Annotated in this window: 69 protein-coding genes and 2 pseudogenes (1 of these 71 only partly in view); 37 read left to right on the top strand and 34 right to left on the bottom strand. The window is 59.9% G+C overall.

From position 1 onward, the window contains the following. Nucleotides 1-134 precede the first annotated feature (134 nt). The 4 genes from ABM562_RS12830 to ABM562_RS12815 form a co-directional block, all read right to left on the bottom strand. Entirely contained in the window at nt 135-395 is a 261-nt protein-coding gene (locus ABM562_RS12830) for a DUF3613 domain-containing protein (protein ID WP_115086639.1), read from the bottom strand. 2 nt (nt 396-397) lie between these two features. Further along, nucleotides 398-1135: a tetratricopeptide repeat protein gene (locus ABM562_RS12825; protein ID WP_115086638.1), complete on the bottom strand. Its 738-nt coding sequence runs from the start codon at nt 1133-1135 to the stop codon at nt 398-400. Nucleotides 1136-1161: 26 nt separating this feature from the next. After that, on the bottom strand, nt 1162-2403 hold the full coding sequence (locus ABM562_RS12820; RefSeq protein ID WP_115086637.1) for a type II and III secretion system protein family protein: 1242 nt from the start codon (nt 2401-2403) through the stop codon (nt 1162-1164). 326 nt (nt 2404-2729) lie between these two features. Further along, nucleotides 2730-3641 (bottom strand): LysR substrate-binding domain-containing protein, encoded by a 912-nt coding sequence (locus ABM562_RS12815; RefSeq protein ID WP_233674352.1) that lies wholly within the window; start codon nt 3639-3641, stop codon nt 2730-2732. A 122-nt stretch (nt 3642-3763) separates the two neighbouring features. Between ABM562_RS12815 and ABM562_RS12810 the strand changes: the two genes are divergently transcribed. Both ABM562_RS12810 and ABM562_RS12805 read left to right on the top strand, forming a co-directional pair. Then, nucleotides 3764-5119: a serine hydrolase domain-containing protein gene (locus tag ABM562_RS12810; RefSeq protein ID WP_460422232.1), complete on the top strand. Its 1356-nt coding sequence runs from the start codon at nt 3764-3766 to the stop codon at nt 5117-5119. Between the two features lie 213 nt (nt 5120-5332). Further along, nucleotides 5333-6232, top strand: coding sequence for a site-specific integrase (locus ABM562_RS12805; RefSeq protein ID WP_460422231.1), 900 nt, complete (start codon nt 5333-5335; stop codon nt 6230-6232). A gap of 20 nt (nt 6233-6252) precedes the next feature. Here ABM562_RS12805 and ABM562_RS12800 read toward each other — a convergent pair whose 3' ends face one another. Next, nucleotides 6253-7572: a DUF6602 domain-containing protein gene (locus tag ABM562_RS12800; RefSeq protein WP_460422229.1), complete on the bottom strand. Its 1320-nt coding sequence runs from the start codon at nt 7570-7572 to the stop codon at nt 6253-6255. A gap of 390 nt (nt 7573-7962) precedes the next feature. On the opposite strand from ABM562_RS12800, the gene ABM562_RS12795 reads away from it, so the two are divergent. From ABM562_RS12795 to ABM562_RS12785, 3 genes are all read left to right on the top strand, one after another. Further along, nucleotides 7963-8115, top strand: a complete 153-nt coding sequence (locus tag ABM562_RS12795) for a hypothetical protein (RefSeq protein ID WP_460422227.1) — start codon at nt 7963-7965, stop codon at nt 8113-8115. A gap of 214 nt (nt 8116-8329) precedes the next feature. Next, on the top strand, nt 8330-8497 hold the full coding sequence (locus ABM562_RS12790) for a hypothetical protein (protein WP_460422225.1): 168 nt from the start codon (nt 8330-8332) through the stop codon (nt 8495-8497). 368 nt (nt 8498-8865) lie between these two features. Then, entirely contained in the window at nt 8866-9612 is a 747-nt protein-coding gene (locus tag ABM562_RS12785) for a hypothetical protein (RefSeq protein ID WP_460422223.1), read from the top strand. 926 nt (nt 9613-10538) lie between these two features. Here the strand turns inward: ABM562_RS12785 and qatD are convergent. The 5 genes from qatD to ABM562_RS12760 all read right to left on the bottom strand — a co-directional run bounded on the left by qatD (nt 10539) and on the right by ABM562_RS12760 (nt 15980). After that, entirely contained in the window at nt 10539-11306 is a 768-nt protein-coding gene (qatD, locus tag ABM562_RS12780; protein WP_460422221.1) for a Qat anti-phage system TatD family nuclease QatD, read from the bottom strand. Beyond that, nucleotides 11306-12571, bottom strand: a complete 1266-nt coding sequence (qatC, locus tag ABM562_RS12775; protein WP_460422219.1) for a Qat anti-phage system QueC-like protein QatC — start codon at nt 12569-12571, stop codon at nt 11306-11308. The genes qatD and qatC overlap by 1 nt, the downstream gene beginning before the upstream one ends. Further along, nucleotides 12568-13407 (bottom strand): Qat anti-phage system associated protein QatB, encoded by an 840-nt coding sequence (qatB, locus tag ABM562_RS12770; RefSeq protein ID WP_460422217.1) that lies wholly within the window; start codon nt 13405-13407, stop codon nt 12568-12570. The genes qatC and qatB overlap by 4 nt, the downstream gene beginning before the upstream one ends. Beyond that, nucleotides 13407-15356 (bottom strand): KAP family P-loop NTPase fold protein, encoded by a 1950-nt coding sequence (locus ABM562_RS12765; protein ID WP_460422215.1) that lies wholly within the window; start codon nt 15354-15356, stop codon nt 13407-13409. The genes qatB and ABM562_RS12765 overlap by 1 nt, the downstream gene beginning before the upstream one ends. A gap of 291 nt (nt 15357-15647) precedes the next feature. After that, nucleotides 15648-15980: a hypothetical protein gene (locus ABM562_RS12760; protein ID WP_460422213.1), complete on the bottom strand. Its 333-nt coding sequence runs from the start codon at nt 15978-15980 to the stop codon at nt 15648-15650. 667 nt (nt 15981-16647) lie between these two features. On the opposite strand from ABM562_RS12760, the gene ABM562_RS12755 reads away from it, so the two are divergent. Then, entirely contained in the window at nt 16648-17022 is a 375-nt protein-coding gene (locus tag ABM562_RS12755; RefSeq protein WP_460422212.1) for a tautomerase family protein, read from the top strand. 94 nt (nt 17023-17116) lie between these two features. Here the strand turns inward: ABM562_RS12755 and ABM562_RS12750 are convergent, their stop codons facing one another. Then, nucleotides 17117-17848: a hypothetical protein gene (locus tag ABM562_RS12750; RefSeq protein WP_460422210.1), complete on the bottom strand. Its 732-nt coding sequence runs from the start codon at nt 17846-17848 to the stop codon at nt 17117-17119. A gap of 650 nt (nt 17849-18498) precedes the next feature. On the opposite strand from ABM562_RS12750, the gene ABM562_RS12745 reads away from it, so the two are divergent. The 3 genes and pseudogenes from ABM562_RS12745 to ABM562_RS12735 form a co-directional block, all read left to right on the top strand. After that, complete coding sequence (locus ABM562_RS12745) at nt 18499-20211, top strand: AAA family ATPase (RefSeq protein ID WP_460422208.1); 1713 nt, start codon at nt 18499-18501, stop codon at nt 20209-20211. Next, nucleotides 20201-21061, top strand: a complete 861-nt coding sequence (locus ABM562_RS12740; protein ID WP_460422207.1) for a hypothetical protein — start codon at nt 20201-20203, stop codon at nt 21059-21061. Before ABM562_RS12745 ends, ABM562_RS12740 begins: the two co-directional genes overlap by 11 nt. 240 nt (nt 21062-21301) lie before the next feature. Continuing rightward, nucleotides 21302-22024, top strand: a pseudogene (locus ABM562_RS12735) (MFS transporter); the annotation flags it as partial. Nucleotides 22025-22100: 76 nt separating this feature from the next. Here the strand turns inward: ABM562_RS12735 and ABM562_RS12730 are convergent. Together ABM562_RS12730 and ABM562_RS12725 are read right to left on the bottom strand one after the other, a co-directional pair. Next, a complete protein-coding gene (locus ABM562_RS12730; RefSeq protein ID WP_460422205.1) occupies nt 22101-22274 on the bottom strand; it encodes a hypothetical protein in 174 nt (57 codons plus the stop codon). Nucleotides 22275-22541: 267 nt separating this feature from the next. Continuing rightward, nucleotides 22542-23543, bottom strand: coding sequence for a zinc-dependent alcohol dehydrogenase family protein (locus ABM562_RS12725; protein ID WP_460422203.1), 1002 nt, complete (start codon nt 23541-23543; stop codon nt 22542-22544). 118 nt (nt 23544-23661) lie between these two features. On the opposite strand from ABM562_RS12725, the gene ABM562_RS12720 reads away from it, so the two are divergent. Further along, nucleotides 23662-24057 (top strand): winged helix-turn-helix transcriptional regulator, encoded by a 396-nt coding sequence (locus ABM562_RS12720; RefSeq protein ID WP_134062716.1) that lies wholly within the window; start codon nt 23662-23664, stop codon nt 24055-24057. 87 nt (nt 24058-24144) lie between these two features. On the opposite strand, the gene ABM562_RS12715 is transcribed toward ABM562_RS12720, so the two are convergent. After that, the gene (locus tag ABM562_RS12715; protein ID WP_460422201.1) at nt 24145-25110 is read right to left on the bottom strand and encodes a LysR family transcriptional regulator; all 966 of its coding nucleotides are present in this window, start codon (nt 25108-25110) and stop codon (nt 24145-24147) included. Between the two features lie 79 nt (nt 25111-25189). Here ABM562_RS12715 and ABM562_RS12710 point away from each other — a divergent pair, with 79 nt between their 5' ends. The 4 genes from ABM562_RS12710 (at nt 25190) to ABM562_RS12695 (ending at nt 29448) form a co-directional block, all read left to right on the top strand. Continuing rightward, the gene (locus tag ABM562_RS12710) at nt 25190-25864 is read left to right on the top strand and encodes an SDR family NAD(P)-dependent oxidoreductase (RefSeq protein WP_460422199.1); all 675 of its coding nucleotides are present in this window, start codon (nt 25190-25192) and stop codon (nt 25862-25864) included. 45 nt (nt 25865-25909) lie between these two features. Further along, nucleotides 25910-27082, top strand: coding sequence for a M24 family metallopeptidase (locus tag ABM562_RS12705; RefSeq protein WP_460422197.1), 1173 nt, complete (start codon nt 25910-25912; stop codon nt 27080-27082). Between the two features lie 240 nt (nt 27083-27322). Next, nucleotides 27323-28423, top strand: a complete 1101-nt coding sequence (locus ABM562_RS12700) for an oxidoreductase (protein WP_460422195.1) — start codon at nt 27323-27325, stop codon at nt 28421-28423. 125 nt (nt 28424-28548) lie between these two features. After that, nucleotides 28549-29448: a LysR family transcriptional regulator gene (locus ABM562_RS12695; protein ID WP_460422238.1), complete on the top strand. Its 900-nt coding sequence runs from the start codon at nt 28549-28551 to the stop codon at nt 29446-29448. A gap of 231 nt (nt 29449-29679) precedes the next feature. Here the strand turns inward: ABM562_RS12695 and ABM562_RS12690 are convergent, their stop codons facing one another. The 4 genes from ABM562_RS12690 to ABM562_RS12675 all read right to left on the bottom strand — a co-directional run bounded on the left by ABM562_RS12690 (nt 29680) and on the right by ABM562_RS12675 (nt 34057). After that, nucleotides 29680-31146 carry a glycosyl hydrolase family 18 protein gene (locus tag ABM562_RS12690; RefSeq protein ID WP_134062706.1) on the bottom strand — a complete coding sequence of 489 codons (1467 nt, stop codon included), beginning with the start codon at nt 31144-31146 and terminating at the stop codon, nt 29680-29682. Between the two features lie 130 nt (nt 31147-31276). Next, nucleotides 31277-32137 (bottom strand): CAP domain-containing protein, encoded by an 861-nt coding sequence (locus ABM562_RS12685; RefSeq protein ID WP_460422193.1) that lies wholly within the window; start codon nt 32135-32137, stop codon nt 31277-31279. A 162-nt stretch (nt 32138-32299) separates the two neighbouring features. Continuing rightward, the gene (locus ABM562_RS12680; RefSeq protein WP_115089598.1) at nt 32300-33199 is read right to left on the bottom strand and encodes a proline iminopeptidase-family hydrolase; all 900 of its coding nucleotides are present in this window, start codon (nt 33197-33199) and stop codon (nt 32300-32302) included. A 96-nt stretch (nt 33200-33295) separates the two neighbouring features. Next, complete coding sequence (locus tag ABM562_RS12675; RefSeq protein ID WP_460422190.1) at nt 33296-34057, bottom strand: LuxR family transcriptional regulator; 762 nt, start codon at nt 34055-34057, stop codon at nt 33296-33298. Between the two features lie 174 nt (nt 34058-34231). Between ABM562_RS12675 and ABM562_RS12670 the strand changes: the two genes are divergently transcribed. The 6 genes from ABM562_RS12670 to ABM562_RS12645 are packed head-to-tail and all read left to right on the top strand — an operon-like array spanning nt 34232 to nt 40460. Beyond that, the gene (locus tag ABM562_RS12670) at nt 34232-35122 is read left to right on the top strand and encodes a proline iminopeptidase-family hydrolase (protein WP_460422188.1); all 891 of its coding nucleotides are present in this window, start codon (nt 34232-34234) and stop codon (nt 35120-35122) included. A 3-nt stretch (nt 35123-35125) separates the two neighbouring features. Then, a complete protein-coding gene (locus ABM562_RS12665; protein ID WP_134062702.1) occupies nt 35126-36073 on the top strand; it encodes an ABC transporter permease in 948 nt (315 codons plus the stop codon). Further along, on the top strand, nt 36070-36930 hold the full coding sequence (locus ABM562_RS12660) for an ABC transporter permease (RefSeq protein ID WP_134062700.1): 861 nt from the start codon (nt 36070-36072) through the stop codon (nt 36928-36930). The genes ABM562_RS12665 and ABM562_RS12660 overlap by 4 nt, the downstream gene beginning before the upstream one ends. Beyond that, entirely contained in the window at nt 36927-37913 is a 987-nt protein-coding gene (locus ABM562_RS12655) for an ABC transporter ATP-binding protein (protein ID WP_460422186.1), read from the top strand. Before ABM562_RS12660 ends, ABM562_RS12655 begins: the two co-directional genes overlap by 4 nt. Next, on the top strand, nt 37910-38884 hold the full coding sequence (locus ABM562_RS12650) for an ABC transporter ATP-binding protein (protein ID WP_134062698.1): 975 nt from the start codon (nt 37910-37912) through the stop codon (nt 38882-38884). The genes ABM562_RS12655 and ABM562_RS12650 overlap by 4 nt, the downstream gene beginning before the upstream one ends. Nucleotides 38885-38918: 34 nt before the next feature. Then, nucleotides 38919-40460: an ABC transporter substrate-binding protein gene (locus ABM562_RS12645; protein ID WP_460422184.1), complete on the top strand. Its 1542-nt coding sequence runs from the start codon at nt 38919-38921 to the stop codon at nt 40458-40460. A gap of 221 nt (nt 40461-40681) precedes the next feature. Here ABM562_RS12645 and ABM562_RS12640 read toward each other — a convergent pair whose 3' ends face one another. Then, entirely contained in the window at nt 40682-43519 is a 2838-nt protein-coding gene (locus ABM562_RS12640; protein ID WP_460422182.1) for an AMP-binding protein, read from the bottom strand. A 176-nt stretch (nt 43520-43695) separates the two neighbouring features. On the opposite strand from ABM562_RS12640, the gene ABM562_RS12635 reads away from it, so the two are divergent. Continuing rightward, entirely contained in the window at nt 43696-45000 is a 1305-nt protein-coding gene (locus ABM562_RS12635) for an MFS transporter (RefSeq protein ID WP_460422180.1), read from the top strand. Between the two features lie 21 nt (nt 45001-45021). Here the strand turns inward: ABM562_RS12635 and ABM562_RS12630 are convergent, their stop codons facing one another. Continuing rightward, on the bottom strand, nt 45022-46119 hold the full coding sequence (locus ABM562_RS12630) for a GNAT family N-acetyltransferase/peptidase C39 family protein (RefSeq protein WP_460422178.1): 1098 nt from the start codon (nt 46117-46119) through the stop codon (nt 45022-45024). Between the two features lie 94 nt (nt 46120-46213). Here ABM562_RS12630 and ABM562_RS12625 point away from each other — a divergent pair, with 94 nt between their 5' ends. Both ABM562_RS12625 and ABM562_RS12620 read left to right on the top strand, forming a co-directional pair. Continuing rightward, the gene (locus ABM562_RS12625; protein WP_115089587.1) at nt 46214-47794 is read left to right on the top strand and encodes a RimK family protein; all 1581 of its coding nucleotides are present in this window, start codon (nt 46214-46216) and stop codon (nt 47792-47794) included. Nucleotides 47795-47797: 3 nt separating this feature from the next. Beyond that, nucleotides 47798-48709 (top strand): magnesium transporter CorA family protein, encoded by a 912-nt coding sequence (locus tag ABM562_RS12620; protein WP_115089586.1) that lies wholly within the window; start codon nt 47798-47800, stop codon nt 48707-48709. Between the two features lie 129 nt (nt 48710-48838). Here the strand turns inward: ABM562_RS12620 and ABM562_RS12615 are convergent, their stop codons facing one another. Then, nucleotides 48839-49324 (bottom strand): adenosine-specific kinase, encoded by a 486-nt coding sequence (locus tag ABM562_RS12615; protein WP_115089585.1) that lies wholly within the window; start codon nt 49322-49324, stop codon nt 48839-48841. 82 nt (nt 49325-49406) lie between these two features. Beyond that, entirely contained in the window at nt 49407-49850 is a 444-nt protein-coding gene (locus ABM562_RS12610; RefSeq protein WP_115089584.1) for a nuclear transport factor 2 family protein, read from the bottom strand. A 220-nt stretch (nt 49851-50070) separates the two neighbouring features. Here ABM562_RS12610 and ABM562_RS12605 point away from each other — a divergent pair, with 220 nt between their 5' ends. Continuing rightward, nucleotides 50071-50772: an EthD domain-containing protein gene (locus ABM562_RS12605; protein ID WP_460422175.1), complete on the top strand. Its 702-nt coding sequence runs from the start codon at nt 50071-50073 to the stop codon at nt 50770-50772. Here the strand turns inward: ABM562_RS12605 and ABM562_RS12600 are convergent. Then, entirely contained in the window at nt 50769-51245 is a 477-nt protein-coding gene (locus ABM562_RS12600; protein WP_115089582.1) for a nuclear transport factor 2 family protein, read from the bottom strand. The genes ABM562_RS12605 and ABM562_RS12600 overlap by 4 nt on opposite strands. A 145-nt stretch (nt 51246-51390) precedes the next feature. Here ABM562_RS12600 and ABM562_RS12595 point away from each other — a divergent pair, with 145 nt between their 5' ends. Then, on the top strand, nt 51391-52659 hold the full coding sequence (locus ABM562_RS12595) for a flavohemoglobin expression-modulating QEGLA motif protein (RefSeq protein WP_233674377.1): 1269 nt from the start codon (nt 51391-51393) through the stop codon (nt 52657-52659). Between the two features lie 18 nt (nt 52660-52677). Here ABM562_RS12595 and ABM562_RS12590 read toward each other — a convergent pair whose 3' ends face one another. Continuing rightward, entirely contained in the window at nt 52678-53196 is a 519-nt protein-coding gene (locus ABM562_RS12590; RefSeq protein WP_115089580.1) for a GNAT family N-acetyltransferase, read from the bottom strand. 74 nt (nt 53197-53270) lie between these two features. Further along, the gene (locus tag ABM562_RS12585) at nt 53271-53912 is read right to left on the bottom strand and encodes a dTMP kinase (RefSeq protein WP_134062688.1); all 642 of its coding nucleotides are present in this window, start codon (nt 53910-53912) and stop codon (nt 53271-53273) included. 582 nt (nt 53913-54494) lie between these two features. Here ABM562_RS12585 and ABM562_RS12580 point away from each other — a divergent pair. Next, complete coding sequence (locus tag ABM562_RS12580; protein ID WP_460422172.1) at nt 54495-55526, top strand: hypothetical protein; 1032 nt, start codon at nt 54495-54497, stop codon at nt 55524-55526. A 165-nt stretch (nt 55527-55691) separates the two neighbouring features. Here the strand turns inward: ABM562_RS12580 and ABM562_RS12575 are convergent, their stop codons facing one another. Next, nucleotides 55692-58709 carry an autotransporter outer membrane beta-barrel domain-containing protein gene (locus ABM562_RS12575; protein WP_460422236.1) on the bottom strand — a complete coding sequence of 1006 codons (3018 nt, stop codon included), beginning with the start codon at nt 58707-58709 and terminating at the stop codon, nt 55692-55694. Nucleotides 58710-58881: 172 nt separating this feature from the next. Continuing rightward, complete coding sequence (gene eprS, locus ABM562_RS12570; RefSeq protein ID WP_460422170.1) at nt 58882-61881, bottom strand: autotransporter serine peptidase EprS; 3000 nt, start codon at nt 61879-61881, stop codon at nt 58882-58884. 270 nt (nt 61882-62151) lie between these two features. On the opposite strand from eprS, the gene ABM562_RS12565 reads away from it, so the two are divergent. From ABM562_RS12565 to ABM562_RS12540, 6 genes are all read left to right on the top strand, one after another. Continuing rightward, nucleotides 62152-62877 carry a hypothetical protein gene (locus tag ABM562_RS12565; RefSeq protein ID WP_460422168.1) on the top strand — a complete coding sequence of 242 codons (726 nt, stop codon included), beginning with the start codon at nt 62152-62154 and terminating at the stop codon, nt 62875-62877. Between the two features lie 99 nt (nt 62878-62976). Further along, nucleotides 62977-63636: a YcxB family protein gene (locus ABM562_RS12560; protein WP_460422166.1), complete on the top strand. Its 660-nt coding sequence runs from the start codon at nt 62977-62979 to the stop codon at nt 63634-63636. Nucleotides 63637-63875: 239 nt separating this feature from the next. Then, on the top strand, nt 63876-64106 hold the full coding sequence (locus tag ABM562_RS12555) for a hypothetical protein (RefSeq protein WP_134062680.1): 231 nt from the start codon (nt 63876-63878) through the stop codon (nt 64104-64106). A gap of 101 nt (nt 64107-64207) precedes the next feature. Continuing rightward, a complete protein-coding gene (locus ABM562_RS12550) occupies nt 64208-65671 on the top strand; it encodes a DUF7868 domain-containing protein (protein WP_460422164.1) in 1464 nt (487 codons plus the stop codon). A gap of 12 nt (nt 65672-65683) precedes the next feature. Continuing rightward, the gene (locus ABM562_RS12545; RefSeq protein WP_460422162.1) at nt 65684-66460 is read left to right on the top strand and encodes a copper chaperone; all 777 of its coding nucleotides are present in this window, start codon (nt 65684-65686) and stop codon (nt 66458-66460) included. Then, the gene (locus ABM562_RS12540) at nt 66453-68324 is read left to right on the top strand and encodes a hypothetical protein (protein ID WP_460422161.1); all 1872 of its coding nucleotides are present in this window, start codon (nt 66453-66455) and stop codon (nt 68322-68324) included. Before ABM562_RS12545 ends, ABM562_RS12540 begins: the two co-directional genes overlap by 8 nt. Here the strand turns inward: ABM562_RS12540 and ABM562_RS12535 are convergent. Continuing rightward, nucleotides 68265-69395, bottom strand: coding sequence for an SDR family oxidoreductase (locus ABM562_RS12535; RefSeq protein ID WP_460422160.1), 1131 nt, complete (start codon nt 69393-69395; stop codon nt 68265-68267). The two genes, ABM562_RS12540 and ABM562_RS12535, sit on opposite strands and share 60 nt — an antisense overlap. Before the next feature lie 73 nt (nt 69396-69468). Here ABM562_RS12535 and ABM562_RS12530 point away from each other — a divergent pair, with 73 nt between their 5' ends. Further along, the gene (locus ABM562_RS12530) at nt 69469-69858 is read left to right on the top strand and encodes a MerR family transcriptional regulator (RefSeq protein WP_115089570.1); all 390 of its coding nucleotides are present in this window, start codon (nt 69469-69471) and stop codon (nt 69856-69858) included. Nucleotides 69859-69974: 116 nt separating this feature from the next. Then, a pseudogene (locus ABM562_RS12525) lies at nt 69975-70124 on the top strand (histidine phosphatase family protein); the annotation flags it as partial. A gap of 7 nt (nt 70125-70131) precedes the next feature. Here ABM562_RS12525 and ABM562_RS12520 read toward each other — a convergent pair. The 4 genes from ABM562_RS12520 to ABM562_RS12505 all read right to left on the bottom strand — a co-directional run bounded on the left by ABM562_RS12520 (nt 70132) and on the right by ABM562_RS12505 (nt 76587). After that, the gene (locus ABM562_RS12520; RefSeq protein WP_460422158.1) at nt 70132-70572 is read right to left on the bottom strand and encodes a carboxymuconolactone decarboxylase family protein; all 441 of its coding nucleotides are present in this window, start codon (nt 70570-70572) and stop codon (nt 70132-70134) included. A gap of 121 nt (nt 70573-70693) precedes the next feature. Next, complete coding sequence (locus ABM562_RS12515; RefSeq protein ID WP_460422156.1) at nt 70694-72145, bottom strand: efflux transporter outer membrane subunit; 1452 nt, start codon at nt 72143-72145, stop codon at nt 70694-70696. Between the two features lie 3 nt (nt 72146-72148). Further along, nucleotides 72149-75358 carry an efflux RND transporter permease subunit gene (locus tag ABM562_RS12510; RefSeq protein ID WP_115089567.1) on the bottom strand — a complete coding sequence of 1070 codons (3210 nt, stop codon included), beginning with the start codon at nt 75356-75358 and terminating at the stop codon, nt 72149-72151. Nucleotides 75359-75381: 23 nt separating this feature from the next. Then, nucleotides 75382-76587: an efflux RND transporter periplasmic adaptor subunit gene (locus ABM562_RS12505; protein WP_460422154.1), complete on the bottom strand. Its 1206-nt coding sequence runs from the start codon at nt 76585-76587 to the stop codon at nt 75382-75384. A 252-nt stretch (nt 76588-76839) separates the two neighbouring features. Between ABM562_RS12505 and ABM562_RS12500 the strand changes: the two genes are divergently transcribed. After that, entirely contained in the window at nt 76840-77082 is a 243-nt protein-coding gene (locus ABM562_RS12500) for a hypothetical protein (protein ID WP_115089566.1), read from the top strand. Between the two features lie 398 nt (nt 77083-77480). Beyond that, nucleotides 77481-78914, top strand: coding sequence for a MocR-like pyridoxine biosynthesis transcription factor PdxR (gene pdxR / locus ABM562_RS12495; RefSeq protein WP_233674389.1), 1434 nt, complete (start codon nt 77481-77483; stop codon nt 78912-78914). Between the two features lie 32 nt (nt 78915-78946). On the opposite strand, the gene ABM562_RS12490 is transcribed toward pdxR, so the two are convergent. Together ABM562_RS12490 and ABM562_RS12485 are read right to left on the bottom strand one after the other, a co-directional pair. Then, nucleotides 78947-79531 (bottom strand): SAM-dependent methyltransferase, encoded by a 585-nt coding sequence (locus ABM562_RS12490; RefSeq protein ID WP_115089564.1) that lies wholly within the window; start codon nt 79529-79531, stop codon nt 78947-78949. Between the two features lie 161 nt (nt 79532-79692). After that, nucleotides 79693-80604, bottom strand: a complete 912-nt coding sequence (locus ABM562_RS12485; protein ID WP_460422152.1) for a LysR family transcriptional regulator — start codon at nt 80602-80604, stop codon at nt 79693-79695. 134 nt (nt 80605-80738) lie between these two features. Here ABM562_RS12485 and ABM562_RS12480 point away from each other — a divergent pair, with 134 nt between their 5' ends. Further along, nucleotides 80739-81132 carry the 5' portion of an MFS transporter gene (locus ABM562_RS12480; RefSeq protein ID WP_134062664.1) on the top strand. The gene runs 794 nt beyond the window's last position, so only the first 394 of its 1188 coding nucleotides appear in the window; its start codon is at nt 80739-80741; its stop codon lies off the right edge, out of view.

The raw sequence follows: 81132 nt of genomic DNA, 5'->3' as shown, positions 1-81132 counted from the left end.
TCGGCCCAGCAATCATTGGCGTGTTCAAGGTCTTCGGAAAGCTGTAAGCAGAGGCGGGCAAGCCTCAACGACATGGGGCCTCTGCCTCCAGCGGGTAAACCCGCTGGAGGCAGAGGCCCCATTGCTGTTAAGGGTTACTTCCTCTGTCCGCCGGAGTACTCCTTGTAGAACGGAGGGATGGGATGTTTGTAACTCTCCAGCCAGCGTTGCAGGCTCAGGTCGCGCTCGCTGGCCGCGGCTGTTTGCCGGATAGGCGAAGCGGCCTGACCGCGAGACTGCAGCAGTAACCAGGCTTCGGTTTCCTGCTGTTGTGGCGATGAAGGACCGGGTTCGATGGCCTGGGCGGCGAGCGGAAGAAGCAACAGTCCCAGGCAGCTGAGTATGTTCTGTTTCATCACTACCTCTGCGTTGTTGGCGGATTGACACCGGATGGCGACGGATCGAGCACCGTTGCTACCCGATCACTGGGTACTGCTACGGCCTTGGCCGAACTTTTGAGTTTTTCGGCGCGTACCTGGGCTTCGCTGACTTGCTCGGGGCTCAAGCCCATGCGACTGACCAACTCCGAGGCTTGCTTCCAGTTGCCTTGATAAATCAGCAAGGTCACCAGGTTGACGGCCGCCAACTGATCGGACTGCTTCAATTCCATGGCGGTAATGAACTCGAAACGTGCCTCTTTGAGTTTCAGTTGCTTGAGGTAGACCACGCCCAGGTCGTTGCGAATTTTCTCGTCAGTGGGGGACAGTTGCGCGGCCCGCTGCAAGTGCTTTAGCGCCTGCTCGGTGTCGGTGTGCGCGGCGGCCAACTGGCCCAGGCCGTGTTCCCCTTCGGCGGCGAGGCAAGTCCCCAGCAAACTGCGGTACAACGGCTCGGCCTCGTTTTGCCCAAGCATGCGGTAGATCTTGGCCTTGCGCAGGCGCACGGCCGCGAGGTCAGGCGGCAGGTTTTGCAGATTGGCCAAGCCTGCGTGCAACTTGCCGTCACTGATCATGTCATCGGCCATGCTCAGCGACAGCTCCTGATCCGGGCTCGGCTTGGCGCACGAGGCCGAGCCCATGCCCGACCATCGTGCGCCTCCATCGGTAGCGCAGCCGCTGAGCATCACCAGTCCCAACGCCGCAATCATTGTCTTCATGCTGTGCTCCTGCAATGTCCTGGTGCTCATTTCGACAAGCCGCTGAGCTTGTCGAAGTTACCGTCTTCGAGGAAATACATACGGAACCAGTTCGGGTCGTAATTACGCAGTTTTTCACCCGGCAATGTAGGCAGTCGGGCACCCGCCGCCAGCGGTTGTACCAGGCGCGGGGTCACGATCATCAGCAGCTCCTTTTCCTCGCGGCTGATGGTGGAGTCGCGAAAGAACGCCCCAAGAATCGGAACGTCGCCCAGGCCAGGGAACTTGCTCACCGATGAGGTGTTGGTCGAACTGATCAAGCCGCTGATCACGAAGCTCTCACCGTCAGCCAGGGAAATACTGGTGTCAGTGCGGCGCACCCTCAACCCGGGAACGATAAAGTCCTGGATCCTCACGCCGTTTTCATAGTCGAGTTCACTGACTTCCGGTGCCACCTTCAAGGCGATGCGATCGCGGCCAATGATGGTTGGCGTCAGGGTCAGGCGAATCCCGAACTCTTTGTATTCAATGGTGACCGTGTCGCTGCCACTGCTGGGTACCGGGATAGGTATCTCGCCGCCGGCCAGGAAACTCGCACTCTGACCACTCAACGCCACCAGGCTCGGACGCGCCAGGGTGTAGGCAAAGCCACTGCCTTCGAGCGCGTTGATCAAGCCAAGCACGTTGCCGCCACCGAAGCCGATATTGAAACTGCCATTATCCAGCGGGATACGGGCTGCCGTGTTGCCAAGCTGGCCGGGCGACACGGTCACCAGAGGGACGGTGCCGGGGGAGCCAAACAGGAAACTGCCGCCTTTGCCGAAGATCGACGTGCTGGCCTCTTTCAATTTGGTACGGCTGACCTCGACAAAGCGGATATCGGTCTGTACCTGGCTGGGCAGCGTTGGGTCTTCCGAGGGCGGCATCACCGTGCTCACCAGCGAACCGGCCCCTTTGCCCTGGACAAACACCATGCTCTGGCGAGGTGAGCTGGAACATGCGGTCCAGACCATCAGGCTGGTAGCGCCGGGGGCAATACCGGTCACCAGGAAGTCTTTATTGTCATTGAGGTGCACGTCGGCGATTTTCGGATCGCCGACAGCCAATCGAGTGATGGCCACATCCGAGCTCATCACCGTTTGCATGCCTTCACCGACTTCGAGGACGGCGGGTAGGGGGGCTAGTGTTGCACAGTTGCCGGGGGCTGCCAGGGCCATGCTGGCAGGTAATCCAGTGAAAACCAAAGTCCACGCAGCTCGCTTGAGTACTTGCACGTAATCATTGTTCATTCACTGCTTCCTTGTCTGGTTTAGGTCCGCTTATACGGATCGTTCACACCTATTGGTCGCCTGGCGATCCCGAGAGGGGACTGCTCTTTTGGTTTGAATAACTGTCGTTGTTATTTGACGTTAGCGCAGAAAGGTCAAAATGCTATGAATTGTAAAAAAACGATTTCCAGTAGCGCCCAGGCCACCCTAAACAGGAGGAGCAGGGGGGCTGTGGCTATCCACCAAAGCCCTTTTTATGCTCGTCACTTATAACTCAACTAAATGGTTATTTAGTTGAGTTATATTTTAAGTTTATAAGAGAGCAGGGCAGTAGCGTGCTTTCCGGCTCAGTCGTGTTCAACGGCCGCGTGGGGAAACTCCTCGCGCAAGGCCTGATTCAACCACTCGATAAACCACACGGCATCTTCCGAAAGTGGTTGTTGCGGTGTCAGTACTTGATAGGTTTCAAGTGCGACCGCCGCATCGGTACAGCGCACCAGGGAGCCGTCTGCCAGCTCATGCTTGACCAGCACATCGGTCGCCAGAGCAATCCCATGCCCACGTCGGGCCAGGTTCAAGGCAATGTCGTTGCTCATGTGCGAGGCATTGGACCTGACCTTGAGCGTTAACTTCAGCGCCGCGAACCAGCTGGTCCACCAGGTACCGTCGTCGACGTGGATCAGGTCGCAGGTTGGCAGGTCCTGCACCTGGAGGGTTTCGCGCTGCAATTTCGCCAGGTACGCCGGCGAACAGACCGGGAAAACTGCAGGTTTGATCATGGTCAGAAATACCCCGGCGTGTTCACCTGGCAAGCCATAGCCAATACCCAGGTCGGCTTGACGGGCATCCACCGAAGTGAACGAGGCGTTGGGTTCGATGGCCAGCTTCAGGCCCGGCCGCAGGCTGCGCAAAGCGTCGATATGCGGCGTCAGCCAGCGCGAAGCGAACGCCGGCACGCAGAGGATGCGCAGCCAGCGTTCCTGTTGCCGGCATGCGATTTTCGAGCCGGCATCGGCCAGTATCTTCAGTGCCTGGGTCGCTGCCTGATGCAACTCAAGCCCGGGCGCGGTGAGGGTAACCCCGCGAGGTGTGCGCTCCAGCAGCTTTACGCCAAGCCAGTCTTCAAGGTTTTTCACGTGCCGGCCGATTGCGGGCTGGGTCACGTGCAGGGCCCGGGAAGCGGCGACATAACTGCCCAGGCGAGCAGCCGCCTCGAAGGCACGAATGGCATTGAGCGGAGGAAGCCGGTCGCTTGGCATGGCATTCACTGTTGTTAGTTTTTTTAATATCGACCGGGACTTTATTGTTCTTTTCCAGTTCCGGCAAGTTGATAAGCTCGAAAGCGACTGGCGGAAATTCATTGAAAGTCGAGGAAGCGCTGATGTTACGCAGAACAATAAAAAAACAATCCACCCAGGCTTTTTCGGTGCTGGCACTGGCCATCGCCACACTGGGTTTAACTCATAGCAGCGCTAGCCTGGCAGCTGTCGCCCAAGCAGTAGACTGCGGCGTTCCGGGGCTGAAAGTCTGCCCGCAACCCTACGACGAAACGCTGCCCGATCCCCACAACATGCTGACCTGGGACCAGGCCACGCGGGTAGTGGGTTTTCGTAATACCTACCGCCTGTACGAAGGCGATGTATTCAGTAACCAAGGCGCCACACCATCGCCGTTAGCACCGGCCGGCAGCCCGATGCCAGCCATTCACTATGCAATGAACGGCAATAACTACAACATCGATAACTACATCGCCAACCAGAACGTCACCGGCCTGTTGATCCTCAAGGACGGCAAGATTGCCTACGAGTACTACGGCAAAGGCAATACCGAAAATACCCTGTGGACCTCGCGCTCAGTGGCCAAGTCAGTGGTCAGCGTGCTGGTGGGCGTGGCGATAAAGGAAGGCAAGATCAAGTCGGTGGACGACAAGATCACCCTGTATATCCCTGAACTCAAAGGCACGGCGTGGCAAGACGTAACCTTGCATCAACTGATGCAGCACACCTCAGGCGTGATCTGGGATGAAAACTACGCATTACCTGACTCCGATTTTTCCCATATGACCCAGTGTGAGGCCAAGCCTGCGCCATACGACTGCGTGCTCAACCTGGTCAAATCGGTCAAACGCAAACCCGGGGTCAAGCCGGGCGAAGTCTGGTCCTATAACACCGGCGGCGCCTGGCTGGTGGGCCGCGTGCTGGAAAACGCCACGGGCATGACCATTGCCAAGTACCTGGAAAGCCGCGTGTGGAGCCGTTACGGCATGCAGCAGGATGGCATCTGGCACGCCTTGGTCAAAGACAAGGTCGACATGGGCGGCCACGGTTTCAACGCCGCATTGCGTGACTGGGGCCGCTTTGGCCAGTTTGTGCTCAGCGGTGGTCAGCTGCCATCCGGTGAGAAAATACTGCCGGATGACTGGATTGCACGTTCGACGCACTGGACGACTGCCAAGGGTTCGGTGACACCATCGGCACCTAATGGTCAGTACGGCTATCAATGGTGGTACTCGGCGCCGGCACCGGACGCCAATGCCGAGCCGAAGAAAACCGCCACCAGCGAGCAAACGTTCTGGGCGCTGGGGATTTACGGCCAGACCATCGCAATCAATCCAGCGGAGAAACTGGTGATGGTGCAGTGGTCGACCTGGAAGAACGCAGAGACACCAAGCTCGCTGTATGACGAGCAGGCGTTGTTCGTGAATGCCGTGAGTCAAGCGCTGGGCGCCGAGCACTGAAGTCGTAGAGGCTGGAGTCGGGTGGTGGCAGGATTGAAATCTGTCCTGCCACCACCCGCGTGCTTCTATAGATGACTACGCATAATGTATATTATGTTAAACGAGGTACTATGTTTTATTTGTTCATGAGCCACGTAAGGCACTGATTCGACAAACCCGCTTTTGACGTCCACTCTCTCAACGGGCCATGTCCTTCGTGTTCATGGCGAGTCATTGAATGAGGTGGCTGCCGATGAAGCTGATTCAGTGCCGTTTCTCTTCAGGTCAGCGTGTACCGCTGCTCGTGCAGACTGGAAATGCGGCGCCATTGCCCATGCTTGTCCCGTTCATCCGATTCAGACTTTCTATGCCTATGCCCAAAGCCGCGACCTCAATATTGATGACGCCATCTTGGCCTGCCAATTCGAATCGATTTTGGCTTTACTGGACGGTTACGCCATTTGGCTCCAAAGCGGCCGTCAAGCCGACAACTTGGTCGCCCGAATCGGCAAAGCTGAAACGGCACCTTTTCCGCAGATCGATCCGCGTACTCGTGACCAGTACCTGCGATTGCTGAAGCTATACCTGTCCTGGTGTGTTACCCGATACATCCCGCGCGCTCGCCAAAATTCAACCATCCTGGCTAACATTGAGGTGATATTTGCAGATGTCGCCGACGTCATTGAACGACGCTTTGAGAGCCATATCATCAATGTTCGCCCCGACCATGCTCGTTACCGCAGCCTGACAGATACGCAACTCCAGATCATTCGCACACTGATTCGCCCGGGCGCTGCAGAGAATCCGTTTCCAGAACGATTGCAGTTGCGCAATTGGCTAATGATTGAATTGCTGTTGGAGACTGGTATACGGCGCGGTGAGCTGCTGAAGCTCTACACCACGGATATCAATCAGGGTTCACAACATGCCTATGTCAGCATCAATGACCGCGAACATGACCCAGGCGACCCGCGCGCTGAAGAGCCTGCGCTGAAAACACACGGACGGACAGTAGGTATCTCCGCACAGTTGTATGAGGTCTACGAGCACTATATCCAGGGCGAACGGCGCCCTCTGCGTGACGGCAAACCGATGAAATTGCTGTGGCAGAGGTCAGAAACGATCCTTTCATAACAGCATTACGAAGATTGAGCTCAGAGTATTTCTCCCACTTCCAAGTAGACTGTCTCATCATAAGACTTCCCGAATCCAAGGCCAACCCACTTAGCAAATCTCCCGCCAGAGTTATCAGCACAATAAAACTCATCTTGCACCTTCACAATCACCATGCCAGGATAAATAGTAAGCTCACCATTTGTTCGCAAAACCACCCTTGCCGCCAACATTTTTCCTATAAATAAGCTAGCATCTATAATGTTGTGTCGAGCTCTAAAGGAATTCATAACTTCCCCCGCCACCAACAGGCTTCCACGAGCAGAAGCCAGCTCAAGCAATTCCTTCTCCTCTAGAGTCAATCTGTAAGGCTCCCATTGTTCAGTGCCATCGCTCTCGTACATTTCATCCGCAGGAACTATATTGTGAGTGACGCGTAGGACTCTGTCCTCAAGAAATAAAGGCAAGCTTGAGATCAGAGGATTGTTTAGCTCCAAATTGACATCGTCGCCACGGTCAATTGCCACATCCAATATTCTTTCAATACGGTCAATCAAGAATTCTAGCAGCAGGAGGGCTGGATTCGCCCCGCTTGAACACAGCCACAACCAACCCGCCTCATCATGCCAAGCTCCACTGTAAGGAAAACCAGCTGTCTTAACTATGGATGAATTCTCGCTAATCACCAAGCTCGGCATGTCCAGAACACCATAACCTGCTAAGTTTTCCTTAGATTCATAAAAAGACCCTATGGCCTCTCTAAAACCTGACTGCGTCTTAAACCCGTAATACCCAATGGCGATACGCAGAGGCGCCAAATGCTCGTCGACCAGCCACTGATATACCATCCGCCTATTCAAATCCAGCACCTTCTTATCATCATATTTAGGCGGCCTTTCTCCAAACACCTTCATATACTCCAAGGCAGGGCGAAGAGTGCTGAATTTCAGACTTCCCTCCTCTTCTTGAAGCTTTAAATCCAGCCTGGATACGCGTAGCACATCTGCAAGTTGCCCATACGCATCCTCAAACTGACGAGCGTAGATAGTCTTTTTGATCTCAATCACGGCCAGCACTTGCCGAGCCGGGTAAACGTACTTATCCAGATAATTTATTTTCTGACCTTCACCTATAACAATCATGCAGTCTAGCTGCCCTGACAGCTCTTCGCCGGCTCTCATGAACCCAGAAACAACTTTCAACCCAAGACCGGACAAGTTCAGCCTTTCAAGCAGCGATTTCGTCAGCCCCTCGTACATATCGCCAATCGTAGGGCCATGCTTAACCTCATGCTGATTGAGAATCTCTTTCTCTCGATCCATGATCGCTTTTAAAGCATCCGCTATTATTTTCAGGTTCATCTACCCGCCTATTTCGTAGTTTAGAAAACTGGGAATTTAAGATTGCATACTGCGTCTGACGCCGCTAGGGCAGTGTGCCTTCGGTGTAGCGAAGATCTCAGACAGGACGGAAAGACCGGCGTATGGCCGCTGCTCTTTGATGAGGCAATGGTGGGTACTGGCCGGCCAATTGCCAGATAGCGGCAATCCTACCTCATTGGCTCACTGAGCTAAATCCAGAAGGGTCACCTCCCGAAAGCACCTGAATCAGCAATCAAGACGGTACCGCTCTCGACGCTTAGCATCCTTCAGATCCGAAAACAGCACCAAGCTACAGCCCCAAGTCGGCGGCAAGATGCTCGTCGCGCATACAGCCAGGCGCGTCTCCATCATTGACGAGGTGCGCAAGCAGTGAACCACATGCAAGCGCAGGCAGTGACGCATCTCGATGCCCGGATCGAGCACATGGAACTGTCTTGCTCGATTGAGAAGCAAGGCATGGTGCAATGCATCAATACCTTCTTCACCGATATTTTGGGCATAAAGGCGCGAAGGCGACTCTAGCCCTGGTGGCCTTCGGTAGGTTGTGATCGCTGAGTCGAGTATCCGTCCCAAGTCAGCGCCATAGCGCTCAGACGCTCGTGTCCATACAGCCGTTTCGACACTGGTGTTCAATACGCTTGTCCCGAACCACGTTTTCTAGTCCTCGAGAGAGAGCAAGGCCGCTAGGTCGTCATTTAAACTGGCTTTCGCTCATGCGATAGCCTGGAGGATTTTGATGTTTATTGAGTTTGACCTGAACCGCAACGATTTTGATGCCTTGATGCGGCATTGCCAAACGCACAGGCCGGAAACCGGGGATGCTCGTGAAGATCAACGCTTGCTCGATGCGCTTGAAGCGCTCTTGGAAGCCATGCAGGTGTCAGATCAGTCCCCTGACAGCTGAAGGCCAAGAGCTCTATCGCTGGCCACAGGGCAGCCGACCCTGAGTTTTCTGCTGGGCTTGGAGGGTCTCGAACCAGCCAGTGTGAAGCGCCGATTCGCGAGCACGAAGCGCTTAGCAGCAGTGCCGCAGGCATCCGCCCATGGCGTCCAACGTCCGGAGTTTATGGCTTGCCAGGCCCTGCCCAGATGGCCCTGTGTTCAGGGCGATTGATCGTGGGGCACTGCAGCCGTGCCCTCCGAGATCCATGGCGTGCCCTTCATGCGCAGACGTCTATGTCGGCGCCAGCTCAGGCTGGGATATCGAGGCGCGGATGGATTATGTACGCTGAGCAGATCTCAGATCTGCCCAGAAAATCATGTGTCTTCAAAATGAGCCTGCAGGGAGGCAATTTGGCCAAGCTCGACTTTATTTTCAGTGTTCATATGTGTGCCCTCAGCGAGTCCATCTCTGTCATGCGAATGCTCGCAGAGCAGGCAGAAACAAATGTGGCGCTTGCACTCAAGGAAGCCGAAGATTTGATAAAGAAGCATGAGCACGAAGAAGAAACCTACGATCAGTACGGTGAAAGCTACGTGCGGCAACGGACTTTTTACTCATGCGGCTCTTCTATCGGATATGACTCTGACGAAGTGCTATTGACGTACAAGTTCATGATCACCCAACTCACGCGCCGCTCAGCATTTCTTACGATGTTTGGGTTGTTCGAACACCGTATGAGTCAATGCCTGGTGTTTATGCTTGAACTGACTGGGTTTGAGGGGGAGCTCAAGGGTATGGGGCCAATAGAAAAGGCCCACGCTATGCTCAAAAAGGTCATTGGTGGCCAAGGCATCTCAGACCTGGATCATCTGACTGTTATCAGGAATGTAATGGCTCACAGCAACGGCACCGCTAAGGGCTACAGCGAAATAAGCACGCGCAATGGTAAAAAGAGCCCTTCGGAAAAAAGGGTCTTGTCAGCCATTCGCAAAACCGAGGGGGTGTCGGTCAACTTTTTTGACGATGTCCTGATGGACGAACGTTTTTTGGAGCATGCCGTCGGCGATTTTCAAAGGTACGTGGGAGAAATGCAGGCGGCGGTGCAGAGGTATCATGCAGCAAATGGAAGTCCATAAAGTAAAAGGCGGTGCAAGGGGGGCTGAGAGAGATGGTAGAGCCTTGGTTTTTCAGAATGATCGCCTAGTACTTCTCGAACCTGTCGAATGCCCCAGCCGAATACTTGCTGTCTGACACTGACTACCACTAGTGATGAGCGACAGCAGCGCTCGGCTACAAGCGCCGTTGAGGTGATTTCATGGGTGCCATCGATCGCAGGGCGCGCCTCCACCTCAGGCTGAGGTGTTCGTGGTCACGCCCCGATCCGACTTACGCTACGAGTGATCTGATGCGAAACGCGAGAAGCGCTACTGCTACCACACCTACACATTGAGACCAAAAAGGCTCGAGCCAGGCGTAGGCATCCTCGTCAAGCCAAACGCTGAACGCAGGCATGAGTGCGATCCAAGAGAGCCCAAGGCACACTGGCCAGCTGTAGCTGAGGCCCACGCCTAGTAGCCCTCGGCCCAGGCAGTATCCAAAGAGCCAGGCCAGACCCAGCCTCCCCAGGACAACGCCGGTCGTGGCGATGTCCAGATGTACCTGGGCAGCCAAGGTGACCACGGCACAGAAACACAAAACCACGGCCAAACAGATCAAGATCCCGGCAGACGAACTGCTGCTGTAACTTCCACGCATTGTTGTACCTCACTGATGAACGGTGATGTATCAATGCCCTTAAGCTGTTTTGATTTCAACTCAACTTGGAGCACTTTCTCCCAAGTGTCCTGAAACCGCTTGATGCCGGTGCCCTTGCGGGGCATCCGCCCTACCCTCTGCCTCTAATGCCCCCTGCCTGGCGCTGGCCGTCTGAAGGTGTTTCATGGATTGGGCACCGATTCAGTGATCGCGGCGGTCAGGCCTGCCCGTCGACATGCACTCGGTTGTAACGTTTGGCTCGGTTCAGTTGCTCCATGCATCCATCCTCAATTCACTGCCCACCTGGCTAACCTGTACGGGCTTTATGCTCGGATCGGCCCTGTCCCCGAATCAGGCCAAGAAGCCGACGAGAATTCGACTCCAGAATATGCATGGCGTCTGCAGGGGTGACGTCCCATGCCTTTCCCAGCAACTGCGCGGTCTGACCTGCACTCCACGGCATGACACTGGCGCCATCTACCTGCGCAAATGGCCCATCGCTTTCAGGGACGACCCGATCGCGCGGGAGTTTCTTGGCCAAGGCCTGCCCCGCTGCCGTGTTGAAGGCTGCTGGGCCAATGCTGAACCAGCAGTCCTGTGCTACTGCAGCCTTGAGCTCCGTGGTGGTTCCAGTGAACCAGTGCAGCACCGCAGTACCGTAGCCCGGATGATCGTGCAAAACCGCCAGCACATCCTTAACGGCCTGACGCGAATGGATGCTCAGTACTCGACCGCCGAGGGCTGCGCACTGCGCCACGACCGCAACAAACACGCTGCGCTGCACGTCGTAACTCGCCTGAAAGCGCTTGGAGCCATCCAGGCCGACCTCGCCCACTGCCTTCACCTGTCTGATCTGCTCAAGCAGCATGTCGAGCTCAGCGTGACGGGCGCCTACGATCTCCGGGTGCAGTCCGGGAGTGATCAGCACCTTGTCGCTTCCAACCAGCACTCTGCACGTCGCGGTGAACGCTCGGGGGCTGGTGGTGACAAGCCAAGTGAACTCGTTCCTCTCCTGTGCCTGCGCATAAACGTCACGGGCATTGGGGTAAAGGTCGAGGTGGCAGTGGAAATCCATCAAAGCACGCCATCTCCAGTTAACAAGGCTTCAAGTTCTTGAATACCATTCGTAAGCACTGAACGATAGCGCGCACGCTCATCTACAGGGGCAAACGCGAGCGAAGCGCCCAGGAATCTGTCGATACCCTTCGACCTTGTGGTCAAAATGGCCAATGCAACAGCCATTGGATCATCAGGGCCGCTGGACTTGTCGCTTCCCACCAGGCTTCTATAGACATAATCGGTGTTGTCATTCCCTCCCCTCCAAGCCGTGAATGCAGCGCGACGAATCATGCAGGGCACACAGCGCCCGCAGTGCCTGCGATTGTAGGTTCGGAAGCGCCCACAACTGGTCGTTTGCCAGGCTAGCTGGTGTAGACGCACCGGGTCACGGCAGTCATTCATCATCTCTCCCTTGGTCTTGAATCGGTAGGGTAATTCCAGTTGCACGTGTATGCCGACACCGTCCAGCACCTGTTGCAGCTTGCTGATGAACAAGGGGTGCGTCGTACGGGTGCTCAAGCTCGATACACGCCCGGGAACAAGCGGCGGATTCACGCAGATGAACCCGTTCTCAGGAATGAACAACGTGGGGCGAGGATCTGCCAATTGCGATGCCGCCAGTACGGCAAACGCATAGAACGCCAACGACCGGGCGCGCGTCGAAGGCTCTTTGGGGCCCTTGAAGCTGATGCCGTGGCTCCACTGATAGTGAGCCCCGTCGCCTCCCAGTAGTTGGGCGTAGTCGCGCTGGCGCTGCGAGTCCTCGTGAGCCAGTTGCGAGACAAACAGAGGGCGCCGCCCTTGTGCGACTAGGTCGAGCCCCCCGATCAAGCTGTCCAAGCCTCCCGATAGCAACGACACGCAGTCCTGAGGCTTGGGAACGAAGTTCCCTTCAGGTGGTGGCATGCCGGCCCCAGTGAAGATCAGCGTCCAGTAATCCCCGGTCAGTACTTTGAGCAACTGTTCCAGCTCGGCTTTGTAGGGTTCCCATCGTAGTGGTTCATGAAGGCCGACACTGAGCTCAATCGTGCGCGTCCAGCCATCTGCGCTGGTCTTGCGCATGCCGCACAGATCAGTTGCACACACCGCTAGGCAGAACTGAACGAAATCCCAGGTCGCTGGACTAGGTCGGAAACCCTTGCGCTTGAGGGAACCATGCCAGCCCTTGGCAATGGTGCCAACGCCTTCACGCCGGGCGGACTTGAAGTACGAAAAGGCACGTTCACCCGGTTGGAGGTCTACGGGTATCTGGTCTGCGCGGGCACAAATTACCTTGATCATTCTGCAAAGACCTCCAGGGCGCTCTGGAGAACGGTTTGCGCCAGCGTCTGGCAATCCAATTGCTGTCCCGCTAGTCCTTCCATGATCCGTTCTACCTCACCATGCACCCATTCCTGAACATCGTTCCGAAGCTCTTGCACCTGAACCGGCGAATACTTCAGTTTTTCGTACGTCTGGCCCAACTGCTCATCGAGCCGGTTGCAGACGGCGTTACCGATCGTGAAGCCGATGACCGAGTTGATTTGCTCATCGGTCAGGGTGAAGACGTCGACATCTGGATCTTTCTGGTACAACAGGGCCATCGCGTCCGACCCAGCGTTGCGCAGCGACTCATCATCGATGCTCCCGGAGTCAGGCATGACTTCCTTGATGAGCTCAAGCACCAAGTCTTCAGCCGAGAGATTCTGCCCGCGTACCCGCTGCAGCCAGTCAATGGCTTGCTGGGTACTGCCATCCCGAACCGCGCCGAGGAACTCGCCCAAGCGGCCAGCCCCCTGTGCGACCCCGCGCATTGTCCGCGCCGCTCGAGCCGAACCGCCCATCCCCTTGTTGATCATGCTGCTGGCGGCGCCACGGAGTGCATCCCTACCGCCACCAGAGAGGTACTTGCCAAGCTTGGCCCGAGCCGGCATGAACCGGCGATCGGGAGCTACATCGCATTCCTGGCCAGTCTCGGCATTACCGTCTTGTCCGTCAGGCGTACCGTCGGTGCCATCGGCATCGGTTGCACCGTCACCAGTGCCTGCTCCCGCTGCGCCGCCCTCCCCTTGATCCAGCCATTCTGGATCGAAGGGTGAGCCTGCTTTACCACCACTGCTCGAGGTTGAGGTGCCCATCAGCTAGCTTTCCTTAGCGCCAGTTCAATTGCTTTCTTGGTGTTGCTCGCGATATCCGAGTTGTCCTTCCAGGACTTGAGAACATCTGTTGCCCAAGGTTGGTTGGCAAGCGGCGGAATAATCCCCGGCCCCACCAACATCGCTGGCGCTTGGGCGAGTAAAACAGCGGCGCGCTTACCCAAGGATGGATGCACCTTGCAGGGTTCAATCAGCATCACTGTCTCGGTCTTGCCTTTCCAGGTGCGAGAGGTGGCGGTGCCCTGCCACGCCTTGACCATTGCGAGCTCAGCCTGGTTGGAATCCAAGGCACGGATGGCCTTGGTCAGAGGATCGTTACCGCCCGAGGCTTTTTTCAGCATGTCCCGAAGCTGTCGCGAGGCAGGTGTCATGCTGTCATCGCCGAAGTCTCGGGTTGCTGAGTCGCGACTTAGATGAAGCAATGGGCGCAAGTCCCTGTCTCCCAACGCCGGGGCTAACTGCAGCCACTCCCTGACAAAAAACTCATCCGGGAAGTTTTCGGGCAGTTCTCCGTCGCCGGCAGCAAGTGATTCAGCTTCCAGGAGAATGGCGACCTCGCCGTCATTGTCCGAAGTCACCAGGGAGGACAGCGTTTTGGCAAGATCTTCATTGCAGCGCTCAAGCAGGTGCCACTTGGCCAACGCGGGGACATCCAACGTGATCCCCTGGGGTGCTGCCAGTGACTGACGCAGGAATACCGTGTTCAGAAAGCGTTTCATCAGTCGAGGATTGGCGCTGATGGCGGTGGAATTGAACATCAGCGGCGCCAGCCCTTCGGCAAGCTGCATAAGTTCCTGCAGCTTGAGATCACCATCGACGAGCTCAAACAAGAACTCGGTGGTGATCGTCTCCCCCTGCCAGCTTTGACTCAGCCTTTTGGGGATGAGCTGTTTGGCATCCTCAAACTTGGCGTGTGCAAACGTGCCTGCCCTGGCCTCGCGCTCAAGTAGGAGCAACACCAGGTAGGCTTTGGCTTCGTTCACGCCCAGACGAGGGACGTGCAGGGGTACCTGAATGAGCTTGTCAAAGTAGTTGGTCGCGATATCGTCATTGATATCGGTTCCCTCGAAGTGTTTCTTGACTGCCCCGCGAATGAAGTCGTTGTCGGCAGCGATCACGAATGCCGTACGCTTGAGGAACAGCAAAAGCCGGATCGACTCCAGGGTCGAGATGGCCGTTTCAGGCAGGCATCTGTCCAGGTCGTCGACGAACACCACCAAGGTCACTCCAAGCTCACCGAGCAGTTGCTCCAGCGAATCGCGAAACGCCTGAATCTCGTTCGGAAGAGACATGGGATTGGCCGGATTCAAGATGCCGAGTGATTTGAGACCAAAGTAATCTGCAGCTCCTTCGTCATCGCCACTCTTGGCGTCAGCATCTTTCGCCCCAGCTGCCTCGTCATCTCCAGCATCCCCTGTTGCGGATTTGAACAAGCCCATGGCCTTCACAACCGCCTTACCCACTGAGCCTATGGGCAACCCGGTTTTGATCGTCAGCGCGGCCTCAGAGCTGACCTGTACCAGCTTGAGCAAATTGATCCTGCGCATCAGGTCGACAGCTTTGCTCCAAAGGGTCTGATCACCTTTGGCTAGCTTGAGTACTTCATCGCCGACGATTTGCAGCAAGGCGCTGCGAGCGCTCTCAAAATCTTGGTAAAGCCAAGGGTTGAACGTGATAACAACGTAGCGGGTGTTCTGAGGGGTATCGGCAGCTCCCGCTTGGCCAGCAGTAGTGTGAGTTGGGCCAGCGTCAGGGAGGTCGGCCAAGCGTGAGGCAATCATCTTGACTAGCGAGGATTTGCCAGCCCCCCAACCGCCTGAAACGCCAATCGAGATGGGCTCGCCCGCACTCTGTTTCAAAAGACTCGCGCACGCATCTGCGACCACCCCAAAATTCAGGTAGTCCGTCGTGGTTTCGTTATCGTGCCACATGAGCTAAATCCATTTTTCCGAGGCGATCGAACCGTCGACTACGCGGATCCATCGCGATGAGAGGCAAGTCTGGGATTGTAGGCAAGGCGATAGCCATATGCCAGCTCCCTGAAGCGTCCAGCAAGGTCTTGCAACGGAAAAGCAAAATCAGCACGCCTCGCCACCGGGTGGATGTGGGCAATGGAGAGAGGTTGCTCAACCCGGTAGGGCCGAGCAACCCTGAAACGTACTTCCTGCTTCAACGTAACGCTAGCGCCAGCCCTATCCGCCCATGAACCTAGGCGGAGCCGATCATTCGCCGGTGCATTTGAATTCAATGATCCCATCGAGGTCGTCGACAAACAGAGCTACCTGTACAGTCGGAGCATCGTGTGGCCTGACCCCTTCGAATTTCTCATCGATGACTTTTTTGACCTGGCGGGTAGCGTGGTTCCTACGCTCCTGAGGTGTGCCGCCCTCTACGGAAAGCTCACCAGTGAACGCCGTTTCTACATTTTCGAGCTTTCTCCAATCTCGCACCTTTGCGATGGCGATTCTGTCTCGCACTGTGTTAGCTGCTCGTTCATCCAGCTCGTGACTTGAACGCGCTATGACCGAGTATGTAAATAGGAATTTCTTTTTCATTAGGAATCCAATTTTCGGAAGTGTTTAGCGTCAGTCAGGGGGTAGAAACTGCTCCCACGGCCGACGGTTCAGGCGTGCGATAGCGTGTAGATGGCTTATCGCCACCCAAGCATAAAACCAGAAAACGGGGCCCTCACCAAACGCCGAAATGTAAAAGATTGAGATGCCCACTCAGCCGGATTCCACGAGATGAAAGCGGCATCTTTTCGAGTGCTCGTGCGAGCGATTGCGCCTCAACCTGAAGGGTTTTGGATAGCTTTGCCGAGTGGTAAATATCTACTCAGGCTGGCGTGATGAGCAGGCGACTTCAGTTAAGAGGGCCTTTAGCCCTCTCGCCTCGATAAGCCTGCGACTAATGGGGAGACAACAAGAGCAAGGCAGGCAGGACGACCTTGCGTGAGATCAACACTATGCCAGGCTGACCGAAGAACAAAGACAAGACCATTTGAGAGTCCAGGGCCCCTTCGGTATGGGCCTGATGCATGCAGGACGCGACCACCCTCATCGTATCTTGCAGCGCCTGCCAGGCCTCGGGTGTCAAGCCATTGTCCTGACTCTCATCCTCCGCCGCCATGGTGTTAAGGGCACGCCGTATTTGATTTTTTCGCTAGGGTTCAGTGAACGACTGTGCCCTGTTGGTACACGATATATCTGACCTGGGGCATAGATGCCAAACATCACGATCGAATACACCGCGAACATTGCTGAAGCCGTTGAGGCGAATCAGCTTGCCTCCAAGCTCCATCTGGCGGCCCATGAACTGGGGTGTTTCCCCAGCAACGGGATCCGCACCTTTGCTCGATCGCACGACCAATACCTTGTTGGTCACTGCCGGGGTTCAGAAGCATTCATCCAGATCCAGGTACACATTGCGCCAGGGCGCTCGCGCGAACTGCTCAGTCAGATCATGAATACCCTGTTCAAGGCCGCCGTGAATGCGATGGCTGAACAGACGGTGAAACGAGAGCTGGGCATCCAACTCGAGGTTACTGAGTTCTCGTCGGCGTTGACGCGCAGCCACAATACGATTTCAACAGACTGAGGCGGCAGTTTTTGCTACTGGCGCCCCCCATAGGTTAATGGAGCTGCGGCTAAAGACCTGATTCCAATCAGCTCCGAGCCGCCTGCTCCGCTCTTCACAGGCCGAACGCTTTACCTCCGACCTTGGCGACCCATTCCTCCAGACCATCGGCATTGCTGGTCTGGCGTGCGAACGAATCCATACGGATCCCTGCAGTATCCGTCGGGCCGGACATGGGTATGAGTAAGTTGACGCCTATGTAGGTAAACCGACCCGTTCCATGCAGTAATGCTGATCGTGAGGCACTTATTAGGAAACCGTCACATCGCCCACCGCTGGAATACTTCTCAAGAGTTGGGCGATGCCGCTTCACAAATTCGCTGGCATAGCTCTGTAACATCTCCCGAAGGTAGTCTTGATCTTGTGCGTGCATGATCCTCCCGGGGGGAATCACAAGGTCATCGATGTTGAGCGCAACCATACCGGGCATCTTAGCCGAATCAATCTGACTGATGCCTTTCTTCACGCACTTCTCAACACTGTTTTCGGAGTAGACCTTCTTGCACGCGATACCGTACTCGCCGAAGCCGAAGTCTGTAACAATATCAGGCTCAGCCAGGCAAGACTTCATTGCCCCCATCTTCAGGATGGAAAGACAGTGCAGTTCCCATAGGGCATCTTTTCCTTGAGAGTATTTACCAGAGGACGTTTCCATCTCGCCTCTTGCGATTCGATCTAACAATATTCTGATGCCGTCTTCGTCTGCTAGCCCAATGAGAATGCCCGCCATGGCGATCACGTACTCAAGATCGGCTGCGCGCTGCGGCACGCCGGAGCTTTTTCTCATTTCTCGCTCAGATCTGGATAGCAACTGATCGAGTGAACTGCCTTTTCTCACGTCAATTGAGTGTCGCCGGAATACGTACCGCGCCTTCTCGATGGACGCTAGGACATCCTCTGGAGTCCTGAGGATGCCAGGCGGCGTGTAGTCCAATCTTGTGAACTTTTTCTTGAAAACAGCTGGCAAGTGAATTTTTTGCCCATCCCTCAACTTGAATCCCACCGCATCCCCCCAATCACGGCAATGGCGCCGATCAATCTGCAATAGCTTATTGCCACTTATCGTACAGCTTATCAGATACTTTGCTATTTAAAAATCACGAAAAGCTTAGCTTTCAACGCTAGATATCAAGGCAAGTTAACTGCAATCGAATAGCGCTTGCGAAGCTAATTTTTCTGTAATGCGGGCTCCTCAAGAGCATCCCGGCGCCAACAAACCGACGCAAGTAAATGATTCAACGAAAAAACCTCAATTTCATTCCCAGAAGAGCAGAAAAGGATATAATCGCTCTCGTCATGCAAGGCCAGATGGACGTAGAATCTGCTGTAGCACCATTACCCCCCATCTATTCTATTTGGTGACTTAGAATAAATGGATTTTCTCAGGCGGTTAGGCATTTTTATGCAACCTCATTGCTTTTTCAAGGAAGGTGTTTTTTGAAAGTATTTTTCCATGCAGGAGAGAGTTGGAATATAACTCCACCCGTAGTTAAAACTGAAAAAACCGTACTATCACTTGGCTACAATAACTGGGATGACTATACGGTACGCACTACGCTGAACGCAGCCTTCTATTACGACGGCAAGCTCGTTTACGAGTTCAACCTCAAGCTGCTCATCGAGAACGACACCAACTCGCCAGCGAAGCTCAATAAGCTGCGTAAGACCGGCTGGGATGGCTACTTCCCCGTTCCAGATACAAACTACGTATCTGTCCCCAGTAACATTGAATTCTATGACGCGCTCATCACAAAGCTAGGAGCTCAAGATGCTCAGAAGGTTCTGATTCTTATTCGGGACGCAGGTTATCTTGTAAACATAACTCAGGACGAGGCTGCAAAAAAACTAACCGAACTGGAAAACTTTTCTACCTCACCGCTGCGAGAAGCCGGTGCGAGAAAGTCTTTCCAGGATGGGTGGAAGGCATTCTCTGGAAATTCCCAGTCCATAAAAGATTTCACGTTGAATCTGCCAGGTCGCGGTGAGGATGCTGTAACTGCGGTAAGGTTCAGGTTCAATTCCGACACCCTCCCCTACGACATCAACGTTCTGATCGGGCCAAATGGGGTCGGAAAATCTCACACGCTTAAAAACCTTGTCGCATACTGGTTGGGCATGGATGCCGGCTCTCAAACGCAGCTTAACAGATCCAAACACCAGCCGTTTGATGTCCACCCCAACATTTCTCGATTGATCTTGATGTCTTACAGTCCTTTCGAAGACTTTGTACTAGACCTGGCTGACTCCAAGCTCAAGGATAAAGCTGCGTATAGGTACTTCGGTTTCAGGAGGGGCAGGATGTCCGCCCAAGGAACGCGCCAGAGTTCCATCAGCCGTAACCAACCCGCAAGCGATTCGGTTGAGTCAATGTTCAAGGCTTTAGCGGACGATGAAGCTTTTGGCTTCCTCAGTACTTGGACATCCAAGTTTTCAACCATCCTTGATGTACTACAACCAGCGCTTAACTTTGAGAAGCTGGCAGTAGAGATTAATCCTAAGGCTGAGTTCCCTCTTTTCCTCAAGCCTCTTGTGATCGTGGGTAACGATGGCAAGCAGTACATCCCGCTGACGCCGGTCACGCACCCAAGACTGCTCAAGCTTAAAGATGATCTTTTTAATGTCGTCAACAGCAAGGCTGGGGTTGTCTTCCTCAATGATAAGGAGAAGTTAGACCTAAGTTCCGGCCAACGCCTCTTCGTGTACATGGTCATAAATATTGTTGGCCAAATCAAGGCGGAAAGCTTGATCATCGTAGACGAGCCGGAACTCTTCTTACACCCGACATTCGAGGTTGAGTTCATAGCCCTTCTCAAGAAGGTGCTTGCCGCATTCAATTCAAAAGCGATTCTGGCGACCCACTCACTCGCCATCGCACGTGAGATCCCAGCGAACTGCATGCACGTATATCGCCAAGGTCAGTATGGGCTTGAAATCGATCATCCACCATTCGAGACTTTTGGCGGGAACATGCAAAGGATTTCGTCCTATGTATTCGGGGACAACAAAGTGACCAAGCCATTCGCGCAGTGGATCGAGGGAGCTATTGAAGAAGCCGGTAGCCCGAAGGACTTGTTAGCTAAGCTCAAAGACGAAATCAATGCGGAAATGACCATCAAAATCCTCAATGCGAGCGTATCTGATGGTCGCTAAGATCCCAAAACCAGAAGAAGACAGCATTAACATATTAAATTTAGTACTAAGCGAAAGAGCCAGGCACAAGAAATTTTACGGCCGGATCACACCAGACCTGACTGCTCGTTACCAACAGTATGACGATCAGAAAGGATGTCCATCCGGCATGCCACCGTTGGTGTTAAGGGATTATGTTGATACAGACGGAGAGGCAGTCAAACGCAAGACATCGTTGATAGGGCTATACAATCCTGGCGAAGGTAAATACCCTTACAATGAACTGGAGAAGCTCAGGAAGAAGAACAAGCTTCTGGCATGCCCAGTATGTGGTGAGCTTGGAAGGCCAAGGACACTAGACCATTGCTTACCCAAAACAACTTATCCAGAGTTTGCAGCAAACCTGTTTAACCTCGTACCTGCATGCGACTGGTGCCAGGGGGAGAAACTGGTCGACTACCAAAACGCCGCTGGCACGAGGAGTTTCTTGCATCCGTACTATGACGAGGTCAACCGACCGCTGTACTCGATAAAACTGGAAGCGCCTTACCTGACCCCTGTGATTTCTTTCGAAGTCCTGGACGACTTGCCCCTGGATCTTCAACAGCTGGTGGCATCGCATCTGAATGGAATAGGTTTTTGGGAGCGTTTCAAGGAATACTTCGAAAGCAGCTATCTGAACATTATTCGGATGGCGAGTGAAACCCGATCCGGCGGCAAAACGACGGTCGCCACAGCCATCGAAAACGCTTACTCAATAGAAGTCGGAAAAGGGATTAACAGCTGGGACGCGGTCGTGTACCGCTCTTTGCTGGCGGATCCCGCCGTGATGGATTTCCTTCAAGACGGTGAGCTTACTGAATACCCTTAAGCTTTCGACCGCTACCCTAGACGATCGGGCGGCGTGCGCCATATCAATAATGGCGCATGCTCGCACGACGTCACTCGCAACCCATGTAGTGCCGACCTAGTTTGGCAGCAGCGTCAAGCAGTGCAGTTCTTCGGCAGCTTCGTTCAGATGGGTGCGTCCGTTGGTCTGCTGGTCGCTACCGGCGTCGTCGCTTTGGTAAAACAGTTCACCACGCCCGAGTAATTCCTTTCCTATGGTTGGCGTATTCCGTTCTTGCTGAGCCTATTTGTCGTTTTTGGTGGCTACCTGATCCGCAGAGGTGTTTCTGAGACGCCAGAATTCCTTGAACGCGTGACAGAGGCACCCGCCAAAGCCAAGCAAGCCATACCGCTGGTGCAGGCTCTCAAAAAGCATTCCAGCGCATTCCTGAAAATCATTGGCATGCGCTTCGCTGAACTAGTGGGGTTCTACATCGTGACAGTGTTCGTCCTGAACTATGGAAGCCAGCACGGCATCCCTAGGGCGAGCTTGTTAGGCGCAACCATGGTTGTCGGCGTGGTCGCGATCTTCTTGATTCCGCTCGCAGGTGCAATTTCTGACCGCATAGGTCGACGTCCGGTCTATTTGTTCGGCGCCGCCATAGGCATCATCGGGGCGTTTCCGTTGTTCTGGGCAATTGAGAGCCAGAGTATCGTATTGATCACGTTGGCCTTCGTCTTGATCGCTAACTTCTCTCATGACCCGATCGTAGCTGTGCAGCGGGGCGGGCCTGGCTTACCAGCTGCAAGCGCGATCGCTGGAGGTATCACACCTCTACTCGCGGCGTTCTTGGTCGTACTCAACGACGGTGGATACAACTACGTTGCGCTTTATCTTGCTGGCGCCTGTGCGCTTTCGATGGCAGTGGGTGCCTTCTTCTCAGGAAAACCCGCTGAGAGCATTGTTGCGCACCCCGTGGACAAGCCTATCCAGGCGCACGGTTAGCCTGCCTTGGGCTGCCTGCAGCCCCTTATCGATTGATTGCCGGCCAATTGCTACCTCTCGCCTGGCACCGGCCACCTCAGAGCATATTATTCCTCTGGAAATTGAGCCCTGGCTCCAACTCCTTGGGCTCAAGCTGCAGCCCGACAGCACCAGCGTCAAAGCACGGCTTCACCGCCTCTTCGGCAGCGGTGAATAGAAGGCGAGCGATTTCCTGGCGAACCTCGAACGTTCGCCCAGGAAGAATCTTCACACTGCTCCCGCTAAGTACTGGAGGGACGCGCTACCACGCAAGTTGCCTTTGCTTGCACCAAACAGTCACAGTGGTAACCATATGTTTCCCCTGCTTGAATGCCAGCAAAAAGCCACCAAGTCTATTGGGTCGGTTGCGGCGAACTCCTTTGCTGCGCGACATGGTGCGCGAAACGCGGCTGGGCGCCGGCGACCTGATTTATCCCGTCTTTTGGACTAGATGGCTGGTTGAGTCCCGATGTGTGACTCAACCCCGTGCATCAAAACGTCACTCGATATCGATGACGACCTTACCCACGGCCTTACCAGAACCCTGCAAAACCTGTGCAGCTTGGGCTTGCGCTAGCCCAAAACGGTGAGGGTCCATCAGCGGTTTGAGCTTGCCTTCTTCTGCGAGCCGCGTCGCATGACGCAGGAGTTGACCGTGATGTGCACGCCCTTCCCCGCTGAGCATTGGCAAAAGGACGAATATGCCTGACAGAGTCACGCAGCGCAGTGAGCCAGGGGCCAGATTGTGGGCGGCGAAAGCAAAACAACTGGCGACATGGCCATAGGGTTTGGCAGCAACAAGGGAGTCGTCCAGGCTCTGCCCGCCAACGGTGTCATAAACGATGTCGAACCCTTTGCCTTCAGTGAAATCCGCAACGTATTCGTCGACAGTTTTGGCGTTGTAATCAATAGGCGTAGCTCCAAAAGATGCCACGATTTCTTGCTTGCCGGCGGACGCTGTCGCGTACACGTCAGCGCCGTGTGCTGCCGCAATCTGGATTGCTACATGGCCGACTCCGCCAGCGCCACCTTGCACCAACACACGCTGGCCGGCTTGGACACCGGCTCGATCTACCATGCCTTCCCAGGCGGTCAAAAATACCAGCGGAATTGCCGCGGCTTCGCGCATGGTGAGATTCTTCGGTTTCAATGCCAGAAGTGCTGTGTCGACCGCAGCATATTCGGCCAGCGAGCCCTGCAGCCCCCTAACGCCTCCGGTTAGCCCGTAAACCTCATCCCCCACGTTGAAGGCCGTCACCTCAGGCCCAATCTCTACCACTACGCCTGCAAGGTCGGTACCAAGAATCGCGGGCAGCTCCGGCATGGCATACGGTGCAAGTCCCTGACGAATCATATTGTCGATTGGGTTAACACCGCTGGCTACAATCCGGACGAGTACCTCGCCCGCCCGTGGAGAGGGGCGTTCTACAGTTTTCTCCACCAATGTCCCGGTAGCGTAGTCGTCTAGCACCAAGGCTCGCATCGTGTACTGGCTGCTCATTCTGGTCTCCGTTGAGGTTGTTTACAGTGTGCAATCTAGGGATTAGGGTGAGCTTGAGCCTTTAGGTATCATCTGTCGATTAGGCACTTTTTTGAAACGTAGGCACCCAATGGTAACCATGACTAAAACAACTGTTCGCGATCCAGGAAATCCCCTGGTGGTCTGTGAGCAATGCCCTCCTCGCAGAATTCACCTTCTCTTGGCCCCCAAATGGTCGTCCATGGTGATTTATGTGCTGAGTTTCGGTTCGCTGCGAACAGGCCAGCTTCAGCGTTCGATGCCGGGAATTTCAAAGAAAATGCTTACCCAGACGCTGCGCGAGCTGGAGAGTGATGGTTTGATCGAGCGCAAGGTGCACCAGGTGGTGCCACCCATGGTCGAGTATTCACTAACTGAGGTGGGGCAGAGATTTGTAGAGCCGCTGATGGCGCTCTATGAGTGGGCGGAAGAAAACGCGGAGCTTCTGGATGAGATTGAGACAAATCGGGCGACTGCGGGTATCACCCGCAACTGATTAGTGATACCCCTACTCACTCATGAATTTAGCATTATTTGTCCATAATCTCGCTACCGATACAACCTCGAGCTTAACTCAGAGAAATTATTTGACACACTGCGCACCTACCATTTTACCCCTGAAGTAATCAATAAATACTCGTAGCTTTGCAGGCATGTGCTTTGCCTGAGGATAATAAAGATAAAAGGGGTCTGTTATTGGAGACCACTCCTCCAGAAGCGACACCACACTACCGGAAAACAGCTCTTCCCTCGCAAAATCCTTAAACACATAAGCGATCCCTATACCAGCAACTGCCGCATTAAGCGCTGCCCTCATCTCATCAAAAATCAACTGGCCTGCGACATCTATAGTGAGCGCCCTTCCTTCATCTTGAAACACCCATTCATAGAGTTTCCCATTTATATTCATTCGCTGCCTTATGCAGTTATGACTGAGCAACTCTTGAGGTGTTTTAGGCGCCCCGCACCGGGCAATGTAGTCAGGAGAAGCTACGAGAACGCGCTGCTGGTAGCCACTGATCTGAATTGCAACCATATCGCTCTGCAGTGTATGTCCAAGTCGAACCCCGGCATCAAACCCCTCACCCACCATATCCACAAGGCTATTGTTAATCGAAAACTGAATGGCCAACTGCGGGTACAGTCTGCTGAAATTATATAACTCGTGCTCGATCAGCGTTGCAAATGCAACATGCGAGGCGTTGATCCTAAGCTCCCCCTGCGGGTTGTGGGCTGATGACCGAACCTGTTCTAGCGATGCTCCGACATCCTGAAAAGCAGGAGCAACAACCGACAATAACTCTGCACCCGCATCCGACAGAGCGACACTTCGTGTTGTCCGATTTAATAGCCTTACGCCCAACTCTCTCTCAAGTAGTTTTATCGTTTTGGAAACTGCAGTGGGTGTCACCCCTAGCTCCTCAGCAGCCCGAGCGAAATTGAGCGCGCGTGCAACCACGAGAAAAGTGGCCAAGCCAGACAATACAGTCGCACTCAACCCGGGATTTTCGTTAAACATCGAATCAGCCATTATGAACCAGAGGTTCATAAGGTATATGTAATTATGATCTTTTTGTCAATTTCAGGAGTCGTTAATCTCAGGCAAATCCGTACATCTGGAGGTAAACATGAGCCAAACCTTTCTGAGCATCGGCAGTGGCCCTGGCATCGGCTTTGCTACCGCTCTACGTTTTGGGCGCGAAGGCTACGACGTGGTACTGAGTTCTCGCGATGCTACAAGACTCGCCAAGCAAGCAGAGCAACTGGCGGTGTTGGGGATCAACGTTCGGGCATTTGCAATCGACGCAACCAACTCTGCTGCAGTAGCAGAACTGGTAGCGAGCATTGGAAACGATCTTCACGTCCTCCACTACAACGCCGCCGTCCTTCATTACGACGCCTTGCAAAACCTTAAGGCAAGGACAATCGATGACGAGAGCATCAGTTCTATCGAGCGCGACATGCAGGTGAATGTGACCAGCGCCGTCGTGGCTGTTCAGTCGGCGCTCCCTGCCTTGCGTGCCAAAGGCACCGGCAGCGTCCTGCTGACGGGGGGCGGGTTTGGCGTTTATCCAAATGCTGACTTCTTGAATCTCAGTATCGGCAAAGCTGCTATCCGCGCTACAACGCAGGCCCTTTTCTCCCAACTTAAAGAAGAAGGGATTCATGTCGCCACTGTAACGGTGAGCACTCTTGTGAGCCCGGACTCGCCGCAGGCCGACGGTGTCGCTCAAGCATTTTGGGATCTGCACGCTCAAGAGAAAGAGCAATGGGACTGGGAAGCGATATACCCGGCCTCTTGATAACCGCTCCCAAAGTAGCAGTGCCAAATTTTAGAGATTGAACCAATGCTGACTAATCGCACGCCTAGAAGTGAATACGAACTCCGCTGGAACAAAGCCCAAGCTGCTGCCAAGGCGCACAATGTAGAAGCCCTCGTAGTTTGGGGGAAAGGCGGTGGCACGGTAGACACCGCGAATGACCTCATCTATCTCGCGAACTACTGCCCGGTGTTTCCATACGCACCAGACCTCCCCGGTCGATGGGCAGGCTTGTCTCACGGGGCGGTCATCATCCCCGCGAAGGGAGAGCCAATTCTGATCACCGAATCTCCAGCCGTTCGTCGCGATGTAATCGCCATCGATGACATCAGGTCGGCTGACGGTTTCGTGCCGGATAAGGTTGCTGCGACCCTGAAAGAGCTTGGCCTGGCGAACTCCCGGGTAGGCTTGGTTGCAGGCCCTTGGCTCGTAAGCGCAATCCATCGTCGCCTGCTGGAAAAAGCTCAAGGCGTCTCGTTCGTAGAACTGGATTACGTGATCGAAGGTCTACGATCGATCAAGACACCATTCGAATTCGAACTGCTTCGAGAAGCAGCCGGTGTCGGCAACGCTGCTATGGAAGCGATGATGAAAAGCGCTTCCATCGTAGGGACAACTGAAGCTGACGCTGTTGCGGCAGCTTATGACATCGCTATTCGCCAAGGGTGTGCACTGATTGATGCGGCATGCTCCTCCGGGCCACACAGCGCATTTTACTCTCACGGGATGGCTCCTCAATGGACTACACGCAAGCTTGAGGATGGCGATATTTTCCACTGTGACCTGTACGGCGCAGCTGTAGAAGGCTACACATGGGACTTCTCTCGATCCGTCGTAGCGGGAGGCGAATGGAGCGCTGCGCAGAATGAGATCTATGACGGCGCCATCGCTGCTATTGATGCGGGCGTTGCAGCTTGCAAACCTGGTGTCACAGCTCAAAAGCTGTACGACGTTGTTCTAGATGTATTGAACTCTCGCGGGATTTACTGCGGTTACCCTCTTCACGGCCATTCGTATGGAATCGGCTGGGAGTCCCCATGGCTTGTTCCAGGCAACGACACCCAAATCGAAGCAGGCATGGCAATCGCTATTGAATGTATGGCTGGTCGACCAGATGTCGGCTTTGTGAAATATGAACACAACGTACTCGTACATCTGGACAGAACAGAGTTGATCTCTACATGCCCAGCTCGCATTTGAGCTGACAGTGAGAAAATCCCGCTGACAAGGCGGGATTTTTTTGCTTGGCAAAAATCGAACAAGCAAACCTTTAAATCGTTTAATGCGATTTCAAAGGCCCCTAGAATGGGGCTCTTGGCAAATTATAACCGGACTGGTTATGTCGCCTTATCGGATTAGCTACATTCTCAGGGGATGCATGTACCCCTACCTTAGGCATACCGATTATTCAACCAGGGCATCGCCCTTAGGAAAACGAGTATGTCTAACAAAGGTCTGCTGTATACACCTCGCCAGATCGGCGCCCTCCAGGTCAAGAACCGCTTCGCAGTCGCGCCGATGACCCGCGTTAGCGCAACTGAAGATGGCCGTCCTACCGAGCAAATGACTCACTACTATGACCGCTTCGCTAAGGGTGACTTCGGCTTGCTGATCACTGAGGGCCTCTACACCGACCATCAGTACTCGCAGGGCTATATCTTCCAGCCTGGCATCAGCGATGAAATACAAGCACAGGCCTGGCAAGCATTTGTACAAAGCATCCACGGCGCAGACGCCAAGGTCGTTGCGCAGATCATGCACGCCGGCGCCCTCAACCAAGGTAACCGTTTCGTCGCTGGCACCATCGCACCGTCTGCGATTCAGCCGAAGGGTGATCAGATGACTTTCTATTACGGCAAAGGCAAATACCCAGTGCCGACCGCAGCTTCTGACTCCGATATAGCAGATGCGATCGAAGGCTTCGCCAACGCGGCTCGCCTTGCTACCGAGGTCTCGGGCTTCGATGGTGTCGAGATTCACGGTTCAAACGGTTACTTACTTGATCAGTTCTTCACCGACTACTCCAACTTGCGCACCGACCGTTGGGGTGGCGATGTGAAAAACCGCGCCGGCCTCATCCTCGAAGTCGTGAGCGCCGTGAAGAAAACCATCAAGCCTGGTGCAGCTCTAGGCGTGCGAATCTCCCAGGGCAAGGTTAATGATTTCCAACACAAGTGGGCCGAAGGTGAGCAAGCTGCGGAGGTGATCTTCGGTTCCCTGGCGGATGCCGGTGTCGACTACATCCACGTTACCGAATTTGAAGCCTGGAAACCGGCCTTCGAAGGTGGTACCGACAGCCTGGCCAAGCTGGCGAAGAAATACGCTCCTAACGCAACGATCCTCACCAACGGCTCGCTGCACGAATTGGATCGCTCGGTAGAGCTGTTGGAAAACGGTGCTGATGTGATCGCATACGGTCGTGGCGCACTGGCCAACCCTGATCTGCCAAAACGAGTTGAGGGCGGTGAGGCTCTACGCACATTTGATCCTTCGATCCTTGGACCAGTCGCCAATATCAAAGAGGCAGAACTGGAGTATTGATACTCTAACTGATATCGGTGTGTGGAACTCCGTTGTGGATGAACACAATTACTGAGCCCGCGAATGGACTGACGTGACAAGGCTGTTTCGTTAAACTGATTTTTTGAAATGATGGGCCTTTGAAAATGTTAATTTCAGACGTAAACATCTTTCTCGCGGTGGCCTCGGTGAATAGCCTGTCGGCTGCTGCACGAAAGCTGAACGTGGGGCCCATGCAAATATCACGTCGACTCAATGCTCTGGAAGAGCACATGGGTGTACGCCTCTTCCACCGCACTACTCGATCCGTCTCGCTGACCGCTGAAGGGGAAGCCTTCCTCCCATACGCTCAAGCCATGAGCGAGGCGGAGGAAAGCGCCAGGGGTGAGTTGAGCCCTACTGCAAGCAAAGTGTTTGGCGTGCTCCGTATGACTGCCCCCAGCGTGTTTGGGCAATCTATCGTTCTTTCCCTCCTCCCGGCGCTGCTTGAGCGCCATCCAGATCTGCGGATCGATCTGGACGTTTCCGACCGAGTGGTGGACATTGTTAGCAAAGGTATGGATTTGGCGCTGCGTGTTGCCCCACTGGCGAACTCCGAACTCGTTGCCCGGCGCATCGCCCCGAATCCTCGGGTGGTTTGCGCCTCACCCAAGTACCTCGAAAAGCATGGCCGCCCATTGAAGGTCGCTGATTTGGATAAGCATCAGTGCATCCTCCTGCAGGCTGTTCCAAGATGGCCTTTCAGGATCAAAGGGGAGTTACAGCACAAGACCGTGTCTGGCTTGGTGAATACCAGCAGCGTGGATGCGGTGAGAACTGCCGCCATCCAAGGCTTGGGATTGGCAATGCTGACTTACTGGGACGTATTCCGCCAGCTATGTGATGGGACTCTCGTGGAGATCGAGCTTGAAGACGCAGACATGGAGGAGCTCTCAATCTGGGCTGTAACCCCTACTCGCCGACTGGTGCCGGCGAGGGTGAAAGTCTTCCTGGACATGCTTGAGGAAAACCTCATGAAGATGCAGGCCGAAGCATCCGCAAAGTGACCGAAGAAGCAAATGACGTAATCGCCGATTTGCAGGTCTACCAGGAATTCTTTCAATACGTCATGGCGACCGATATCTAGATACTGCTGGAAAAATGCCTTCAATACCGAATCCACCTATGCGTCGGCCGTACCTTCTTTTGCTGCGTATTGAAGACCGAGAAACGCAGTCCTGGTATAGGGCAGAGGGGAAATGAAAGCCCGGCACTTCAGCCGGGCTTTGCAAAGCGCTCTAAGCGCGCCGCTTGATTGCGACCTTCGACCAAAGGGTAAAGGCGACGGGTGGTGTCCAGCCTGCGTTTGAAGTGTGCTCTTGCAGGCACACGTAATGATTACCTTCGTACGTCACGCCATCTTCCTTGCGATACAGATGGTTCAACTGCCACTCGGGGAACTCTGGATCAGGGATGTCTCCAGCAGTTCGAACGCTCAGGCTCTTGCTCGGAAGCGACTCATTACCCTGAGAGTCTGTTGCCGTGACAAAGTAGCTGTACTGAGTGTTCGGCGTTAGGCCTGAGTCCTTCAGCGTTAAAACTGCCACCTGGCCTATCGCAGCCCCATTTCGGTATAGCGTGTATGTCTCGATTGGACGAGGGCCGCTTGAAGCCCCCCAACTCAAGGTCATGCTGATCTCGGTTACGTCCCTGGCGGACAGGTTCGCGGGCGCCGTTGGCCGATCACCAGGCTCCGACCCGCCGTGAATCAACGGGGAGTAACGATCGTAGAACTCCCAGTTGTAGGGAACATTGTCCTTGGTAATGCCATCGTCCCAGTTGATAGACCAGGTCATCAGCCCTTTGATGGAATGGCCGGCAGCGTCGAGACGCTTGAATGCATTTACAACTGCAGCAGGATCGATCACATAGCCAGTGGCCGCAGCGTCATTATTGGCCGGTAAGCCAATGACGAATTTATCTGCGGGGATGGCGATGTAGTCCCGAGTGCCAGTCACCAGGCTTTCGGTCAGGTAGTAGAGGAAATCCTCTTTCATCTGATCATTGTTCTGTGCAATCCAGGCACCTTGCCCACCGTTGGCCTCCTGCACCCAGATCCCATCGCCACCTTGGTTGTAGTACTGAGGCGCGATGAAGTCGTAGTACCCCTCAAGGGCCTGAATGTAGCCAACGTACTTGCCGCCAACTCTGAGGTAGGGAAACTCAGGCGCCATGCTGATGATGAAATGTTTCCCTTCGCCCTTGTAGTGATCCTTCACCAGTTTCAAGGCCGCCGGCAGCACCGTCTTGTTGTCAGCAAAATCAATGGCGCTTTGCTCCAGGTCGATATCCAACCCATCAAAACCGTAGACTTCAACCAAGCGAATGATTTCATTCGCCAGTGGTTGCTCATCCCCCTTGTGCAACTCAATGTGAGCGTCGGCGCCGCCCAATGAGATCAGTACAGCCCGTCCCTGGCTGTTCAGCACACCTACCTGACGGCGAAACTCATCGTCGGAGAGGTTGTAAGGTTTGAAGGTAGGAATACCTTGGCCTTTCATGAACGCTACAGCAACAACGTTGTAGTCCTTGGGTACATCCACTAAATTCAGATTGGCAAACTGCCCACCTTGATAGCCATCACTATGGCCGGCTGGCCAGTTATGCCAGAAACCCATGAGGATTTTTTTATTGGCAATACTAGGCATCAATGATGCTGAATCATTTACGTTGGACTTCACCGATGAAAAGTCAATATCAGTCATTGTTCTATTCCTTCAGAACTGTATATAGATTGGTTCATTCCTTTGATCAATTGATCTCCTCCCTAGAGGAGAACTTTCAGGCTAGCGCAAGGTTTTGGATTGTCCACCATAAAAAGGGGCTCGCCCTCCCTCAAGGCGCGCCGAACAGCATCGTCCAATACACGCCCTCATCGCTACGCGAGTTCGCAGCATAGGCCGCGCCCACTTGGGTAAACATCGGGTTCATCAGATTGGCGCAATGCCCGGGGCTGGCCAGCCAGCCTGCCATCGCCTTGCTCGGTGAGCCCTGCCCTGCGGCGATATTCTCGCCGATCTGACGGCCACGGTAGCCGGCATCCCACGCCCGGTCTGCCGGCAAGTCGCCGTTGGGGGTACGATGCGCGAAGTAATTGCCGTTGGCCATCGCCCGGCTGTGTCTCTGCGCCGCCGTCCCCAAGGCAGTATTCCAGGTCAACGGACGTGCCGCGGCGAAGCGCTGGCGACCACACTGGCGCGGCTTCGCCCGTGCTGCGTTGACCTGCGCCAGCAACGCGTTGCTCGCAGATCGCCCGTCGCCAAGCTGAGCATCGAGCAAGGGGCGCGCCAGCACCACCCGCCACTCGCTGCGGGCGCGACTGACGCCGATATCGGCAAATTGGTTATCGAGCAGGGCTGCGCAGTAGTCGCTCTGGAGCATGTCAAAGGCCTCCTCGGCATCTTGCGCGCCGACCAGGCGGATGGTTCGCACCGTCACCGCCTGATAGCCGGCAGCCTTCAACCTTTCCCGCAAACCACCGCTATAGCCGATCGGCAACGCCAGGTTCGACTTCAACGCCAGCGGCGTCGAGCCCCGAACCACGCGCCTCTCGCAGCGCTGGGGCTGGGCGCGGTAGTCGTTGATGGCCTCCACCAGTTGCCTCTCCCCGCTGGCATGGGCGGGGCTGGCAAGCAGGGGGAACAAAGGAATGAGGCAGAGCGAGACAAAGCGGGAGCAGCGGACGGCTTGGCGCATGGGGCGAACGGCTCTGATGGGATGACAGCGGTAATGCCGAAAAAATGGCTCGGCTAAGACTGCGATCCTCAACACAAGGTTCACGAGCAAACGGTACAAATTTAATGCCGGCTGGCGCGATCGCCAACCGCCTGGACACTGGCATGGTGCGCGTCGCGAACGCTACAGGCTCTCGTCGAGGAACTTGACCACGGTACCCATGCAGGCCACCCGCTCCTCCACATGGGGCATGTGGCTGGAGTTCTCGAACAATGCCCAGCGGATGCCCGGGATCAGGTCCAAGTACGGCTTGACCACCAGCGGCGTGGCTTCGTCATAGTGTCCTGATATCAGCAGGCTCGGCACGTTGATCTGCGGCAGGCGGTCGACGATGCTCCAGTCCTTGGTGCTGCCGATGATGTGGAACTCGTTGGGTCCGGTCATGGCGTGGTACACGGTCGGGTCGGCATCGACCTGGGCGAAGGTGCGGGCCACCTCGTCCGGCCAGGGGTTCAGGCGGCACACGTGACGGTCGTAGAACACCCGGGTGGCGGCGATGTAGTCGGCGGCGGTGTAGTCGCCCACGGCTTCATGGCGCAGCAGTGTGGCCTGCACGTCCTTGGGCAGCTTCTCGCGCAGGCGGTTGGCCTCCCTGACCCAGGTGCGCATGTCTGCCGGCGAGTTGGCGATCACCAGGCAACGCAGGCCCGCCGGGCGCTGCACCGCGTGCTCGCTGGCCAGCATGCCACCCCAGGACTGGCCCAGCAGGGCGTAGCGGTCGCTGATACCCAGGTGCTCGAGCAGGTTGTCGAGCTCTTCCATGAACAGCTTCACCGTCCAGAACGACGACGGCATCTGCGGCAGGTGGGTCGAACGGCCATTGCCCAGTTGGTCGTAGTGGATGACCGGGTAGCCACCGGCCGCGACATCCTTGTAGGCATCGACATAGTCGTAGGTGCAGCCCGGCCCGCCATGCAGGATGACCAGCGGGGTGCGACCACCATCCAGGTCACCCGTGACGCGGTACCAGGTCTGATAGTCGCCGAACGGGGCAAAACCTTCATGCGATTTGATGAGTTCCATTTCATCCGGCTCCGTGCGAATCGTGAAGCACACAATATCGCTACGCACGACTAGGCATAACTAGAGAGTTCTCTAGGTTTTCGGATTTTTTACCACTCAATTGTCGAGCAGACGGTAGTGCACCGCCCGGGCGACCGCCTGGACCCGGTTCTTCGCCCCCAGCTTGTGCATGGCCGAGGTCAGGTGCAGGGAGACCGTGGCCAGCGAGCGGGTGAGCATCTCGGCGATCTGCGCTGCGGTCAGGCCTTCGGCAGCCCAGCGCAGGCACTCGAGCTCACGGCGGGTCAGGCGGATGGCGCGGCTGGCGGCCTCCTTGCCCAGCAAGGGATAGGCGGCCTCCTGCAAGGCATGGGCGATCAGGCTGAAGTCGGCGAGGTGTTCCCGGGCATCGTCCAGGTCACGCTGACTGGCCTGGGGACGCAGGCCGGTCAGGGTCGCCAGCCCGCCGCGCGGCAGGTGGATGGGCACGGTGACGCCGCAGGCCAGTTGCGCATCGAGCAGGTAACCGACCACCGGCGCATGGCGGCGATCGATCAGGCGCTGCAGGACCGTCTCGCCCTTGGGCAGGTACGACCAGGCGAACGGCGCGATGGAGGAAACGGCCAGTTGCTGCACCGGGTCGATCTGGTAGAAGCCATCGGAGCACCACAGGTCCTGCCAATCCCTCGGGGTCTGGCGCAGCCTGACCACGGCGGGGGTGATCAATTCGCCGAGGTGATCCAGCGGCACCGGGCTGTAGTCGTACACGAGGGCATCGAAGCCCAGTTGCGACGCCAGCTCGGCGACGCTGTCCATCTGTTCGTCCAGGTTACTGTCCGACGCCAGACGGGTATGGAGATCAGCCAGCTTGGCCTGCATTCCTTACACTCCCTGTGTATACCCTGTTGGATTTCCATCTTGAAGTCCGCCGAGTAGAATGCCACGGCTCGGCGCGGGACTGCCAGACAAAACCTATAAGAAATACTAGCTTGTAGGCGGCGCACTCTCCTGTGCAGGGTATAGCTGTAAGCCATGGCCAACAGGAGAGTAGCGATGTGGCGTGAGATGCAACCTGACCAGCAGTTCAACGTATCGGTCGATGGCCACAATCTCGTGGTGTACAGCTTTGGCGAAGGGGACGAGGTACTGCTGTGCCTCAACGGCGGGCCGGGCCTGCCCTGCGACTACCTTCGCGATGCCCATGCCTGGCTCAGGGACAAGGGCATCCGCGTGGTCGCCTTCGACCAGTTGGGGACCGGCGCCTCCGACCGCCCCGACGACGACAGCCTGTGGAACATCACCCGCTACGTGGCCGAGGTCGAGCAGGTCCGCCAGGCCCTGGACCTGGGCCGGGTGCACATGCTGGGGCACTCCTGGGGCGGCTGGCTGGCGATCGAATACGCCATCCACCATCCGCAGTCGCTGAAAAGCCTCATTCTGGAAAACACCGTCGGCGACATCCCGCACCTGATCAGCGAGCTGGAACGCCTGCGCAGTGCCCTGGGCAGCGAAACCGTGGCGATGATGCAGCGCTACGAGGCCCAGGGGAATCTCGACCATCCCCAGTACCAGGCAGCCATCACCCTGCTCAACTACCGTCACGTGTGCCGCCTCGACGAGTGGCCGGCGCCGGTCAAACGCTCGCTGGGCGACTGGAACATGGGCCCCTACACCACCATGCAGGGGCCCAACGAATTCCTCTATATCGGCAACCTCAAGGACTGGAACCGCTTGGAGCAAATGCGCGAGTTCCAAATGCCGGTCCTGATCACCACCGGCCAGCACGACGAACTGTCCCCCGCCTGCGCCCTGCGCATGAAACTGGCACTGCATGACCGGGCCGAGCTGCACGTGTTCCCCAACAGCAGTCACATGCCGTTCTACGAAGAGCCGCAAGCCTACTTCCCGGTGTTGCTGGATTTCCTGCAGCGCAACCGGGGCTGATCGATGAACCTGGCACGCTACCGGTTCGTCCTGATCCGTCCGTTGCAGCTGCTGCCGGTGCTGCTGGGTATCAGCATCATCACCTTCGTGCTGGTCCGTTCGATTCCGGGCGATCCGGCGCGGGTGCTGCTGGGTGCGCGCAGCACTCCGGATGCGATTCAGAAGATCCGTGCCCAGTTTGGCCTGGACGAGCCGATCTGGGTGCAGTACCTGTACTTCCTGAAGAACCTGCTCAACGGCGACCTGGGCAAATCGCTGCTGTACAAGATCGACGCCCTGCCCCTGATCGCCAGCCGCATCGAGCCCACCCTGATGCTGGTGCTCGGCAGCGTGCTGCTGGCGCTGCTCATCGCCGTGCCGCTAGCCATTCTCGCCGCCCGCAACAAGGGCGGCTGGACCGACAACCTGATCCGCCTGTTCACCACCGCCGGCCTGGGCCTGCCGGCCTTCTGGCTGGGCCTGATGCTGATCCTGCTGTTCAGCGTGCACTGGGGGCTGTTCCCGGTGTCCGGTTATGGCCGGACCTGGGCCGACAAGTTGCATCACCTGGTGCTGCCCTGCCTGACCATCGCCCTGGCGCTCTCGGCGGTACTGGTGCGCAACCTGCGGGCCAGCATCCTGCTGGAGATGCAGGCCGACCACGTCACCGCGGCCCGCGCCCGCGGCCTTGGCGAAGGCGCGCTGCTGCGGCGGCACATCTTGCCCAACTCCATGGTGCCGACGATCAACCTGCTGGCGGTCAACATCGGCTGGCTGATCAGCGGCACCGTGGTGATCGAAAGCCTGTTCTCCCTGCCCGGCATCGGCCAGTTGCTGGTGCGCGGCATCTTCACCCGCGACTACATGGTGGTCCAGGGCGTGGCCATGGTGCTGGCCTGTGCCACGGTCGCGGTGAACTTTATCGCCGACGTGGCGACCACCGCCCTCGATCCGCGGGTGAAGATCCAATGAGCCACAGTCCCAGCCCCACGCTTTCCCTCCGCTGGCGCCTGGGCTGGAACCTGCGCAACGGTCGCCTGACCCTGTACTGCGGCCTCGCCATCGTCCTCGGCTGGTGCCTGCTGGCGCTGTGCGCACCATGGATCGCCCCGTTCGACCCGCTGATGCAGAACGGCGAGCTGCGCCTGGCCGCCCCCAGCCTGGCGCACCCCTTCGGCACCGACAATTTCGGCCGCGACGTGCTGTCGCGGGTGATCTGGGGCGCCCGCACCGACTTGCAGATGGCCCTGATCGGGGTGATCTTCCCGTTCCTGCTGGGCACCTGCATCGGCGCCATTTCCGGCTACATCGGCGGCTTGCTGGACAACGCCTGCATGCGCCTGATCGACATCGTCCTGGCCTTCCCCTTCCTGGTGCTGATGCTGGCGATCATGGCCATTCTCGGCCCGGGCCTTGGCAGCTTCTATATCGCCATGGCCCTGGTCGGCTGGGTGTCCTATGCACGGCTGATCCGCTCACAGATCCTCGTGCTCAAGGAAAGCGACTTCGCCCTGGCCGCCAGGAGCCTGGGCTTCAGCCACCGGCGCACGCTGTTCGGCCACCTGCTGCCCAATGCCCTGTTCGGCTCGGTTGTGTTCTGCATGTCGGACGCGGTACTGGTGCTGCTCAACGGCGCCGCCGTCAGCTACCTGGGCCTTGGCGTGCAGCCACCGACCCCGGAGTGGGGCTCGATGGTGGCCGAGGGCCAGAGCTTCATCACCATCGCCTGGTGGATCTGCACCTTCCCCGGCCTGGCCGTGGTGACCCTGGCCATGGGCTTCAGCCTGCTGGCCGATGGCGTCGCCGAACGCCTTGGAGACCGCTCATGAGCACACCGCTGCTGCAGGTCCGGGAGCTGAGCGTGATCGCCCGCAACGGCCCGCGCGAGATCACCCTGGTCGAGCGCCTGTCTTTCGACCTTGGCCAGGGCGAGATCCTCGGTCTGGTGGGCGAAAGCGGCTCGGGCAAGACCCTGGCCTGCCGTGCCCTCATGCGCCTGCTGCCCTCGCCGAACCTGCGGATCGAGGGCAAGGCCGTGCACCTGGCGGGCCACGACCTGCTGCAACTGGACGAGGCCGGCATGCGCCGCCTACGCGGACGCGAGCTGGGCATGATCTTCCAGAACCCCAGCAGCCACCTGGACCCGCTGATGCGCATCGGCGAGCAGATCGCCGAGGGCATCCGCCTGCACCAGGGCGCCTCGCGCCGCGAGGCTCGGGCCGAGGCCATCGAAGTGCTGCGCCAGGTCGGCATTCCCGATCCGAAAGCCCGGGTGGACAACTACCCTCACGAGTTTTCCGGCGGCATGCGCCAGCGGGCGATGATCGCCGTGGCCCTGGGCTGCAACCCGAAAGTGCTGATCGCCGACGAGCCGACCACGGCCCTGGACGTCACCGTGCAGGCACAGATCCTGCGCCTGCTGCTGGAGCTGCGTGACCGTCGCGGCTTGTCGATGATCCTGATCAGCCACGACCTGGGGGTGGTGGCGCAGACCTGCGACAGCATCGCCGTGATGTACGCCGGACGTCTCTGCGAGCACGGCGCCAAGCACCAGTTGCTGGCCCATCCACGCCATCCGTACAGTGCCGGGCTGCTGGCCTGCCACCCCGCGGCGCAACGCCAGGTGCGGCTGATGACTACCATTGCCGGGCAACCGCCCCTGCTCGATGCCCTGCCCCCGGGCTGTCGCTTCGAGCCGCGCTGCGCCCAGGCCCTGCCGCTATGCCGGGAGCAGCTGCCGGAGCTGCGTGAGAGCGGCCCCGGCCACCGCCTGGCCTGCCACACCCCGCTGCTGGCTGCAGGCCTGTCATGACCACGCTGTTGCAGGTCAAGGACCTGCATGTACAGTTTTCCGCCGCCGGCGGCGGCCTGTTCGGCCTGCGCCCGCGCAAAGTCAACGCGGTCAACGGCGCCTCGTTGACTCTCGCCGCCGGCCAGACCCTCGGCCTGGTGGGCGAATCGGGCTGCGGCAAGAGCACCCTGGCCCGGGCCATCCTGCAACTGAACCCGGTCACCGCCGGGCAGGTGCTGTTCGACGGCATCGACATGACCCAGGGCCGCAAGGTCGATATCGCCCGCCTGCGCCGCGAGACTGCCATGATCTTCCAGGACCCGTACAGCGCGCTCAATCCAGGCCAGCGCATCGGCCAGATCCTCGCCGAAGTCCTGCAGGTGCAGCGCAAGGTGCCCGCCGAGCGGATCCCGGCGCGGGTCGACGAACTGCTCGAGCTGGTCGGCCTGCACCCCGGGCTGGCCGCACGCAAGCCCGGCTCGCTCAGCGGCGGCCAGTGCCAACGGGTGGGCATCGCCCGAGCCCTGGCCATCGAGCCGCGGCTGATCGTCGCCGACGAATGCGTCGCCGCCCTGGACGTGTCGATCCAGGGGCAGATCATCAACCTGCTGCTGACGCTGCGCGAACGCATGGGCCTGGCGTTGCTGTTCATCACCCACGACCTGGGCGTGGTGCGCCGGTTGTGCGACCGGGTGGCGGTGATGTACCTGGGGCAGATTGTCGAGGAAGGCCCGGTGGACGAGGTGTTCGACGCGCCCCATCACCCCTACACCGCCGCGCTGATCCAGTCGATCGCCGACATCGACCCGGCCCGCCGCCTGCCAGAACGCCCCCTGGCCGGCGAGCCACCGAGCCCGCTGCACCTGCCGTCGGGTTGCGCCTTCCACCCACGCTGCCCGCAGGCGCTGCCCACCTGCAGCGAAACCGCGCCGCCCAGCCACTCACAGGGTGCCCGGCGCCATGCCTGCATCCATCCGCGACCGCCGTACTGACACAACAACCATGACCATCAAACGGAGCTTGAGCATGAAACCCACAGCATTGAAGCTACTCACCGCCGCCGTCCTGGCCGCCAGCACCCTGGCCACCGGCACAACCCTGGCAGCCGGCGTGCTGACCATCGGCTGCCGTGAGGAGAGCACCACCTTCGACCCGATCAAGAGCGCACAGAACCGCGACAGCTGGGTCTTCGCCAACGTCTACGACGTGCTGATCCGGGTCGACAACAGCGGCACCCGGCTGGTCCCGGGCCTGGCCGAAAGCTGGAAGGTCTCCGACGACGGCCTGACCTACACCTTCAAGATCCGCGAAGCCAAGTTCTCCGATGGCTCGCCACTGAGCGCCGGCGATGCGGCGTTCTCCCTGCTGCGCATCCGCGACAACCCCGGCTCGCTGTGGGCCGACTCCTACAAAATCATCGACAAGGCCGACGCCCCGGACGACCGCACCCTGGTGGTGACCCTGAAGAGCAAGTCGGTGCCGTTCCTCTCGCAACTGGCCACCGCCAACGTCTCGATCCTGTCGAAAAAGGCCATGGATGCGATCGGCGAAGACGCCTACGCCCAGGAGCCGGTGACCTCCGGTGCCTTCAAGGTCAAGGAGTGGCTGCGCGGTGACCGGGTGATCCTGGAAAAGAACCCGCACTTCTGGGAGGCAGACAAGGTCAGCCTGGATGGCGTCGAGTGGATCTCCATCCCCGACGACAACACCCGCATGCTCAAGGTCCAGGCCGGCGAACTGGACTCGGCGATCTTCGTGCCCTTCTCCCGTGTCGATACCCTGCGCAAGGACCCGAGCCTGACCATTCACATCGACCCGTCGACCCGTGAGGACCACCTGCTGATCAACCACGAGAAGGGGTTGCTGGGCCAGGTCGAGGTGCGCGAGGCTATCGACCTGGCGATCGACAAGAAGGCCCTGGTGGACACCGTGACCTTCGGCCATGGCGACGTGGCCTATTCGTACATTCCCAAGGGCGCGCTCTATCACAACGCCAACAACCTACAACGCCCCTTCGATCCGGCCAAGGCCCGCGAGCTGCTGAAGAAGGCTGGCGCCGAGGGGCTCAAGGTCAACTATGTGGTCAACGCCGGCAACGAGGCCGACGAGCAGATCGCCGTGCTGGTGCAGAAGCAGTTGGCCGATGTCGGCATCACCGCCAACCTGCAGAAGGTCGACCCGACCCAGAGCTGGCAGATGCTGGTCGATGGCGATTACGACCTGTCGGTGATGTACTGGACCAACGACGTGCTGGACCCGGACCAGAAGACCACCTTCGTGCTCGGTCACGACACCAACATGAACTACATGACCCGCTACCACAACGACAAGGTCAAGGACCTGGTGGCCGCGGCCCGGGTGGAGATCGACCCGAGCAAACGCAAGCAGATTTACCAGGCACTACAGAAACAGGCCAAACAGGATGTCCATTGGATCGATCTGTACTACAGCCCCTACATCAATATTTCGCGCAGCAATATCCAGAACTTCCTGCAAAACCCGCTGGGGCGCTTCACCCTGGAAGAGACAGTGAAACTGGAAGCCGGTGAAAAAACCGCGCAAAACTGAAGCCGCCAATACTGGGGCTTGCAACCGTCACGGTGTTGGCTGTCCAGAGGCTCGTTGGACCTGATCAGGTGGTGGCCAGGGTGTTGGAGTGTGCTATTGCTCGGCACCTGCAGCCGCCCTGGTCAGCTTGTGTCGGTGATGATTGATCCAATCCAGTTTAGCTTTTGACGTGTGCCACGCTATAACCGGCTCTGGACTGACGACGACAGCAAAGTAGTCGCCTATCCTGCGCGCTGGGCGCGTTCCGATTCATCCAGATGCTCTAGCAGCATCGCTATCGTCGTATCCCGCAGCTTGATTGCCGCCGTCCAGTCCAGCCCTTGCGCCAACAGCGGGGAGCAGACGTTGACGTGGATTGCACCGTAACGCGGGAACCACTGACCGTCGCGCAGCACCCTGCGCGTGCCGCGGATTGCGACCGGCAGCAGCGGCACGCCGGTACGCGCGGCGAGCACGAAGGCGCCCATGTGGAACGTTCGCAAGCCCGGCTCGCGGGTGAAGGTTCCCTCGGGAAAGAACACCAGCGGCTGGCCAGCCTCTAGCGCCTCGGCCAGGGGCCCGGTGTCCGCAGCGCTGCGCTGCAGGTCGAAGCGTTCGACGAAGCGGGCACCGAGCTTGCGCAGGAACCGGCCGGCGACCCACTGTCCAGCCAGTTCGCGCTTGGCAACGAAGCTGAATCGCGGCGGCAGGACCGCGCAGAGAATGACACCGTCGAGGTAGCTGGCATGGTTTACGGCCAGTACGCTCGCCCCAGACTCAGGCAGGTGCTCCAGCCCCGTGACGCTGAACGGCACACCCGTCAACCACACGAACAGCCGTGCGGCCGCGCGGGTAAAGCTGCGGCACCAACGCTGGCGCGGCAGGAGCGCGACGCCCAGCCAGGTCAGTGGGGTGACCAGCCAGAACAGCAGCCAGATGTAAGCGGCATATAGCGCCGTGCGGCCGCTCCGCCAACTGCGACTGAAATGCCCGCGTACGGCCTGCAGCACCAGGCGCAGCAACTGGCGCCACACAGCGAGGTGTGGCCGGCCTACTTCACCGCGCTCATACAGTTCACGACTGGCAGCACGGCGAATTTTGCCGCTGGAGGTTTTCAGTACGCTATGCGGCGGTGCCAGCACGATATCGTCGGGCGACACTCCGGTGAGGTCGACCACGATGCGGTTGACCTCCTGCTGCAGGCGTTGCCGCGCGGCAGCTTCCTTCTCGTAGCTTTCGGCCAACACCACCAGGCGCTCGGTGCCGGTGGCCGGGTCAGGACTGCCGAACACCGCAATGCAGCCTTTGCGCAGACCGGGCAAGTTGCCGACCGCCGCTTCGACATCGTAGGGGTAGATGTTGCGCCCGGCCCGGATGATCAGATCCTTGGCGCGGCCGGTCAGGTAGACCTCACCAGCGGCCATGTAGGCGAAGTCGAGCGAGTCGATCCAGCCATCGCGCAACACCCGGCGGGTCTCTTCGGGGTTACGGTAATAGCCTCCGGTGGTAGATGGCCCACTGAATTGCAGGTGACCTTCGCTGCGCTCGGGGAGTTCGACCCCGCGACCATCGACGATGCGAATCTGATGCCCCGGCAACGGCCGGCCGCTGGAGACAAAGCGCAGCGTTGCGCTGGCGTCCGCTTCGGCGGGCAGTGCAGTGCCACGGGTCTGGAACGCCTCTCGCTGCACCCGGTCGATCAGCGGCCCTCGGTCCAAGGGAGGAAAGGCCACGCCCAACGTGGCCTCGGCCAACCCATAGACAGGCGTCAACGCCGTGGGCGCTAGGCCGTAGCGTACGAAGCGCTCGGTAAAGCGCTGCAAGGTATCCGGACTGACCGGTTCGGCACCGTTGAAGGCCAGGCGCCAGCTGCTCAGGTTCAGGCCCTCGAGGTCACTGTCAGCGAGTTTGTTCAGACACAGTTCGTAGGCGAAATTGGGCGCCGCCGACAAGGTGCCGCGCAAGCTATCGATGGCCCATAGCCAACGCTCCGGCCGTGCCAGGAAAGCCAGCGGTGACATCAGCACCAGGTTGTAGCCGTAATACAGGCTGCCCAGCCAGGCACCGATCAAGCCCATGTCGTGGTACATGGGAAGCCAGCTGACGAACACGTCCTGCGGGCCCACCTTCAGCGCCCTGCCCATGGCGCGCAGATTGGCCAGCAGATTGGCATGGCTGACCATCACGCCCTTGGGCTGGCCAGTGCTACCCGAGGTGTACTGCAGGAAGGCGATGTCACCCGGTTGCCGCAACGGTGTGACGCACTCGCCCCCCTCGCCCATCAACTCGGCCACGCTGGCGATACGGGCCAGGCTCGGGACCTGCGGCCGGAGCAGGCGGGCGAGCAGCTTCGCTTGCGTCACGGTAATCAGCACTTTGGCCTCGGCGTTGTGCAGGATGCCGGCCTGGCGGCGCAGATGCTCCTCTATCTGCGACAGGCGCAGCGGTGGGTAGATGGGCACCGGCACCCCACCGGCCAACAGGATGCCGAGAAAACCCTGGAGAAAGTCGCGGCCTGTGGGCAGCATCAGGGCCACGGTCTGACCGGCCCGCAAGCCACTGCGTTGCAGCCCTGCGGCAACGGCCAGGGCGCCCTGGTGCAAGGCGCCATAGCTGATCGCTTCCTGCTGGTCACGTTCACCTAGCAGGCGCACGTGGAGATGCTGCGGCTGATGACGCACATGCCAGTCCAGTACCTCGATCAGGGTCCGCGCGGCGTCCGGCGTCTGCCCTGCTGCTGTCAGGGCTTCGCCAGCGTCGCTGGCGGGCAACGGACGGACGGCCTCGGCGCCATGACGGCTGTGCAGCACGCGCAGTACATCGGCGGGGGTGTCCGCCGAGGCGAACAGGTGTTCTGGCAAGCGCACACCGAATTCGTGCTCGATACGTGACCACAGTTCGACTCGAGCCAGGCTGTCTACGCCCAGGTCCCGGTCCAGCACGCTGTGCAAGGTAACGTGCAACCCTTCTGCCGCTTGCGGGTGCAGCTCGACCACGGTGCGCTGGACAATTTCGAGCAATTTTTCCGCGCCCCCATCGTAATGGGGAACGGCGCGGGGGTCTGGAGGCGGACGAGACATCGGCGGCCCCTCATGACAGGAAACTTTGCGTATAAATCCTTGCCAATTGCCATTATACGCTCGCAGGAAGGGTGGGCCAGGGCTAGGCTCAATACCAGTCGGTTAAGGACGTTGAGACGAACATTGCACCTGTGGCGAGGGCTTTATCCTCGCCACAGCCCTGTAGAGGGATCGCCATGCCAACCAGCCTTGCCCCCGGAGTGACACGCCGAGAAATCTGGGCCTGGGCGATGTTTGATTTCGCCAACTCCGGTTACACGACGGTGGTGATCACCGCCGTGTTCAACGCCTACTTCGTCGCCGTGGTCGCCAAAGGCGAAGCCTGGGGTACGCTGGCCTGGACCAGCGCCATAGCCCTCTCTTACGCCCTGATCATCCTGAGCGCGCCGCTGGTTGGCGCCTATGCCGACGCCTTCGCCTGCAAGAAACGCCTGCTGCTGTTCAGTACGGTCGGTTGTGTCGTATTTACCGCTGGACTCGCGCTGGCAGGACCCGGGGAACTCGGTGTCGCGATTCTTTTCATCGTGCTATCCAACTTCTGTTTCGGCAGCGGCGAAAACCTGATCGCCGCCTTCCTGCCCGAACTCGCCCGTGTGGAGGCCTTGGGCAAGGTGTCCGGCTGGGGCTGGGGGTTCGGCTATATCGGTGGCCTGTTCAGCCTGGGCGCCTGCCTGGCCTTCGTCAGCTGGGCCCAGGCGCAGGGCCAGACTGCGGCGCAGTTCGTGCCGGTGTGCATGCTGATCACCGCGTCCTTGTTCGCCGTCGCCAGCCTGCCGACCTTCCTGTTCCTGCGCGAGCGCAGCCAGCCGCAGCCCGTGTGCGGCGACATGCCTATCGCGCAAGCGGTGCTGGCGCGCTTCGCGCAGACGCTACGCGAAGCCGGGCGCTATCGCGACCTGCTGCGCTTTCTTGCCTGCACGGTCTGCTACCAGGCCGGTATCTCCGCCGTGATCACCCTGGCTGCCATCTATGCCAATCAGGTCATGGGCTTCAGTACCCAAGACACGCTGCTGCTGATCTTAGTGGTGAATATCACGGCCTCCATCGGTGCGGTGCTGTTCGGTTGGCTGCAGGACCGCCTCGGCCATCGCGCCACCCTGGCGCTGACCCTGCTGGGCTGGCTCGGCATGGTCGCTCTGGTCTGGGTCGCGCGCGGCCCCGGGCTGTTCTGGCTGGCCGCCAACCTTGCCGGTCTGTGCATGGGCGCCAGCCAATCGGCCGGACGGGCGATAGTCGGCCTGCTTGCGCCGCCGATACGGCTGGCGGAGTTCTTCGGCCTCTGGGGGCTGGCGGTCAAACTGTCGGCAATCCTCGGCCCCATGACTTACGGCCTGACCAGTTGGCTGTCCGCAGGCGATCACCGCCTGGCGATGCTGATTACTGGTAGCTATTTCGTCGTCGGCCTGCTGATACTGGCCGGGGTCGACCTGGAGCGCGGGCGGCAGGTAGCTGTCAGCCGTACCGAGAGTCTCAATCAGTGATGAACACTTGACTGGCTGGCATTAGCCACGCCCGCGCAACAACACGGCGGCCCTCACCCGCTGCCTGCCGAAACTGCTGATGCGCGCGAACTCGGCATGGCTCACCGGCAGGTGCTGGCAATCCAGACTGCGACGGTGGCGGCTGTGGTCCACATCGGGGTCATGCAGGTACACGAACTCATCATCGCAGCCAGTCACCAAGATCCAGTGCGGTGCCTTGAGACGCGTGAAGCGGTAGCTGCTAATCAGCACGAGCGGCCTGAACCCAGCCTGCAGCGCCGAACGCACATCAAGGCCGGGTGCCAGGACCTGTTGCACGTCGGTCTCACTCAGCGCCTCGACAAAACCGTCCTCCACGAGCTTCATGACGGCTTTTTTTTGCGCGCTGCGCACGCCATCGAGAAACAGCGAGTCGGCCTGGCTGAGCACCATGCGCACCTCGAACCCCCGACGCCAGGCCGCGAGAGCAAGACCCTGCGGGCTGCAACCGCCGTGGCCGGCGGTCATGAAGATGGTCGTCGCCTCACGCCAGAGCTGGATTTCTTCGGTCCGCAGCAGTGACCGGCCGCGCTCGATAGCGGCCATGGCCATCAGCAGGCAGGCCGCTCCGCAGGTGAACTCGGTGGTTTGCGCGTAGTACGGGACTTGCCGGGCAGGCGCCGGCGCATTGCGCAGGATACGCTTTTCATAGCGCAGCGCCTGGCTGTGGTCTTCGTAGTAATCGTCGACCACGGCGAAGCGTTGATAGCCATTGCTCTCGTACAGACTGACGGCCGCCGGGTTGTCGGTACGCACCTCAAGGCGAAGCCAGGCGCAATTGCGCTGCAGCGCGCTGGCCTGGGCCTGTTCCAGCAGCCGCTGGCCCAGGCCATGCCCGCGCCAGGCTGGGCTTACGGCAATCGAGTACAGGCGTGCCAGTGAAGTGCCGCGGTGGAACAGCAGCAGCGCGTAGCCTGCCAGTTTCCCCTGCTGCTCGGCGACAATCAGACTGGCATTGGCACGTCGCACCATCCAGTTGAAACTGCGCGTGCTCAGGCGATCGAGGGTGAAACAGTCCTGCTCCAGGGCGACCAGCGCATCGATATCGGCCACCGATGCAAAGCGAAAATCAAAAACCATGGCAACACCGTAATGTTTGAGTAACGAACCGGGACAGGTCGGAAAACCCGTGATTTATTGAAGGGGCATCTTCTTCAACAGGGATCGAATACTCATGTCAGCGGTGCAAGCCAACGTGGCCGAAGTATTGGCCAAAACCGAAGTTTCCACAATAACCCTTAACGAGGAGCCACCCAGTAAACTTCGCGCCGGTAGCCGGTTGCTGATACTGGTGGAACGCAAGGAAGATTGGGCGAGCTACCTGCCCAGCGAGAGCTTGATGCTTGCCCAGGACTACCTCGAACACAGCGACGACGTGGCCGGGCGCACGCAGGTGATCAACCTGTGCCGCAACTACAAGTACCTGGGTCAGGGCTACTACTGCTCCTTGCTCGCCGAGGCACGCGGACACAAGGTGCTCCCGTCGGTACGCACGATCAGCGAACTGACCCGCAAGTCCCTTTACGGCGTGGGGCTTGACGACCTGGAGCGCACTCTGGAGCGGGCCCTGGCCAACCATCCCTATGGCAGCACTGAAGCCTTCACCCTCACCCTTTACTTCGGCCGTACCGCCATCGAGCCCCTGCAAGAGATCGGCCGCCAGCTGTTCGAGTCGTTCCCCTGCCCCATCCTGCTAGTGGAATTCCGCCGCGCAGATGTCTGGCAAATCGCCGGCATCAAGGCCGGTACCCTGCACAAGCTGCGCGATGAGCAGCAGCACTTCTTCGCCGACGCCCTGGACGCTTTCAACCGCCGCATCTGGCGCCAGCCCGCCTCCAAACGCCTGGCGCGCTTCGACCTGGCGATCCTGCATGACCCGGCAGAAGCGCTGCCGCCGTCCAACGCCCGGGCGCTGGAGCAGTTCATCGAGAACGGCAGACAGCTCGGCATCGACGTCGACCTGATCGAGAAGAAGGACTACGCGCGCCTGGCCGAGTTCGACGCGTTGTTCATCCGCGAAACCACACGGGTGGACGACCACACCTACCGATTCGCCAAGAAGGCCGAAAGCGAAGGGTTGGTGGTGATCGATGATCCCTCTTCCATACTGCGCTGCACCAACAAGGTCTATCTGGCCGACCTGCTCAAACGCCACAGCCTGGGCGCGCCGGCGACGGAAATCCTTTACAAGGACCGGCCGCAGGAGCTCGAACTAGTGGGCCGCCGCTTAGGTTTCCCGCTGGTGCTGAAGATCCCCGACGGCTGCTTCTCGAAGGGTGTGATCAAAGTCGCCGATGCCCAGGCGCTGGTGTCGGCGGCACAGGAGCTGTTCGAGCACTCGGTGCTGTTATTGGCTCAGGAGTACTGCTACACCGAATACGACTGGCGCATCGGCGTACTCAATGGAGAGGCGCTGTACGCCTGCCAGTACTTCATGTCCAAGGGACACTGGCAGATCTACAACCACAAGGCCCAGGCCGGCGAAGTCAACGGCCAGTGCCGCGCGGTCCCGGTGGAGCAGGCGCCGCCCGAGGTGGTGAAGCTGGCCGTCGACACCGCCCGGCTCATCGGCCATGGGCTGTACGGGGTGGACCTGAAGCAAACCGGCGACCGCGTGCTGGTCATCGAAGTCAACGACAACCCCAACCTCGATGCCGGCACCGAAGACGCCGTGCTGGGCGACGAGCTTTACCGGCGCGTGCTGCAGGCCTTCGTGCAGAGGCTCGAACGCAAACACCTAGGCCAGGCGTGGTAGGCGATGATCGAATGCTTTCGCACCGAAAACGGTGCCCTCCTTGAGGCTCCCGAGGAACAGGCCAGCGTCTGGCTGTGCGTTGCGCCGGACGCGGCCGAGCAGTCCCGGCTGTGCGAGCGCCTAGGGGTTGGCGCCCAGGCTCTGGAATCCTCTCTGGACCCAGATGAAGTGGCGCGCATCGAGATCAAGCCCGACCACCTGTTCCTGATCTGGAAGCGCCCGGAAAGCTTCGACGGGCGGGTGTTCAACGTGTCGTCGTTCGGCGTTGTGCTCAGCGAAAGACGCCTGGTGGTGATCTGTTCCAGCAACTCGCTGCTCGCCAGGGTGGACCTTCAGGCCGGCATGAGCACGCCGTTGGAAGTGCTGATGGCGATGCTGGCCGAGAGCGTGCATCACTACCTGGGCCACCTGCGGATCGTCAAGCAGGTGGCCCGCGAGATCCAGCTGCAGTTCGGCCGGACCATGGACAACCAGCACCTGGTGCAGATGTACAGCTTGAGCGAGAGCCTGGTCTATTACGTCAATGCGATTCAGAGCAACGGTGCCGTGCTGGCGCTGCTGCGCAGCCATGGCCAGAAGCACGGCTTCGGGCCCGACCAGCTGGAGGCGCTCAACGACCTGATCATCGAAAACGAGCAGAGCTACCAGCAGGCGAAGATCCACGCCCAGGTCTTCACCAATCTCATCGAGGCCCGCGGAAACCTGGCCAACAACGGCATGAATCACGCCCTGCGCAATCTGACGCTGATCAATGTGGTGTTCCTGCCGTTGAACCTGCTGGCCAGCATCGGAGGTATGTCGGAGTTTAGCGTGATGACCGCCGGCATGCCCTGGTGGCTGTCGTTCCCGGCACTGCTGCTGGGCATGGCGGTACTCGGAGGGGCCATGGCCGTGGCGTTGCGGCGCATGGCATAAGCACCTGCCCCGCGGGATCAAAACTGTACGAAAGCCAAACCGTGACTGGTGTTTAGATCTCTTATGAACAGTCGACATCGCCCATTTGTTCATCGCATCCTCCGTGTACCCACCCTGCCCGCTCTTCATTCACAACTTGTAGCCGATCTGTCGCAACAAGCCCTTGCGCCACAAAATGTCTTCGTCGCCTTCAATGCCACCGGCACAGAAGCCATCCACTACGCCCAGGATTGCGCGCCCCTGTTCCGTCTCGGCGAGGATCACTTCCGTGGGATTGGCGGTTGCACAAAAAATCCGGCACACCTCCGGAACCATCTTGACGGTGTTCAACACGTTCAGCGGATAGAAACCGTCGCCGAGAAAAATGATGAAGCTATGGCCAGCAGCGATGGCTTGTGCGTTTTTCCGGGCAAGTTCGATCATCGCGGTGTCGGTGCCGGACCAGCGCACCAGGCATTTGCCGGACGCTTCACAAAAGGCCACGCCAAACGGGATACCCGGCACGGTATTTACCAACGCTTCATGGATGTCCTCGACGGACTTGATGAAGTGCGTCTGGCCCAAAATGAAGTTCGTCGCTTCCGGCTTGTCGATTTTCAACGTGATGAGTTGCATCTCAAACACCTCCTTTCACGATGTGGGTAGCAGATACTGGCAATAGACCAAGCTTAGCTACTCAGGGGGGAGGTACAGCCGTTTAGGCACCTGCCTGTCCCACCACCACGGAATGGGCGCTGAAGCAGGTCTCGATCAACTTCCACTGCCCATCGATGCGCCGGTAACGATCCAGGTAAATGCCACCCAGTTGCCGCGTGGCGCCGCTCTCGCCATCCAGGTTGAAGTAGTACAGTGCCCAGCGCCCCTGGGCTTCGTCGTCACTGGTCAATTGAATTTCCGGGTTGGCGCCGTGGTGCAGGTCAATCACCCGGTCCTGGCAAGCCAGTTGCTGATAGAGCGCCACGAAGCTGTCGCGATCGCGAAAGACTCCTACCGGGCCGTAGTCGATCAGGATCTCGCCTTCGGCAAAGCAGTCGCGGATTACCGCCACTTGCTTCAGGTCACAGGCATTGAAATAGCGGTGCTTGAGCTGGCGAATGGCGTCGAGCGCCTCCAGGTGGGCAATGCGTTGTTCCAGGCTCATTCGGCAGACCTCGCAATTGGGGTGAGTTGAGTCTATCGAGCCGCGAGCGAATGCTGATCGTCTGTTGGGACTAGCTGTAGCGATGCGTTTGGGCAGGCGTCAGCCAATCGCCGCTTCAGTAGTCTGTTCGGAGGATTCCGTTGCTTTGCTTTGACCCCAGCATGGCTTCGAGTCGATACCCCGCCCGTTCATTGAACAACTGCGAAGGAACTTGATCGCCATGGAAAAAGTCATCTACCTGCTCTGGCGCGACACGCAGACCCCGCGCGAAACCTTCGCCCGGCAACTGCGCAACGAACTTGCCGCGCAACTGCAGGCCCTGGGTGCCCAAAGGCTGCAACTGAACCTGGCCGACACCGACGTCACCCCCGCGGCAGGTTTGCGCCAGGAGAACAACCGGCCTCTGCCGGATGCCAGCCTGTCGCTGTGGCTGGACAGCGCCAATGCCAGTGCCAGGCATCCGTTTGACACGCTCATCCTGGAGGCAACGGCCCGTATGGCGGCCTATCTGGTGTGTGAGTCTGAAGCCATTCGCAACACGCGCTTTCCCTGCGCGCCCGGCGAACGGACCTACGGTTTCGCGCAGATCGCCCTGCTGACTCGCCCTCCTCGCCTGACCCCGCACGCCTGGCTGGACATCTGGCGCAACCACCACACGGCAGTGGCCATCGATACCCAGGACAACTTCCAGTACGTGCAGAATCTGGTGGTACAAGTGCTGACCCACGGCGCCCCGCCCATCGACGCCATCGTCGAAGAGTGCTTCCCGCCCGCGGCGATGACCGATCCGCTGGCCTTCTTTAACGCAGTCGGCGATGAGGCAAAATTCCAGCGCAACCTGGCGATCATGATGGACAGCTGTGCGCGCTTTATCGATTTCGACAAGATCGACGTGCTGCCCACCAGTCAGTATCGCCTTTAGCGCTGGTCAAACAGGTTGGCGGTAACCTTGAGCTGTGCGGGAATCGGTGACGTCACGGTTTCAAAGATGCGCCGGTAGCCTGTCACAACGATTATCCAGCGTCCGTCACGCTTGACGTACTCGTCCTGGTACAAGGCGGTACCGTGCAGCATCCAGTCGCCCTCAAGGTCGATAGCGTGATCTTCCAGGTACCAGGTGCCGCGGGCCGTGTCCGGCCCCAGGATCTCGATCTGGGGATGATGCCCCTGGTGTTTGCACAGAAACGTGGGGCGGTCGAGAATCGCCTTGAGCCCTCCAATAAAGGCCGCCCGGCTGTTGAAGCTGTATTTGCCGCTATCCAGGGCGGTGGTCAGGTCTTCAGCCAGGCACTCCTCCAGTGCCGCCCAGTCATGGCAGTCAACCGCGCGAAAGTAGCGGTACTTGAGCTGCTTGATTTGCTCGATCTCGAGAATGTCGTCCAGGGTAATGGCCATCAGTGGTACTCCTGTCGCTGGGGAGGGATCGCCCACAGGATAGGTCGATGCCCACGGGCGTCATCGTCCGGCCGGACTACGACGCTCCACGCCCCGGCAGGGGCTAAGCTGGTACGATGAATCTTCGACTCTCAAGGTGAATGCCATGAGTGCCCTGTCGCTATCTGAACTCGATGCCGCATTGCCCGGTTTGGCCCGCAAGATCCGCGTACTCGATGCTCTGGCGTGGCCCGAGGGGAGTGAGGAGGTTTTCCTCGCCCAATGGCGTAGCGGCAAGGCGCAATTGCCCAAGGTCGAGTTCAGGCCGCGCGAGCACAGCGCCGACATCGCGGCGCTGGACAGCTTTGTCGAGCATTGCGATCAGGGGCATCCGGCGGGCCGTTTTCTCGCCAGGACCGCGCACAGCTATGCCACGGCCGGGCGTATGTTGGGGGCCATGGGTACCCCGGCATTTACCCGGTACTCTTCGGCGCTGTACCGACGCCCGGACTTTTACTACCCCAGGCAAAAGCTGAGCATGCTGGACGCCGCCCATTTTTTTCTGAAAACCACCGACGCCCTGTTGGGTGGCAACCATATTCCCCCCAGCCCTGCCGACATTCCGGCCGATGTGTTTGCGGCCTGGCTGCAACCGGAGCTGGACCGCTTTTTTGGTGCAGGCCAGATCAGCATCAAGCTTGAGCCTGGCCTGGCTGCCAAGGCAATTGCCGGGACAAGCCGCATTCGCCTGCGTGCCAGTGCCTTGTTCAGCGAACTGGACAAGCAGCAGTTGCTGCAGCACGAGGCTTTTGTGCACGTGGCCACCGCACAGAACGGTGCGCGCCAGCCCAACCTCAAATGCCTGGCCCTGGGGGCGCCACGCACCACCCAGACACAAGAAGGCATTGCCACGCTGGCTGAACTGCTCACCGGCAGCATGGATATCAACCGCTTGCGGCGCCTCGCCTTGCGCGTGCTCGCGGTGCAGCAAGCGCTCGATGGCGCCGACTTCATCCAGGTGTTCGAAGGCTTTCTCAAGGCTGGCCAGTCGCCGGAAGAGTCCTTGCGCTCAACGCAGCGGATTTTCCGTGGCGCCAATGTGCGAGGTGGTTCGGCATTCACCAAGGATGCCGCGTACCTGACTGGGCTGCTCGGCGTGCACACTTTGCTGCGCGTAGCGATCCGCGACAACCGCCCGGAGCTGGTCGGGCATTTGTTTGCCGGGCGCCTGAGCCTGGGCGACACCTTGCACTTGGCGCCGCTGTTTGAGTCGGGCTGGTTGGTGGGGCCAACCTTTATTCCGGCCTGGGCCAGCGACCTGCGGCGGCTCGCCGCCGGTCTTGCTTTTTCGGCCTTTATCGCCCGGATCAATCTGGATGTGCTCGACCTGCAACGGTTCATGGATGTTGAAGATGAACATGAAGTCGATGCATAGGCCGGTATAACGCCCGCGTCACAAACTACGCCCCAGCAACTGACCTGGCCAGCCATCCACGCTGAAAGCTGAAATCGGCTCATACCCGCAGGATTCATAGAAGCGCACCAGCGCCCTCTTCCCACCGCCATAGCAGTCCACGCGCAAGCGACTTACTCCCACAGCCCGTGCGCGTTCATCGGCAAAGGCCAACAGACGCCGACCCACTCCGCGAACCCGTGTATCACGCGAGGCAATCAGCATTCTCACATAGATCTCCGGCGCGCTAGCACAAGGCACATAGGGCATGGCCTCGCCCAGGACCAATGCGGCGCAAATCCTGCCTGCGCAATCTTCTGCCACCCACGCCTCAGGTAGCGTACAGGCTTCCGTCACCCGCTCAATCTGCCGAGGTGACTGTGACCATGGTTCACTGCCCCACTGCCCCACATTGCCCATGCCAACGAACCAGGCAATTACTTCATCAAAGAGGTTCAACACCGCCGGCGCATCAAGTGCGCTGGCACGACGGATAACCAGGCTGTCCATTTCAGTCATTGCTCCCTTCAAAACTCCATCGCCATCGTCAGCGCCACATCACACACGTCCCGAAGGAAATTCGGCGGCTGTGCTCAACTGCGCAATGGAGGGTTTTGGCCGGCCCCTCGAAGCGCCTTGTAGATCTCGGAGACCACCTGCATCGTTGCGTCTTCGATTGTTCCTTCGTTGCGGCATAAAACCCAGCCGTGATCGGCAATCGCTCGCTCGAACGCCTCGGTACTAGCGACTTGTTCCTCCAGCTTATGCATCACGGTACTGCTCAGCCCACGGCTTCGTGCCGCTGCCCTCGCCCATGAAACCTCTGGGGCGGTGACAACCCCGACATGCAGGTCTGGCACTCGCACGTTTCGATCCATGTTCAACTGTAGAATCTCTGCAAACGGGACTATCCGGCGAAACGCAGCATCAGACGGGTACCAACGATCGATCAAGATGATGCTGTCTGCGGGCTGTTTAGTCAGCACGTGCTGGGAAATCCAATAACGGCTATCAGCGAAGCGCTCACACACCCCCAGCTCCAGATCCCGGCAGGGGTCTCTGACGAGTTTGTTCACCAGGGCCATTGTTTCACCCCTGTAGGGATCGCTTTTTTTCTCGCACAGTCGGATCACCTTCCTGTTGTCTGCCCGCAGTGCTTTCGTCACGGCCTCCAACAGTGTGGTTTTACCGGTGCCCTTGGGCCCATCGAGAGACACAAACAGCGGACGATTCATTCTTCAAACAACGATTGATGTATTGATGAACACTCTACTGGTTTCTGGCTGACGGGTCTCAGAATCTCGGGTTTGTGCCAAGCATCGAGCTGTAGCTCGAAGGCGAGACACCCATCACTGTGCGCAATGCATTGCTTCAGAGGGCGGTCGATGCAAACTGAAATGACGGGGGTCGGGGACCAACTTTTTCATAACGTGCTCCAAAGGTGCGGTGGAGCGACCACGCTTCGCTGCTAAACGAAGGGTGGCAGCTATACGCGGGTTAGCAGACCGGGCACCTAGAGCAAAACCGGCGCACCCGAAGGTGCCCCACGTACAGCCGCCATATAGCGGTTTCCGTTGAACTCTAGATGCGTGTTCGGACTGCTAAATCCGGTCATTGGATTTTCCAACGACGGCAGCAGCCTAGGGCCATGAAGGGCCCGGCACAACAGAGCATCGGCGCCGGAAGTATGATTCAGAACGGTCTGACAGAAAACACCTACAGCATCGCGATTTGTCGCAGATAGATGTGGGAGCAACTGACTTGTTTGCCCCTAAGATATGATGCCCGCCCGTCAGACAACTGGAAGCCCGATCCGCATGCTCAAACCCTTGACCCTCCTGACGCTCGCCTGTGCTTCTAGCTATGCCAACGCCGCGCCCAGCGACCTTGTCGGCGTCTGGCAAGGCACCCTCGGCAAGACCGCGATCACCGCCTGTTTCAACGCCGCCCCCGACAGCAACGGCAGTTACTACTACCAACGCTTCCTGACGCCGATCCAGCTTACCCGGGAAAAGGCCGGCGAACCCTGGGCCGAAGCCGGCAAGACGGGGTTCTGGCAACTGGACGCGCCCCAGGGCGATACGCTGGCCGGAACCTGGAGCAAGGCCGCAGGCGGCACGCCGTTGCCCTTGGCGCTGACGCGTTCAAGTGCCGAAGGCTGTGGTGGCGACGCCTATAACGCGCCAATGGAGGCGGCACCGCTACCGGTCAAGGTAGAGAAAGAAGCCTTCGGCGAGCACGCCTATCAGGTCAGGACCCAAGGCGCCCAGGTGACCTTGAAGCTGGAGGGGGATGGCCCGGCTATCCGCAAGATCAATCAACACCTGGCACGTCTCGCGGTCAGCTCCGAGGGCCAGCAAGCGTTCTTCAGCGAGCGACGCGAATACCTGGGCCGCAGCGGCTCCGCCGACACCAGCGAGATCAGCGTCGCCCCCACGTACTGGTCGTCGCAGTGGATCACCGTCAGGTTTTACCGCTGGACCGCAGGCTATGGTCGCGGCGGCATCAGTTGGGGCCTGCATACCTGGAACCTGCAGACCGGCGAAAGCGTCGATCCCTGGACCTGGATCGGTGCGCGTTTTGAGTGGTACAGCCCCTACTCCGGGCATGTCAGCCTGCCGAAAGCATTCGCCAGCTGGCTCCAGACTCAGGCCACAGCGGACAGCGACTGCCCCGGCGTGGCGAGCTACGACTCCTACGACCTGAGTTTCGACGCCCAGGGCATGCGCCTGGCCAACCAGCCCAGCGGCGATGGCTGTGACGTAGACGTGACCTTCAGCTGGAAGCAGGTTGAGCCGCTGCTGTCGGCACAAGGTCGGGCAGCGCTGCCGAGCTTGCAGGTGCCGTGAGCAACGCCTCGATGTAACCTGGTGCGCCATGTGGCGGGCATCGCGCTCAAGCATGGCGCGGGAGAAGGCCAGCTCCGCCCGCAGAATCGCCAGCTGCACCATGCACTGCTTGAGCACCCGGCATCGGCTGGGCACTCAGGGCCTTGCATATCTGTTGCCGGGGCCTCAGAACGCCCAGTCCAGGGTCAGCCCGACCCCGTGGCTCTTGTCGCGACTACCCAGCAGTCCGTTATAGTCCAGGTTGACCCGGGCCTGGCGACCCAGGGCGATCCCCGCCCGTGCACCGACCACCGCCGCATCACGATCCAGGGACAGCGCCTGGACCTTGTAGGTATCGCCCTGGCCAGCGAAGGCCAGGTGCTGGTCGGCCCCGGTGGAGCTCAGGTTGTGCTGCCAGCCCAGGGTGGCGGAAAGCTCCACCGCCTGGCCGCCGGACAATTGCAGTTGCTTGCCGGCGCGCATGCCCAGGGTCGAGAGCCAGGCATCCCGGTTATCCTGCCCACCCTTGAGCGCAGCAGCGCCGCCATGTTCCTTGAAGCTGTCGCTGGCTATATGCACATAGGCCAGGTTGGCGAACGGCTCCAGCGCCATGCTCGGCAGTGCGACCTTCCAGGCGGCCTCGCCGAACACCTGAGTGCTCTGGGCATCGCGCTTGCTCTTCTGGCGATCGCTGACCTCGTTGTACTGCAGCTCGCGCTTGGTCTCGATCCGGTGCCAGCTATGGCTGCCGCCCAGGCTCAAGCGCATCTGCTCCAGTTCCTTGCCGGCATAGGCACCCAGGTGGTAGCTATCGACGCTGGCCGAGGAATGACGACCATCGCCCATGCTCAGCGAACTGTCGCTGTAGCCGGTGAAGACCCCGACGCGGGTGTCCTCGCTCATCTGCCCGTCAATCCCCAGCAACATGCCGCCAATGGAACTGCTATAGCGCGCCCGACCGGAATCACCCTCGGCCTTGCCCCAGGCCCCCAGGGCCTTGACCCACAGGCCGTTGTCCTGGCCTTCCACGGCCGGCGCGGCGGCGACGCCCTGCTGACGGGTTCGCTCGCCCACGGCGTCGCGCAACTGGCGGCTGTCGTTGAGCAGCAGGTTGCCCACCGCCGGGTGGATTTCCCCGGACAGTTGATCGAAAGCCTGCTGGGCGCTGCCGGCATTGGCCGACAACAGCAGGCTCTCGTAGACCGGGTTGCCCGCGCCGAGCTGATCGGCGGCCGCGGCCACCGAACGCTGGTTGGCGGTCAAGCCGACACTGGCGAAAGAAGTGGCGTTACGCTGCACCGCCAGCTGCACCCCGCTGCCGGTATAGGCCAGGCCACCACCGAGGAACAGTGAGTTGGACTGCACACTGGCGAAACCGCCCTGCACGCCGCCCGCGGCCTCCAGGATGTCGAACTGACGCCCCACCAGGCTGGTTGTCCGCTGGGACTGCAGCGAAACCCCGGGGTTCTGCAGGTCCAGGGCCAGGTTCGCACCGTCCAGGGAAGCCTTGCCATCGCTGACCAGGCGGTCGCTGCCAGCGGCATCCACCTCTACGGCATAGGTCGAGCCCGGCTGGAAGGTCACGTCGGAACTCACGTGCAAGGTGCCGATGGAGTTGCCTGGCGCCACCACGCCGCCGGCGTTGGCCAGCAGCGCGCCGACCCGGCCATTGCCGCCCAGCACGCCGCCGGCATTGACCGTCACCGCCGATTGCAGCGAACCATTGACCGCCAGCCGTCCCTGGTTGACCAGGGTCGGGCCGGAGTAAGTGCTGTTACCGGTGAGCACCAGGGTTCCGATGCCCTGCTTGGTCAGGCCGCCATGGCCAGCGATATCGTTGCTCCACAGGTCCAGCCCGCAGCCCAGGTCGTTGCAGCGCCGCTGGGTCGGCTTGCCGGCATCCACCAGGGCGCCGATACCCGGCAGATCGACCACGAACTGGCTCGGGCCGTAGCCACCGGCGATGCGGAACGCCTCGGGAATGTCCTGTTCGGTGACCAACATGCCCGGGCCCCGGAGCCCCTTGTCCAGGTCGATCATGCCCCAGCCGTACAAGGCATCGATGCCGGGCGTGCCCATGTCGGTGGCGGTGGTGCGCAGCACGCTGGCGATCTGTGCGCCGCTCATGTAGGGGAAGCGCTCCATCAGCACCGCCGCCGCACCGGCGGCATGGGGCGCGGCCATGGACGTACCGTTCTTGTTGGCATAGCCCTGGGTCAGGTCTTCCAGGCTGGTGCCGCCAATCACCGCGCTGTAGATCCGGGTGCCGGGGGCCGATACGCAGAGGCTCGCGGTATAGCCGCAACGGGAAGAGAACGTGCTGATCAGGTACGGGTTGGCGCTGCTGGTGTCGGGGTTCTGCTGTAACGCCGCCACGGTCAGCCAGTTGGGGGCAATCTCCGGCACGAAATAGCCCAGCCCGGCAATCGCATCGGGGTTGTTCAGGTTGTAGTCGTTGCCGGCGGCGAAGATCGTCATGACCCCGCTGCGGGCGGCGGCGATGGCCCCGTCATAGGCGCCACCGGGCATGGTGCCCAGCAGTGGCTGGATCTGCGCGAACTGCGCCCGGGCATCGTCCACGGTGAAATGCGGGAACTCCGGATTGCGCCCACCCTTGGCGAAACGATCGGTGATGCCGATGCCCCAGCTGTTGTTGATGATCCGCGCGCCGCTGGCCACCAGGCTGTCCCAGCCGGCCTTGTACACCGCGCCATCGTTGCCCAGGACGATGCCATCCTCGGGGCCGGGGTCGCCGTTGTCGGCGCTGATGATCTGCGCATCGAAGGCCACGCCGTGCATCGACACGCCGTCACGGTTGCCGGCGGCGATCCCGCCGACGTGGGTGCCGTGGGAACCGAGCTTGCCATCCGAGCCCACCGACGGGCTGCCGTCATAGCGGAAAACATCGCCGGCCTTCACCGGGATGTAGGGGTCGGTGTACTGGCGGATGCCGGTGGTGACCAGGGTCACCATCTTGTCCTTGCCGGCGAACTCGGGGTGCTGGGCGTATACCGGCTGGTCGAAGATCCCCAGCTTGACCCCCTTGCCGCTGTAGCCGGCGGCATAAGCGCTGTCGGCGTGGATCGCCCCAAGCCCCCAATCGGCCTTGAATTCGCTGCTGCGCCAGCTGCCGGCGTCGCCGAGGCGCCCACTCTCCACGTAGGGTGCGGCCTGGGCCGTGCCCATCAGCGCCGCCCAGCCCATCAATGCGCGACCCAGTGGGGCCAGGGACCAGCCCTGCCCGAGCGCGCTGTCATCCTTTCTGACTTGCTTCACTACGACCTTCCTTAGTTGCATTGATAAAAACCGCGTTGGTCAAACTCCGTATTGCAACGCCTGGCCGGCGAGCCCTTGGCCCCACCAGCGCCACAGCGCTTCAGAAACGCCATTGCAGGTTGAGTCCCGCGCCATGCTGTTGCTCACGACTGGCCAGGCGCCCCTGGTAGTCCAGGCTCAGGTCCAGGTCGCGGGTCAGCCCCACCCGTGCCTGGAGCCCCACCAGCGCGGCATCGCGCAAGGCCGGCGCAGTCTCCACCCGGAACGGCAGGTCGCTACCGGCAAAGGCCAGGTGCTCGCGATCCTGGGTCCCGCTCAGGCGGTGCTGCCAGCCCAGGCTTGCCGCCAGCTGCAGGTCTTGCTGCGGGCCCAGTTGCCATTGCTGGCGCCCACGCAGGCCCAAGGTGCTGAGCCAGGCATCACGCTGCTCGTCGCGAGCATGCAGCGCCGCGGCATCGCCCTTCTCATGGAAGGCATCGCGGTCCAGATGCTGGTAGGTCAGGTTGACGAAGGGCTCCAACTGCAGCGCCGGCAAAGCCAGGCGATAGGCCGCCTCGGCGAAGAACTGCTGGCTGCGGGCATCGACCCGTGCGCGCTGGCGGCCGGACACCTCGGCATAGGCCAAGTCGCGCCGGACCTCGGCACGGTGCCAGCTGTAGCTGCCGCCCAGGCTCAAGCGCAACTGGTCCAGGTCGTGGCGGGCATAGGCGCCCAGGTGGTAGCTGTCGACCGTGGCCCGGGAGTGGCTGCCGCCCATGCCCAGGGAGCTGTCGCTGTAGCCTGCGGCCAGGCCGGCGCCGGTCTGCTCGTCAAGGTCATGGTCCACGCCCAGCAGCATGCCGCCCAGGGAACTGGTATAGGACTCGCTGCCCTGCACGCCCTCGATGCGTCCCCAGCTGCCCAGGCCCTTGAGCCAGAGCTGGGTCGAGCCTGACTCGCTCGCAGTCGTTCCAGGCGCGTTGGCATTCAGTGCAGGACCTTGCACACGCTCGCCCAAGGCATCGCGCAAGACCGAGCCCTGGCTGAGCAGCATCGAGTCCAGCGCCGGGTAGATCTCCCCGGACAGCTGCCGCAGGCCGTCCCGGGCCTGGTCCGCCGAGGTCGAGAGCAGCAGGCTTTCATACACGGGATTGCCCGGTCCCAGGCGCTCCACGGCGCCGCCGCTGGCGCGCTGGTTGGCCGTGGCACCGACACTGGCGAACGTCGTGCCGCTGCGCGTCACGTCCAGCTGCACGTCGTTGGCCGAATAATCGAGTACGGTCCCCAGAAACAGGTAGCCGGGCTGGACCTGGGCGAAACGCCCGTTGACCCCACCCGCTGCCTGCAGGATGTCGAACTGGCGCCCCACCAGGCTGGATACCGGGCCACCGGCCAACAGGTTCGGCTGCGCCTGGGGCACCAGGCTGAGATTGGCGCCACCGACACTGGCCTGACCGCCCACGACGAGCCGGTCGCTGGCCGTGGGCGAAAGCTCCACCTGATAGGTCGAGCCCGGCTGCAAGTCCAGGTTGCCGGCGACATTCAAGGTACCGATGGAGTTACCCGGGGCCACCACGCCCCCGGCGCTGGCAGTCAGGGCACCGATCCGGCCGTTGCCGCCCAGGGTAGCGCCTGCGTTGACCGTCACCGCCGATTGCAGGTTGCCGTTGACCGCCAGCAATCCACCATCGACCCGGGTCGGGCCGCGGTAGCTGCTGTCACCCGTGAGCACCAGCCAGCCGGCCCCGGACTTGACCAGACTGCCCTGGTAGACCCGCTGCGCGGCAGCCGCGTCCCGGGCCATGCCCAGGGCATAGTCGCTGCGATCCTGCTGGCTGGCTCCCGGTGCCAGGCCATTCTCCCAGCCGCGATCCTTGAGGGTCTGCTGCCAGGCTTGGCGTTCCGCGGCGTCCTCGGCCTGACGCTGTAGCAGGGCCTGGTCGGAGATACCGTTGCTCCAGATATCGCCCTGCCCGCGGCCCAGGGTGACGTCGAATTCACCCAGTAGCTGCCCGGGGCCGTGCAACGCCCGGCTCAGGTCCGGGACGCCCCAGCCCACCCGGTCGCTGGGCCCCTGGGTCGGCGAGCCATCGAGCTGGCGCGAGGTGGTCAACAGCACTTGCAGGGCCTGCTGGTTGTTCAGGTAGGGATAACGCTCCATGACCAGGGCCAAGGCCCCGGTGGCATGGGGTGCGGCCATCGAGGTGCCGTTGTAGGTGGCGTAGCCGCCACCGGGCACGGTACTGGTGATCGCCGCACCCGGGGTCGCCAGGCACCAGTACTTGGCGATGCCGCACTGGTTGTATTTCTGCTGGTTGTTCTTGTCCAGGCCCGACACCGCCAGCCAGTGGCCTTCCAGCTCCGGCTGGAAGTACGGCAGCGCCGAGCGCACGCTGGCATTGGCATAACCGCTGTTGCCGGCGCTGAACACGTTGATCACGCCACGGCGCGCCACGTCGCCGGCAGCGTCGAGCCAGGTGTCCTGCTGGAAATGCTGGGCGTAGGCCGCGCGCAAGTCGCCCAGGGTCTGGTAGCTGACCCCCTTGGGCTGGCTGCCCCAGCTGTTGTTGATGGCCCGAGCACCGGCATCCACCAGGGCACCGTAGACCGCCTTGAAATACCGCGGATCGGGGCCGGTGCCGAACTGGAAACTGTCGTTGTGGTTGGTGTTGCCCACGTAAACCTGGGCATTGAAGGCCACGCCCTGCATGCCAACGCCATCACGGGCCGCGCCCATGGTGCCGGTGACATGGGTGCCATGGCTGTCGTTGGCGCCATTGAGCACCCCGGACACACTGAACGGGGTGCCGTCCAGGTACTGGCCGGTGGCGGTAACCGATTGAAAACGTCCGGGGCTGGCCTCGGGATGGGCGGCATCGAAACCCGAGTCCAGGGCGCCGATGCTGACCCCGGCGCCGGTGATCCCGGCGGCATAGGCCTGGCTCGCCTGCATGCGCTCCAGGCCCCAGTCCTGCTGGTATTCGGCCGACCGCCAGCTGGCGGGGTCGCCCGGGCGGCCGGTCTCTTGATAGGCCGCCGCAGCCGACAGCGGCAGCCCGGTGGCGAACGCCAGGCACAGGGTGCCCGTCAGCGTCTTGAGCTGATCACATCTAACATCCATGTCGATGACTTCTCTTGTTTTTGTTGTCGGGTCGCCCGTCCTGGGTCGACCAGTGTGTCGCTGCATTGCTCGGCCGCAAGCCAAGGAAGCAGCCTGCGGCTGCAAATATTGCTCCTACGTCGAATATCTGTGCAACACCTAGCGTCGAGTTCCGTGACGATAACCAGGTTGTCCGGCAAGATGGCGAAAGGCTCACACCCTGCACACAGAGCCGTGACAGGTGCGGCCCGCCATCCCCAACCACCAGCACACCCCGAGGCACCCCAGTCGATGGACCCGACGCACATCCACGCTCTGCAACGACTACGCAGCTTGATCCCCATCAGCCTGCGCCACGCCCAGATCCTGCTGGAACGCTGCGCAAGCAACCCCGAGCAGGCTGCCGAACTCTACAAAACCGAACTGCTGCAGGTGCTGGCGGACAAGTCCGGGCTGCCCCCCGATCAAGCCCAGGAATATCTGCACAACGCAGGCTATGACCTGAACCGCGCCTTGAGTGCTCTGGAACAAGCGCGCTTCACCCTGACCCGGCGCATCCTGCGCAAACATCACCAGGACAAGGCCCGGGCCCTGGACCTGATCGCCCAGTCCATCGAAACCGCCGAACAATTGCCACGCCAGTACTGGCTGGCCTTCGAGCGGCTGGAGCAACTGGCCCCGGCACCGCGCTGCTTGATGGTGCTCCACGAATGGCTGGCCTTCGAGGACTGGGAAGGCTTCGACAGTGCCCTGCACTTTCATCTGCCGCAGGCCATCGCCCAGTTCAGGCACCTGCAACTGGATGCCCTGGCGGACACCCTGGAACAGGCCGATCAGCGCCAGCGACAGCTACGGGCAGCCCATGCCGAGCGCGAAAGCCCCATCGAGCTGGCCGTGCAGGTCAATCAGGATCCGTTGTTCAACGCCTGCCGGGACAGTTTCAGCCAACAGCGGCTTCGGCTCGACGAGCGCCTGTACGAATGGGTGGAGCGCCATATAGAGCAGTTTCCAGCCTGAGCGGCGAGTTCGCGTACGCGCACAAACCGCTGCTACCCACCCCCCCGAAACTCGCTAAACTGCCGCCCTCACCGAACACGGACCTCGGATCAAGCCCTCATGGAATTGCACTACAGCATCACCCCCGCCCATATCCAGGCCTGGATCGCCGAACCGCTGAAGCAGGAAATGCTCAAGCATGATCAGCAGCAGGCCCAGGCGATGGCCAATGTTGCCCGGTGGCAACGCCGCTTGGTCGGCCCCTTGATGTTCGCCTTGTGCCTGGTCGGCGGCATGCTGGCGCTCTATTTCCCCGAGCGACGCTTCACCGCGCAGAACGTCATTGCCATGGTGCTGTTCGCGTTGATCTTCATCCCGCTCTGGTGGCGTTTTTCCGGGCGCTGGATCAAGCACCTGCAAGCGCGTATTGCCGCCAACCACGCCAAGCCCCGGGCGCCGTTGCGCGGGCTGAATCAGCGGCTGATCGAAACCAGGCTGCGGGCGCCGCTGAAATCCGTCGAAAGCACCTATTGCCTGAGCTTCGACGACCAGGGCTTTACCCTCGACAAAGCCCGCGGCGGCAAGAGCACCCTGGCCTGGGAACAGATCGTGCGCCTGCAGGAAACACCGGACTTCTACCTCGTGGCGAGCGCGGACATGATGCGCCAGGGCGTGGCCTGTCTCATTGCCAAACACAGTGACCTGATGCCGGCCGAGGAATATCAGCAAGGGCTGCAAGCGTTTCTGAGCCAGTGCCCGGTGACGCCCTCAGCGAACTGATCACAGTGCTAGCACTGCAGACCGATACGCTTCGAGCACTACCGCTCAGCACCTGCCCGCAAAAACACCTTGCAGGTAAAACAACGCCGACTATGCTGCCAAAACCAGCCCTAATGGCCATTAGCCTTGAGCGGGCCGACCTCCGGTTTTGCCGTCCGGGCATCGCAACGCTGATTAGCAGAAAGCTATACACCTGACGACGCAAGCGCGTTCGCCGCGGTGTTTCCCAGGAGGGAATCATGCCTGCCGCAGGACAGTACTTGATTGCAATCCCGGTCTACGACGGTGTCGACCTGCTCGACGTCAGCGCCCCCTACGAACTGTTCAGTACAACCCCTGCCCCCCCCTTCTTCAGTGGCGATCCTTCCGTCGCCAAACCGCCGGTCTACACCCCAGGCGCCGGAAGCACCTGCAATTGCGCTCTCGCCGAGAGCATCGCCAATGTGCTCAAGCGCACAGGCCCTTCCTGAGAGGCCTGCAGGCAGGTGCACACAGAGTAGCGCTGTCGCCGCGAAATGAAGTCCGGCCTCACCCCGGCAGACAGCACCCAACAGGAACGGAGGGAAATCTCATGAGTACTTCTCGTCAGGATGTCGCAAAACTCGGCCCAGGGTGGAACAAGGTATTACTGAACTACGCACTGGCCATGCAAGCGTTGGATGAACAGCCAATAGCGGACCGCAATAGCTGGAAATTCCTCGGGGCCATGCATGGATTTCATCCCCAATTATGGATCAACGAGCGCCTGATCAAGTCAGGTGCCCCGATTCCAGCGGATTTGACCAACCATACCTACGGCAATCAGTGTCAGCACGGCAGTTGGTATTTTCTGTCCTGGCACCGTGCGTATCTGTTTGCGTTCGAGGCAATCGTCGCCGCTAAAGTGAAGGAGCTGACGGGTGACGACTGGGCCCTTCCTTACTGGAACTACCTCGACAGCAGCAACCCGCAAGCGCTGTACCTGCCCGATGCCTTTGTCGCCAAGACATTACCCGACGGAAAGCCAAACCCTCTGAACAAGTACCCTCGCCGCCCCGGAATCAAGGCGATCAAGCCGGTGCGCGGGTTCAGCCTTGAGGCGATGGATGAGAATGACTTCATCGTAGGTAACGGGACCCTGGGATTTGGTGGGGGGATTACCGGCAATTTCGTCCAGTTCGACGGGGTTGCCGGCGAGCTGGAGACCAACCCGCATAACACGGTCCATGGCCTCGTCGGAGGATACATGGGCAATGCCTTGCTCGCAGGTCTTGATCCGATCTTCTGGCTTCATCATTGCAACATCGATCGGCTCTGGGAGGCGTGGATGAACACGCCGGGCAAGACAATGGTTCGCGATCCGCTCTGGCTCAATGGCCCGGCAGACCGCAGTTTCATCATGCCAGTACCCGGAGACAATGCACCTGGAGTAACGTTCACCAGTAAGGACACGTTGAAAGGCGGCAAATTTTATCGGACCTATGATGATTTGATCATCGGCACGGGTGTAACGCCGGGAGTGCATGCTGTGGCACGCGTCAATATGGGCTCGCCCAGTAAACAAACCGTTCAGCCAATCGGCGCCAATGCCGCGGTCGTCAAGATCGGCGGGGCGCCGGTAGGTACCCATATTGACCTCGAACCGACAGCCGCCGCCAACAGCATGGCCACGATGGGCGCGACATCGCCAGGCAAGGAAGTGGCCCGGCTCTATCTTTCCCTGGAGTCTGTGCGCGGCTCCGCACCCTCGCCTCTGCTGGATGTGTACGTCAACTTGCCCGAAGGCGCCGACCCGGCACTTAGCCCTGACCGGCACGCCGGTAGCCTTACGCTTTTCGGTCTCAACGTTGCCTCGCAAACGGACGGCCCCCATGCAGGCAGCGGGTTGGGCTATACGATCGACATCACCGATCTGGCCCAGCGGCTGGCGGCCGCCGGGGACTTTGATCCGAATCATCTGCGGGTGACCCTGGTGCCTGGAGAGCAGATAACCGATGAAGAACCTATAACCGTTGAACGCATAAGCGTGCTCAAGCGAAGCGGCATCGTCAGTTGAGGGGGCGGCCTCATGCGGCCAGGCCTGGTTTTACGCAGTTTCACTTATGCCCCTTGGCCAGTGCTTCTGGCCACGGCGGGATTCGGCCTGGCCCTTTCCATTTACAGCGACGCAAGTACAGAAGGTCCCGCGTTTTGCGTGGCCACCAATGGGCTATCGATCTTCACCAGCTGGCCCGCGGTGCTGCAAGCGGAGCTCGCGGTGAACCCGATCCACCGTATCCTGGCGGGTTGGTTGTTGATGCTGTTGACCATGATGCCGCCCCTTCTGGCGATGCCACTCATGCATGTGTGGCGCTCCAGCCTGCCAAACAGGCGAATACGTGCGAGCGCCGGTTTCCTGCTCGGCTACTGCGCGCCGTGGATGGCCGCAGGCCTGGTCCTGTCGGCCCTGGCGCTGTTGCTACAGATCACTGTCGTGGACAACGCCCTGGCAATAGCCCTGCTGGTCGCGTTGCTTTGGAGCGCAAGCCCGTGGCACCGTGCGGCACTCAATCGCAGCCATCAACCGCGGCGAATAGGCCTGTTCGGTGGGGCCGCCGACCGGGATTGCCTGGTCTTCGGCATGACGCATGGGGCCTATTGTATTGGCTCGTGCTGGGCCTGGATGTTGGTGCCCGTTGTCAGCGGCGCCTGGCACATTCCGATGATGCTGTTCACTGGCGTCATCATGCTGGCTGAACGGTTCACGCCTCCTGGCCCTGCGCGCTGGTGCTGGCCCCGGTTTTTTTCACCCGCTCACCTATACACCCTCCTCACCCAGCGCAATGCGGAGCGTCCCCATGGTTAGGCGTGTTTGTCTGGCAATCGGCGTCAGCACGGTGACGCCTGTCGCGAAACTGGCCCTGGACTTCGCCTATCTGGATGGCGCCGTTTTCGCCGCTCGCGCAATGGGAGAATGGGCCCTGCGCTCGGGTTTCGGCGTCGACAACGTAAGAGTCGTCGACGACGGCTCAACCGACGGCAAAGCGAACCCGGTCACACGAGAGCGGGTACAGCGGGCCGTCGATGAACTGTTTCCGGTGGGCGCCGAGGTCGTTGACCAGTTGATCCTGTCATTTTGCGGGCATGGACTGACCGGGGCGAACTTCGGCTCGATCTTTTGGCTGTTCAGCGACTCGCTGCACATGAAGTACCGCATCGTGGTCGATGGGTTCTATGAGGAATTACTTCTGCACGGCGTCAAACGCATAACACTTATTACCGACACCTGCCGCGAAGCGCCGCAGAGCCTGGAGCTGATGCGGCTTGATGGTGTGCGCGGGATCGTTGTACAGGGCACTCGCGTTGACAGCCCCAGATTCGACCGCCTTGCATCCTGCCAGGACGGACAGCTCGGCTATATGGTCTATGACCCTGCCGCGGCCGCACCGGGCAAATGCGTGTTCTCTGGCGTCATCGCAGACATACTCTGGGGCCTGGAACCAACCGCCATCGAAAACGGGATGATAACCACCACGACGCTGGGTAAATGCGTTCGTTCGCGAACAACCGAGCGTGCAAGCCAGTACCACCTGAAACTCGATCCGCAATGCCAGGTCGATCCCGAGTCCGTGGTGCTTTGCGACACCACGACCCCGCAGCCAGGCCCTGCCGACCTGCAACCCTGGCCATCTGGAAGCAATTCGGCGGTCCTCGGCGCAGGTAAGACCGTTGGCGTAGCGGAATCCACCGAGCAAATCCTGGAACGCGCAAAGACCAACCGCGCCTTCCGGGATCGCCTCCTCGGCAAAGGTTTCGGGCTCAAGCCTGTCCAGCCGAAGGGGCCAGACACTCACTCCCTCAAGAGCGCGACTGAGTCGGTCGCCTTGGAGGTTGAACGCCGACTCATGGAAGTCAACCGTCCCGGCAGCGCGAACCTGATCGTCTGGGGCGATCAGGCGAAGCTGCTGTCCGACCCTGCGCTCAAGCCCCTCAGATCCGATCCCCCCTTCAACGCATTCCACGTTGATGACCACTGCAAGGGGACGCCTGTTCTGGTGGAGCTGGCCGATGGGCAATTTACCCCTGTCGTTCCTTATGTGAGTCTGTATGCGGTCGTTGCACCCAGCACCGACGGGGATGTTTTCCAGGTCTACGGAGCGCAAGGTTCCCCCGAAAGATATCGCGCGGCCCTGAGGGCCATCAATGAATTCGCCGCCGGCCGGCTTCGAGTCGACAGCCTTGATCGACTCGCCGCAGACCTGCGACACGAAAAGCACGCCGATCCGATGCTGGGCGTCATCTGCGCCTATCTCTACCGTGCCACGGCCGACTACGACAACATTCGGCGCATGGCCTATTTTTATGCTGCCCGAGACCAGGCGGTGCCCTATGACATCGCGCTTCTCGGGGCGATGCAGGTGACACGAGACAAGCATGGCGCGCTGCAATTGCATGTGCCGGCGGTGAAGGCTTGCCAATCGCGACAAGATGCGCCGGTACTCCCCGACTATGCCACGCAGGCGACAACCGCCACACTTGCCAGGATCGGCGGGCGATGCCCATGGCTCGGACTTGGCTGGGACTATGTCAAGGAACCTCGATTGGAGTGGGCCGCACTCGTCGAAGGGCTTGCTGATCATGCGGCGCGGGTTCGCCGCAGCGGATCGACCCTACTGCCTGCGGACTCGGCAAGACAGCTTGCAAAGGACTGGGGGCTGTTGCCGGGTTGATCCCCCCTTGCCCAGGCAATGTGCATTGACGAACATGGCGGTGAGTTGCAGCGCCTCGCGGATATCCGGTTTGACAATGCCATGCCGGCCAGCAAATTGCCCGGTCGCCGCTGTATCAAAACGGGTGGTCTGGATAAAGTCCAAGGCCTCGACGCTGGTATTCAATAACCGCGCGATGGGAGGCACGCTCAGGAGTATTTTCATCAGCCGCAGCGACAGGTGATGCTTCGGCGGTTTCACGCCAAGCGGGTGCGCCACCTGGGCCAGCAGTTCTCGCAAATGGGGTGTGCGCTCATCAAGGGCCAGCAGTTCCTGGCCAATCATCGCGTCATCAAAAGCGCAGGCTGCCAGCAGCTCAACCAGGTAATCCACGGTAACCAGTGGCAACCAGTGCTCGGGGCTACCTGGCACGGCCGCCAGCTTGCCCTGCACCAGGTTGCGTATCAGCGCCGCCAGGGGCTGTCCCTCAAGGATATGGCCGGTGCGACTGTGGCCGCACACTGTCGCGGGGTGGACAACGGTCATCTCCCCGCGCTGGGCCGACATGACCTGCAGGGTCGCAAAATGCGCCTCCAGCTTGCTTGCCTCATAACCACCGACCTGGCGGTAGACGGCGGGCCAGTCGGTCAGTTGCGGACGCTGGGGATCAATGCCGATGTTGCGCAGATGCGCGTGATTCTTCAGCATGTAGCCGCCGATCATCACCAAACGGCTCTTTTGTTCAGCGGCCAACAGCGCCACCTGCCTCGCCCCCTCGACGTTCACTGCGCGTGACTGTTGCAGCGACAGCCCCCACGCGAACTGGGCACCTAGATGAAACACGATGCTGGCTTGTCTTAGCCGTGCTCGGTCGGCCACACTCAGACCCAGTTCGCTCCGCTCCAGATCGCCGGCTACGGCAAACACCTGGGCGGCATTGCCCCCCAGCCTGGCAACTTGCTCGCGCAACTCAGCCAGTCGCTCCGGGCGACGCATCAAGACCCGAACCTTGTGCCCCTGGGCACTCAAATGGCCCACCAGATGCTGACCGATGAAGCCAGTACCCCCCGTGACAAAGCACTCCACGCTCATTTCTCTGCTCCTTGGTAAGGTGAGAAATCAAGCGTAAACTATCGACCCAACTCTACAGTCAAGCGATGTTTTCATGAGAATCGGCGAACTGGAAGCCCGCAGCGGAGCGAGTCGACACACCCTTCGTTACTACGAACAAATCGGCTTGATCTCACCCCAGCGGCGGACCAACAACTACCGCGTCTACACCTCGCAAACCCTGCAGGACCTGGACTTTATCCAGCGCGCACAGAGCATGGGCTTTTCCCTCGGGGAGATTGGCGAGATTCTCGATGCGCAGCGCAACAAGCTGATTGATTGTGCTGCCGGCGCGAAACTGATTGAAAAAAAGATGGCAGCGATCAAACAGAAAATCGACAGCCTCCAGAGTATTTATCGGTATCTGGATGAGGAACGCATCAACCTTGAGCGCAGTGCCGCCGAGCAAATTGAACTGCAGAAGCTCAACAGCTCTCCCAACTGACAGAAATCCTGTAGTAACGCCTCCGCACGCAAGCGCAAATCAAGGATTGGAAAACATCCTGATGCGTCATGGTCAGCGTTGAGCTGGCGGCTACCGCCAGCGTGATTGTGACACCACGGCTTCAGTCCCTTGCTGCTGAAGGACCCGTACTGCTGCCTGGCCACGGAATCATGAATCAGCTGATCGCCAGGCCGCTGGAGGCTGCCGGCTGGACTCGCCAGCGCAATGGCAATAGCGCCACGGCCTATCGTCTGAGGCAAGCGTAAGTCCAGCTCAGATGCTGGGTTTCTGCCTGAAGCTCACCGCCAGGCGGTTCCAACTGCTGATGGCGTTGATGACCATGGTCAGGTCGACTATCTCGGCATCACTGAACTGCGCTTTCACCTGACGGTAAATCTCGTCCGAGACATCGCCCTGGGTAAGCGAAGTGAGCGCTTCGGTCCAGGCCAGAGCGGCCTTTTCACGCGCGCTGAAGAAGTCGCTGCTACGCCAGACGGCCACCGAATACAGCCGGCGATCCGTCTCGCCCAGGCGACGGGAGTCAACCGAGTACATGTCGGTACAGAAGGCGCAGCCGTTCAGCTGCGAGGTACGAATCTTGATCAGGTGCAACAGTTGCTGTTCGATGCTCAGGTCATTGGTCATGGCCTCCAGGGTGATCATCGCCTTGATCGCCTTGGGTGATGCCGAGTAGTAATCGAGTCTAGATTCCATCCGTTGGCTCCACTGTCGTTGTCGACCAACTGTAGGACGCGGTGCGCCCGCGAACCACAGCCAATAACCGGGAAAAACGCCAGACCAATGAGCCACCGGCTTCCGGCCTGGCGCCCGGCCACTAGTGCTCGGTGACCTTCGCCAGTTGCGCCGGAGCGGACGCAGGCGTATCCACCCAGCCGCCGCCCAGGGCGGTGATCAAGCGGACATAGGCCCTGGAACGCTCGCCCGCCACCTGCACCTGCGCACGCTGGGCATCGAGGCTGCTGCGTTGCGCATCGATGCTCTCGAAATAGCTGGTCGAGCCATTGCGGTAGCGCGTGTCGGCCAGCGCTGCAGCCCGCCCGGCAGCGTTGACCGCTTCGTCCTGGAAGGCCAGCTCGCGGTCGAGGGTGCGGATGTCGCTGAGGCTGTCCTCGACGTCCTTGAAGGCCACCAGCACCTGCCGCCGATACGCCGCCACCGCCCCGTCGTACTGGGCATTGGCCTTGTCCAGCCCCGCCTGATTGCGACCACCGTCGAGCAAGGGCATGTTCAGCACCGTGCCTAACAGCGGCCCGAGCACCCAACTGCGGCTCGACCACTTGAACAGGTCGTTGAGATCGGAGGACTCGAAACCACCCGAGGCGGTCAGCACCAGGCGTGGAAAGAACGCCGCCTTGGCGACGCCGATACGCGCGCTGGCAGCCGCCATTCGCCGCTGCGCCTGGGCGATGTCCGGGCGCCGCTCCAGCAGCTCGGACGGCAGCCCGGCAGGCACCTGCACCGTGCTTGAGTGCAACCCGCCGGCCGTCAGGCTGAACGCCGCGGGCGGCTTGCCGACCAGTACTGCCAGGGCATGATCCTGGCTGGCCCGCTGACGCATCACCGCTTCCAGTGAGGCCTGCGCCGATGCCAGCTCGGTGCGGGCCTGGGCCGTTTCCAACTCACTTCGATCGCCGGCATCGAACTGGCGCTGCACCATCTGCAGCGCCTCCTGGCGCAGGCCGATGGTCTGGGTAAGCACCGCGATCTCGCTATCCAAGGCACCCAGGCTGAAATAGCTGCGTGCCACATCCGCTTGCAAGGCCAGCAACACCGAGCGATAAGCGGCCTCCTCGCCCATGGCCTCGAGGGCGGCAGCCCGCGAGTTGTCGTGCAGTGCGCCAAACAGGTCCACTTCATAGCTGGCGTTGAGTTGGGCGCGCAGGCGGGTCTGGGTCGACCGGGCTGTACCCTGGCGCGTTGGCCCGGCCCCTACTCCCAACTGCAAGGCGCTATCGGCCCTGGCCATGCCCGCTTGCGCACGTGCCTCCTGGACCCGCGCAAAGGCCACAGTCAACGTCGGGCTCGCCTGCTCGGCCTGGAGGATCAAACGCTCCAGTCGCGGGTCGGCGAATACCCGCCACCAGTGGCCACGGTCCTTGCCGTCAGCGGGTTCTGCCAACTTCCAGCGGTCGGCATTTTCCGCGGCGATCTCGCGGTAGCTGGCCGGTATATCGACCTCGATGCTCTCTGCAGGTTTACCCAGGGAGCAGCCACTGAGCAGCACTGCCAGGCTCAGCAGGCTGTATGTGAAGGTGATGGGTTTCATGGCTCAAGCCTCCTGGGTCTGCTGCTGGCCGAGCGGTTCGCGCGAGCCCTCGGTTGGCGGCGCGGCAACGCGCTCACGGCGTGTGAAGCGCAGCGAAAGATGACGTAACAGCACATAGAACACCGGCGTCAGGAACAGGCCGAACACGGTCACCCCGATCATCCCGGTGAACACCGCGATGCCCATGGCCTGGCGCATTTCGGCGCCCGCCCCGCTGGACAGGATCAACGGCACCACTCCGGCGATGAAGGCGATTGAAGTCATCAGGATCGGCCGCAGGCGCAGGCGTGCGGCTTCGATCGCGGCTTGGCGGATCGAGCGCCCCTGGTGTTCCAGTTCGTGGGCGAATTCGACGATCAGGATCGCGTTTTTGCAGGCCAGCCCCACCAGCACCACGAAGCTGATCTGGGTGAACAGGTTGTTGTCGCCACCGGTCAGCCATACGCCGGTGATCGCCGACAGAATGCCCATGGGCACGATCAGCAATACCGCAAGCGGCAGGCTCAGGCTCTCGTACTGCGCGGCGAGCACGAAGAACACCAGCAGCATCGCCAGCGGCAGGATGATGATCAGGGTGTTGCCGGCCATCTTGTCCTGGTAGGTGATCTCGGTCCATTCGTAGCCGATGCCGCGCGGCAAGGTCCGTTCGGCGATACGCTCCACCGCCTGCAGGGCCTGGCCGCTGCTGTAGCCCGGCGCTGGCGCGCCACTGACGTCGGCGGAGGGGAAACCGTTGTAGCGCATGGCCTGGTCGGGGCCGTAGCTCTGTCGTAGCGTGAGGAGTGAGGCCAGCGGCACCATCTCGCCCTTGTCATTGCGGGTCTTGAGCAGACCGATGTCTTCGGCATGCCCGCGGAACTGCGCATCGGCCTGCACCTTGACCTGGAACGTCCGCCCGAACTTGTTGAAGTCGTTGACGTAGATCGACCCCAGGTAGATCTGCAACGCTTCGAACACCGCCGGGATGGAGACGCCCAACTGCTGGGCGCGGGTACGATCAACGTCGGCATACAACTGCGGCACGTTGATCTGGAAGCTCGAGAACAACCCGGCCAGCTCCGGGGCCTTGCGCGCTTCGGCCATGAACGCCTGCAGCCCCTGGTCCAGCGCGGCATTGCCCAGGGCGGCACGGTCTTGCAGTTGCAGCTTGAACCCGCCCACGCTCCCCAGGCCGGACACGGGAGGCGGCGCAAACACCGCCGTGTAGGCCCCCTTGATACCGACGAACCGGGTGTTGAGTTGCGCAGCGATTTCGTTGCCCGTCATGCCGGGGCCCTTGCGCTCGGCAAAATCCTTGAGCACGAAGAAGGCGACGCCCGAGTTGGGGCTGCTGACGAAGCCGTTGATCGACCAGCCGGCATAGCCAGTGACCGCATCCACGCCCGGCTGGGCCAGGGCCATGGTGGTCATCTCGCGCAAGACCGACTCGGTACGATCCAGCGAGGCGGCATCGGGCAGTTGCACGAAACCCACCAGGTACTGTTTGTCTTGCGGCGGCACGAAGCCTGTGGGGACGCGATTGAAGATCAGCACTGCGGCGACGGCCAGCAGCGCATACACCAGCAACGCTGCGCTCTTGCGCTTGAGAATCCGCGACACGCCGGTGCCGTAATGGTCGGAGGCGCGACCGAAGAGCCGGTTGAAACGCACGAAGAAGCCGCCGAATAACCTGTCGAACACCCGTTGGAAGCCGTCTTTGGGTGCCTCGTGGCCTTTGAGCAACATCGCTGCCAGCGCCGGCGACAGGGTCAGCGAATTGAACGCCGAGATCACCGTGGAAATGGCGATCGTCAGGGCGAACTGCTTGAAGAACTGCCCGGACAAGCCGCTGACGAACGCCAGCGGCACGAACACCGCGCACAGCGTGAGGGCGATGGCGACTATCGGCCCGGACACTTCGCGCATGGCCTGATAGGTCGCCTCGCGAGGCGAAAGCCCCAGGCCGATATTGCGCTCGACGTTCTCCACCACGACGATCGCATCGTCCACCACCACGCCAATCGCCAGGACCAGCCCGAACAAGCTCAAGGCATTGATCGAGAACCCCATGGCCAGCATGACGGCGAAGGTGCCGACCACCGAAACCGGTACCGCGAGCAATGGAATGATCGAGGCGCGCCAGGTCTGCAGGAACACGATCACCACCACGACCACCAGCAGGATCGCTTCGAGCAGGGTGTGAATGACGGCGTCGATGGACGCACGAACGAACTGGGTCGGGTCGTAGATCACCTGGTAATCGACGCCTTCGGGCATGGCGTGCTTGAGCTCGACCATCGCCTTGCGCACGTCGTCAGAAATCTGCAGTGCGTTGGCGCCGGGCAATTGGTAGATCAGCAGCGCCGTGGCCTGTTTATTGTCCACCAAGGTGCGCAGCGCATACTCCCCGGCGGCCAGTTCGACCCGTGCCACGTCGCGCAGGCGGGTGATGCGGCCATCCGCGGAGGTGCGCACGATCACCTCACGAAACGCTTCTTCGGTATTGAGACGCCCGCTGGCATTGACCGAGATCTGGTAGTCCACTCCGGGCGCCGCAGGCGCGGCGCCGATCACCCCGGCGGCGGCATTGACGTTCTGCTCACGCAAGGCCTGGACCACATCGCCGGGTGCCAGGTTACGCGCCGCGAGCTTGCGCGGATCGAGCCAGATGCGCATGGCGTAGTCGCCGGAACCGGCCACCTGCACCTGGCCGATACCGTTGATGCGGGCGAGCCTGTCCTTGACGTTGAGCAGGGCATAGTTGCGCAGGTACTGCATGTCGTAGCGCTCGTTGGGCGAGCGCAGGTGCACCACCATGGTCAGGTCGGGAGCGCTCTTGACGGTGGTCACGCCCAGCCGCTGCACCGGCTCTGGCAGCCGCGGCAGCGCCTGGTTGACGCGGTTCTGCACCCGCTGCTGGGCCAGGTCGGGGTCGGTGCCCAGGCGGAAGGTCACGGTCAGGGTCAACTGGCCATCCGCCGTGGCATGGGAATTCATGTACAGCATGCCTTCGACGCCGTTGATCTGCTCTTCGATGGGCGTGGCGACGGTTTCAGCGATAGTCTGCGGATGTGCGCCAGGATACTGAGCCTTGACCACCACTGAGGGTGGCGCGACTTCCGGATATTCAGAAACGGGCAGGTTGAAGATCGAAATCAAGCCGGCAATGAAGATGATCGCGGACAGCACGCCAGCGAAAATCGGCCGATCAATGAAGAAGCGGGAAATGTTCATGTGCAAGACCTCTTCACTACAGGTCAGGACCGGCCTGGCCGATCTTGTTGCTGGAGTGCGATGGACGATGCCACCGGTTGCGGGTCTACCTGGTCATTGGGGCGCACCTTCTGCTGGCCCTGCACCACGATCTGTTCACCGCGTGCCAGCCCGGACCGCACCACCCGCAGGCCCTCAAACAACGGCCCAAGATGCACTTCGCGGTACTCCACCGTGTTGCCCTGGGTGACCACCAACACGAACGTCTTCGCCTGATCGGTGCCGACCGCCTGGTCGTCGATCAGAACGGCCGCGCGCGGGGCACCGTCCCCCGTACGCACACGGGCGTACATGCCGGGGGTCAGTACACCGTTGGCGTTGTCGAACACGGCGCGTACCCGCAGGGTTCCAGAGTTGCGGTCCAGTTGGTTGTCCAACGACTTGATGCGCCCGCTGTAGGGATAATCGGTCTCGGTGGCAAGGCCCATCAGCACCGGCAACTCGGCGACGCCGGTGCTGCCTCGGGTGCCATTGCGCGCGTAGCGGATATAGCTCGCTTCATCGAGTTCGAAGTTCACGTACACCGGCGACACCGAAACGATGGTCGTCAGTACCGGAGCATCGGGGCCGGTGCCGACCAGGTTGCCGACGGTCAGTTCCGCACGTGACACACGCCCGCTGACAGGCGCAGTAATGGTGGTGTACTGCAGGTTCAATTGGGCGGCCTGTACGTCGGCCTGCGCCGCTGCCAGGGCAGCCCGGGCCTCGAGTTGCTCGTTGGCGCGCTGGTCGTGCTCGCGTTGCGACGTCGCCCGTTCCTGGATCAGCTTGTTCGAGCGGGCCAGCTCGCTACGCGCCAGGTTCAACCGTACCGCGGCACTTTCGCGGGTCGCCTGGGCCTTGGCCAGCACCGCCTGGTAGGGGCGCGGGTCGATGGTGAACAACGGCGCACCCTTGGCAATGATCTCCCCTTCCTGGAATCTCACCGTGTCGATGGTGCCGGTGACTCGCGGCCTGATTTCGACATGCTCGATCGCCTCGACACGTCCGGAGAACTCGCTCCACTCGATGACTGGCTTCTCGATCACGCTGGCCACCCCCACCGGTGTCGGTGCCAGCGGCAGCGATGGGGTTGGGGTTGGGGTTGCCATGGAGCCATTGAGGTAGTAACTGGCGACGCCCACTACCGTTAGCGTGCTGATGGCAAGCACTGCCCGGCTCTTATAGCTCATGCGCAGATTGGCATTCATATCGGTTCTCGCTGAAAAGTAAACTCATGTCGAAAAACACGAGAGTTTATTCACTCACGCCATCACCTTATGAACTTAATACCCACCACGAAAGCACCAATTATTGATAAAACCGATAGTCCGCGCTCGCGTTGCTTTTCACCGATTGGCTACGTGCTTTTACTGCATATTGGCTATTCAATCACGCCGCTCGATTTTTTATCCTGAACCTGAAGCCATCACTTTCGACGGACTTTCCATCAGGGAAATTTTATGAAAAACATTCTGACGCTTGGCGCACTGCTCGTATTCGCTATCCATAACATCGCCTTTGCCGAAGGGGGCAGTGATCGTCTGATAGAACGGATGGCGGTACGCGCGCAGGCCCTGCCTGGCGATCAGCAGAACGCTGAGAACAATATTGGCAATACCGTCAAATCCGAGGGCGAGAGCGCCGGAAATGATGTTCGCAACACCGTGAAGTCCGAGGAGGGTGACCCGTCCGAGCGCGGTTGAGGCCGCTGTGCTGACAGGCCCCCGTGGTGCAGGCGGGGGTATTTTTTGACCCTCGAATGTTCAGAAAAAAAAGGACTCGCGAAATCGGCCGAGTCCTAAAGTCAAATCACGCGAATAAAACCCGATAGCGTGCCGGAATAACCCACCGGATAATATTCACGGTTCAAGGGAGACTGTCGTCGAGGCAAAACATCAAGAAACTTTCAGCCACTTGAAATCATTGCCAACACCGACAGCTATTGCAGACCGAGTCCCCACGGCAATGTGCTCCCTGCACCTTGGAACCCGGATCCGCAGACCATGCTAGGTCGCCCGCAGGGTGAAGTCGAAGACCATTGGCATTTATTTTCCGTAGACCAATGGCCGCCAAGTTAATAAATACCCTTACAGGGAGCAGTATGGAACTTCATGTTGTCATCAAGGGCCGAAAGGATCTCGCAGGGCAGTTGTACAATCAACTGCGCAGCGCGATCGAGAGCGGTCGCCTGGCAGCAGGCACGCAGTTGCCGCCGACCCGCCTGCTGGCCGAGCAACTCGGTATTTCTCGCAAGACCATTTCCGACATCTACACACAGCTGACATACGAGAATTTTCTGATTGGTCGGGTCGGCAAAGGCACCTTCGTCAATGCTCGCCCCGTCGCCCATCCACGTCACGCCAGTGCCATGGGGTTGGCGTGCGAGGCGCAGATCAACCGCTGGCGCAACCTGCCGGCGCCCATACCCACGCCGACCCTGGAAGGCACCCTGCGCTACGAGTTTATCGGCGGCGCCACCAGCAAAGGGCAGTTCCCCCAGGACGAATGGCGTCGCTGCGTGCAGCACGGCTTGCGTCAGATGCAGCGCTCGCCCGGTTTCTACAGCCATGCCGAAGGCTTGCCGGCACTGCGCAGCGCGATTGCCCAGCACATTTCGTTTTCTCGCGGGGTGATTTGCCAGGACCACGATGTGGTGGTCTGCAACGGCACGCAACAGGCGTTGGACCTGATCTCCAGGGTTGTTCTCGAGCCGGGTAGCATTGTTGCTGTCGAAGATCCCGGCTACCCCCCTGCCCGCCAGCTGTTTTCATCCCTGGGTGCCACCGTGGTCGGCGTGCCTGTTGACCACCAGGGCATCTGCGTCGACCTCATTCCCGACAACACCCGGTTGATCTACGTGACCCCTGCGCACCAGTATCCCCTGGGCATGCCGATGACCACCGCGCGCCGACAGGCTTTGTTGCGACGTGCCAAGGCACTGGGCGCGGTTATCATCGAAGACGACTACGACAGCGAGTTCCGCTTCGAGGGCCGGCCCACCGATTGCTTGCAGAGCATGGACCAGGATGGCCTGGTGGCCTTCGTTGGCACGTTTTCCAAGACCACCTTTCCGGAGATGCGCCTGGGCTATGCGGTGTTGCCAGGCTCGCTCATCGACGCCGTGATCAGGGCCAAGCAGGTCAGCGACTGGCATACGTCGTCGCTCACCCAATGGGCCCTGGCCAAGTTCATCGCCGATGGCGAACTGCACAAGCATATCCGTCGTTGCCACGCCATTTATGCCGGTCGCCGAACGCGCTTGCTCAACCGTCTGAACGGCGACCTGGCCGCCTGGCTGGAGCCGATCGCCAACACCGCCGGGTTCCATATCGGGGCGCTGTTCAAGGTGCCCGTCGATACCCGCCTGCTCACAGAGCTGGCCCGCAAAGTCGAGGTCGGTGTTTACCCGATCGACGCGTTCTACTACCAGGCGCCAATACGGTCAGGCCTGTTACTGGGGTTCGGCGGCATCGACACACTGGACATCGATCCTGCCCTCGACCGGTTGCTAGGCATCCTCCAGCAGATTGCCTGACGGCATTTTCCCGAACGTTGAGCGTGCTCGGCCTATCGTCTTCTTGCAATGAATTGCACCACGCAGGCGAGCCCGGTATGGAAGGTTCCTTCGATCACATCTCGCTCGATTTCCCGGGACAACAGCACGTCACACTGAGGGAATTCCTGCTCTATCTCCGAGCCAGCCATCAGCATGTCCAGATCATCCGGGCCGCCCGTATCCCGTGTTAGTTGCGCTTTGCTGTAGGCCTCAAGCAGGATGATTCCACCCGGGCGCAGCGCCTGTGCCGCCAAGCCGTGCAACCTTTTACGCACGCGGCTGGGCATGTGGGCGAAGATCGAGACGACCGCGCCAAACGCCCCTTCCGGCGGCATGTAGGCGGCAAAATCGGCAATCTCGGTGCGGATCGCTACGCCTTTCAATGCGGCGAGTTTGTGCGCCTTGGCAAGGCCAACGGCGGAGCTGTCCACGCCCAGCACATCGAGCCCGATCGAGGCCAGGAAAGCAGCGTTCCGCCCTTCCCCTTCGGCCACGCTGAGCACAGGTCCCGCAAGCAGGCCCGCGTGCTCCGCCAGGAACGCATTCGGCGCTGTCCCATAGATGTATTCATCGCTGGCGTAGTATTCATCCCACATGGTATTCGGCTCCCCGGACCTGATGGCGCTTGGTGAATCGGTAGCCCATCATCGGTCTTATCTTTCATTCAATTATTCTATTGAATGAAAGATAGATTCACGGAAGCTTCATTGTCAATGAGCGGGCAACCCGGGTCAGGCCTAGACTTTTCGTACAAACCCTAGTGCTCCCAAGGTGGCGAACACCAATGACTGGCGAGAAAGTCCACGAACGCGCTGACCCTGCGCGGGACTAACGAGCGTTGCACACGGACTGCCTGAATCGGCACCGCCGGCTCCTCCCATTCTGGGAGCACACGTACCAACTCACCGCTGCGCAGTTCGTCGGCGACGTCCCAGGTCTCGCGCAACGAGATCCCCAGCCCGGCTCTGCTCCAAGCCCTGAGTGCGTCGCCGTTGTCGCTGCGCAACTCGCCCGAAACCTCAACGAGCTCCGTGTCGCCGCCTGGACCTTCGTGCCGGAGCGTCCAGTGGTTTTGCCGAAGGCCTAGGTAGGAGAACAACAGGCAGCGATGCTGGTGTAGCTCGCCTGGGCCGGCAGGCAATCCCATCTGCCGGAGGTAGCTGGGTGCTGCCACCAGGATGCGCCGGCTTTCAGCGAGCCGGCGGCTGATGAGGCGCGAGCTGGCCAGTGCGCCAACCCGCACGGCCAGGTCGAGGTCGCTATCGTAAAGGTCGACGACGTGATCGCTTAATCGCAGGTCAAATCCTACCTGCGGGTGCTGCTCACGGAACAGGGCGATCGCTGGTGCCACATAGCGCGAACCGAGGGGGACAGGCGCCGTCAGACGTATCGTTCCGGTGAGCGTCTGCACGCCTTGCCTGGCGACTTCGGCAGCCTCAGCCAGTAACGCCAGGGCTGGACGAACGCGTTCGGCGACGGCTCGACCTTCGTCGGTGATGCGCAACTGGCGTGTACTTCGCTCGAACAATCGAGCGCCCAGCTCCTGCTCCAGCCGTGCAATCTGCTTGCTCACCGTGGCAGGTGCAAGGTCCATCATCCGCGCGGCTGCAGAGAAACCAGCGCAATCCACGACTTTAAGGAATACCGCCAAATCATCCATGTTGCGCATTGCTATTTGTTCCAGATCATCACAAATGTTTCACCAATCTACTCCTTTTTGGATAAGTTCAGGTTTCCCAGAATGGCGGCTGAGTCATCACCTTCGTGCCTTACCGGCGATGAAGCCTGCCCTGGAGTCACTACATGCCTGTCGCCATCTACATTTTTACCCTTTGCGCGTTTGCTATCGGATTTACCGAGTTCATCAGTATTGGTCTTGCCGCTTCGCTGGCCAGCAGCCTGGAGGCTGGCACGGCGCAGATCGGGCTGGCAGTGACGCTATATGCGGCGGGTGTGGTGATCGGTGCGCCGGTCCTGACGGCCATGGCTGCAGGCTGGCCTCGTAAGCGCCTGCTGGTAGCCGCGATGCTGATTTTCACTGTGGGCAACGTGATAGCGGCGCTGGCTACGCAGCTGCCGCAACTGTTGGCGGCCCGCTTGTTGTCGGGGTTGGCGCACGGTGTGTTCTTCGCCGTGGCGTCCAGCGTGGCGACGCGGCTTGTGGCCCCGGAACGTGCCGGGGCGGCGTTGTCGCTGG

It is taken from the genome of Pseudomonas sp. ZL2 (assembly GCF_054788455.1).
The sequence above is the reverse complement of the archived record's forward strand: the minus strand, read 5'-3'. Positions and strand labels throughout refer to the sequence as shown.

Excerpts from the sequence above, each read along its gene's own strand:
- ABM562_RS12830 (WP_115086639.1), bottom strand. The coding sequence starts at position 395 with ATGAAACAGAACATACTCAGCTGCCTGGGACTGTTGCTTCTTCCGCTC.
- ABM562_RS12825 (WP_115086638.1), bottom strand. The coding sequence starts at position 1,135 with ATGAAGACAATGATTGCGGCGTTGGGACTGGTGATGCTCAGCGGCTGC.
- ABM562_RS12820 (WP_115086637.1), bottom strand. The coding sequence starts at position 2,403 with ATGAACAATGATTACGTGCAAGTACTCAAGCGAGCTGCGTGGACTTTG.
- ABM562_RS12815 (WP_233674352.1), bottom strand. The coding sequence starts at position 3,641 with ATGCCAAGCGACCGGCTTCCTCCGCTCAATGCCATTCGTGCCTTCGAG.
- ABM562_RS12810 (WP_460422232.1), top strand. The coding sequence starts at position 3,764 with ATGTTACGCAGAACAATAAAAAAACAATCCACCCAGGCTTTTTCGGTG.
- ABM562_RS12800 (WP_460422229.1), bottom strand. The coding sequence starts at position 7,572 with ATGAACCTGAAAATAATAGCGGATGCTTTAAAAGCGATCATGGATCGA.
- ABM562_RS12790 (WP_460422225.1), top strand. The coding sequence starts at position 8,330 with ATGTTTATTGAGTTTGACCTGAACCGCAACGATTTTGATGCCTTGATG.
- ABM562_RS12785 (WP_460422223.1), top strand. The coding sequence starts at position 8,866 with ATGAGCCTGCAGGGAGGCAATTTGGCCAAGCTCGACTTTATTTTCAGT.
- qatD (WP_460422221.1), bottom strand. The coding sequence starts at position 11,306 with ATGGATTTCCACTGCCACCTCGACCTTTACCCCAATGCCCGTGACGTT.
- qatC (WP_460422219.1), bottom strand. The coding sequence starts at position 12,571 with ATGATCAAGGTAATTTGTGCCCGCGCAGACCAGATACCCGTAGACCTC.
- qatB (WP_460422217.1), bottom strand. The coding sequence starts at position 13,407 with ATGGGCACCTCAACCTCGAGCAGTGGTGGTAAAGCAGGCTCACCCTTC.
- ABM562_RS12765 (WP_460422215.1), bottom strand. The coding sequence starts at position 15,356 with ATGTGGCACGATAACGAAACCACGACGGACTACCTGAATTTTGGGGTG.
- ABM562_RS12760 (WP_460422213.1), bottom strand. The coding sequence starts at position 15,980 with ATGAAAAAGAAATTCCTATTTACATACTCGGTCATAGCGCGTTCAAGT.
- ABM562_RS12755 (WP_460422212.1), top strand. The coding sequence starts at position 16,648 with ATGCCAAACATCACGATCGAATACACCGCGAACATTGCTGAAGCCGTT.
- ABM562_RS12750 (WP_460422210.1), bottom strand. The coding sequence starts at position 17,848 with ATGAGAAAAAGCTCCGGCGTGCCGCAGCGCGCAGCCGATCTTGAGTAC.
- ABM562_RS12740 (WP_460422207.1), top strand. The coding sequence starts at position 20,201 with ATGGTCGCTAAGATCCCAAAACCAGAAGAAGACAGCATTAACATATTA.
- ABM562_RS12725 (WP_460422203.1), bottom strand. The coding sequence starts at position 23,543 with ATGAGCAGCCAGTACACGATGCGAGCCTTGGTGCTAGACGACTACGCT.
- ABM562_RS12720 (WP_134062716.1), top strand. The coding sequence starts at position 23,662 with ATGACTAAAACAACTGTTCGCGATCCAGGAAATCCCCTGGTGGTCTGT.
- ABM562_RS12715 (WP_460422201.1), bottom strand. The coding sequence starts at position 25,110 with ATGAACCTCTGGTTCATAATGGCTGATTCGATGTTTAACGAAAATCCC.
- ABM562_RS12710 (WP_460422199.1), top strand. The coding sequence starts at position 25,190 with ATGAGCCAAACCTTTCTGAGCATCGGCAGTGGCCCTGGCATCGGCTTT.
- ABM562_RS12705 (WP_460422197.1), top strand. The coding sequence starts at position 25,910 with ATGCTGACTAATCGCACGCCTAGAAGTGAATACGAACTCCGCTGGAAC.
- ABM562_RS12700 (WP_460422195.1), top strand. The coding sequence starts at position 27,323 with ATGTCTAACAAAGGTCTGCTGTATACACCTCGCCAGATCGGCGCCCTC.
- ABM562_RS12695 (WP_460422238.1), top strand. The coding sequence starts at position 28,549 with ATGTTAATTTCAGACGTAAACATCTTTCTCGCGGTGGCCTCGGTGAAT.
- ABM562_RS12690 (WP_134062706.1), bottom strand. The coding sequence starts at position 31,146 with ATGACTGATATTGACTTTTCATCGGTGAAGTCCAACGTAAATGATTCA.
- ABM562_RS12685 (WP_460422193.1), bottom strand. The coding sequence starts at position 32,137 with ATGCGCCAAGCCGTCCGCTGCTCCCGCTTTGTCTCGCTCTGCCTCATT.
- ABM562_RS12680 (WP_115089598.1), bottom strand. The coding sequence starts at position 33,199 with ATGGAACTCATCAAATCGCATGAAGGTTTTGCCCCGTTCGGCGACTAT.
- ABM562_RS12675 (WP_460422190.1), bottom strand. The coding sequence starts at position 34,057 with ATGCAGGCCAAGCTGGCTGATCTCCATACCCGTCTGGCGTCGGACAGT.
- ABM562_RS12670 (WP_460422188.1), top strand. The coding sequence starts at position 34,232 with ATGTGGCGTGAGATGCAACCTGACCAGCAGTTCAACGTATCGGTCGAT.
- ABM562_RS12665 (WP_134062702.1), top strand. The coding sequence starts at position 35,126 with ATGAACCTGGCACGCTACCGGTTCGTCCTGATCCGTCCGTTGCAGCTG.
- ABM562_RS12660 (WP_134062700.1), top strand. The coding sequence starts at position 36,070 with ATGAGCCACAGTCCCAGCCCCACGCTTTCCCTCCGCTGGCGCCTGGGC.
- ABM562_RS12655 (WP_460422186.1), top strand. The coding sequence starts at position 36,927 with ATGAGCACACCGCTGCTGCAGGTCCGGGAGCTGAGCGTGATCGCCCGC.
- ABM562_RS12650 (WP_134062698.1), top strand. The coding sequence starts at position 37,910 with ATGACCACGCTGTTGCAGGTCAAGGACCTGCATGTACAGTTTTCCGCC.
- ABM562_RS12645 (WP_460422184.1), top strand. The coding sequence starts at position 38,919 with ATGAAACCCACAGCATTGAAGCTACTCACCGCCGCCGTCCTGGCCGCC.
- ABM562_RS12640 (WP_460422182.1), bottom strand. The coding sequence starts at position 43,519 with ATGTCTCGTCCGCCTCCAGACCCCCGCGCCGTTCCCCATTACGATGGG.
- ABM562_RS12635 (WP_460422180.1), top strand. The coding sequence starts at position 43,696 with ATGCCAACCAGCCTTGCCCCCGGAGTGACACGCCGAGAAATCTGGGCC.
- ABM562_RS12630 (WP_460422178.1), bottom strand. The coding sequence starts at position 46,119 with ATGGTTTTTGATTTTCGCTTTGCATCGGTGGCCGATATCGATGCGCTG.
- ABM562_RS12625 (WP_115089587.1), top strand. The coding sequence starts at position 46,214 with ATGTCAGCGGTGCAAGCCAACGTGGCCGAAGTATTGGCCAAAACCGAA.
- ABM562_RS12620 (WP_115089586.1), top strand. The coding sequence starts at position 47,798 with ATGATCGAATGCTTTCGCACCGAAAACGGTGCCCTCCTTGAGGCTCCC.
- ABM562_RS12615 (WP_115089585.1), bottom strand. The coding sequence starts at position 49,324 with ATGCAACTCATCACGTTGAAAATCGACAAGCCGGAAGCGACGAACTTC.
- ABM562_RS12610 (WP_115089584.1), bottom strand. The coding sequence starts at position 49,850 with ATGAGCCTGGAACAACGCATTGCCCACCTGGAGGCGCTCGACGCCATT.
- ABM562_RS12605 (WP_460422175.1), top strand. The coding sequence starts at position 50,071 with ATGGAAAAAGTCATCTACCTGCTCTGGCGCGACACGCAGACCCCGCGC.
- ABM562_RS12600 (WP_115089582.1), bottom strand. The coding sequence starts at position 51,245 with ATGGCCATTACCCTGGACGACATTCTCGAGATCGAGCAAATCAAGCAG.
- ABM562_RS12595 (WP_233674377.1), top strand. The coding sequence starts at position 51,391 with ATGAGTGCCCTGTCGCTATCTGAACTCGATGCCGCATTGCCCGGTTTG.
- ABM562_RS12590 (WP_115089580.1), bottom strand. The coding sequence starts at position 53,196 with ATGACTGAAATGGACAGCCTGGTTATCCGTCGTGCCAGCGCACTTGAT.
- ABM562_RS12585 (WP_134062688.1), bottom strand. The coding sequence starts at position 53,912 with ATGAATCGTCCGCTGTTTGTGTCTCTCGATGGGCCCAAGGGCACCGGT.
- ABM562_RS12580 (WP_460422172.1), top strand. The coding sequence starts at position 54,495 with ATGCTCAAACCCTTGACCCTCCTGACGCTCGCCTGTGCTTCTAGCTAT.
- ABM562_RS12575 (WP_460422236.1), bottom strand. The coding sequence starts at position 58,709 with ATGGGCTGGGCGGCGCTGATGGGCACGGCCCAGGCCGCACCCTACGTG.
- eprS (WP_460422170.1), bottom strand. The coding sequence starts at position 61,881 with ATGGATGTTAGATGTGATCAGCTCAAGACGCTGACGGGCACCCTGTGC.
- ABM562_RS12565 (WP_460422168.1), top strand. The coding sequence starts at position 62,152 with ATGGACCCGACGCACATCCACGCTCTGCAACGACTACGCAGCTTGATC.
- ABM562_RS12560 (WP_460422166.1), top strand. The coding sequence starts at position 62,977 with ATGGAATTGCACTACAGCATCACCCCCGCCCATATCCAGGCCTGGATC.
- ABM562_RS12555 (WP_134062680.1), top strand. The coding sequence starts at position 63,876 with ATGCCTGCCGCAGGACAGTACTTGATTGCAATCCCGGTCTACGACGGT.
- ABM562_RS12550 (WP_460422164.1), top strand. The coding sequence starts at position 64,208 with ATGAGTACTTCTCGTCAGGATGTCGCAAAACTCGGCCCAGGGTGGAAC.
- ABM562_RS12545 (WP_460422162.1), top strand. The coding sequence starts at position 65,684 with ATGCGGCCAGGCCTGGTTTTACGCAGTTTCACTTATGCCCCTTGGCCA.
- ABM562_RS12540 (WP_460422161.1), top strand. The coding sequence starts at position 66,453 with ATGGTTAGGCGTGTTTGTCTGGCAATCGGCGTCAGCACGGTGACGCCT.
- ABM562_RS12535 (WP_460422160.1), bottom strand. The coding sequence starts at position 69,395 with ATGAGCGTGGAGTGCTTTGTCACGGGGGGTACTGGCTTCATCGGTCAG.
- ABM562_RS12530 (WP_115089570.1), top strand. The coding sequence starts at position 69,469 with ATGAGAATCGGCGAACTGGAAGCCCGCAGCGGAGCGAGTCGACACACC.
- ABM562_RS12520 (WP_460422158.1), bottom strand. The coding sequence starts at position 70,572 with ATGGAATCTAGACTCGATTACTACTCGGCATCACCCAAGGCGATCAAG.
- ABM562_RS12515 (WP_460422156.1), bottom strand. The coding sequence starts at position 72,145 with ATGAAACCCATCACCTTCACATACAGCCTGCTGAGCCTGGCAGTGCTG.
- ABM562_RS12510 (WP_115089567.1), bottom strand. The coding sequence starts at position 75,358 with ATGAACATTTCCCGCTTCTTCATTGATCGGCCGATTTTCGCTGGCGTG.
- ABM562_RS12505 (WP_460422154.1), bottom strand. The coding sequence starts at position 76,587 with ATGAATGCCAATCTGCGCATGAGCTATAAGAGCCGGGCAGTGCTTGCC.
- ABM562_RS12500 (WP_115089566.1), top strand. The coding sequence starts at position 76,840 with ATGAAAAACATTCTGACGCTTGGCGCACTGCTCGTATTCGCTATCCAT.
- pdxR (WP_233674389.1), top strand. The coding sequence starts at position 77,481 with ATGGAACTTCATGTTGTCATCAAGGGCCGAAAGGATCTCGCAGGGCAG.
- ABM562_RS12490 (WP_115089564.1), bottom strand. The coding sequence starts at position 79,531 with ATGTGGGATGAATACTACGCCAGCGATGAATACATCTATGGGACAGCG.
- ABM562_RS12485 (WP_460422152.1), bottom strand. The coding sequence starts at position 80,604 with ATGCGCAACATGGATGATTTGGCGGTATTCCTTAAAGTCGTGGATTGC.